The sequence below is a fragment of the Pseudomonas sp. yb_9 genome, assembly GCF_043103635.1.
In the GTDB taxonomy this organism is placed as follows: Bacteria; Pseudomonadota; Gammaproteobacteria; order Pseudomonadales; family Pseudomonadaceae; genus Aquipseudomonas; species Aquipseudomonas monteilii.
In genome coordinates this window covers 1-115343 of sequence record NZ_JBICKA010000075.1, presented here as the reverse complement: position 1 = coordinate 115343, position 115343 = coordinate 1, and the positions used below count along the sequence as shown (strand labels likewise).

The following is a 115343-nucleotide window of genomic DNA, read 5'->3' as shown; positions in this document are numbered from 1 at the left end:
CTGCACCAGGCATTACCGCCAAGGAATTGGGGGAGGGCGCACTGCTGGCCTCGTTGGCCGATGACACCGCCGAAGGCAAGTCGATTGTCGAGTACCTGCGCCAACTGCACGACTTTATCGAACCGGCTGCTGGGCAGTTCGAGGCAGTGGCCTTCAGTGCCGAAACACGTCTGTCGGGTATCGACTTCCAGCAGCACCGCTACCGCAAGGGCGCCGTCGATGCGGTACTGGCGTTCGTCGGCATGCAACGGCTGGAAATGCCCCCGGCGCTGGCCCGCGAAGTGGAGCGCATCGCCCAGAGCGGCGGCACACCGCTGCTGGTATGCATCGACAAGCGCCTGCTTGGCGTAATCCACCTCAAGGACGTGGTCAAGCCGGGTATCCGCGAGCGCTTCGCCGAGTTGCGCAAACTGGGCATTCGCACGGTGATGGTGACCGGCGACAACCCACTTACCGCCGCCGCCATCGCAGCCGAAGCGGGGGTGGATGACGTACTGGCCGAGGCCACCCCTGAGAAGAAACTGGCGCGTATTCGCCAGGAGCAGAACGACGGCCGCCTGGTGGCCATGTGCGGCGACGGTGCCAACGACGCCCCGGCACTGGCGCAGGCCGATGTGGGCATGGCCATGAACGACGGCACCCAGGCCGCGCGCGAGGCGGCCAACATGGTCGATCTGGACAGCGACCCGACCAAGCTGCTGGACGTGGTGCAGGTAGGCAAAGAGCTGCTGGTCACCCGTGGCGCACTGACCACCTTCTCCATCGCCAACGACGTGGCCAAGTACTTCGCCATCCTGCCGGCGCTGTTCGCCGCCATCTACCCACAGCTGGGCGTGCTCAACCTGATGCACCTGGCCAGCCCGCAGAGCGCGATCCTGTCGGCCATCGTGTTCAACGCGCTGATCATCATCGCGCTGATCCCGCTGGCGCTGCGTGGCGTGCGGGTGCAGGCGGCCAGTGCGGCACACCTGTTGCGGCGCAACCTGCTGATCTACGGGCTGGGCGGCATTGTGGTGCCGTTTGCCGGGATCAAGCTGATCGACCTGCTGCTCAATGCCCTGAACCTGGTCTGAGGAGGCCGCTATGAATGCTTATGTACGCCCGGCGTTGAGCCTGGCTTTGTTGATGACGCTGGTGACGGGTGCGCTGTATCCGCTGGCGGTGACGGGCATTGCCCAGGTCGCTTTCCCGGAACAGGCCAATGGCAGCCTGGTGCGCGACGACCAGGGCCAGGTGCGTGGTTCGGCGCTGATCGCCCAGGCATTCGAGGGTGATGGCTGGTTCCATGCGCGGCCTTCGGCGGGTGCTTACGCCACGGTGGCCAGCGGTGCCAGCAACCTGTCGCCGAGTAACCCGGCGCTGGCCGAGCGGGTCAAGGGGGACGCCGCAACGCTCTACCGGGCGCAGCAGGGGCCGGTGCCGCAGGCGTTGCTGACCACCTCGGGCAGCGGCCTCGACCCGCACCTGCCGCCAGAGGCCGTGGCTTATCAGGTTCCGCGCGTGGCAGCAGCGCGGCAAATGCCGGTGGAGCGCTTGCAAGCCTTGGTGGAAGAGGCCACCCTCCACCCATTGATCGGCCCGCCGGTGGTCAATGTGCTGGCGCTGAACCAGGCACTTGAGCATTTGAGCCGCTGATGTTGGGGCCGCTTTGCGGCCCTTCGCGGGCGTGCCCGCGAAGGCCTGCAAAGCAGGCCCTTTGGTCGACCGTCGCAGATTCTGAAGGATGAAACATGAGTGATTCCGCCCGCGCCGATGCGCTGTTGGCCACCCTCCCACGCACAGGCCGGGGCCGGCTGAAGGTGTTCCTCGGCGCCGCCCCCGGCGTCGGCAAAACCTTTGCCATGCTCCAGGCCGCCCACGCCCAGCAACGTCAGGGCGTTCAGGTGCTGGCGGGGGTTGTCGAAACCCACGGCCGCGCCGAAACCGAGGCGTTGCTCGCCGGCCTTCAGCAGCAGCCCCTGCTGCGCAGCCAGTACCGAGGCGTCACGCTTGAAGAAATGGACCTCGACGGCCTGCTCAAGGTCGCGCCAACACTGGCCCTGGTCGACGAACTGGCCCACACCAATGCCCCCGGCAGCCGGCACGCCAAGCGCTGGCAGGACGTGCAGGAATTGCTGGCCGCCGGCATCGACGTGTACACCACGGTCAACGTCCAGCACCTGGAAAGCCTAAACGACAAGGTGCGCGACATTACCGGCGTGCTCGTACGCGAAACCTTGCCGGACTGGGTGTTGCAGGAAGCCTTCGAGCTGGTGCTGATCGACCTGCCGCCGCGTGACCTGCTCGAACGCTTGCGCGAAGGCAAGGTGTACGTACCGGAGCAGGCGCGGGCCGCGATCGACGCGTATTTCTCGCAAACCAACCTGACCGCCCTGCGCGAACTGGCCATGCAGACTGCCGCCGCGCAGGTCGATGCCGACCTGGCCCATGGCTATCGCCAGCGCGGCCAGGAGGCCCCCGCCTTGCGTGGCCGGCTGCTGGTGGGCGTGGATGGCGACGACCAGGCCGAGCGCCTGGTGCGTCATGCCAGCCGCGTGGCCCAGCGCCGCCACCTGCCCTGGAGCATGGTGCATGTGGACAACGGCCGCCTGCGTGACGAAACCGCCCGCCATCGCCTGCAGGCTGCGCAGCAACTGGCCGAGCGCATGGGCGGGGAGGTGGTGGTGCTGCGTGCCGGCGAAGTGGCGCGCACGTTGATCCAGCATGCTGCCGAACGACGGGCCAGCCTGGTGCTGGTCGGGCAGTCCCGCGACCGACTGCGCCGGCGCCTGTTCGGTGCCGGGGTGGCTGCGCGGCTGTTGCGTGAGAGCCATGGCCTGGAAATCAACGTGCTGGACCGCGATGTGCAGCCGCAAGCGCCGCGTTCGGCGGTGCGGCGGGTGTGGGTGTGGCGGCATTACCTGCTGGCGCTACTGGCCACCGTCATGGCAGCAGGCCTGTCCTGGGCGGTGTCGAGTGTGCTGGCGTTGCCAAACATATCGCTGGTGTTCCTGGCGGCGGTGTTGCTGGTGGCGGTACGCAGCAGCCTGGGGCCTGCGCTGGCCTGTGCTGCGTTGTCGTTCCTGACTTACGATTTCCTGTTCATTCCGCCCAATTTCTCGTTCAGCATCCAGCGTGAAGAAGATGTGCTGACGCTGGTGTTTTTCCTACTGATGGCCGCGCTAACCGGCAACCTGGCCGCCCGCCAGCGTCGCCAGCTGCAGGCGCTGCGCGAGACCCAGGCACAAACCAGCCAGTTGCTCGACCTGTCGCGCCGGTTGACGGTGGCCACCGACCGCCAGGCCGTCTTCAATGCCGCCGGCCAGCATCTGGATGGCTGGCAGGATATGCAGGTGTGCCTGCTGGAGCGCAACGCCGAAGGCCAGCTGCAAGTGGCCAGTGGTGAAGCCCACGCCTTTAGCGACAACGAACGCGCCGCCGCGCAATGGGCCTGGCAGCATGGCCAGGCCGCCGGCCATGGCAGTGACACCCTGCCCAATGGCCGCTGGTGGTGGTGGCCGCTGGCGGTAGACGAACAACCCCTGGCCCTGCTCGGTGTACGCCCGCGTTCCGGCCAGCCGCTCAGCGACCCGCGCCGGCGCCTGCTCACCGCCCTTGGCCAGCCGCTGGCACAGGCGTTGGCCCGCGCCCGTCTGGCCGAGCAGCTGGAGGCCGCACGCCTGCATGGCGAAACCGAGCAGTTGCGCAGTGCCTTGCTGGCGTCCGTTTCCCACGACTTGCGCACGCCGTTGACCGCCATGCGTGGCAGCATCGACAGCCTGCTGGCGTTGGGCGAGGCCATCCCGCCTGAAGACCGCCGTGAGCTGTTGGACGGCACCCGCAACGAGGCCGAGCGCCTCGACCGCTACATTCAGAACCTGTTGGACATGACCCGCCTGGGCCACGGCGGACTCAAGCTGGCACGCGACTGGGTGGCTCCGGGTGACATCGCTGGCAGTGCGCTCAACCGCCTGCGCGTAGTGCTCGCCCCGTTGCGTGTGCACACTGATGTGCCGGCCGAGCTGCCGCTGCTGTTCGTGCATGCAGCGCTGATCGAGCAGGCGCTGGTCAACGTGCTGGAAAACGCGGCACGGTTCTCGCCGGCCAATGGTCGGCTTGAACTCCACGTATCGGTGCAGGACATGCAGTTGCGTTTTGCCGTCCTTGACCAAGGCCCCGGCATTCCGGTGGCCGACCGCGAGAAGATCTTCGACATGTTCTACACCGCTGCCCGTGGTGACCGTGGCGGGCAGGGTACCGGCCTGGGCCTGGCCATCTGCCAGGGCATGATCGGCGCCCATGGCGGGCAGATTCTGGTAGGCGAAGGCATCGATGGCCAGGGCACCGGCATCACTCTATGCTTGCCACTGCCCCCTCAACCTGAAGCCGAAAGCGAAACCCCATGAGCCAGTCCGCCACCCTGTTGGTCATCGACGATGAACCGCAGATCCGCAAGTTCCTGCGCATCAGCCTGGCCTCCCAGGGCTACAAGGTGATCGAAGCGGCAACCGGTGAGGAGGGGCTCACTCAGGCAGCATTGGGCAAGCCGGACCTGGTGGTGCTCGACCTGGGCTTGCCGGACATGGACGGCCAGCAGGTGCTGCGTGAGCTGCGCGAGTGGAGTGCGGTGCCGGTGATGGTGTTGTCGGTACGCGCCAGTGAGGTCCAGAAGGTGGATGCGCTGGATGGCGGGGCGAACGACTATGTGACCAAGCCGTTCGGCATCCAGGAGTTCTTGGCGCGGGTGCGTGCCCTGCTGCGCCAGGTGCCGCAGACCGGTGGTTCGGAGGTGGCGGCCAGCTTCGGGCCGTTGACCGTGGATTTTGCCTTCCGCCGGGTGACGCTGGAGGGCGTCGAGGTGGCGCTGACGCGCAAGGAGTACGCCTTGCTGGCGCTGTTGGCCGGGCATCCGGGGCGGGTGATTACCCAGCAGCAGTTGCTCAAGGACATCTGGGGGCCTACCCATGTGGAAGACACCCATTACTTGCGGATCGTGGTCGGGCATCTGCGCCAGAAGCTGGGGGACGACCCCACAGCACCTCGCTTTATCATTACCGAGGCGGGAGTGGGGTACAGGTTGGTGGCGCCGGCCGTTTGATCCGGATTCACGCCGACTCTGTGGGAGTGGGCTTACCGGCGAAAAATCCAACACGGTGCAGGGTGGTGCTCGAAGCGTAGCTGCGTCTGCGTCACGACCTCGGTGATTCTGTTTCAAAGCATTGGCGCATCACATCCAGATAGCGCCTTGCCCCCAGACCCAGCGGTCGCGACTTGATCCAGATGATGTCTACCCACAGGCGCAAGCGACTGGCCATGTTGTCGAAGCGCACCTCGGCCAGCGCACCTGAAGCAATCAGCGGTTCGACCAGCGGCTGCGGCAGGTAGGCCCAGCCCAGGCCGGACTGCACCAGGTCCAGCGTGGCCAGGTAGCTGTCGGTCAGCCAGATGCGCCGCGACAGCACCATGCGCGGGTCTGACCCGGTGGCCTTGCCCGAGGCCACGATGATCTGCCGTTGTTCGGCAACGGCCTCTTCGGGCAACGGTGTGCCGCTGTTCTGCCCGGCGGGGTGGCGGGGGGATGCAACGGCTACCAGTAACTGGCTGCCGGCTTCCAGGAATGACTCACGCTCGTCGATACCGGGCCGCTCGAACACCAGCGCCAGTTGCACGCTGCCTTCATGCAGTAAGCGAACGGCTTCGGTCTGCGTCGCCGAGCGCACCTCGATTTCCAGGCTGGGGAACTCCTGGGCCAAAATTTCCAGTGGCTGGCTCCAGCGGCCGGTTTGCAGTTCGGGGGCCATGGCGATGGTCAGGCGCTTTTCCAGGCCCTTGTGCAGTTGCAGGGCCTGGGCGTCGAGCAGGTTGAGCTGGCAGATCACCTGCCTGGCTTGCGGCTCCAGCGCCAGGGCGGCGCTGGTGGGCAAGGCCTTGCGAGTGGCCCGATCGAAGAGCACCAGGTCCAGTTCTGCTTCCAGCTGGGCGACTGCCATACTCACTGCCGAGGGTACACGGCCCAGCTTGCGGGCGGCGGCCGAGAACGAGCCGGCATCGAGCACGGCGAGGAATATTGCCAGGGAATCGCTGGAAAAGGCCATTGTCAGTAAACCTGATCATGGTGGTGCAAGCATGGGGTGTGTATTTGAACATGCATTGTGGGTTTTGGGGTGTTTGGCGGGGTGTTTGCAGCGCCTGTGAGATCGAGCGCCGCCCGCGCGGCGCTCGATCTGTGCGCCACCGCAAAACCCAAGGCAGGCACCTCTAGGCCTTCATCCCAATCTTACAGCCCCTCGCCCAGCACCCGGTCAATGCTGTCGACAAAGTAGTCCACGCTCGCCCGGGTGGTGCACATTGGCGGCTTGATCTTGAGAATGTTCAGGTAGTCGCCGGTGGGTTGCATGAAGATACCCAGCTCACGCAGGCGGTCGCACAGGGCCATGGTTTCTTCGGTGGCCGGCTCCAGCGTTTCGCGGTTACGCACCAGCTCCAGCCCCAGGTAAAAGCCCGAGCCATGCGCCGCACCCGCCAGCGGATGCTTGTCGACCAGCGCCTGCAGGCGGGCCTTGAAGTAGCGCCCGGTGTCGCGGGCGTTGTCCCACAGGCCTTCTTCCTGCATCACGTCCAGCACCGCCATGCCGATGCGGCAGCTGACCGGGCTGCCACCGGCCGAGGAGAAGAAGTAACCCTCGGCCTCCAGCGCTTCAGCGATTTCGCGGCGGGTGATGACCACGCCCAACGGCTGGCCGTTGCCCATGCCCTTGGCCATGGTGATGATGTCGGGCACCACGCCTTGCTCCTCGAAGCCCCAGAAGTATTCGCCCAAGCGGCCATAACCCACCTGCACTTCGTCGGCGATGCACACGCCGCCGCGGGCGCGGACCTTGGCGTAAGCGTCGCGCAGATAACCGGCCGGCAACGAAATGCCGCCAGCGTTGCCGTACACGGGCTCGCAGATGATGCCCGCCAGCTGGCGGCCACGGGCATTGAGGTCGGCCAGCTTGGCGTCGACGTCGCGCAGGTAGTCAGCCGCGCTGTCGCCACCGCGGAAACGGCCGCGGAAGGTGTTCGGCGCTTCGACCGGGTGTACCCAGTCCGGGCGGGTTTCCAGGGCTTGCGGGTTGTCGGCAATGGACGTGGAGATGGCGTCGGTGGCCACCGACCAGCCGTGGTAGGCCTCCAGCACGCTCAACAGGTCGCGCCCGCCGCTGTAGGCCCAGGCCAGGCGAATGGCCAGGTCATTGGCCTCGGTGCCGCTGTTGACCATGAACACCCGGTCGAAGCCCTCGGGCGCCAGGTCCAGCAGGCGTTCGGAGAACTCGGTGATGGCCGCGTAGTGGAAGCGCGAGTTGGTGTTCAGCAGCGACCACTGCCGCGCCGACTCGGCGACCATGCGCGGGTGGCCGTGGCCCAGTACCGCGACGTTGTTGAGCATGTCCAGGTACGAACGGCCCTGCATGTCGATCAGGTAGTTGCGCCAGCCGCGCTCGATGTGTGGCGGTTGCGCGTAGTAGTGCTTCTGCGAGCGGGCAAAGCTGGCGTCGCGGCGAGCCAGCAGGGCCTGTGGGTCGGGCAGCGGCTCGGCATCGCAGTCCAGGTCCAGCAGCGCGGCCGGCGACGGGCATAGGGCCAGCCAGGCGTCGGCGTGGGACGGGGTGGCGAAGAAGGGTGGCTGTAGGGCAAGGTCCAGGCACAGCTGTACGCTGAGGAAACCACAGCTATGGCCCAGCGACTGGCCTTTTTCCAGCGCCTGCCCATCGGCGGGTGCATCTTCTAGGCCCTGTAGCCACAAGGCCCAGTGCGCGGTTTGCAGGCAACCGCGGCCGTCGCCATGGCGCTGCCAGGTGCCAGCTTCGGGTGCCTTCACCTGGCTGCCGTTGGGCACATGCAGCTCAACGCCAAGGGCGCAGGTGGCGGGCTCTTCGGGCCGGTCGATATGGGTTTGCGACAGGCGATACTCCCCATGCAGGGTGCAGGCTGGGGCCGTTTGCGCGCTCAGCAGGTGCTGGTCGAAACCGGGTTGCTCCCAGTTACCCGCTTCACAATGGCGGCTGAGCACACCCAGGTCGACCCGCGTTACCTCCTGCCCGGCCAGGTCGGGGAGCAGGGGGGCACAACGGTCCAAGTCTGGAACGTCGATCTGCACGCCCGCCGCCTGCAGGATGGCGGCCTCCATTAGCGCGAAAGGCACGGCAGTGGCGGTGTCGAAGATTTCCCATTCATGGGCCACGTTGTCGCGGGTGTACTGGTTGCCGGGGTCCACGGCCAGTTGCTGCGCGCTGCTCAATACCAGTACAGCTGCCCGGTTGATCACCAGTGGCCACAGGGCTCGCAGTTCGGCCTCGGTCAGTGGGTTGAGCACCTGATAGGCGCTGATCGCCGGCAGGATGCGCAGCGGGTCGCCCTCGGCGTGGTGCAGCAATGCTGCGCAGGTCACTGACAAGTCGGCGATACGCCAGGTGCGTATCAGGTCACCGAAGTCGATCACCCCTTGCAGTTGCCACTGGCGCTCGCTGTCGCGGGCCCACACGGTGTTGTCGTCGGTGAGGTCCAGGTGCACGGCCTGGCTCGGCAGTCGATCAACCAGCGGCAGCAGGCGCTCGCTGGCCTGGCGGGTAGCCTGCTCGATGCGGGCGCGCTGGGCACTGTCTTGCAGCACCGGCAGCAGGTGATCGATCAGCGCTTCGGCATGTTGCGGGTCCCATTGCAGGGTGCGTACAAGCCCTGGGTGATCGAAGTCGGCCAGGGCCTTGTTCAGCTTCGCACAAAGCCCGCCCAGTTCAGCCACCAGGCGTGGCGGCATGTGCTTGAGGCGAGTCAACGGTTGGCCTTCGATGTAGTCGAGCAGGCGCAGGCGCAGGGGTTGCCCGTCGATGTCCAGTGCCACCAAGCCTTCGCCATTGCGCGCTGGGCGCACTGCCGGTACCGGCAAGCCCTGTTCGTGCAGGAAGGCCAGTGCGGCGTGCTGTGCTTCCAGTTCAAGCTGGGCATAGCTGCCGTGGCAGGCCTTCAGCACATAGCGGCCTTGTGGTGCCTCCACACGGAAGTTGAGGTCCTGCTGGCTACCCAGCGGCGTCAGGTCACCCTCCAGGCCATAGTGCGTCTGCAATACGGCGCGTGCCTGCGTTTCGCTGAGTGAAGGGCTGGGCAGGCCGGAACGGCTGATCAGCGTGGTCAGGGCAGGGGAGGCGGACGGGGGCTGTGGGCTGGACATGAGGCTCTACCGTTTCTGCTGGGAGTTGGCGGAAAAGAATTTATGCCCGAGCTGGCTGATGATGAAAGACGATTGTTGTCAGTAATTCTGATAATGGCGCCAAATTATGGAAATTTGAACTTTTGCTCGCGGGCATCGCTGCACGGGATGCCAGTGGGTGGGTGCCGTGTTCGCCTTGGCGGAAGGTGGTTTTGCCGACGGCGAAATGAGTGTCTTCTGTGGAAGCGGAGACTGCCTGCGTGAATTAACCGTTACAGCCTGTCAAAGCTGTATCGCTGATCTTCAGCGAGCAGCCGGGACTAGAGCCCAGCCAGAGCACCCGCAACGGAAAACACGCGGCAGGAGCGGCGCATCGCGAGCTGCGCTCGCTCCTACGTTTGTTTCGGGCCAGTAATGCCTGTGGCAGGCGCGCAGGACCGCCTGGTGTGTACGACGCGATATCGCGCCATGCGCCAAGGCGTCCGTGCGCAAATCCCACAGGAATAATTGGCCCGAAACAAACGTAGGAGCGAGCGCAGCTCGCGATGCGCCGCGCGGGCGGCGCTCGATCTTGAGGGCGCTACAAGACTTAAGGCGAACCCACCTCAACCTCCAAAAACGCCGCCTCCAGCAACTGCCGCGTATACGGATGCTGTGGCGCATGAAAAATCGCCTGTGCATCCCCTTGCTCCACCACATGCCCATGCTTGATCACCATCAACTGGTGACTCAACGCCTTCACCACCGCCAGGTCATGGCTGATGAACAGGTAGGTCAGGTTGTACTTCTGCTGCAAATTACGCAGCAATTCCACCACCTGCCGTTGTACTGTGCGGTCCAGCGCGGAGGTGGGCTCATCCAGCAGTATCAGCGCGGGCTTCAACACCAACGCCCGGGCAATGGCTATGCGCTGGCGCTGCCCACCGGAAAACTCATGGGGATAGCGATGCCGTGTACGCGGGTCCAGCCCCACTTCCTCCAGCGCTGCGATTATCGCCGCTTCCTGCTCTTGCGCCGTACCAATGCCGTGAATGCGCAACCCTTCACCCACGATGTCCGCCACGCACATGCGCGGGCTCAGGCTGCCGAACGGGTCCTGAAACACCACCTGCATTTCCCGGCGTAGCGGCCGCACGGCCTTCTGGTTCAGCCCTTGCAAATTCTGCCCATGGAAATGAATGCCACCCTGGCTGGAAATCAACCGCAGGATAGCCAAGCCGAGCGTCGACTTGCCCGACCCGGACTCGCCAACAATCCCTAGCGTCTGCCCTTGCGGCAGGCTGAAGTTGACCCCGTCCACCGCCTTCACATGGTCAACGGTGCGCCGCAGCAGCCCCTTCTTGATCGGGAACCACACCTTTAGGTCATCCACTTCAAGCAACGGCGCGCCCACCGGGTTGTGCGCAGGCAGCCCGCTGGGCTCGGCATTGATCAGCATCTGCGTGTAATGGTGCTGCGGAGCACTGAACAGCGTGGCGCATTCGGCCTGCTCGACAATCTGCCCGCGCTGCATCACGCAGACGCGGTGGGCGATGCGGCGTACCAGGTTCAGGTCATGGCTGATCAGCAACAGCGCCATGCCCAGGCGCGCCTGCAGGTCCTTGAGCAGGTCGAGGATCTTCAACTGCACGGTCACGTCCAGCGCTGTGGTCGGCTCATCCGCAATCAGCAACTCCGGCTCGTTGGCCAGCGCCATGGCAATCATCACCCGCTGGCGTTGCCCGCCCGACAGCTCGTGGGGCAGGGCCTTCAAACGCTTTTGTGGTTCGGGAATACCGACCAGTTCCAGCAACTCCAACGTGCGTGCCGTCGCTTCCTTGCCGGTCAGGCCCTTGTGTAGCAAAAGGATCTCGTTGATCTGTTTTTCGATACAGTGCAGCGGGTTGAGCGAGGTCATCGGCTCCTGGAAGATCATCGCAATGCGGTTGCCGCGAATGCGTTGCAGGGTCTTCTCGTTCTGCTGGAGCAGGTCTTTGCCTTCGTAGCGGATGCTGCCGCTGGGGTGGCGGGCCAAGGGGTAGGGCAGCAGGCGCAGGATCGAGTGCGCGGTGACGGACTTGCCCGAGCCACTTTCGCCCACCAGGGCCAAGGTCTCGCCCTTGCGGATGTCGAAGCTGATGCCGTCGACCACGCGGTTGACCTGGTCCCCGGTCACAAACTCAACGGCCAGGTCGCGCACTTCGATCAGGTTCTGTTCACTCATGTCACTTCCTCGGGTCGAAGGCATCGCGGGCGGATTCGCCGATGAACACCAGCAGGCTCAGCATCAGCGCCAGCACGGCAAAGGCGCTGATGCCCAGCCACGGCGCCTGCAGGTTGGACTTGCCCTGGGCCACCAGTTCGCCCAGCGATGGCGAACCGGCGGGCAGGCCGAAGCCGAGGAAGTCCAGGGCGGTGAGGGTGCCGATGGCCCCGGTGAGGATGAACGGCATGAAGGTCATGGTCGAGATCATGGCGTTGGGCAGGATGTGCCGGTACATGATCGCGCCGTTGCGCATGCCTAAGGCGCGGGCGGCGCGCACGTATTCCAGGTTGCGCCCGCGCAGGAACTCGGCGCGTACCACGTCCACCAGGCTCATCCACGAGAACAGCAGCATGATGCCCAACAACCACCAGAAGTTGGGCTGCACGAAGCTCGCCAGGATGATCAACAGGTACAGCACTGGCAGGCCGGACCAGATCTCCAGAAAACGTTGCCCGGCCAGGTCGACCCAGCCGCCATAAAAGCCCTGCAAAGCGCCGGCAATGACGCCGACGATGGAGCTGGCCACGGTCAGGGTGAGGGCAAACAGCACCGAAATGCGGAAGCCGTAGATCACCCGCGCCAGTACGTCGCGGCCCTGGTCGTCGGTGCCCAGCCAGTTGTCCGCCGAGGGCGGTGCCGGCGCGGGCACGCGCAGGTCGTAGTTGATGCTCTGGTAGCTGAACGGGATGGGCGCCCACAGCACGAAGCTGTCTTTCTTTTCCAGCAGCTCGCGGATGTAGGGGCTCTTGTAGTTGGCTTCCAGCGGGAACTCGCCGCCGAAGGTGGTTTCCGGGTAGCGCTTGAACGCCGGGAAGTACCACTCGCCGTCGTAGCGCACGGCAATTGGCTTGTCGTTGGCGATCAGCTCGGCGCCCAGGCTCAGGCCGAACAGGATCAGGAACAGCCACAGCGACCACCAGCCACGGCGGTTGGCCTTGAAGCGCTCGAAGCGCCGGCGGTTGAGGGGGGACAAGGCCATGTCAGTGCTCCCGGCTGGCGAAGTCGATGCGTGGATCGACCAGGGTGTAGGTCAGGTCGCCGATCAGTTTCACCACCAGCCCCAGCAGGGTGAAGATGAACAGGGTGCCGAAGACCACCGGGTAGTCGCGGTTGATGGCCGCTTCGAAACTCATAAGCCCCAGGCCGTCGAGGCTGAAGATCACCTCGATCAGCAAGGAGCCGGTGAAGAAGATGCCGATGAACGCCGAAGGGAAGCCGGCGATCACCAACAGCATGGCATTGCGGAACACGTGGCCATACAGCACCCGTGGCCGGCTCAGGCCTTTGGCCTTGGCGGTGACCACGTATTGTTTGTTGATCTCGTCGAGGAAGCTGTTCTTGGTCAGCAGGGTCATGGTGGCGAAGTTGCCGATGACCAGTGCGGTGATCGGCAGCACCAGGTGCCAGAAGTAGTCCAGCACCTTGCCGGTGGTGCTCAGCTCGTCGAAATTGTTGGAGGTGAGGCCGCGCAGCGGGAACCAGTCGAAATAGCTGCCGCCGGCGAACAGCACGATCAGCAGGATGGCGAACAGGAACGCCGGGATGGCGTAGCCGACGATGATTGCCGAGCTGGTCCACACGTCGAAGTGGCTGCCGTGGCGCACCGCCTTGGCGATGCCCAGCGGGATCGAGATCAGGTACATGATCAGCGTGCTCCACAGCCCCAGCGAGATCGACACGGGCATTTTCTCGATAATCAGGTCGACGACCTTGGCATCGCGGAAGAAGCTGTCGCCGAAGTCCAGCCGGGCGTAGTTCTTGATCATGATCCACAAGAGTTCGGGCGGCGACTTGTCGAAGCCGTACATGCGCTCGATTTCGGCGATCAGCGCCGGGTCCAGGCCCTGGGCGCCGCGGTAGTTGGAGCCGGCCACGGAGACTTCGGCACCGCCACCGGCAATGCGGCTGGTGGCGCCTTCGAAACCTTCGAGCTTGGCGATCATCTGCTCGACCGGGCCGCCGGGGGCGGCCTGGACGATGATGAAGTTGATGATCAGGATGCCGAACAGGGTCGGGATGATCAGCAGCAGGCGGCGCAGGATGTAGGCCAGCATCTTAGTTGGCCTCGTCCGCAGGGGCTTCGCTGACCGCCGGGGTTACCCCGGGCTTGATCCACCAGGTATCGATCCCGATGTCGTACTTGGGCGAAACATCCGGGTGGCCGATGTGGTTCCAGTAGGCCACGCGCCAGGTCTTGATGTGCCAGTTGGGGATCACGTAGTAGCCCCACAGCAGCACCCGGTCGAGGGCGCGGCAGTGGTCGACCAGGCTCTGGCGCGAATCGGCGTTGATCAGCTCTTCCACCAGTTGGTCGATAGCCGGGTCGCGCAGGCCGATGAAGTTGCGGCTGCCGGGGTTGTCGGCGGCGGCGCTGGACCAGAACTCGCGCTGCTCGTTGCCCGGCGAGTTGGACTGCGGGTAGCCGCCAACGATCATGTCGTAGTCACGCGAACGCAGGCGGGTGATGTACTGGGAAACGTCGACCCGACGGATGTTCAGGTCGATGCCGAGGTCGGCAAGGTTACGCTTGAACGGCAGCAGGATGCGTTCGAACTCGGTTTGTGCCAGCAGGAACTCGATGCTGACCGGTTTACCCTGCGCGTCGACCATTTTGTCGTCGACGATTTTCCAACCGGCTTCCTGAAGCAGCTTGTAGGCCTGGCGCTGTTGCTCGCGGATCATGCCGCTGCCATCGCTGACCGGGTTCTTGAAGGCCTCGGTGAAGACCTGTTCGGGGACTTTGCCACGCAGCGGTTCGAGGATCTTCAGCTCGCTGGCGCTGGGCAGGCCCTGGGCGGCCATTTCCGAGTTGTCGAAGTAGCTGCCGGTGCGGGTGTAGGCGCCGTTGAACAGCTGTTTGTTGGTCCACTCGTAGTCCAGCAGCAGGCTCAGGGCCTGGCGCACGCGTATGTCCTGGAACACCGGGCGGCGGATATTGAAAATGAAACCTTGCATGCCGGTGGGGTTGCCGTTGGGCAGCTCTTCCTTGATCAGGCGGCCGTCGCGCACGGCGGGCACGTTGTAAGCGGTGGCCCAGTTTTTTGCACTGACCTCCAGCGCGTAGTCGAACGCCCCGGCCTTGAGTGCTTCCAGCGCGACAGTGGTGTCGCGGTAGGCGTCGAACGTCATGGCATCGAAGTTATAGAACCCGCGGTTGATCGGCAGGTCCTTGGCCCAGTAATCCTTGACCCGCTCGTAGCGCACCGAGCGCCCGGCTTTTACATCGGCGACCTTGTACGGCCCGCTGCCCAGCGGGATTTCCAGGTTGCCGCGGTTGAAGTCGCGGTTTGCGTACCAGTGCTTGGGCAGCACTGGCAGTTGGCCGAGAATCAGCGGCAGCTCGCGGTTACCCTTGTGCTTGAACGTGAACAGCACCTTGAGCGGGTCTTCGGCGACCACCTCGGCGACGTCGGCATAGTACTGGCGGTACAGCGGCGCACCGTCCTTGATCAACGCGTTGAAGGTGAATACCACGTCTTCGGCACGCATCGGGTGGCCGTCGTGGAAGCGCGCTTCGGGGCGCAGGTAGAAGCGCACCCAGCTGTTGTCGGGGGCCTTTTCGATCTTGCCGGCCACCAGGCCGTATTCGGTGAACGGCTCGTCCTGGCTCTGGCGCATCAGGGTGTCGTAGATGATGCTGATGTTCTCGGCCGACACGCCTTTGTTGATGAACGGGTTGAGGCTGTCGAAGCCGCCGAAGCTGGACTGGCGGAAGGTACCGCCCTTGGGCGCATCCGGGTTGACGTAGTCGAAGTGCTTGAAGTTGGCGGGATACTTGGGGGGCTCGTCATACAGGGTGAGCGCGTGTTGCGGTGCGGCCAGGGCGGGAAGGCTCAGGCAGGCGAGCAACAGGCTGCCTGCCAGCCGGCGCAGTGGGTGCGTTGGCGTCATTGGGCTTTCTCCGAAGTCTTGATCCACCAGCTGTTCAGCCCCAGGGTGTAGGGCGGCGTGGTGACGAAGGCGAACCGGTTGCGGTAGGCCAGGCGATGATTGTCGAGGTACCAGTTGGGGATCATGTAGTACTGCCATGAAAGCACACGGTCCAGGGCGCGGGCGGCGGCGATCTGGTCGTCGCGGGTACGCGCAGCCAGCAGGGTGTCGAGCAGGTGGTCGACCACCGGGTCCCTGACCCCCGCATAGTTCTTGCTGCCCTTGGTGGCGGCCTGGCTGGAATGGAAGTACAGCCACTGTTCGAGGCCGGGGCTAAGGGTCTGGTTCAGGGTCATCAGAATCATGTCGAAATCGAACTGGTCCAGGCGTTGTTTGTACTGGGCGCGGTCCACGGTGCGCAAGCGCGCATCGATGCCGATGCTGGACAGATTTTCGACATAAGGTTGCAGGATGCGTTCAAGGTTGGGGTTTACCAGCAGCAGTTCCATGCGCAGCTGCTGGCCCTTGCTGTCGACCAGGCGCTGGCCATTGAGCTTCCAGCCGGCCTCGGCAAGCAGGCCCAGGGCCTGGCGCAGGGTCTGGCGGCTGATACCGCGGCCATCGGTCTGGCTGACCTTGTAGGGTTCGCTGAACAGCTTGGCCGGCAGCTGGTCGCGGAACGGAGCCAGCAACAACCATTCCTTGCCGGTGGGCAGGCCGCTGGCGGCGAACTCGCTGTTGGGGTAAAAGCTGGTCGAGCGACGGTAGGCGCTGCTGAACAGGGCGCGGTTGGTCCACTCGAAGTCGAGCATCAGCCCCAGCGCCTGGCGCACCCGTGGGTCGCTGAAGGTGGCGCGGCGGCTGTTCATGAAAAGGCCCTGGGTTTGCGTCGGGATCTGGTGCGGGATCTGGGCCTTGATGACCTCGCCACGGCGCACGGCCGGGAAGTTGTAGCCGTTGGCCCAGTTCTTGGCCTGGTGCTCGATATAGATGTCGAATTCGCCGGCCTTGAAGGCTTCGAAGGCAACGGTGGCGTCGCGGTAGAACTCGTACTCCACGCGCTTGAAGTTGTACTTGCCACGGTTGACTGCCAGGTCCTTGCCCCAGTAGTTCTTCACCCGCTCGAACACCAGCCGGCGGCCGGGCTGAACTTCGGTGATGCGGTAGGGGCCGCTGCCCAGCGGTGGCTCGAAGGTGGTCGCCTTGAAATCGCGCTTTTGCCAGTAGTGCTTGGGCAGCACCGGCATCTCGCCCAGGCGCAGGATCAGCAGCGGGTTGCCGGCGCGCTTGAACACGAAGCGGATACGCAGCGGTCCGAGGATGTCCACCCGTTGCACTTCCTGCAGGTTGGTGCGGTAGATCGGGTGGCCGTCCTTGAGCAGGGTGCGGTAGGAAAAGGCCACGTCTGCCGAGGTGATCGGCTGGCCGTCATGCCAGCGGGCTTCCGGGCGCAGGTTGAACACGACCCAGCTGCGATCTTCGCTGTACTCCACCGAGCGGGCGATCAGGCCGTAGCTGGAGGTCGGCTCGTCGCCGGACGGGTCGTACTGGCCGGTGCCGACCATCAGTGGCTCGTTCAGCTCGCTGATGCCGTATTGCTGGAAATTGGGCGTGGTAATCGGGCTCGACCCCTTGAAAGTGTAGGGGTTGAGGGTATCGAACGTACCAAAAGCCATGGCCCGCAAGGTGCCGCCTTTGGGCGCTTGCGGGTTGACCCAGTCGAAATGGGTGAAGGTGGCTGGGTACTTGAGCGTGCCGAACTGCGCGTATCCGTGGCTTTCGCTCACCATCGCGGCTGCGGGAAAGCTCAAGGCCAGGCTGAGTGACAGCAGGAGGGGACGTATCAAGTCGGCATCCGATCCAGAGGCGTTGGGCTTTGATCGGGGTACAGTAACAGCTTGGTGGGGTTGGAAAAAGAGAGCTGCAAGCTTCAAGCTTCAAGCTGCAAGAAAAAGCGGGGCGCATGCGATTTGCTTTGTTCTTGCCGCTTGTAGCTTTTCAGCTTGTCGCTTTCAATGCGAGAGGTAGACGGTCAGGGTCTGGCCTGGCTTGAGGGCGTGGCCGCTGCGCGGGTTCCAGCGCTTGAGGTGCTGCATTTCCACGTTGAAGCGCTTGGCCACCAGGTACAGCGAGTCGCCCTTGCGTACCTTGTATTGCGTGGAACGCTTACCGGATGCCGCCACCCGGTTGCCAGCGGCGCTCGGTGCACTGCCACCGCGCAGGGCCAGTACCTGGCCGGCGCGCACGCTGTTGCCGGACAGGCGGTTCCAGCGTTTGATGTCCTTGACCGACACGCGGTTGGCCTTGGCGATGGCACCCAGGTTGTCGCCACGCTTCACCCGGTAGCTACGCGCTGCAACCGGCGCCTGGGCCTCGGCCACAGCGCGGGCGAACACCGCCTTGTTCGGCTGCAGGCTCACCAGTTGCTCGGGCTTGAGGTTGGACAGGCTGTCACTCAGCAGTTGCGCCTTGGCGGTCGGTACCAGCAACTGTTGCGGGCCGTCCACGGTCATGCGCTTCTTGAAGGCAGGGTTGAGCTGGATCAGCTCGTCTTCGTCGATGTTGGCAAAGGCTGCCACCCGTGACAGGTCGAGGCGGTCGTTGATCGCTACCGCCTCGAAGTAGGGTTCGTTGGCGATCGGGTTCAGGTTCACGCCGTAGGCTTCAGGGGTGAGCACCACCTGCGACAGGGCCAGCAGCTTGGGCACGTAGTCGCGGGTTTCCTGTGGCAGCGGCAGGTTCCAGTAGTCGGTTGGCAGGCCGAGTTTTTCGTTGCGCTCCATGGCGCGGCTGACCGTGCCTTCACCGGCATTGTAGGCGGCCAGAGCCAGCAGCCAGTCGCCGTTGAACATGTCGTGCAGGCGGGACAGGTAGTCCAGTGCCGCGTTGGTCGAGGCGGTGACGTCGCGACGACCGTCGTAGAAGTTGGTCTGGCGCAGGTTGAAGTGGCGGCCGGTGGACGGGATGAACTGCCACATGCCCGCCGCGTGGGCGCGCGAGTAGGCCATCGGGTTGTAGGCGCTTTCGATGGCTGGCAGCAGCGCCAGTTCCAGCGGCATGTCGCGCTCTTCAAGGCGCTCGACAATGTAATGCAGGTAGAGGCTGCCACGCTCGCCGGCGCTTTCGATGAAGCTCGGGTTGCTGGCGAACCACAGGCGTTGCTGCTCGATACGCGGGTTGACGTCGATGCCATCCTGCAGTGCGAAGCCCTGGCGCATGCGCTCCCAGACATCCTGCGGTGCCTGCTCGGCCGGCTTGACCAGCAGCGGTGAAGGTTTGTGCTTGATCCGCGCCTGGTAGTTGTGCGCGCGAACGCTTTCGGATTCGTCGAGCTGACGGGTGCTCTGGCAGCCCACCAAGGTGGCGGCCAGGGCCAGCGCACTGATTTGGGCCAGGCGCGTCAGGGCGACGGAATGAGAGGTTCTGCGGCTACGGGAAGACATCGGCTGACACAGGTATCCGGGCGAAAAATTTCGGCGATTCTAGAAACCGCTCCGGACCTGGTCAACCTTTGACCATCACTTGCGATATATCTTGCGGTTATCAGAAGGTGTCCTTCCAAGACCTCAAGGCAGCAAAAACAGTGACCTGCGAGTCGTTTGGATGTCCCTTCCATTCGTCTGCTTTTTGTTTAACTAATGTTTCAGAGGTGCGCAGGAAGGGGTTGGTCAGCCGTTCCAGGCCAATGGTTGATGGCAAGGTGATGCGATTGTCGGCGCGCAAACGGGTAACGTCCTCGAACCGCTTTATAACGTGCGGGTTGGTGGGTTCCACCGCCTTGGCAAAACGCAGGTTGCTGAGGGTGTATTCGTGGGCGCAGTACACTTCTGTTTGCGCCGGCAGCGCCGCTAGCCGGGCGAGGGCGGGTTGCATCTGTTCGGGTGTACCCTCGAACATGCGACCGCATCCGGCGGCGAACAGGGTGTCGCCGCTGAACAGCACGGGCGTTGCCGGCTGGTCGCTGAAAAACGCGATATGCCCCAGGGTGTGGCCGGGTACTGCCAGCACCTGGAAGGTTACGCCCAGCACGGTAACCTGATCGCCTTCGTCCAGCGCCAGGTCGCGGCAGGGGATACGTTCGTGGGCCGGGCCGCAGACACGCGCATCGGTCAGTTGCTTGAGCCGTTCCACGCCGCCGACATGGTCGTTGTGGTGGTGGGTAATCAGGATATCGCTGAGCACCCACTCGGGATTGGCCGCCAGCCAGCGTTCCACCGGGCCGGCGTCACCTGGGTCGACCACCGCGCAGCGGCGTTTGGCAGTATCCTGTAACAACCAGATGTAGTTGTCGGAGAAAGCGGGGAGAGCATCGATCTGTATCATGGTGCGGATCCGATTCGCCTAGCGTGGGACATGAGGGCATCTTAGCCGCGATGGCGCGGTGCGAGAACCTTCGAGGGAGAGCGCAATGACCGACCAAGCCTTTGCCCAGGCCGACCCGGACTGGGTCAAGCTTATCAGCCTGGCCCGTGAGTGGTTCAACGGCCCACTCGGCCAGCTGATGCTCAAGGAGGAGGAAAAACTGCTGGAAGAAGAGCTGGGCCGCTTCTTCGGCGGGTACCTTGTGCATTACGGGCCTTGTGCCGAGCCGCCACCGAGCGCGCCCCAGGTGCAGCGCAACGTGCGCCTCGGCGCGCCGCTGCCTGGGGTGGAGATTGTGTGCGAGGAACAGGCCTGGCCGCTGAGCGAGCATGCTGCCGACGTGGTTGTGCTGCAACATGGCCTGGATTTCTGCCTCTCGCCCCATGGCCTGCTGCGCGAGGCCGCCAGCGCCGTGCGCCCGGGCGGGCATCTGCTGATTGTCGGGATCAACCCGTGGAGCAGCTGGGGCATGCGCCATTTCTTCAGCCACGGGGCGTTGCGCAAGGCCCGCTGCATCTCGCCGTCGCGGGTGGGGGACTGGCTCAACCTGCTGGGCTTCGCGCTGGAGAAACGCCGCTTCGGGTGCTATCGTCCGCCGCTTGCCTCACCGGCCTGGCAGCAACGCCTGGAGGGCTGGGAACGGCTGGCAGGTGGCTGGCAAAGCTCGGGTGGCGGCGTGTACCTGCTGGTGGCGCGCAAGATGGTGGTCGGCCTGCGGCCGCTGCGCCCGGAGCGCCGCGAACCGATGGGCAAGTTGCTGCCGCTGCCGCTGGCCAAGGTCAACCGCACGGCGGGGAACCCTGATACTGAAAAGCACTGAACATGAGTGGTACATGAGCGAAAGCGTCGAGATGTTTACCGATGGTGCCTGCAAGGGCAACCCCGGCCCGGGTGGTTGGGGCGTCCTGATGATCTACAAGGGCGTCGAGAAGGAACTGTGGGGCGGCGAACGTGACACCACCAACAATCGCATGGAGCTGATGGCCGCGATCCAGGGGTTGATGGCGTTGAAGCGTGAATGCGAAGTGGTGTTGACCACCGACTCGCAGTACGTGATGAAGGGCATCAACGAGTGGATGGTCAACTGGAAGAAGCGCGGCTGGAAGACGGCGGCCAAGGAGCCGGTGAAGAATGCCGACCTGTGGCAGCAACTTGATGAGCAGGTCAACCGCCACAAAGTGACCTGGAAGTGGGTGCGCGGCCATATCGGTCACCCCGGCAACGAACGCGCCGACCAGCTGGCCAACCGTGGCGTGGACGAAGTGCGCGCCCAGCGTTGAGCTGGGGTACAATTGCCGCCTTTGTAACTGATGCAAGTTGGAGCGCCCCGCGTGGAGCAGCAGCAAGATAAGCGGTTCGTCATTCTCGATACCGAAACCACGGGTATGCCGGTCAGCGAAGGCCACCGGATCATCGAGATCGGCTGTGTCGAAGTCATCGGCCGGCGCCTGACCGGGCGGCACTTCCACGTTTACCTGCAGCCGGACCGCGAGAGTGACGAGGGCGCGATCAACGTCCACGGCATCACCGATGCCTTCCTGGTCGGCAAACCGCGCTTTGGCGATGTAGCTGAGGAGTTCTTCGAGTTCATCCAGGGCGCTACCCTGGTCATCCACAACGCGGCGTTCGACGTTGGCTTCATCAACAACGAATTCGCCTTGCTCGGCCAGCACGACCGTGCGGACGCTTCGCAGTATTGCACCATCCTCGATACCCTGCTGTTGGCACGTTCGCGTCACCCGGGGCAGCGCAACAGCCTCGATGCGTTGTGCAAACGCTACGATATCGACAACTCGGGCCGTGAACTGCACGGCGCACTGCTCGACTCGGAACTGCTGGCAGACGTCTACCTGGCGATGACCGGTGGCCAGACCAGCCTGTCGCTGGCTGGTCATGGGGCAGACGCCGAAGGTGACGGGCAGGGGGCTGTAGGTAGCGAGATCCGCCGGATTACCGGGCGTGCGCCGGGGCGGGTGATCATGGCCAGTGCCGAAGAGCTGGAGGCGCATGCCGAGCGCCTGGCGGCCATTGCCAAGTCGTCGGGTGGGCCTTCCATGTGGCAAGCCTTGACCGAGACACCTGCTGGTTGATTCTTAGCCTGTACCGGCCTCTTCGCGGGCACGCCCGCTCGCACAGGGATCTCACAAAGCCTGAGCAAGTGGGGTTCTTGTGGGGGCGGGCGTGCCCGCGAAGAGGCCGGCCCTGAAAACACAGGTTCAACTACCCTGAAATGGACGCCCTGTCCTTCGGAGGTAGCCACCTGATGTACAAGGACCTCAAGTTCCCCATCCTCATCGTCCACCGCGCCATCAAGGCTGACAGCGTCGCCGGCGAGCGCGTGAGGGGCATTGCCGAGGAACTGCGCCAGGACGGCTTTGCCATCCTCGCTGCCGCCGACCACGCCGAAGCGCGGCTGGTCGCCGCCACCCACCACGGCCTGGCCTGCATGCTGATCGCCGCCGAAGGCGCCGGCGAAAATACCCACCTGTTGCAGAACATGGCCGAGCTGATCCGCCTGGCTCGCCTGCGTGCACCCAACCTGCCGATCTTCGCCCTGGGTGAGCAGGTCACCCTGGAAAACGCCCCTGCCGAGGCCATGAGCGAGCTCAACCAGCTGCGCGGCATCCTGTACCTGTTCGAAGACACCGTACCGTTTCTTGCCCGCCAGGTGGCGCGTGCCGCACACACCTACCTCGATGGCCTGTTGCCGCCTTTCTTCAAGGCGCTGGTGCAGCACACCGCGCAATCCAACTATTCCTGGCACACCCCGGGCCATGGTGGTGGCGTGGCCTACCATAAAAGCCCGGTAGGCCAAGCCTTTCACCAGTTTTTCGGGGAAAACACGCTGCGCTCCGATCTGTCGGTTTCGGTGCCGGAGCTGGGGTCGCTGCTTGACCACACCGGCCCCTTGGCTGAAGCCGAGGCCAGGGCTGCCCGCAACTTTGGCGCCGACCATACCTTCTTCGTCATCAATGGCACCTCTACGGCCAACAAGATCGTCTGGCACGCCATGGTCGGCCGTGACGATCTGGTGCTGGTGGACCGCAACTGCCACAAGTCGGTGGTCCACGCGATCATCATGACCGGCGCCATTCCGTTGTACTTGTGCCCAGAGCGTAACGAACTGGGCATCATCGGCCCGATCCCGCTCAGCGAGTTCAGCCCTGAGGCGATCCAGGCGAAGATCCAGGCCAACCCGCTCGCCCGTGGCCGGGCGCCGCGTATCAAGCTGGCGGTGGTGACCAATTCCACCTATGACGGCCTGTGTTACCACGCAGGGCTGATCAAGCAGACCTTGGGCAGCAGTGTCGAGGTGCTGCACTTCGACGAGGCCTGGTTTGCCTATGCGGCGTTTCATGACTTCTTCACCGGGCGTTATGCCATGGGCACTGCCTGCGCGGACGATAGCCCGCTGGTGTTCAGTACCCATTCCACCCACAAGCTGCTGGCGGCGTTCAGCCAGGCTTCCATGATTCATGTGCAAGACGGGGCCAGGCGCCAACTGGACCGCGACCGCTTCAACGAAGCGTTCATGATGCACATATCGACCTCGCCGCAGTACAGCATCCTTGCTTCGCTGGACGTGGCCTCGACCATGATGGAAGGGCCGTCCGGGCGCTCGCTGCTGCAAGAAATGTTCGACGAGGCACTGAGCTTTCGCCGTGCCCTGGCCAATCTGCGCGAACACATTGCCGCAGATGATTGGTGGTTCAGTATCTGGCAGCCGCCGAGCGCTGAAGGTATTCACCATCTGCAAGCGCAGGACTGGTTGTTGCAACCCGGCGCAGAGTGGCATGGCTTTGGCGAGGTGGTGGACGACTACGTGCTGCTCGACCCGCTGAAGGTAACCCTGGTGATGCCGGGCCTTAGTGCGGGTGGTGTGCTGGACGAGCACGGTATCCCGGCAGTGGTGGTCAGCAAGTTTCTCTGGGAGCGGGGGCTGGTGGTGGAAAAAACCGGCCTGTACAGCTTTCTGGTGTTGTTCTCCATGGGCATCACCAAGGGCAAGTGGAGCACGTTGCTGACCGAGTTGCTGGAGTTCAAGCGCCACTACGATGGCAATACTGCCCTGAGTAGCTGCTTGCCGAGTGTGGTGGCCGCCGATGCATCACGCTACCGGGGGATGGGCCTGCGCGACCTGTGCGACCAGTTGCATGGCTGCTACCGCAGCAACGCCACGGCCAAGCAACTCAAGCGCCTGTTCACGCGCTTGCCAGAGGTGGCCGTGAGCCCGGCCCAGGCCTATGACCAGATGGTGCGTGGAGAGGTGGAGGCGGTGCCGATCGAGGTACTGCTGGGGCGTGTGGCGGCAGTCATGCTGGTGCCGTACCCGCCTGGCATTCCGTTGATCATGCCGGGGGAGCGGTTCACCGAGGCGACCCGCTCGATACTCGACTACCTGGCCTTTGCCCGGGCGTTCAACCAAGGGTTTCCCGGTTTTGTCGCCGACGTGCATGGCCTGCAGAACGAGAGTGGTGGCTACACCGTGGACTGCATCAAGGAATGCGAATGATCTCGACACCGGAGCGTGCCAGTTCGAAACGGTTTTCACCCAGGTGGTTGACCTTGTCGCCGATGGCCAGACGGTAAGTGGTGATGGGGGCGCCCAGCGTGCTGCCGTCCAGTTGCAGGGTGGACTCCTGGAACTCGTGCACGGGGTAGATACGGCCTTCGGCATCACGGGCGTGGAATTGGCCGACCATTACTGCTGCCATTTGGGTGGAAACCTCTGAATTGCGTAGGAAATGTATGCAGGAATAGACCGTGGAACAACCGCGGAAGTTTTCGCCTTGCACAAAAAAAAACGAAGCGCCGAGGAACGGTCATCTATAACTACAACGTCCCTTTACCCAGCACAGGATGGAAATTGCCATGAGCCAGGTGTATTCGGTAGCGGTTGTCGTCGGCAGCTTGCGCAAGGAGTCCTACAACCGTAAGGTCGCCCGCGCACTTTCGGAGCTGGCGCCGTCCAGCCTAGCCCTGAAGATTGTCGAGATTGGCGATTTGCCGTTGTACAACGAGGACGTCGAGGCCGAAGCGGTGCCCAAGGCGTGGGAGCGTTTTCGCAAAGAGATCCGCGACAGTGATGCCGTGCTGTTCGTCACGCCGGAATACAACCGCTCGGTGCCGGGTTGCCTGAAAAATGCCATTGATGTGGGCTCGCGACCCTACGGGCAAAGTGCATGGAGCGGCAAGCCGACGGCGGTGGTGAGTGTGTCGCCGGGGGCCATTGGCGGCTTTGGTGCCAACCATGCCGTGCGTCAGTCGTTGGTGTTCCTGGACATGCCTTGCATGCAGATGCCTGAGGCCTATATCGGCGGCGCAGCAAGCCTGTTCGAGGACTCGGGCAAGCTCAACGACAAGACCCGACCGTTCTTGCAGGCGTTTGTCGACAAGTTTGCTTCGTGGGTGAAGTTGAACAGGGCGGTTTGATACCTGCTCATCCGGGGCTGATTTCATTGGGGCCGCGTAGCGGCCCCTGCTGTTTAGCGGAAGCTGTAGGAAACGCCTGCATACACGCCAAACCCTTCGCCTGGTGTCAGGCGGGCTTTATCATTTTCAGTGGTAACGGTGGCGATAGGTGATACCGTCGCCGCATAGCGCTTGTTGGTCAGGTTGCGTAGATCCAGCCAGGTCTGCCAGTCCTGCTTCGGTGAATCCCAGCCAAGGCGCGCGCCGAGCAAGGCATATTCATCGGCGTGGTAGCTGTTGGCGTAGTCCACCTGCACTTTGGACGCCATCTGAGTATTCACCCCTGCATAGAACCCGCTCGGCCAGTCATAGCGCAATTCGGCCTGGTAGTAGTGCATGGGGATGCCCGGCAGGCGGTTGTCACCGAACGTGTCGTCATCGCGGTAGTGGAAGTCACTGAAGGTGTAGGCCTGGCGCAGGCTGAGCCTGCCGGTGCCGCTGCGTTCCCACAGGGTACTGTCCAGGCCCGCTTCCACGCCTTGGTGCACGGTGGCGCTGGCGTTGAACTCCTTGGCAGGGGCGCCTTGCACGATTTCCACCGCCAACAATTCATGGCGAACCTGTGAGTAGTACCACGCCAAATCCCAATGCCCGAATGCCGATTCGCCGCGTGTGCCCAATTCCAGTGTGGTGGCCGTCTGGTTTTGCATTTCGATCGGTTGGTTGGCTGTGGGCGCACTCCAGATCAGGGCCCAGGGATGCGGCGGCTCTACCGAGCGGCTGAGGTTGCCGTACACCTGCAGGTCTGGGCGGACGTCGTAGCGCAACCCCAGGCGAGGGGCATAATCCCAGTCATGCATGCTCACCTTGCCGCCTTCGGCAGGGTAGGTCACGTCACTCTCGCGGCGGGTGTAGATCATCGCCAGGCCGGTGGTCAGCCACAGGTTGGGAGCCAGTTCCAGGTCGTTGCCGGCATGCAGCACGGTGTCCGAGCCCTGATAGGTGAAGTCGCGGGTGCGTGGACCGAACACGTCACCACTGCGCGCGAACTGTGACGCGCCACTGTTGGGCAGGTGCTTGGTAGTACGCCAGCCGACGGTGGTTTTGCTCTCGTGGCCGAACAGGGTGTCGCGGCGCGAGTAGTTCAGCGTACCGCTGACATCGGTGTAGGCCACCTTCAGGCGCATCGGGCCTTCACGCAGGTCCATCGGGTAGTCGTGGTAGACCAGCCCGGCTTCCAGGCGCGCATCGTCGTCGAGGTAGAAGGTGGTCTTGTTGGCGACCCAGGTGCTGCCCGGTTGCGGGCGGCTGTCGTCGCGGGCCAGGTAGGCCGGGTTGGCCACGCGTGGGTGGTGCTTGATCTGGTCCTTGGTCAGGCGCCCGGCCAGTTCGTTTTCGGTTTCTCGGTAGCGCAGGTAAAAGCGGGTTTCCAAGTTGGGGTTGAAGCGGTAGCCGATGTTGGCGGCGATGCCTTTGGCGCTGCCGCTGCTGTGTGCCTGGTAGCCGTCATATTCGGAATCGGTCAGGGCCACGTAGTAGTCGAGGTTGCCCAGTACCTGGCCGGAGCTGATATGCCGGTGCTGGTAGCCACGGCTGCCGACCTCATAGCGCACTTGCAACGGCGCGGCGTCGTAGCCGGTGTGGGTGACGTAGTTGATGGCGCCGCCGAGCGCCAGGGCGCCTTGGTCGAAGCCATTGGCGCCGCGCAGCACTTCGGCGTGGCTTAGCCACAGCGGTTCGAACAGCTCATAGGGCGTGCCGCCCGGGCCGGTCAAGGGCAGGCCGTCGAACATTGTATACACCCCGGAGCCGTGGGCACCTGGCGCGCGGTTGATGCCCGAGCCGCGGATCGACAGCTTGATGCCGTCGTTGCCCGCAGATTGGGCGAACACCCCTGGCTGGTAGGCGAGCACGTCCTGGTTGCTGGCCACCCGGCCTTGCCCCACGCGCTGCATATCCACCAGATTGCTAGCGCCTGGTATTTCACGCAGGCGTTCGCCGGCTGCCGTCAAGTCGTTCTGCTCCTCATCGGTGATCAGCACCTGGCCCAGTTCGACCGAGGATGCCCCCAGGGTGGGCTGGGCGGCAGTCAAGGCAGCCAGCAAACCGAGGCAGGACGAGAGGGGTAAATCGGAACGCATTGTACGACTCCAGGTGAAAGGCGAATGGACAACGGCGTTGAGACGAGCGAAATGCCGCCCGGAGCACGAAGAAAGTCAGCAAATCTTGTGCAGCCTTCGTCAGACGGTTTTGTACGAAAGTTCATTACAAGCCGCAGCAGTGGAGCGATGCGGTATTCGCTTCGTAAGGTGACTGCAGATCGGCAGCGATGCCTCGCTCAATCACCCGTGGAGTACAAGCATGACTGACAACGCACGACACCCGCAGCAACCCCCGGCGGACGCCCCGGTTCGCCTGACGCCTCGTGAACGGCAAGTGCTGTTGTGGTGCGCCTACGGCAAAAGTTCGTGGGAAATAGGCCGGATCCTTGACTGCAAGGAGTCGACGGTGAACTTCCATGTGTCCAACATCCTGCGCAAGTTCGACGTGCCTACCCGGGTGGCTGCGGTAATCAAGGCCATTCGTTACGGCATGCTGGCTGAGCAGTGAGGGGGGTAGGGGCATGAGCAACGAACGTTTACTGCCACGCTATGCCGATAGCCATGACCCGTTCTGGCCCCGGGTAGACCTGGGCAGGCTACGCGAACGCCTGAGCGTGCTGCGGCCCGTCAGTGAGACCGCGCTGGAGGTGGCTGCACGTTGCGCCGCCATTGATGCTGCACGCGAGTTCGCGGGTTGGCGCGCAGTGCTGCGAGAGCGCGGTTACAAGCGCCTTGAGGATGTGGCCGGGCACGACCAGGGGCGCGCTTTGCGGGTGTGTTACATCCGTTTTGTCGAAGCTGCGGTCCTGTACAGCCTTGGCTCGAGCGCGTACTTGCCGACCTCCCGTCGGAGTGCTACCCATGCCTGAGAAGTCCCTTATCGACCGCTTGGTCTTGTCGCTGATCGAACTGTTGGGCGTTGATGGCAGTGTGTTGTTCGCTGCTTTGCTAGGGGCTTTGTTGGTGAGTGCTGCACGTGACCGGTTGATCACCAATGCAGCCAGACGCCTGACGCTGGGCAAGAAATTGCTGCTGGTGTTCGTGACCGTGGGGGTGGGGCACCTGTTCGAGCCGCTGGTTTCATCGCTGGCACCCTTGCTGTCCCGAGGCATGGCGGCATTCGTGGCCGCCGTGGTGGTCATCCCCATCAGCCTCAAGGTCATGGTCTGGCTGGATACGCTCGACCCACGCGAGCTCATACAGCGCTGGCGCCGCCGGGGTTAGCTGCCGGTGGCCTGAGGTAGCTGGCTGCGCAGTTCGCTCAATTGTTGTTCCAGCTGCTGGATACGTTGCTTGTCCTTGATGAGCAACAGGATGGTGTGGCGGTCGTCGGGTGAGAGTGCGCGCAGGCGTTCGAGCACGTCGCCCTCCCAGCCGGCTTCACATTCGTGCCCGGGGCGCTGTGCCGTTTCACCCAGCAGTAGCCAGTCCAGGGAGCATGCATGCTGCCTGGCGATCTCCATGCAAAGTGCGTACGGGATGCTGTCGCGCACCTTCCAGCTACTGAGTGTTTGCGGGCTGATGGAAAGTGCACGGGACAGGTCGGCGTCGGACTGGGAGCGGGTAAGAAGCTTGAGGCGTGCGAGCACCTCGGTAAGTACGTGAGTACTCATAACAAATATCCATGACTGGTTTAATGATATTCCATGGGCTTAAACTACTCGTTATGAATACAGCCCTGCGTTTTAAGGAGCATTTCTGCAATGAGAACCACCAAATTGAAGAATACACCCATAGTTGCAGCCAATACTTACACACAGGCCTGCCTGGTCAATGCTAGTAGGTATTTGCCGTGAGTACTTACAAGCTGGTTTGTCTGCATTGCCACAGCCGTATGCGTATACGCACTAGCGAAGGGCGCCATATTTTCCTGCGGATCGCTTATTTGCAATGCACCACCGAGGCGTGTGGCTGGTCAGTGCGGGCCGAATTCGAAATGACCCACGAACTCTCCCCGAGTGGTATGCCCAACCCGGAAGTCTACCTGCCTTCAGCCAATGGTGATTTGCGCAAGGCCGCCTTGCCGGGTGCAGGCCAGGGTAGCCCGCTTGGGTGAGGGGCCGTTGGGTACAGGCAATAAAACGTGCAGATAAAAAAACACCCCGCCTAGGCGGGGTGTTTTGTCTTGCCAAAACTGCCGGGGTAATCAGCCGATCAGTTGCAGGCCGGCTTGCTGAACCAGTTCCAGCAGTGGCTGCGGGTACACACCCAGCACGAAGGCGAGAATGGCGATGGCCAGCAGCATGACGCCACCGGTGCGCTGTTCCCACTTCAGCGGGGCGTCGTGGCGACGCAGGTTTGGCTCGACCAGGTACAGGGTGACCATGACGCGCAGGTAGTAGTACACGCCGATGGCGCTACCGATCACCAGCGCACCGACCAGCCACCACAGGTGCGACTCGACGCCGGTGGCAATGATGTAGAACTTGCCGATGAAGCCAGCGGTCAGCGGGATACCCGCCAGCGACAGCATCATCACGGTCAGTACTGCGGTCAGGTACGGACGGCGCCAGAACAGGCCGCGGTACTCGTACAGCGCATCGGCGTCACGGCCGCCGTATGGCGAGGACATCAGGGTGATGACACCGAAGGCGCCCAGGCTGGTGATCACGTAGGTGACCAGGTACACGCCCATGGCTTCCAGGGCCAGGCCCTTGCTGGCGACCAGGGCAATGACCAGGTAACCGAAGTGGGCGATGGACGAGTAACCGAGCAGGCGTTTGAGGTTGCTCTGGGTCAGCGCCAGCAGGTTACCGATCAGGATCGAAGCGACGGCGATCACTGCCAGTACGGTGCTAAGCACGCCACTGCTGGCAGCAGGGGAGAGCATGAACAGGCGCACCACCACGGCGAATACCGCCACCTTGCTGGCGGTGGCCAGGAACGCGGCGACCGGCGCCGGGGCGCCTTCGTACACGTCCGGGGTCCACAGGTGGAACGGCACCAGCGACAGCTTGAAGGCCAGGCCAACCAGCATCATGCCCAGGCCCAGTTGGGCCACCAGGCTTGGCATGCTGGTGGTAGCCAGGGCCTTGCCGATCTGGTCGAAGCTCAGGCTACCGGCATCGGCGTACAGCAGGGCCATGCCGAACAGCAGGAAGGCGGAACCGGCAGCCGACAGCACCATGTACTTGATGCCGGCTTCCAGTGACCGCTTGTTGAAGAAGGCATACGCCACCAGGCCGTAGACCGGTACCGACAGCAGCTCCAGGCCGATGAACAGGCCGGCCAGGTGGTTGGCGCTGACCAGCACCAGGCCACCCAAGGCCGACATCAGCAGCAGCAGGTACAGTTCTTCACGGTTCCCCGGGAAGCCCTTGGACCCTTCGCCCAGGTAGGCGTGGGCCAGGGTGACGCAAGCCAGCGTCGCCACCAGAATGATCGCCATGTAGAGACAGGCGAACTTGTCGATGGTGATCAGCGGGGTGACCGCCAGTGGCGCAACCTTCAGCGCCGGCAGGATCGACAGCAGGGCCAGGTTCAGGCCCACGGTGGACAGCAGGAAGGTCTGCGAGTGGTTGCGCTTCCAGGCGATCGCCAGCATCACCACCACCGTGGTGATGGTGGTGATCAGCATCGGCGCCAATGCGATAAAGTGTTGAGTGGTGAATTCCATAGCGCTCTTACCGGGCCGAAGCGAGTTGAGTGAAAGCGGAACCGAGCCACTGCTGCACACCACTCATGGTGGCGGCAGAGGTGTCGAGGAACGGCTGCGGATACACGCCCAGCAGGATCAGCAACACCGCCAGGCCCAGCACCATGACCAGCTCGCGACCGTCCATGCCGGCCAGCACGGTGTCGGACTTAGCCGGGCCGAAGTAGGCGCGGTGGATCATGATCAGCGAGTACACCGAACCGAAGACCAGGCCGGTGGTGGCGATCACGGTGATCCACGGGACATGCACGAAGCTGCCGATCAGGATCAGGAACTCGCCGACGAAGTTGCCGGTACCTGGCAGGCCCAGCGATGCCGCCGCGAAGAACAGGCTGATAGCCGGCAGGTAGGCGATGCGGTGCCACAGGCCGCCCATCTGGCGCATGTCGCGGGTGTGCAGGCGCTCATACAGCTGGCCGGACAGGATGAACAGCGCGGCAGCCGACAGGCCGTGGGCCAGCATCTGGATCACCGCGCCTTGCAGGGCCTGCTGGCTGCCGGAGTAGATGCCGATCAGCACGAAGCCCATGTGCGAGACGCTGGAGAAGGCGATCAGGCGCTTGATGTCGGTTTGTGCGAAGGCCAGGAAGGCACCGTAGAAGATACCGATCAGGCCCAGGGTCATGGCGATGGGCGCGAACTCTGCCGAGGCGTTCGGGAACAGCGGCAGTGCAAAGCGCAGCAGGCCGTAGGCCGCAGTCTTCAGCAAGATACCCGCCAGGTCCACGGAGCCTGCGGTCGGTGCCTGGGCGTGAGCGTCAGGCAGCCAGGAGTGGAACGGCACCACTGGCAGCTTCACCGCGAAGGCGATGAAGAAGCCCAGCATCAGCACGTACTCGACACCGGCTGGCAGCTCGGCCTTGAGCAGGTCGCTGTAGTTGAAGGTGAGCACGCCGGTGGTGTTGTAGTTGACCAGCACCAGGCCCAGGATCGCCACCAGCATGATCAGGCCGCTGGCCTGAGTGAAGATGAAGAACTTGGTCGCCGCGTAGATCCGGGTTTTCTTGCCGTCCGCCGAGCTGTGACCCCAGAGCGCGATGAGGAAGTACATCGGCACCAGCATCATTTCCCAGAAGAAGAAGAACAGGAACAGGTCCAGGGCCAGGAACACACCGACCACGCCGCCGAGAATCCACATCAGGTTGAGGTGGAAGAAGCCGACGTGGCGCTGGATTTCTTTCCAGGAACACAGTACCGACAGCACACCGAGCAGGCCGGTGAGCAGGATCATCAGCAGCGACAGGCCGTCGAGGGCCAGGTGGATGCTGATGCCGAAGCGCTGGATCCACTGGATTTTGTATTCCACGGCCCAGGCAGGTTCGGCGCCCGGAGCGGGGGCGAGGGTGTAGTCGCCGGTGCCCCACAGCCACAGGCCGATGCCGAGCAGCAGGGACATGGTCAGCAGCGCGATCCAGCGCGGCAGGGTGGCGCCGAAGCGCTCACCCAGCCAGCACAGGAAGCCGCCGATGAAGGGGATCAGGATCAGCCAAGGCAAAATCATGACGGGTTGGTTTCCTTTGGCAAAGTCGCAAGATTCATAGTCATACCGCAGCCACTACCACAGCGCCGAGCACCAGCACGGCACCCACGGCGATAGAGGCGGTGTACCAGCGCAGTTGGCCTGTCTCGGTCTTGCTCATGGCGACGTGGCCGCCACGCGCCATGCGAGGGATCAGGCCGATGCTGCGGTCAACCGGGTCTTTGCGCAGGATGTGGCTGATCAGCAGGTACGGTTTGACGAAGAGCTTGTCGTAGATCCAGTCGAAGCCCCAGGCGGCGAACCACCAGGCCGACAGGACGCGGCCGATGCCGCTGTTGGCAACTGCGCTGACGAAGGTGCGCTTGCCCAGGAACAGCAGGGCCGACAGCAGGATACCGGCGATGGCGATGGCACCCGAGGTGATCTCCAGCGCGTGCTTGGCTTCGCCACCGGCATGGCCGGCGCTTTCAGGCAGCACGCCTGCCAGCGGCGGGTGAATCAAGGCACCGACGGCGGTCGACAGCACGATCAGCACGCCCAGTGGCAGCCAGTGGCTGATGCCATGGCCGGCGTGGGCTTCGGTCTTGGCTTCGCCGTGGAAGGCGATGAAGATCAAGCGGAAGGTGTACAGCGAGGTCATGAACGCACCCACCAGGCCGGCGTACAGCAGGCCGGTGTTGCCGCTGGCGAAGGCTTCCCAGAGGATCTCGTCCTTGGAGTAGAAGCCCACGGTCACGATCGGCAGTGCAGCCAGGGCAGCGCCACCTACCACGAAGCTGGCGTAGGCCAGCGGCAGTTTCTTCCACAGGCCGCCCATCTTGAAGATGTTCTGCTCGTGGTGGCAGGCAACGATCACCGCACCGGAGGCAAGGAAAAGCAGGGCCTTGAAGAAGGCGTGGGTCATCAGGTGGAAGATCGCCGCGTCCCAGGCACCGACGCCCAGGGCCAGGAACATGTAGCCGATCTGGCTCATGGTCGAGTAGGCGAGGATACGCTTGATGTCGGTCTGTACCAGCGCGGCGAAGCCGGCCAGCACCAGGGTCACACCACCGACAACGCCTACCAGGTGCAGGATGTCCGGCGCCAGCAGGAACAGGCCGTTGGTGCGGGCGATCAGGTACACGCCTGCGGTCACCATGGTCGCGGCGTGGATCAGCGCCGAAACCGGGGTCGGGCCTGCCATCGCGTCGGCCAGCCAGGTCTGCAGTGGCAGCTGGGCCGATTTACCGACCGCACCGCCCAGCAGCATCAGGGTTGCCAACACCATCCAGGTGTCGCCCGCCTGGAACTTCTGCGGTGCCAGCACCAGCAGTTCCTGCACGTTCAAGGTACCCAGCTGGGCGAACAGGATGAACAGGCCAATGGCCATGAACACGTCGCCGATACGGGTGACGATGAAGGCCTTGAGTGCCGCGTTACCGTTGTTGCGGTTGCTGTAGTAGAAACCGATCAACAGGTACGAGCACAGGCCCACGCCTTCCCAGCCGAAGTAGATGAACAGCAGGTTATCGCCCAGGATCAGGAACAGCATGCTGGCGATGAACAGGTTGGTGTACGAGAAGAAGCGCGAGTAGCCGGCTTCGCCACGCATGTACCAGGAGGCGAACAGGTGGATCAGGAAGCCCACGCCAGTGACCACGCCCAGCATGGTGACCGACAGGCCATCCAGGTACAGGGTGAAGTTCGGCGCAAAGCCGTCCACCGACATCCACTGCCACAGCAGCTGGCTGTACGCGCCGCCTTCAGGCGGGGCGACGTTGAATTGCCAGATGACGTAGGCGGCGGTGGCCGCCGAAAGGCCCACCGAGCCGACGCCGATCAGGGCGGACAGGTTCTCCGAGAACCGCCCGCGCGAGAACGACAGCAGCAGGAAGCCGACGAGGGGGAAGACGAAAGTCAGGAAGAGAAGGTTCATCCGCGCATCTCACTGGCAGCATCGATGTCGAGAGTGTGGAAGCGGCGATACAGTTGCAGCAGGATGGCCAGGCCAATACTGGCCTCGGCGGCTGCCAGGCTGATCACCAGAATGAACATCACCTGGCCGTCGGGCTGGACCCAACGGGCACCGGCGACGACGAACGCCAGGGCAGAGGCGTTCATCATGACTTCCAGGCTCATGAGCACGAAGAGGATGTTGCGGCGGACCATCAGGCCAACCAGACCTAAGCAGAACAGGATGCCGGCGACTGCCAGACCGTGCTCGAGAGGGATAGCACCCATGATTTACTCCTTCGCCTCGTTGCGGCCCAGGTGGAAGGCGGTGACGGCTGCAGCCAGCAGCAGCATCGACGCCAGTTCGACCACCAGCAGGTAAGGGCCGAACAGGCTGATACCCACTGCTTTCGGGCCCACGGTGGTACCGCTGATGCCAGCGCCGCTCGGGGTGGCGAACAGCACGTACAGCAGCTCTGCCAGCAGCAGGGCGCCGAGGATCACTGGCCCGACCCAGATGCCGGGCTTGAGCCAGCCCCGTTCCTGGGCGACCGAAGCCGGCCCCAGGTTGAGCATCATCACCACGAACACGAACAGCACCATGATGGCGCCGGCGTAGGCGATCACTTCCAGGGCGCCGGCGAACGGCGCACCCAGGGAGAAGAAGATCATGGCCACGGAAATCAGCGAAATGATCAGGTAAAGCAAGGCGTGCACGGGGTTGGTACCGGTCACCACCCGAAGGGTGGAGACCACGGCGATCCCGGATGCGAAGTAGAAAGCGAATTCCATCTTTCTGTCCTTATGGGAGCAAGCTCTTCACGTTGATCGGCTCGGCTTCGTTCTGCGCAGCGCCTTTCGGCTTGCCAGCGATGGCCATACCCGCAACACGGTAGAAGTTGTAGTCAGGGTTCTTGCCGGGGCCGGAGATCAGCAGATCTTCTTTCTCGTACACCAGGTCCTGACGCTTGAACTCGGCCATTTCGAAATCCGGCGTCAGCTGGATCGCGGTGGTCGGGCACGCTTCTTCACACAGGCCGCAGAAAATGCAACGCGAGAAGTTGATGCGGAAGAATTCCGGGTACCAACGACCGTCCTCGGTCTCGGCTTTCTGCAGCGAGATGCAGCCAACCGGGCAGGCCACCGCGCAGAGGTTGCACGCTACGCAGCGCTCCTCGCCATCGGGGTCGCGGGTGAGGACGATACGGCCGCGGTAGCGCGGCGGCAGGTACACGGGTTCTTCGGGGTATTGCAGGGTGTCGCGCTTGCGGAACCCGTGGGAGAACACCATGGCCAGGCTGCGCAGCTGTGTGCCGGTGCCCTTAACGATGTCGCCGATATACTTGAACATGGGTCAAATCCTCACTGGGCCGCGACGGCTGGCGTGTTGTAGAGCACGATCGCAGCGGTCACCAGCAAATTGATCAGGGTCAGCGGCAGGCAGAACTTCCAGCTGAAGTCCATCACCTGGTCATAGCGTGGGCGCGGGATCGAGGCGCGCAGCAGGATGAACAGCATGATGAAGAACGCGGTCTTCAGCGCGAACCACAGGAACGACAGTTGCGGCAGGATGCCGAACGGGCCGTGCCAGCCGCCGAAGAACAGGGTTACCAGCAGCGCCGAGATGAGGATGATGCCGATGTACTCACCGACGAAGAACATGCCCCATTTCATGCCGGCATACTCGATGTGGTAGCCGTCGGCCAGTTCCTGTTCTGCTTCTGGCTGGTCGAACGGGTGACGGTGGGTCACGGCGACGCCAGCGATGAAGAAGGTGCAGAAGCCGAAGAACTGCGGAATGATGAACCACAGGTTCTGGGCCTGGTATTCAACGATGTCGCGCATGTTGAACGAGCCCACCTGCACCACCACGCCCATCAGCGCCAGGCCCAGGAACACTTCGTACGACACGGTCTGTGCCGAAGCACGCAAGCTGCCCAGCAGGGCGTACTTGTTGTTCGACGACCAGCCAGCGAACAGCACCGCGTAGACCGACAGGCCGGCCATGGCGAAGAAGAACAGCAGGCCGATGTTCAGGTCGGCAACGCCCCAGGTCGGGGTGATCGGGATGACCACGAAGGCAATGAGCAGGGCGCTCATGGCCACGACCGGTGCCAAGGTGAAAATGACGCGGTCGACGAAAGGTGGGTTCCAGTCTTCCTTGAAGAACATCTTCAGCATGTCGGCTGCAATCTGGAACATACCGAACGGGCCTACGCGGTTCGGGCCGTAACGGTCCTGCCACCAGCCCAGCAGGCGGCGCTCGACGAAGCTGAGCAGCGCGCCGCAGACCACCACCGCCAGCAGGACCACGATGGCCCGCAGCACGGTGAGGATCACGTCGATTACTTCGGGGGTGAACCAGCTCATTGTGCTGCCTCCTGCAGACCTTCGACGGATGCACCGAAGATGGCAGGCGGAATGCCGGCCAGGCCTTTCGGCAACGCGACCAGGCCTGCGCCCAGCTCTTCATTGATGCGCAGCGGCAGGCGCAGGGCCACACCGGCCACGTTCAGGCTCAGCAGGGCACCGTCGTTGACGCCCAGGCGGTCGGCTTCGGACTTGGCCAGGGCCACGTAGGCAGCCGGGATGCGTTCTTGTACCGGGGCGGCGCGCGAGGAGCTTTCTTCGCTGCCGAACAGGTGGAAGAACGGCACGGCGGTCCAAGTGCCACGGGCCGGGTTGAAGGCACCCGGAATGGCGTTGAACCAGTTCAGGCGGTCGCCTTGCGACTCGATCAGGCGCACGCCCGGGTCACCGGCACGCAGGTGGCCACCGACCTCATCCTGAAACTTGTTCCAGGCTTGTGGCGAGTTCCAGCCCGGCGACCAGGCGAACGGCACCTGCTGGCGCGGTTCGGCGGAGCCCGAGTAGCCTTCCATGGAGAAGGCGAACGCGGTGTCCTTGTCTTGCGGGGTGCGCGGTTCGTGCACGCTGATGTTGGCGCGCATGGCGGTGCGGCCGGAGTAGCGCAGCGGCTCACGGGCCAGCTTCATGCCCTTGATGCGGAACGCGGCGCTTGGGGCGGCGTTGACGATGCCGGCCAGTTGCGGGGCGGCTTCGGCGCAGGCGCTGGTGACGTGGTCCAGCTGGGTCCAGTCGACCGGCTTGTTCAGCAGGGTGGCACGCAGGGCGTGCATCCAGCGCCAGCCTTCGTGGATCTGGATGCTGCTGTCCAGGTATTGCGGGTCGAACACCTGGAAGAAGCGCTGGGCACGGCCTTCCTGGCTGACCAGGGTGCCGTCGCCTTCGGCGAACGAGGCAGCCGGCAGCACCAGGTGGGCGCGGTCGACCGTCGGGGTTTTCGAGTGGTCGGCAACGATCACCACCTTGGCCGCAGCCAGGGCTGCGTCGACCTTGGCGGCCGGTACGCGGGCGTACAGGTCGTTTTCCAGCACGACAATGGCGTCGGCCTTGCCGCTGATGACGGCGTCGAGCGCAGCATCGACGGACTCGCCACCGAGCATGGCCAGGCCGATGCTGTTGGCTTCAGGCACCACCAGGCTGAGCGAGCCGTTCTTCTCGCGCAGCTTCAGGGCCTTGGCGATGTTGGCGGCCGCTTCGATCAGCGCCGGGTCGGCCAGGGACGTACCAGCGACCACCAGTGGGCGCTTGGCCGCGACCAGGGCGTCGGCGATGCGTTGGGCCAGGGCCTTGGCTTCGTCGTCCAGGCCAGCAACGGCAGGTGCGCTCGGCTCGATGGCGTGGGCCACGGCGAAACCGATGCGGGCCAGGTCGGCCGGGGCGGCGTGTACGCACTCTTCGGCAACGTCGTCCAGCTTGGTTTCAGCCAGGGAGGCGATGAACAGCGGGTACAGCGCGTGCTGGCCGATGTTCTTCACGGCGGCGTCGAGCCACGGCTGCACTTTCATGGCTTCGGCCATGGCCTCGGCCTTGCCTTTGGTGGCCTGGCGCACGGCCAGGGCAACGCGGGCAGCGGTTTGGGTCAGGTCTTCGCCGAGCACGAACACGGCGTCGTGGTCTTCGATGTCACGCAGGGTCGGCACTGGCAGCGGGCTGTTGTTCAGCACGTTCAGGGCCAGGCGCACACGGGCCAGTTCGCCTGCTTCCATACCGGCGTAGAAGTAGTCGGCGCCGACCAGTTCACGCAGACCGTAGTTGCTTTCCAGGCTGGCGCGTGGCGAGCCGATACCGACGATGGTGCGGCCGCGCAGCAGGTCGGCGGCCTTGTCCAGGGCGGCGTCCAGGCCCAGCTTGGTGCCATCGGCCAGGTGTGGCTGGCGTGGGCGGTCCTTGCGGTTGACGTAGCCATAGCCGAAGCGGCCACGGTCGCACAGGAAGTACTGGTTGACCGAACCGTTGAAGCGGTTCTCGATACGGCGCAGTTCGCCGTAACGCTCACCCGGGCTGATGTTGCAGCCGCTGGAGCAGCCGTGGCAGATGCTCGGGGCGAACTGCATGTCCCACTTGCGGTTGTAGCGCTCGGAGTGGGTCTTGTCGGTGAACACGCCGGTCGGGCAGACCTCGGTCAGGTTGCCGGAGAACTCGCTTTCCAGCACGCCGTCTTCGACGCGGCCGAAGTACACGTTGTCGTGGGCGCCGTAGACGCCCAGGTCGGTACCACCGGCGTAGTCCTTGTAGTAGCGCACGCAGCGGTAGCAGGCGATGCAGCGGTTCATCTCATGGGCGATGAACGGGCCGAGGTCCTGGTTCTGGTGGGTACGCTTGGTGAAACGGTAGCGGCGCTCGTTGTGGCCGGTCATTACCGTCATGTCCTGCAGGTGGCAGTGACCGCCTTCCTCGCACACCGGGCAGTCGTGCGGGTGGTTGGTCATCAGCCATTCGACGACGCTGGCGCGAAACGCCTTGGACTCGTCATCGTCGATGGAGATCCAGGTGCCGTCGGAGGCAGGGGTCATGCAGGACATGACGATACGACCACGGGTGTCGTTCTCGTCGGTGTACTGCTTGACCGCGCACTGCCGGCAGGCGCCAACGCTACCAAGCGCCGGGTGCCAGCAGAAATAAGGGATGTCGAGGCCGAGTGACAGACACGCCTGTAACAGGTTGTCTGCACCGTTGACTTCGAGCGCTTTGCCGTCTACGTGGATAGTGGCCATTGTTCAAAGTTCTTCGTTGGCCCGCGTGAGCGGGCGTGGCTAATGGAAATCGGTGAGCTTGCGGCACGCCTCGATGGACTCGGGCCTGTCGGCAAGCTGGCGAGTGGCACGGACCACCCGCCTTAATCGTCTTGTTATGCGCCGACCACGATCGGCTTGGCCAGGTTAGGGCGCAGGGTGTCACCAGCGGACGCTGGGGCGACACCGGCCTCGAACTCGGACCTGAAGTATTTGATGGCACTGCCCAGCGGCTCGACGGCACCGGGTGCGTGAGCACAGAAGGTGCGGCCTGGGCCGAGGAAGTTGACCAGCCCCAGCAGCGTCTCGATGTCTTCGGCACGGCCCTGGCCTTTCTCCAGCGCGCGCAGCATCTTCACGCTCCACGGCAGGCCGTCACGGCAGGGGGTGCACCAGCCGCACGACTCGCGGGCGAAGAACTCTTCCATGTTGCGCAGCAGCGACACCATGTTGATGCTGTCGTCCACCGCCATGGCCAGACCGGTACCCATACGGGTGCCGACCTTGGCGATGCCACCGGCGTACATCTGGGCGTCGAGGTGCTCGGGCAGCAGGAAGCCGGTACCGGCGCCGCCTGGCTGCCAGCACTTGAGCTTGAAGCCGTCGCGCATGCCACCGGCGTAGTCTTCGAACAGCTCGCGGGCGGTGACGCCGAACGGCAGTTCCCACAGGCCCGGGTTTTTCACCTTGCCGGAGAAGCCCATCAGCTTGGTGCCGTGGTCTTCGCTGCCTTCACGGGCCAGCGACTTGTACCAGTCGTTGCCGTTGGCGACGATGGCCGGCACGTTGCACAGGGTTTCGACGTTGTTCACGCACGTCGGCTTGCCCCACACGCCCACGGCGGCAGGGAAGGGCGGCTTGGAGCGCGGGTTGGCGCGGCGGCCTTCCAGCGAGTTGATCAGTGCTGTTTCTTCACCGCAGATGTAGCGGCCGGCACCGGTGTGCACGAACAGCTCGAAGTCAAAACCGGAACCCAGGATGTTCTTGCCCAGCAGGCCTGCGGCCTTGGCTTCATCAATGGCGCGGTTGAGGTTTTTCGCTGCGGTGGTGTATTCGCCACGCAGGAAGATGTAGCCACGGTAGGCCTTCAGGGCGCGGGCGCTGATCAGCATGCCCTCGACCAGCAGATGGGGCTGTTGCTCCATCAGCATGCGGTCCTTCCAGGTGTTCGGCTCCATTTCGTCCGCGTTGCACAGCAGGTAGCGGATGTTCATGGATTCGTCTTTGGGCATCAGGCCCCACTTCACGCCAGTGGGGAAGCCTGCACCACCACGGCCCTTGAGGCCGGAGTCCTTGACGCTTTGCACGATGTCGTCGGCCGACATTTGCGCCAGCGCCTTGCGCGCGGCGGCATAGCCGTTCTTGGACTCGTACTCGGCCAGCCAGACCGGCTCGCCGTCGTCACGCAGGCGCCAGGTCAGCGGGTGGGTTTCGGCGGTACGCGCAATGCGGTTGGCCGGGCCGAAGGAAGTAATGGTCATACGTAACCCTCCAGCAGTTTGGTAACGCCAGCCGGCTGTACGTCGCCGAAGGTGTCGTCGTCGATCATCAGCGCCGGGGCCTTGTCGCAGTTGCCCAGGCAGCACACCGGTAGCAGGGTGAAGCGGCCGTCGGCGGTGGTCTGGCCAAGGCCGATGCCCAGCTCGCTCTGGATCTGGCTGACCACGGACTCATGGCCGCCGATGTAGCAGACCATGCTGTCGCACACGCGGATGATGTGGCGGCCGACCGGCTGACGGAAGATCTGGCTGTAGAAGGTGGCGACACCCTCGACATCGCTGGCCGGGATGCCCAGGACTTCGCCGATGGCGTGAATGGCGCCGTCCGGCACCCAGCCACGTTCCTTCTGGACGATTTTCAGGGCTTCGATGGACGCCGCGCGCGGGTCCTCGTAGTGATGCATTTCGTGCTCGATGGCCGAGCGCTCGGTTTCGCTCAGGGCGAAACGGTCTGTCTGGATAAGCGTGCTGTTCATGCTTAGCGGTCCACGTCAGCCATAACGAAGTCGATACTGCCCAGGTACGCAATGAGGTCGGCGACCATGCTGCCTTTGATCACCGAAGGGATCTGCTGCAGGTGCGGGTAGCTCGGGGTACGGATCCGGGTGCGGTAGCTCATGGTGCCGCCATCGCTCGTCAGGTAGTAACTGTTGATGCCCTTGGTCGCCTCGATCATCTGGAACGACTCGTTGGCCGGCATGACCGGGCCCCACGAGACTTGCAGGAAGTGCGTGATGAGGGTTTCGATGTGCTGCAGGGTGCGCTCTTTCGGCGGCGGCGTGGTCAGCGGGTGATCCGCCTTGTACGGGCCTTCCGGCATGTTGCGCAGGCACTGGTCGATGATGCGGATACTCTGGCGCATCTCCTCGACACGGACCATGCAGCGATCGTAGGCATCGCCGTTGTGGGCCAGCGGTACTTCGAACTCGAAGTTCTCGTAGCCGGAGTAAGGGCGGGCTTTACGCAGGTCGAAGTCGCAACCGGTGGCACGCAGGCCGGCACCAGTAGTACCCCAGGCCAGGGCTTCCTTGGTGTTGTACGCGGCAACGCCAATGGTACGGCCCTTGAGGATGCTGTTCTGCAGGGCAGCCTTTTCGTACTCGTCGAGGCGCTTGGGCAGCCATTCGACGAAGTCCTTGACCAGCTTGTCCCAGCCGCGCGGCAGGTCGTGGGCGACGCCACCGATGCGGTACCAGGCCGGGTGCAGGCGGAAACCGGTGATCGCTTCGATCACGGTGTAGGCGCGCTGGCGGTCGGTGAAGGTGAAGAACACCGGGGTCATGGCGCCCACGTCCTGGATGTAGGTGCCCAGGAACAGCAGGTGGCTGGTGATGCGGAAGAACTCGGCGAGCATGATGCGAATCACGTCGACTTTCTGCGGCACCTTGATACCGGCCAGCTTCTCTACGGCGAGCACGTACGGCAGGTTGTTCATCACCCCGCCGAGGTAGTCGATACGGTCGGTGTAGGGGATGAAGCTGTGCCAGGACTGGCGCTCGGCCATTTTTTCGGCACCACGGTGGTGGTAGCCGATGTCCGGAACGCAGTCGACGATCTCTTCACCGTCCAGCTGCAGGACGATACGGAAGGCACCGTGCGCCGAAGGGTGGTTGGGGCCGAGGTTGAGGAACATGTAGTCCTCGTTGGCGCCCTGACGCTTCATGCCCCAGGCTTCCGGGTTGAAGCGCGCCGATTCCTCTTCAAGCTGCTGCTTGGCGAGGGTCAGGCTGTAGGGGTCGAACTCGGTGGCACGGGCCGGGTAGTCCTTGCGCAGCGGGTGGCCTTCCCAGGTGGGCGGCATCATGATGCGGCTCAGGTGCGGGTGGCCGGCAAAGTCGATGCCGAACATGTCCCAGACTTCACGCTCGTACCAGTTGGCGTTTGGCCAGATACCGGTCACGGTCGGCAGGTTCAGGTCGCCTTCGCTCAGCGACACCTTGATCATCACGTCGCTGTTACGCTCGACCGATAGCAGGTGGTAGAACACGCTGAAGTCGGCGGCTGGCAGGCCACGGCGCTGGGTGCGCAGGCGTTCGTCGACGCCGTGCAGGTCGTACAGCATGCTGTACGGCTTGGCCACGCCACGCAGGAAGCTGAGCACCTCTTTGAGCTGGGCGCGCTTGACCCACAGCACGGGCATGCCGGTGCGGGTTTCCTGGGCGACAAATGCTTCGGCGCCAAAACGGTTGTTCAGTTCGACGACCACATCCTGGTCGTCAGCCTTGTAAGGCGGAATGAAAATAGCGTTGTCCGCTGTCATGGTCTCGGTCGCTTTGGGTCAACGTTAAGAATGAAGCCAGGCCGCCGGCTCCTTCGGGAGCGGGCGGCAGGTCGCTGGATCAGACTTCGTCGGGGCTGCGCAGGTTGGTTACTGCAATGCGCTGCTCACGACGAAGGTCTTTCTGGGCTGGCATCTCGGCACGGTAAATACCTTGATCACCAACAACCCAGGAAAGCGGGCGTCGTTCTTGGCCGATCGACTCCTGCAACAGCATCAAGCCTTGCAGGAAAGCCTCAGGGCGTGGCGGGCAGCCAGGCACATAGACGTCCACGGGGAGGAACTTGTCGACCCCCTGAACGACCGAGTAAATGTCGTACATGCCACCGGAGTTGGCGCACGACCCCATGGAGATGACCCACTTGGGCTCGAGCATCTGCTCGTACAGGCGCTGGATGATCGGCGCCATTTTGACGAAGCAGGTACCGGCGATGACCATGAAGTCGGCCTGACGCGGCGAGGCCCGGATGACTTCGGCGCCGAAGCGGGCGATGTCGTGGGGTGCCGTGAAGGCCGTGGTCATTTCCACGTAGCAGCAGGACAGGCCGAAGTTGTACGGCCAGAGGGAGTTCTTGCGACCCCAGTTGACCGCGCCACGCAGCACATCTTCAAGCTTGCCCATGAAGATGTTCTTGTGGACCTGGTCCTCTAGCAGCTGGTCGGTGACGGTTTCCCGTTCACCTACCGGGTACTGCTCGTTAGGCGCATCCGGATCGATTCTGGTGAGATTGTATTGCATTGCCAAAGCCTCATTGTTTCAGCTTCGCTTGCCGCTTGCGGCGACCTTCGGGAGCCCAATCAAGAGCACCGACGCGCCATAGGTAGACAAGACCTGCCAACAGAATTGCTATGAAAACGAGAGCTTCGACGAACCCGGTCCAGCCGCTTTCGCGGACGGACACAGACCATGCAAAGAGAAAAAGGGCTTCGATATCGAAGATCACGAACAGCATCGCGACCAGATAGAATTTGGCGGACAGGCGCAGGCGGGCGCTGCCGACGGGCAGCATGCCGGATTCGAAGGGTTCGTTCTTGGCGCGGCCCCAGGCCTTGCTACCGAGCAGGCTGGACAGGCCGAGCATGAAGGCACACAGGCCGACGACACCCAGGAGGAAGATGGCAAAGCCCCAGTTGTGGGCGATGAGTCCTGCCGAATCGGACATGCTAGAGATCCTTATACAGAGACCCAGCTCTGCAGTCTGAAATAAGTAAAGCGGCGACGTGGTGTCGCAGGTGCAGTGACCAAATGTCGCAGCTGAATCAATCGCGCTGATTTTATGGGTAAACCCGGTGCAAGTAAAATTTCTGTCGCAAATTTATTCGTAGGATTAAGAACAAAACACGCTCGTAACTGGCTGAAAGCCTTGAGATTCGGGCATTGCGTGCTGTTTTGTTAATTATGTTTCTTGCGACTGGTAACGAATTGCAATTTTCGGAATGATAATTAATATCATTTATCTTGATACCTTCTAATTTGGCTGTTCTGCGCCTTGTAAAGTTCATCTGGCGATTCCCTCTACTTGCAAATGCGAAAGGCTCTTGTTCTAGCAGCTTCCGGCGCTGCGCGCACCGCTCTGGGTCAATACTTTATCGATTGAGCGATGACCGACAGATGACGCGCCCGCCCACTGGCCGAGCCAGTAGGTAAGGATGATCAGGTAGGGCGCGGCAGCGATCGAGATCCACGTGCGATAGGCTGAAGCGGGGGCGCTGCACAACCAGGCGATCAGGGTCAGCACCGGGATGGGCTTGGCCAGCAGGGCAAGTACGGTGTTGCCGCTGGCCAATGCATATATACAGAGAGCAGCGGCGGCCAGGGCGAGAATCATCAGGTGGCTTGGATGAGGCATGGGCGGTCCTTGCTGCTGTGCTGCCACAAGCATAGCCCTGATTCTGGGTTCTGCTTCAGCCTGTTCCGGCCCCTTCGCGGGCAAGCCCGCTCCCACAGGTCCTGTGCACAGTTTGAGGGCTGCAGTAATCCTGCGGGAGCGGGCTTGCCCGCGAAAGGGGCGGGACAGGAAAAAGAAAGGCCCGGGGCTTTCGCAAGCCCCGGGCCTCTGTCAGCCACCCACTATCAGTGGAACTGCTCTTCCTCGGTCGAACCGGTCAGTGCAGTCACCGACGATGCGCCACCCTGAATCACGGTGGTCATGTCGTCGAAGTAGCCAGTGCCCACTTCCTGCTGGTGCGCCACGAAGGTGTAGCCTTTGCTGGCGTCCGCGAATTCCTGCTCCTGCAGCTTCACGTACGCGGTCATGTCGTTGCGGGCGTAGTCGTGCGCCAGGTTGAACATGCCGTGCCACATGTTGTGAATGCCGGCCAGGGTGATGAACTGGTGCTTGTAGCCCATGGCCGACAGCTCGCGCTGGAACTTGGCAATGGTGGCGTCGTCGAGGTTTTTCTTCCAGTTGAAGGACGGCGAGCAGTTGTACGACAGGATCTGGTCCGGGTACTCCTTCTTGATCGCTTCGGCGAAGCGGCGGGCTTCGTCCAGGTCTGGCTTGGCGGTTTCGCACCAGATCAGGTCGGCGTACGGCGCATAGGCCAGGCCGCGGGCGATGGCCTGGTCGAGGCCGGCGCGTACCTTGTAGAAGCCTTCACGGGTACGCTCGCCGATCACGAACGGCTGGTCGTACGGGTCGCAGTCACTGGTCAGCAGGTCGGCGGCGTTGGCGTCGGTGCGGGCCAGGATGATGGTCGGAACGCCCGACACGTCGGCTGCCAGGCGCGCGGCCACCAGCTTCTGTACGGCTTCCTGGGTCGGTACCAGTACCTTGCCACCCATGTGGCCACATTTTTTGACCGAGGCCAGCTGGTCTTCGAAGTGCACGCCAGCGGCGCCTGCTTCGATCATGTTCTTCATCAGTTCGTAGGCGTTCAGTACGCCACCGAAACCGGCTTCGGCGTCAGCCACGATGGGCGCGAAGTAGTCGATGTAGCCATCGTCGCCCGGGTTCTTGCCGGCTTTCCACTGGATCTGATCGGCGCGGCGGAAGGCGTTGTTGATGCGCTTGACCACGGTCGGTACCGAATCGACCGGGTACAGCGACTGGTCAGGATACATGGACTCGGCCGAGTTGTTGTCGGCGGCTACTTGCCAGCCGGACAGGTAGATGGCCTGGATGCCGGCTTTTACCTGTTGCACTGCCTGGCCGCCGGTGAGGGCGCCCATGCAGTTCACGAAATCTTTTTCTGGGCGGAAGGACGGGTGGGCACCTTCGGTGACCAGCTTCCAAAGTTTTTCCGCGCCTTGGCGGGCAAAGGTGTGCTCCGGCTGGATGGAGCCACGCAGGCGAACGACATCGGCGGCGGAGTAGGTACGGGTCACGCCTTTCCAGCGCGGGTTTTCGGCCCAGTCTTTCTCGAGGGCTGCAATTTGCTGTTCGCGTGTCAGTGCCATGGAAATAAACCTCGTCGCATCGATCTTGGGTTAATTGTGCTGATGCCCGGGTGCAGATCAGGGTGCCTGGCGGCTGTCCTGTTCTAGAGAGTGCGGCGGCGAACGCGAAGGCTCGAAGGGGGAAGGGTGGGCAGGCCAGGCGAAGGTGTGCTCCGGCAGGTCGGCTCGTGGTTGCCTTGCTGCGGTGCTACGCGATTGCCAGTACTGCGGTGATGCGCTTCCGTCCCTCGGGACAACTTCTTCGTTGCAGTCGCAATCCCGTCGAACCGCCTTGTGGGCCGTATAGACACGAGGCGCCTCCAGGGGTGGGAGGAGTACGCCTCGAAGGCCCTTGCCAGGGCCCCTGATTAGCGGGAGCGAGGCCATCATGCCCTTGGGAAAAAGGGCATGTCAAATGTTTTGTAGTGGAATATTTCACTTACTACATCTTTGGTCTAATGCGACTTGGCAGTCAGTTTCAAGGCCTTTGGTCGAGGCCTTGAATTGCCTGGGATCAGTCGAGAAGGTCGACTTTGACACGCAAAGTCATGTTTTCACCCCGCTGGGTGCTGTAACTGCGGCTTGACGTGCTGCGGTCGGCTTGGCTCTGCTGGTTGTAGCCTGCCAGGGTGATCCATTCGCCGAGCTTGCCAGTGACGGTCGTGTCGGTACTTTGCACTTTCACTACATCTGCACGTTCATGGCTGATGCGGTCATTATTGGTGCTTATTTGCAGACGAACCGTATCGCCGCTCAGGCTTGGCGTAACGTAGAAACCCTGGGTCACGTTGCGGTATTCGGTGTTGCTCTGCAGGCGCCCGTAGCCGTCGGTGCTGGTGCTGGTGATCGGGATGCTCTGGCCAACCTGGATCAGCGCCGGCTGGCCTTCGCTGGCCTGGATCTGTTGCATGCCGCCGTCACGGTTGCTGGTGCCGTAGTGGATAACACGGGCATTGCCACGGTTGTCCTGGAAGTTGCTGTCGTTGTTGTCGACGCTAATCAGCAGGCGTTTGGGGGCGGTGTCGAGTTGTTGCAGCAGGGCACGCAGGTCGTCGATGCGCTTGGGGCTGGCGTTGACGATCAGCTTGTTCTCGAAGGCGCTGACTGTGCCGTCCTTGCCGATGAATGCCTGCGCCGCAGGCAGCAGTTCGGCGCTGGCGCGGTGCTGCAGCGGCACCACCTCGGTGGCGGCCTGGGCGACGAGGCTGGTAACCAGCAGCAGGGTGGTGAAAAGGGGGCGTAGCGGCATGTCCATGATCTCCGCAGGGGGAATCGCCAGAATGGCCAAGGCATCCTGCTTGTGCCGGGTGCCCATTAAAACCTGCCTTTTATACTGGCTTTATCCAGGCAACTATAAATTATAGTCAGCCAGATAATTGCAGATAATTCCACGATGCAGGCTTGGTTGGTCAGCCCGCGCACATCACGCTGTGGCTGCTGTCGGACAAATTACGTAACATTCCCGCTACAATTTTTTGCCCGTTCTAAAGGCCGTCCAGCTGCCTCGGGCGCTCCTGTGGCTCTGTGGGAGTGCTCCAGACAAGTGCTCGCCATCCACAGGAATCTCATGAAACCCGCCCGACTACGCGCCGACCTGCTCGCCGGCCTCACCACCTCGTTCGCCCTGGTGCCCGAGTGCATCGCCTTTGCCCTGGTGGCTCACCTCAACCCCTTGATGGGCCTGTATGGCGCATTCATCATCTGTACCCTGACTGCGCTGTTCGGCGGTCGGCCCGGGATGATCTCCGGCGCCGCTGGCTCAATGGCCGTGGTGATCGTCGCGCTGGTGGTGCAGCACGGCGTGCAGTACCTGCTGGCAACGGTGTTGCTGGGCGGTGTGGTGATGATCCTGTTTGGTCTGCTGCGCTTGGGCAAACTGGTGCGCCTGGTGCCGTACCCGGTGATGCTTGGCTTTGTGAACGGTTTGGCCATCGTCATCGCCATGGCTCAGCTTGAGCATTTCAAGGACGGTGAGCACTGGCTCAGTGGTGCGCCGCTGTACCTGATGATCGGCCTGGTAGCGCTGACCATGGCGGTGGTTTATGTGCTGCCGAAGCTGACCCGCGCAGTTCCGCCAGCGCTGGTGGCGATCCTGGGTGTTGGCCTGCTGGTGTACCTGCTAGGGCTGCCCACCCGCACCCTGGGTGACATGGCGCACATCGCGGGTGGCCTGCCAGGGCTGGCGCTGCCGGATGTGCTCTGGAACCTGGAAACCCTGAAGATCATCGCCCCCTACGCGGTGCTGATGGCCATGGTCGGCCTGCTGGAAACCCTGCTAACCCTCAACCTGACCGATGAAATCACCGAGAGCCGAGGTTTCCCGGACCGCGAGTGCGTGGCGTTGGGCGCGGCTAACATGATCTCGGGCCTGTGCGGTGGCATGGGTGGCTGCGCGATGATCGGGCAGACGGTGATCAACCTCAGCTCCAATGGCCGCGGCCGGCTGTCGGGGGTGGTGGCCGGGGTAATGATCTTGCTGTTCGTGTTGTTCCTGTCACCGCTGATCGAGCGCATTCCGCTGGCGGCACTGGTGGGGGTGATGTTCGTGGTGGCCCAGCAGACCTTTGCCTGGGCGTCGCTGCGGGTGCTTAACAAAGTACCGGTGAACGATGTGCTGGCGATCATTGCGGTCACTGTCGTGACAGTGTTTACCGACCTGGCCATGGCGGTGCTGTTCGGCATCATCATTGCGGCCCTTAATTTTGCCTGGCAGCATGCGCGGGAGTTGTATGCGGACTGCCATGAGGATGCGCAGGGCGGCAAGCATTATCAGGTACATGGCACGCTGTTCTTTGCCTCTACCACCTCGTTCCTCAATCAGTTCGATACGGCCAGCGATCCTGCTCAGGTTACGCTGGATTGCCAGCATCTGAGCTTTGTCGATTACTCGGCGATTGCGGCATTGAAGACCCTGCGTGAGCGGTATGCCAAGGCGGGCAAGCAGTTGCGCGTGGTGCACTTGTCGGAGCGCTGCAAGAAGCTGTTGAGGCGGGCGGGGGAGCAGCACTGAAGGTGAGTGGGTGCCTGTGCTGGCCTCTTCGCGGGCACAGGCAAACCAATCACTCCCCGCGGTTCTTCTTCACAATGGCATCGGCAATGCTTGCCGGTGCCTCGGCATACCGGGTGAACTCCATCGAAAAGCTCGCCCGGCCCTGGGTCATCGAGCGCATCGAGGTGGCATAGCCGAACATTTCGCCCAGCGGCACCTCGGCACGGATCACCTTGCCTGCCGGCGTTTCGTCACCGTCCTGAATCATCCCGCGGCGCCGGCTCAGGTCACCCAGAATGTCGCCCTGGTACTCCTCCGGCGTCACCACCTCCACCTTCATCACCGGCTCCAGCAGCACCGCGCCACCTTTCTGCGAGAGCTGTTTGGTGGCCATCGACGCAGCGATCTTGTAGGCCATTTCGTTGGAGTCGACGTCGTGGTAAGAGCCGTCGAACACCGCGGCTTTGAGGTTGATCAGCGGGTAACCGGCAAGCACGCCGTTCTTCATTTGTTCCTCGATGCCTTTCTGGATCGCCGGAATGTACTCGCGTGGTACCACGCCACCGACGATCTCGTTGATGAACTCCAGGCCTTCCTTGCCTTCGTCGCCGGGGGCGAAGCGGATCCAGCAGTGACCATACTGGCCACGGCCGCCGGACTGGCGGACGAAACGCCCCTCGATCTCGCAGGTATTGCGGATTTTTTCGCGGTAGGCCACCTGCGGCTTGCCGATGTTGGCCTCGACATTGAACTCGCGGCGCATGCGGTCGACGATGATGTCCAGGTGCAACTCGCCCATGCCAGAGATGATGGTCTGGCCGGTTTCTTCGTCGGTGCGTACGCGGAATGACGGGTCTTCCTGGGCCAACTTGCCCAGGGCGATGCCCATTTTTTCCTGGTCGGCCTTGGTCTTCGGCTCGACGGCCACGGAAATCACCGGGTCGGGGAAGTCCATGCGCTCAAGGATGATTGGCTTGTCCATGTCGCACAGGGTGTCGCCGGTGGTCACGTCCTTCATGCCGATCAGCGCGGCGATGTCGCCGGCGCACACGTCTTTGATCTCTGCGCGCTGGTTGGCGTGCATCTGCACCATGCGGCCGATGCGTTCCTTCTTGCCCTTGACCGAGTTGAGTACCGCGTTGCCCGAGCTGAGCACGCCGGAATACACCCGGGCAAAGGTGAGGGTGCCGACGAAGGGGTCGGTGGCGATCTTGAAGGCCAGGGCCGAGAACGGTTCTTTGTCGTCGGCGTGGCGCTCCAGGTGCTTCTCTTCGTCGTCGGGGTCGGTGCCCCTGATCGCCGGGATTTCCGACGGGGCCGGCAGGTAGTCGATCACCGCGTCGAGCATCAGCGGCACGCCTTTGTTCTTGAACGAGGAGCCGAGGATGGTCGGTACAATTTCGTTGGCGATGGTACGTTGGCGCAGCGCAGCCTTGATCTCGTCGACACTCAATTCCTCGCCTTCGAGAAACTTCATGGTCAGCTCATCGCTGGCCTCGGCTGCAGCCTCGATCATATGCGCACGCCATTCGTCGGCCAGCGCCTGCAGTTCTGCGGGAATGGGTTCTTCGCGGTAGCTGGTGCCCTGGTCGGCATCGTTCCAGTAGATGGCCTTCATTTTCACGAGGTCGATTTGGCCGACGAAGTTTTCTTCGCTGCCGATGGCCAGCTGGATGGGTACCGGATGGTGCCCCAGGCGCTGGTCGATCTGTTTGACCACGCGCAGGAAGTCGGCGCCCTGGCGGTCCATCTTGTTGATGTAGGCCAGGCGTGGCACATGGTATTTGTTGGCCTGGCGCCAGACCGTCTCGGACTGTGGCTCCACCCCGTCAGCGCCGCTGAACACCACCACCGCGCCATCGAGCACGCGCAACGAGCGCTCCACCTCGATGGTGAAGTCGACGTGGCCGGGGGTGTCGATGATGTTGAAGCGGTACTTGTGCGCGAACTGTTTGGTCGAGCCTTGCCAGAACGCCGTGGTCGCCGCCGAGGTGATGGTGATGCCGCGCTCCTGCTCCTGGGCCATCCAGTCCATGGTTGCGGCGCCATCGTGCACCTCGCCCATCTTGTGGTTGACCCCGGTGTAGAACAGGATCCGCTCGGTAGTGGTGGTTTTGCCGGCGTCGACGTGTGCGACGATGCCAATATTGCGGTACAGCTCGATGGGCGTTGTGCGGGCCATGGCGGACTACCTGCGGATGGGCGGATTCCACCACGTTAGCAGACCGGTGGAATCCTGCCCTGCCGCCGGGCCGTCAGTCGGCTTGGGCTTGCAGCATCCACTGGCCATCCACTTCACGGGCCAGGCCGCTGGCTGGCAGCAGGGCCAGCAGGCGCGGGTGCAGGGCGGCCTCGGTGAAGGTTTTGAGGGTGGTCAGGTCCAGCGCGCCGACCAGGTTGAGGTCGGCTTTTGTGTACGACAGCCAGGCCTTTTTCAGCGCTTGGGCAACATCGCTACCCGAGGTGCTGGCGAAGCGGCGGTGCCATTGGCGGCCGTCGAAGGTGAAGCTGTGGGTGTGACTGTAGGTGCTCTCGTCGCCACCTTCGGCGCAACGGTGGCAGCGGCACGGGCCTTCGCCGAAGGCGTTGCGCAGGTAGCTGTTGAAGTCCACGACGGGCTTGAGGGACAGGCGTTTGTCGACATCGAACAGGTCGGCGATCAGGGGTTCTTCGGCGCTCACTCGGGATCCTCGTGTGGTGTGGCGTGCATCGGCGGGCACCCTAACAGATCGGGGCATTCAGATCACCTGTAGAGACAACCGGGACCGCCTGCCGTACTCTACGCGCCCATACGTCTAAACACCCACTGAGGTAACCCCGCTTGAGCACCAAGTACCCGTACATCGCCACCGTGACCATCAGCGCCGAAGACCGTGGCGGCGATGCCGAGGCCTCGGAAAACCCCAACATGCGCGTTGGCCTGGAAGCGGTGACCGAAACCCTGAAGAAAGTGCATTTCGTCGGTACGCTCGCAGCCCCCGAGAAATCGGCCACGCACATTTGCGTGACCCTGGAGAACGGCCTGACCTACTACGGCCCGATCGTCAACGGCCATGCCGAACTCGAAGGCGGCTGGATTGCCTTCGAGTCCGACATGCTCACCCCGCAAGAACTGGGGCTGTAAGCCTCAGTTCAGCTCGGCCAGGCACTGCTCGAGGATATCCAGGCCTTCTTCGAGCACCTCGGCCTCGATGGTCAGTGGTGCCAACAGGCGGATGATGTGCCGTGCCTTGCCGCTGGGCATCAGTAACAAGCCCTTGGCCCGCGCGGCGTCCATCACCTTGGCCAGTTGTGCCGGCGCCGGGCTGCCATCGGCATTGACGAACTCGATGCCACGCATGGCGCCCACGCCGGTCAGGCGGCCGATGAACGGGCACAGGCCCGAGGCCTGCCAGCGCTGGTGGCGGCTGACGATGGCCTGCTCCTGGCGCTCACCCCAGGTGGCGATGTTCTCGTCGGTCATCTGCGCCAGGCTGGCCAGCGCCGCCGCACAGGCAACCGGGTTGCCCGAATAGGTGCCGCCCAGGCCGCCCTTGGGCAGGGCTGCCATCAATTCCTTGCGCCCGACCACCGCACCCAGTGGCATGCCGCCGGCAATGCTCTTGGCCAGCAGCAACAGGTCGGGCTCGATGCCAAGGCGTGGGAAGGCGAAGCGTTGGCCGGTGCGGCCGAAGCCCGACTGGATTTCGTCGATGATGATCAGGATGCCGCGCTCGTCGCAGAAGCGGCGCAGGGCCTGGGCGAAGGCGGGGTCAAGGGCGAGGAAGCCGCCTTCACCCTGCACCGGCTCGAAAATGAACGCTGCCACGTCTTCCACAGCCAGTTCGACGCTGAACAGGCGGTCCATGGCCTTGAGCGCCTGCTCGCAGGTTACGCCGGTGTCGGCGCTGGGGTAGGGCAGGTGGTACACCGGCCCAGGCAGTTCACCGACCCGCTGTTTGTACGGGGCGACCTTGCCGTTGAGGTTCAGGGTGGCCAGGGTGCGGCCGTGGAAGCCGCCGTCGAAGGCGATGATGGCCCGCTTGCCGGTGGCGCCGCGGGCAACTTTCAGGGCGTTTTCGGCCGCTTCCGCACCGCTGTTGGTGAGCATGCCGGCCAATGGGTAGCTGACGGGCACGAACTCGCTCAGTTGGTCCATCAGTGCCAGGTATGGGCCGTGTGGGGCGGCGTTGAAGGCGTAGTGGGTCAGGCGGGTGGCCTGGGTCTGGATCGCCTCGACCACGGCGGGGTTGCAGTGGCCCAGGTTGAGCACACCGATACCACCGACGAAGTCGATGTAACGTTTGCCGTCGGTGTCCCAGACTTCGGCATTACGGCCATGGGAAAGTGTGATCGGGTGAACGATGGCAATGGATTGGCTGATACTTTCCTGGTTCATGGGCACGCGGGACCTTGTTCGAGTTTCTTATTATCCAAGCGTGTTGGCGGGTTATACCGCAAACGAATTATTCGATTGCGGTCATTCCGTGGATTCGTGATCTGGCTGGTTTTTGCATCTGCCATTCCGGCCCTATCGCCGGCAAGAGTCATCAATCCCCCTCAGCCACCCGCTCCCGAATCCACTGCACAAAGGCCCGGATCTTGGGCACTTCGGCCGCGTGCTCGGCATGGGCGATGAAGTGCCGGCCATTGCTCGCCACCGGGTGGTCCCAGGCCACAACCAGCTTGCCCTCGCTCAGTTCCTCTGCCACCAGGTAGCGCGGAATCAGGGCGATACCGCAGCCTGAAATTGCTGCGCGAATGCACAGGTAGAACGTGTCGAAACGCGGCCCGTGGTAGCTGTTCTGGCTATGCAGCCCCAGCCCCAGAAACCATTCGTGCCAGGCCTCCGGTCGCGACACGCATTGCAGCAGCCGGTGCTCGGTCAACGTCTGGGCACTGTCGAAGCGGTGATTGGCCAGCAGCTGCGGGCTGCACACCGGCACCACTTCTTCGCTGAACAGCTCGATGCAGGTTGCCCCGGGCCAGGTGCCCTGGCCGAAGAAAAACGCGATGTCTGCCTTGGCCTGTACCAGGTCGAAGGGCTCCAGTTCGTTGCGCACGTCCAGGTGGATGCGTGGGTAGCGGTCGCCAAAACCCTTGAGTCTGGGCACCAGCCAGCGGGCGCCGAAGGTGGGTTGGGTGGCGATGCGCAGCACTTCGGTTTCATCGCCGTAGCTGAGGATGTAGCGGCTGGAAATGTCGATCTGGGTGAGGATCTTGTTCACTTCGGTGAGGTACAGCGCGCCGGCCGGGGTCAGGTGCAGGCGGCGGCGAATGCGCTGGAACAGCGAGTGCGAGAGCATGTCCTCAAGCTGCGCCACCTGCTTGCTGACGGCGCTCTGGGTCAGGTGCAGTTCCTGCGCCGCGCGGGTGAAGCTGAGGTGGCGGGCGGCCGCTTCGAAGCACTGAAGGGCGGTGGTCGAAGGCATCAGGCGTTTGGACATGACGGGCAAATACCGAGCAAAAAAGGAAGAAGTTCATTCCAAAGCGGAATCATGTGGTTCGAAAAGGTCGTTTGTTGACCCCGGCCTATAGATTAATACTGACCTGGATCAACGATTACAACCGGTCATGCGAAGAGGAGGTCAGTACCCGCTTCCGGCATCTGCAAAAACAACAACAACGACTATCAGAAATTTAAAAGAATTCTGCTCCGACCTTCAGCCGCCTCGCTGCGGCCGACCCATTAGAGGGTTCTTCATGGCTTCGCAAGACAACAAGAAACAGCGTTCCCTGCAACACGGCCTGACCTCCCGTCAGGTTTCCATGATTTCCATTGCGGGCATCATCGGCGCCGGGCTGTTCATCGGCTCCTCCAACGCCATCGCCACCGCCGGCCCGGCCATCCTGATCTCCTACGCCATGACCGGCCTGCTGGTCTTGCTGGTGATGCGCATGCTGGGCGAAATGGCCATCGCCAACCCCAACAGTGGCTCGTTTTCCACCTATGCCTCAGAAGCCATTGGCCCATGGGCGGGCTTTACCATCGGTTGGCTGTACTGGTGGTTCTGGGTGCTGATCATTCCGGTCGAGGCCATTGCCGGTGCGGACATCCTGCATGCCTACTTCCCTGGGGTGCCATCGTGGCTGTTCGCCTTCCTCATCATGCTGGTGCTGTCGTGCACCAACCTGATCAGCGTGAAGAACTTCGGTGCCTTCGAGTACTGGTTCGCCCTGGTCAAGGTGGTGGCGATCATTGCCTTCATCGTGGTCTGCACCTTGGCCGTGTTCGGCTTCTGGCCGCTGGCCGAAGTGTCCGGGGTCAGCCGACTGTGGGACAACGGCGGCTTCATGCCCAACGGCTTCGGGACCGTGCTGGGTGGTGTACTGATCACCATCTTCTCGTTCTTCGGTGCCGAAATCGTCACCATTGCCGCTGACGAAACCGCCAACCCGAAAGACAAGATCCGCCGTGCCACCAACCTGGTGGTGTACCGCATCGCCATCTTCTATCTGGCGTCGATTTTCCTGGTGGTGTCGCTGGTGGCCTGGAATGATCCTGAACTGAAGGCGGTCGGTTCGTTCCAGCGCGTACTGGAGGTGCTGAACGTGCCGGGTGCCAAACTGCTGGTTGACCTGGTGGTGCTGGTAGCGGTGACCAGTTGCATGAACTCGGGGCTGTATACCGCGTCGCGCATGCTCTATTCGCTGGGTGCCCGTGGTCAGGCTCTGAGCGTTACCAAGCGCATCTCCGGCTCCGGCGTACCGACCGTGGCGGTGATCTTCTCTACCCTGGCAGGCTTTGCCGGTTGTTTCGTCAACTATGTGTTCCCAGGCAAGGTGTTCGGCTTCCTGCTGTCCACCACCGGCGCCATTGCCTTGCTGGTGTACCTGGTGATTGCCGTGTCGCAACTGCGCATGCGTGCCCGTGCCGAGCGTGAAGGGCGTCCGCTGGAACTGAAGATGTGGCTGTTCCCGTGGCTGACCTGGCTGGTGATCGGCACCATCGTCATGGTGCTGGGCTACATGCTGTTCAGCGATGCCTACCGCTACGAAACCCTGATGACTGCTGGCGTAACCCTGTTCATCCTGCTGGTTTCGCTGACCCAGCGGCGTGCCAAGGTGGTTGCCCAGACGGCCTGATGTTTCTGCTTTAATGGGGGGGCGTAGCGCGCCCCCATTTCAATAAGCACAGGAAGCGTATGAACGATCAAGCCCTTTCCCTCCAGGCCCTCGCGGCACCCGATGGCACGTGTTATGGCTGCGGGTGCTCCCACCCCAGCGGGCTGCACCTGCAAAGCCACTGGGACGCCGACGACGTTCATCTGATATGCCGCCATGCGCCCGACAGCACCTTCATCGGCTGGCCCGGCCTGGTTTACGGCGGCCTGCTGGCGATGCTGGTCGACTGTCATTCCAACTGGACGGCCATGGCTTACCACTACCGCAATGAAGGCCGCGAGCCGGGCAGCCTGCCGCGCATCGACTGCGTCACGGGTACGCTCAACCTGACCTACCTGAAACCCACGCCCATGGGCGTCGAGCTGTTGCTCAAGGCGCGTGTGGAAGGGGACGTGGGGCGCAAGAGCCGGGTGATCTGCGAAGTCTGGGCCGACGATGTGCTGACCGTGACCGCCGACTCGGTGTTCGTGCGTGTCGACACCGAAAAGCTCAAGTTCAAGGCACATGCAAAGTTCTGATGCATGAGACTGGAGGCGGCCTCCGCGCCGCTCGCGGGTAAGTTCGACTAACCGGTTAGCTGAATCTGCCTACAGCCGTTTCGAGCAGAGGTAATTATTTCCCACGCTGGAGAGTCAGTCGTACCACGCTATTGATGCCTAGACCAGGCGCGGCTGAACGCCGCGCCATTCTTGATCAACAACGTTTCAGCAATAGCCAGCGTTCATGGTTAAACATAGAGTGTTCTTTCCTATGAACCCAGGGACCGACCATGACTAATTTGAGCTTGTTTCCCATTACTCGCAAATGGCCTGCGAAATACCCTGAGCGGTTGCAGCTCTATTCCCTGCCGACACCCAACGGCGTCAAGGTGTCGATCATGCTCGAAGAAGTCGGCCTGGCCTACGAGGCGCACAAGGTCAGTTTTGACAACGATGACCAGTTGAGCCCCGAGTTCATTTCGCTCAGCGCGAATAACAAGATCCCGGCCATTCTCGACCCCAACGGGCCGGGTGGTCAGCCGCTGCCGTTGTTCGAGTCAGGGGCGATCCTGCAGTACCTGGCGGAGAAAAGCGGCCAACTGCTCAGCCAGGACCCTGCCCAGCGTTACCAGACCCTGCAGTGGCTGATGTTCCAGATGGGCGGCATCGGGCCGATGTTCGGCCAGGTCGGCTTTTTCCACTTCTTTGCTGGCAAGGAATATGAAGACAAGCGTCCGCGTGATCGCTATGTCAACGAGTCCAAACGGCTGCTGGGTGTGCTGGATCGGCACCTGAAAGGGCGGAAGTGGATGGTTGACGAATACAGCATCGCCGACATCGCCATCTTCCCGTGGGTACGCAACCTGGTGGAGCGTTACAACGCGCGGGAGTTGGTAGGCTTTGATCAGTTCAAGGAAGTGCAACGGGTACTGGCGGCCTTCCTTGAACGGCCAGCCGTGCAGCGCGGCCTGAAGATTCCCGCCTGACAGACCTAGAAGACCTGGTTCAACAACCAGTACAACGACCCTGCCAGCACCATGGCTGCCGGCAGGGTCAGCACCCAGGCCATCAGCAGGTTGATCAGTGTGCGTTTCTGAATGCCTGAGCCGTTGGCGACCATGGTGCCGGCTACACCAGAGCTCAGCACATGGGTGGTCGAAACCGGCAACCCGAACATGTCCGCCGCGCCGATGGTGCACATCGCAACCACTTCAGCCGAGGCGCCCTGGGCATAGCTCAGGTGGGCCTTACCGATCTTCTCGCCCACCGTCACCACGATACGCCGCCAGCCAACCATGGTGCCCAGCCCCAGCGCGATGGCCACGACCACCTTCACCCACAGTGGAATGTAGCGGGTGGCATCGTCCAGCTGTGCCTTGAACAGTTCTACATGGCTTCGGGTGTCAGCATCGAATGCCACCAGGTGTTTTTTTTCGATCAGGCGAATGGCTTCGCTGGTCAGGTACATGTCGTTGCGCACATTGGCCATGGCTTCGGCCGGCACGCGCTTGAGCGAGCCATAGCCTTTGACCTGGTCGCCGATCATCCCGGTCAGCGCCGCGAGTGCCGGTACCAGTTGCGGGCTGGCCGTGGGCTCGGCAATGAACAAGGTCAGTACCTGGCGTGGGTCGGCCGGGGCCGCTTGCGGGTGGCTGCGCACCAGCGCCTGGCGGGTTACTTCGGCGATGGCCGAAAACTGCAAAGCCTGTTCGTTGGGCATGGTCTTGTTCAGGGCATAGGCCATGGGCAGGGTGCCGACCAGGATCAGCATGATCAGGCCCATGCCTTTTTGGCCGTCGTTGGAGCCATGGGCAAAGGATACGCCGGTGCAGGTGAGGATCAGGACGCTGCGGATCCACCACGGAGGGAGGGTGCGGCCTTCCGGCGCCTGATACAGGTCCTTGCGCTTGACCAGTGCACGCAACGCCACCAGCAACAAGGCCGCGCAGGCAAAGCCGATCAGGGGTGAGAACAGCAAGGCATAGCCGACTTTGCTGGCTTGGGCCCAGTCCACGCCACTGGTGCCGTCACGCCCATGCATCAGCGCGTTGGCCACACCCACGCCGATGATCGAGCCGATCAGCGTGTGGGAGGACGATGCCGGCAGGCCCAGCCACCAGGTGCCGAGGTTCCAGATGATGGCTGCCAGCAGCAGGGCGAAGACCATGGCAAAGCCGGCCGAGGAGCCGACCTGCAAAATCAGCTCCACCGGCAGCAGGGCAATGATGCCGAACGCCACCGCGCCGCTGGAAAGCAACACGCCAAGGAAGTTGCAAAACCCGGACCAGACGACCGCCACCGGTGCCGGCAGCGAGTGGGTGTAGATGACCGTGGCGACGGCATTGGCGGTGTCATGAAAGCCATTGACGAATTCAAAGCCCAGGGCAATCAGCAGCGCCAGGCCCAGTAGAAGGAACGGTGTGACCGTGGTGATCACCGTGCCGCTGGCCGTCACATCCTGTTTCAGGCTCCAGACGGTATAGGCAATGCCGGCCAGTAGCAGGCCGAAGAACAACACGAGGGTGGCGCGCCCTGGCGTGTGGGCAAGCTGCAGGCGGGAGTCGCGCTGGGCCAGTTGCGGCTGGCTGGCCAGTGGCGGGGTTGCCATGGGTGCTCCGGTTGGCGTTGGGCGTGGGTGCCGAAGGCCTTGAGCATAGAAACAATTCGTAACCCGGCCGTGACCTCGATCAATGAATTGTCTAGTCTCAAGACAAACGGTAATGGCAGGGTCGTGCGACGATTCGCTACGAAAAAACGCGATGCGTATCCGCAGGGGCGGTGTTTGTGCGACCGTGTGTCATCCCCGATGAGCGAAATGCGATGCCTTTACAGTTAACCCCCGCCAGCGACCGCCACTGCACCTTCGCCCGCGACCTCACGCGCCGCGCGATGTTGCGGTACTACCGCGAATACGACCTGTTGTGGATCGAAGAAGCCTTCGACGAGGCCTGGGGCTGGCGCGAGCAGTGGCTGGTGACCGAAGGCGACACCCTATTGGGTTTCTGCAGCCTCAGCCATGACCGCCAGGCGTTGTTCATCCGCGAGTTGCACCTGTTGCCCGAGCACCGTGGGCGCGGGGTCGGCAGCTGGGTATTGGAGCAGTTGGCGCTCTGGGCCAGGCAGCGGCGCCTGCCGCTGCTGCGGCTAATGGTGTTTCGCAGCAACCCGGCCCGTCAGCTGTATCAGCGCCACGGTTTCGTTGAAATGGGAAAAGACGATTGCTTTGTGCGTATGCAGCGCGCCATCAACTAATGGCCCAATGATGGCTTGTCGCGGTCCAAGAGCATGTGCATAGTGGATCCACGTGCCTAGGGCTGTCTGCAGAGGGTGGGCCGGGCACCAGGGATATCAAGGAAGAGGAGAAACTCCAATGAATGGAATCGGTCCGCGGCTGCGGGAAGAGCGCGAACGACTGGGCATGACCCAGCGAGTTTTTGGCGATATCGGCGGTGTCGAGCCCAATGCTCAGGGCAAGTATGAAAGCGGTGAGCGTACCCCTCGGATCGATTACCTGGCCGCCTTGGCTGTCAGGGGGGTGGATGCGCTGTATGTGCTTTGCGGTACACGCACCCCTGTACCGCTCGAAGGTTTGAGTACGGATGAGCCCGGTTTGCTGGAGGCATTCCGCCAACTGCCGTTCGAGGATCAGGCGGCGATTTGGCACCTGTTGGGGCGTTTGTCCAGCAACGGTAAACCCCGGAAAACAGCGAGGCCTCTGCCCGTTAAGCATCAGGTGTTTCTGACGGAATCAATGCGTTAGGCCCACTGTGAAAAATTTTGTTAAGGTGGCGGGATCCAATCGCCCTGCTGACGAGGTGTGTGCTTGATTAGGGTCTTAGTGGTCGATGATCACGATCTGGTACGAACCGGTATTACGCGCATGCTCGCCGACATCGACGGCCTGCAGGTAGTGGGTGAGGGGGACTCGGGCGAGTCGGCGCTCAAACTGGCCCGTGAGCTCAAGCCGGATGTGGTGCTGATGGACGTGAAAATGCCCGGCATCGGTGGCCTGGAGGCTACCCGCAAATTGCTGCGCAGCCATCCGGACATCAAGGTAGTCGCCGTGACGGTGTGCGAGGAAGACCCGTTCCCCACGCGCTTGCTGCAGGCCGGCGCTGCCGGCTATCTGACCAAGGGGGCAGGCCTTGATGAAATGGTCCAGGCTATTCGGCTGGCCTTTGCCGGCCAACGCTATATCAGCCCGCAGATCGCCCAGCAGTTGGCACTGAAACCGTTTCAGCCGCAGGGTTCGCCGTTTGACGCGTTGTCCGAACGGGAAATCCAGATTGCCCTGATGATCGTCGGCTGCCAGAAAGTGCAGATCATCTCTGACAAGTTGTGCCTCTCGCCCAAGACCGTCAATACTTACCGTTATCGGATCTTTGAAAAACTCTCGGTCACCAGCGACGTCGAACTGACCTTGCTGGCCGTTCGCCACGGTATGGTCGACGCAAGCCTGTAAACCTCATGTCTCAAGTGTTTGATGCCAGCGCATTCCTGGCGACCTGCAGTGGGCGGCCGGGCGTTTACCGGATGTTCGATGCCGAAGCCCGGCTGCTTTACGTGGGCAAGGCCAAGAACCTCAAGAAGCGCCTGGCCAGCTATTTCCGCAAGACTGGCCTGGCGCCCAAGACTGCCGCGCTGGTAGCGCGCATTGCGCAGGTCGAAACCACCATCACCGCCAACGAAACCGAGGCGTTGCTGCTGGAACAGAACCTGATCAAGGAGTGGCGCCCGCCCTACAACATCCTCCTGCGCGACGACAAATCCTACCCCTATGTGTTCCTGTCCGATGGCGAGTTCCCACGACTGGGCATTCACCGTGGGGCGAAAAAGGCCAAGGGCCGCTACTTCGGCCCGTACCCCAGCGCCGGTGCCATTCGCGAAAGCCTCAGCTTGCTGCAAAAGGCCTTTTCCGTGCGCCAGTGCGAGGACAGCTATTACGCAAACCGCACCCGGCCTTGCCTGCAGTACCAGATCAAACGCTGCAAAGGGCCCTGCACCGGGTTGGTGACTGCCGAGGAATATGCGGAGGATGTGCGCCACTCGGTCATGTTCCTGGAAGGGCGTAGCCAGCAGTTGGGCAACGAATTGAATGCCGAGATGGAAACGGCCGCCATGGCCCTCAATTTCGAGAAAGCTGCCGAACTGCGTGACCAGATCGCCCTGTTGCGGCGCGTGCAGGACCAGCAGTACATAGAAGGTGGCAGTGGCGACGTCGACGTCATCGCCGCTTTCGTCAACCCGGGTGGCGCCTGTGTGCACCTGATCAGCGTGCGCGGTGGGCGAGTACTGGGCAGCAAGAACTTTTTCCCGCAGGTGGGTATCGAGGAAGAGGTGGCCGAGGTCATGGCCGCATTCCTTTCCCAGTACTACCTGGGCAACGCAGAGCGCGAACTGCCGGGCGAGTTGATCGTCAACGTGGTTCACGAAGACTTCGAAGCCATCACCGAAGCGCTGCACACGCTGCGAGGCCGCGAGCTGACCATCAGCCACCGGGTGCGCGGCACACGCGCCCGCTGGCAGCAGCTGGCCGTGACCAACGCCGAGCAGGCGCTCAACGCCCGCCTGGCCAACCGCCAGCACATGGCTGCCCGCTTCGAGGCCCTGGCCGAAGTGCTGGGCCTGGATGAAGTGCCGCAGCGTCTGGAGTGCTACGACATCAGCCATTCCAGCGGCGAAGCCACCGTGGCCAGTTGCGTGGTGTTCGGCCCCGAAGGCCCGCTGAAGTCCGATTACCGTCGGTTCAACATCGAAGGCATTACCGGCGGTGATGACTATGCCGCCATGCATCAGGCGCTGACTCGCCGCTACGGGCGTATCAGGGACGGCGAGGGCAAGCTGCCCGATGTGTTGCTGGTGGACGGCGGCAAGGGCCAGCTGAACATGGCACGCGATGTGATGCAGGAATTGGGCTTCAACGACCTGACCCTGCTAGGCGTGGCCAAAGGCGTCACCCGCAAGGCAGGCTTCGAGACCCTTTATCTGAACGACGTGCACCACGAATTTACCCTCAAGGGCGATTCTGCCGCACTGCACCTGATCCAGCAGATCCGCGATGAAGCCCACCGTTTTGCCATCACCGGTCACCGCGCCCGTCGTGGCAAGGCCCGTCGGGTCTCCAGCCTTGAAGATGTGGCCGGGGTAGGGCCGAAGCGCCGCCGTGACCTGCTGAAACATTTCGGTGGCCTGCAAGAGCTCAACCGCGCCAGTATCGATGAAATCGCTAAAGCCCCCGGCATCAGTAAAAAGCTTGCCGAATCAATTTATGCCAGCCTGCATAGCGAGTAGAATGCCGGGCTCAACTTGCAGCCAGTCGTACCGATGAATATTCCAAACCTGCTCACCGTTCTACGCGTCCTGCTCATCCCGATCTTCATCCTGCTGTTCTATGTGCCCTATCACTGGAGCTACATGGCCGCCAGCAGCGTGTTCGCCGTTGCCGCTGCCACCGACTGGCTGGACGGTTACCTGGCGCGTCGCCTGCAGCAGAGCACGCCGTTCGGTGCCTTCCTGGACCCGGTGGCCGACAAACTGATGGTGGCCGTGGCCCTGGTGCTGCTGGTGCAGACTCACGCCAACTTCTGGCTGACCCTGTCGGCTGCAGTCATCATCGGCCGCGAAATCGTGGTGTCGGCACTGCGCGAGTGGATGGCCGAGCTGGGCGCACGCGCGCATGTGGCGGTGTCCAACCTTGGCAAGTGGAAGACGGCAGCGCAGATGCTGGCACTGGTGATTCTGCTGGCCAACCCACCGGCGGTGACTTTCTGGGTCATCCTGGGTTACGGGCTGCTGCTGGTGGCGGCGGGGCTGACGCTGTGGTCGATGGTGCACTACCTGCTGGCCGCCTGGCCGCACCTGCGCGAAGGTTCGGAGCAGAAATAAAAGTTTTTTTGAATCAAGGGGTTGACGCTGTTTTAGAAATCGCTAGAATGGCACCCATCACGACGCGGGAATAGCTCAGTTGGTAGAGCACGACCTTGCCAAGGTCGGGGTCGCGAGTTCGAGTCTCGTTTCCCGCTCCAAATTCGATCCTCAGTGCGTCGCTGGGATCAAAAAGAAGAGGCCGAAAGGCCTCTTTTTTTATGCCTGCGTTTTTTCAATCCCTCCTCCCTCGCTGTTGCAGGCGTGTAACCCGCAGGGCCGGCATTCAATTTTTCCGGTGTCAACCTTGCCATCACCACGCCGTTCGACGCCCAAGGCAAAATCGACTATGCGCGATTCGAAGCGCTGATTGAGCGTTACATTGCGGCCGGTGTTCATGGTTTTGTGCTGAGCTCCGGAACCGGAATGCATGTGTACCTGAGCAAGGATGAGTCCAAAGAGCTGGTCGCTTTCGGCTCGAAAATCATCAACGGTCGCCCTCGCGTGATCGCTCAAACCTCTGCCTTGCTGGCAGATGAGGTCGTTGAGCGTACCCGCTCTCCACGCAGCAGGTTAGCCGTACGATCCGAAATCTGTGGGTTTTGCTCAACAACCATTTTGATGTGGTCCTGATCGCATCCCGCAGGGGTATTCGCAACGACTTTCCCCATGAAATCGACAGTTGCAGCGGGACCCACCCCGCCTAAGGTTCCGAGTTTAAACGGCAGAGCACGCGGATTACCCGGCCCCCGGGTGGCGAAGGTGGCGTAGATTTCATTGATATCCAAGGTAGGTATCCCGCGCCGCTGGAGATCAGCACAGACCAGAGACAACTCGGCCATACCTGGCACGATCAACGTAGCGCCATTGTCCTGCGCCGATAAACAGGCTTGATGGATGGTTGTAGCGGCGGTTGGCTGGGGCATTCATCAGGCCCAGAAACCAAACAGCACCAACGCCGCCACACCAAGCACGACCGCAATCGAACAACCACCCAGCGACAGCGCTGCTCGGCCTTGACGATACCAGCCGTCATGGCCAAGCTGCCGAGCCGGTTCCAGCAGGCTGCGCCAGCGCAGTTCTGTTTCGTGAAACGCTTGAAGGTTCGCGGTGTCCGCGTCCAGCCAGCGACGAAAGTCGATCCGCTCGCACGCCGTCACCTGTGGGCTTTGCAAGCGCACATACCATTGCCCGGCAACACTTGCCAGCACGTCCCGGCGCGAGCGGCCGGCCTGCAACGCCTGGTCCATGTGCCGCTCGATACTGGCCAATGGCAGGTCGAGGCGGGCGGCGATGCTGGCGAAGTCCAGTTGATCGAGGCGGTTGAGCAGGAACACTTGCTGTACGCGCCGGGGCAGCCGCTTCAGGGCATGCAGCAGGGCGTGGTCGGCATCCTGTTCGGCAACTGGGCCTGGGTGCTCAAGGGGCAGTAGCAGACGGGTCATGGACAGCTCCTTGCTTTACAAAGGGGAGGGGATGGGGGCATCTTCCTTGATGCGTGATCAGCGTAGATGAAACGAGATTGATTCTCAACTGCTGATTCCGCAAAGTTTTGTAATGAGCGTTCACGCCCTGAAACACCTTTGCTATCATGCGCGCCATCACGATCTTCGTTAGCCTGAAGAACCAAAAAAAAGACCCGGCAAAAAGCCGGGTCAAAAACCGTGATTAGCCTGATGAGGAGATAATCTGAGAGCGACCTAAGCTCCAGGTTATCCAGCGGATCTCGCGATCAGCTGAGTGCAATAATAATCGTTATCATTTGCCAGTCAAATGAATTTTCGTCCTTTCGGTAAAAAAGTTTTACCGATGCGCTTCCTTGTCCCGGCAGTCGGGGCCTTTGCCGTTACGCGGCTATCACGTTCTCTCCCTTCTTTTTTACTCAATAGTCCGGATCGGCGGCGCGTTTGTGCTCCAGCAGCGCGCGGGCCATGTCCATCATGTGCATCAAGGCGAAGGTCAGCTCGCGCTGGCTGCCGTGCTGGTGGGTGGCTGTTTCCTGCGCGGTGGCGGCAGCGCAGCGCAGCAGGGCGATGGCGTGCTCCTGGGCCTGGTCGCCGGTTACGCCCTCGTGCAAGGTCCAGATCTTGTTGTCCAGCGTGGGGCGTGGCGGGTTGGGGTTGAGGTAGTAGTCGAGGGCGCGGCGGGCGGCTTCGCTGTCGAGATCTGTTTCGTCGTTTTTCGGTGGTTTCATCCTGATACCTGCTAGAGCCAGTAAAGGTAGGGGTGAAACCAATACTAATACCTGAAGTATTTTTGCGCCCTTTGATAAATAATACTGAATGTTTATTGAGCGGTTCAGGGCAGCCCGTATCGTGCCAGCGATGAATATGGATAAATGGATTGCCCTCGTCCGTGACCGGATGGAGGAGCTAGGGCTTACCCAGGAGCAGCTTGCCGAGCGCGTTGGTGTGTCTCAAGGCAGTGTGGGGCATTGGGTGAACAAGCGGCGTCAGCCGAAAATCGAGTCGATGAACCGCACGTTTGTCGAGATTGGCATGCCCCATTACAACGTCAGCCTGCAGCTGCGCATTCAGGGCCAGGTTGGCGAGGACCGTGGCGCCTACGGGGTGGATGATGCCGAGGACGACCTGGACCTCATGCAGTACATCGTGTGTTTCCGCTACCCGGTCAAGGACTGGAGTGAGTTGGGTGCTACAGATGTTGAGGAGCCCAGCGTGTTCGAACAGACGGATTACCTGGCCCAAGGCAAAGCATTCTGGCTGACAGTTGAGAACGACGCGATGAGCGCCGTCAGTGGTCGCAGTGTGCCACAGGGCATGCGGATGCTGGTTGATCCTGGGGTGGAAGTTGAGGGGGGGCGTTTGGTTATCGCTCGTCAGCCGGGCAAACCGGCGATTTTTCGCGAGTTGGCTGAGGACGGCGGGCAGCGGTACCTGAAGGCCCTCAATAACAACTACCCGACGCTGCTCTGTGAAGAAGGTTGCGAGTTTCTTGGAGTGGTCGTGCGAGTGCACGGTGCCTTCTAGAATGAAGGGGCTGCAAAGCAGCCCCCGCTGACCTCACTCTGTCAGCTCGACCAGCACTGTCCCTTCGCTGACCATATCCCCTTCCTGGCAGAACAGCGCCTTCACCGTCCCGCCATGTGGCGCACGAATGCTGTGCTCCATCTTCATGGCCTCCAGCACCACCAGCGCGGCACCTGCTTCTACCACTTGCCCTGGCTCGACCAATACCCGCACGATGCTGCCGTTCATGGGCGCGCCCAAGCCGCCCTGATGGCTGTGGCTGGCCTCGGCTTCGGCAATCGGGTCGAAGGCCTCGATGGCGTGCATCTCGCCATCCCAGTGCAGGTAAAGCGTGCCACCCCGGCGGATCGCCAGGTGCTGGCGGCGCACACCGGCCTGATCATGCACCAGCTGTTCGCCCTCCAGCTGGTAGGTGGACGTAGCGCTGCGCTCCAGGGCAACCGCCTGGTCCTGGCCACTGCTTACCAGGTGCAGGCTGGTGCGTGCGGGCAGGCCCAGGCGCAAACCGTTGCGCTCACCCCACGGCGAACGGCGGTCGTCATCACGCTGATGCCCGGCCTGGCCTTGCAGCCAGGCTTCGGCTGCGGCTTCCCAGAAGCTGGCCGGCAGTGCGTTTGGCGCTGGTAGCAACACCTCCTGGTGGCGCGGAATGAAGCCGGTATCCAACTCAGCTTCAGCAAATGCCGGGTGGGCCAGAATGCGGCGCAGGAAGGCGATGTTGGTCTTCAGCCCGCCAATGGCGAACTCGTCGAGCATGGCCAGCAAGCGCAGGCGTGCCTGTTCGCGGTCTTCGCCCCAGGCGATCAGCTTGCCCAGCATCGGGTCGTAGAACGGCGATACCACGTCACCTTCACCGACCCCGCTGTCCACCCGCCGGCCTTCACCCGGCGCCGACTCACGGTACAGCGCCAGCTTGCCGGTCGCCGGCAGGAATTCGTTGGCCGGGTCTTCGGCATACAAGCGCACTTCGATGGCATGGCCGATCAGCGGCACCTGTTCCTGGGTAATCGGCAACGCCTCACCGCAGGCCACGCGAATCTGCCAGGCCACCAGGTCCAGACCGGTGATGGCCTCGGTGACCGGGTGTTCCACCTGCAGGCGGGTGTTCATTTCCATGAAGAAGAACTCGCCACGGGCGTCGAGCAGGAACTCGACCGTGCCGGCACCCACGTAGCCGATGGCCTGGGCGGCACGCACCGCAGCCTCACCCATGGCCCGGCGCAGTTCAGGCGACAAGCCAGGGGCTGGGGCTTCTTCGACCACTTTCTGGTGGCGGCGCTGAATGGAGCAGTCGCGTTCGTTGAGGTACAGGCAGTTGCCGTGCTGGTCGGCGAACACCTGGATCTCTACGTGGCGCGGCTTGAGCACGTACTTTTCAACCAGCATGCGCGCATCGCCGAACGACGACTGGGCTTCACGCTGGGCCGAAGCCAGGGCGTCGGCCAGCTGGCTTTCTTCCTCGACCACTTTCATGCCCTTGCCGCCGCCGCCGGCACTGGCCTTGAGCAGCACCGGGTAGCCAATGCGTTCGGCAGCGGCGCGGAAGGTGTCCAGGTCCTGCCCTTCACCGTGGTAGCCCGGCACCAGCGGCACCCCGGCAGCCTCCATCAGCGCCTTGGCTGCCGACTTGCTGCCCATGGCATCGATGGCGTTGGCCGGTGGGCCGAGGAAGATCAGCCCGGCCTGTTCTATGGCGCGTGCGAAGCCTGCGTTCTCGGACAGGAAGCCATAGCCCGGGTGGATGGCCTGGGCGCCACTGGCCTTGGCGGCGGCCAGCAGTTTGTCGACCAGCAGGTAACTTTCGGCGGCCTTGGTGCCGCCCAGGTCAACGCGGATATCCGCTTCGCGGCTGTGCCGGGCGTCACGGTCGGTGGCGCTGTGCACGGCGACGGTGGTCAGGCCCATGGCCTTGGCGGTGCGCATTACCCGGCAGGCGATTTCGCCGCGGTTGGCGACCAGCAGGGTGGTCAAAACGGGGCGGCTCATGGGCGCGGCTCCTTCTTGTCATCGGTTTGCCAGGCGGGGCGGCGTTTTTCCAGGAAGGCGCGCAGGCCTTCCTGGCCTTCGGCGCTGACGCGGATGCGGGCGATGGTGTTCTCGCAGTAGCGCCGCAGGGCCGGGCTGAATTCGCCGTCGTCCACTTCGCGCAGCAGGTCCTTGGTGGCGCGCAACGCCTGCGGGCTGTTCTGCAGCAGGTTGGTTACCCAGGCTTCGACCTGAGCGTCCAGTTCGCTGGCCGGATACACCTCGGCCAACAAACCCAGCTCGCGGGCCCGCACGCCACTGAAACGCTCGGCAGTGAGGGCATAGCGGCGCGCGGCGCGTTCACCGATCGCCTTGACCACGAACGGGCTGATCACTGCCGGGGCCAGGCCGATGCGTACTTCCGACAGGCACAGCTGGGCGTCTTCGGCGCCAATGGCCATGTCGCAGCAACTGATCAGGCCCAGCGCGCCGCCAAAGGCTGCACCTTGCACCACGGCCAGGGTTGGGGCCTTGAGGCGGTGCAGGGCGTACATCAGTTCGCCCAGTTCGTGGGCATCATCCAGGTTGGTGTTGAAATCCAGCTGCGCCGATTGCTGCATCCAGGCCAGGTCGGCGCCGGCGCTGAAGTGCCGGCCACGGCCGCGCAGCAGCACGAAGCGCAGGCTGGCGTCTTCGGCCAACTGGTCGATGGCCACGATCAGCTCGCGGATCATCTGCGCATTGAAGGCGTTGTTCTTGTCCTCGCGGCTCAGCCACAGGGTGGCGAAACCGCGTGGGTCGCGGATCACTTCGAGGGTGCTGAAATCGCTCATGGGTCACATCCGGAAAATGCCGAAGCGGCTCTGTTCGATCGGCGCGTTCAGCGCGGCAGACAACGCCAGGCCAAGCACGTCGCGGGTTTGTGCCGGGTCGATGACACCGTCGTCCCACAGGCGGGCGCTGGAGTAGTAAGGGTGGCCCTGGTGCTCGTACTGGTCGAGGATCGGCTGCTTGAGCCTGGCCTCGTCCTCGGCACTGAACGGCTGGCCGCTACGCTCACTTTGCTCGCGCTTGACCTGGGCCAGCACGCCTGCGGCCTGTTCGGCGCCCATCACGCCAATGCGTGCATTGGGCCACATCCACAGGAAGCGCGGGTCGTAGGCGCGGCCGCACATGCCATAGTTGCCGGCGCCGAAGCTGCCGCCGATGATGACCGTGAACTTGGGCACCTGGGCGCAGGCCACGGCGGTCACCAGCTTGGCACCGTGCTTGGCGATGCCGCCTTCTTCGTACTTCTTGCCGACCATGAAGCCGGTGATGTTCTGCAGGAACAGCAGCGGAATGCCGCGCTGGCAGGCCAGCTCGATGAAGTGCGCGCCTTTTTGCGCGGCTTCGGCGAACAGGATGCCGTTGTTGGCCAAAATCGCCACCGGGTAGCCATGCAGGTGGGCAAAGCCGCACACCAGGGTGGTGCCGAACAGCGCCTTGAACTCATCGAACACCGAGCCATCGACCAGCCGGGCGATCACCTCACGTACATCGAACGGTTGCTTGGCATCGGCCGGCACCACGCCATACAGCTCGTCGGCCGCATACAGCGGCGCCACCGGCGCCAGGCGCTGCAGCTTGCCCAGTTTGTGCCAGTTAAGGTTGGCCACGCTGCGCCGGGCGATCGCCAGGGCGTGTTCGTCGTTGTCGGCATAGTGGTCGGCCACGCCGCTGGTGCGGCAATGCACATCGGCGCCGCCGAGGTCTTCGGCGCTGACCACCTCACCGGTGGCGGCTTTTACCAGCGGCGGGCCGGCGAGGAAGATCGTTGCCTGTTGGCGCACCATGATCGCTTCGTCGGCCATGGCCGGCACATACGCACCGCCAGCGGTGCACGACCCCATCACCACGGCGATCTGCGGGATGCCCTGCGCGCTCATGTTGGCCTGGTTGAAGAAGATCCGGCCGAAGTGTTCGCGGTCCGGGAATACTTCGTCCTGGCGTGGCAGGTTGGCGCCGCCCGAGTCCACCAGGTAAATGCATGGCAAGCGGTTTTGCAGGGCGATGGTCTGCGCGCGCAGGTGCTTTTTCACTGTCAGCGGGTAGTACGAACCGCCTTTGACCGTGGCGTCGTTGGCCACGATCATGCATTCCACGCCTTCGACGCGGCCGATACCCGCTATCACGCCCGCAGCCGGCACGTCTTCGCCGTACACCTCATGAGCGGCCAACTGGCCGATTTCGAGGAACGGCGAGCCTGGGTCCAGCAGGCGGTCGATACGCTCGCGTGGCAGCAACTTGCCGCGTGAGGTGTGCCGCTCCTGGGCTTTGGGCCCGCCGCCCTGGGCCACCTGGGCAAGCAGGCCGCGCAGGGCCTGGACCTGTTCAAGCATGGCCGCGCTGTTGCCGGCGAACTCCGCCGAACGCGGGTTGATCTGGGTGTGCAAGGTAGCCATGTGCGCCCGTCCTTTATGTTCAGCGGGTTTCGTTGAACAGTTCGCGGCCGATCAGCATCCGGCGGATTTCGCTGGTGCCGGCACCGATTTCGTACAGCTTGGCGTCGCGCAGCAGGCGACCGGCCGGGAATTCGTTGATGTAGCCGTTGCCACCGAGAATCTGGATCGCCTCCAGGGCCATTTGCGTGGCGCGTTCGGCGGTGTACAGGATGACCCCGGCGGCGTCCTTGCGGGTGGTCTCGCCACGGTCGCAGGCCTGGGCCACGGCGTACAGGTAGGCACGGCTGGCATTGAGCTGGGTGTACATGTCGGCGATCTTGCCCTGGATCAGCTGGAACTCGCCGATGCTCTGGCCGAACTGCTTGCGGTCATGAATGTAGGGGACCACCAGGTCCATGCAGCTTTGCATGATGCCGGTCGGGCCGCCGGACAGCACCACGCGCTCGTAGTCCAGGCCACTCATCAGCACGCGCACGCCACCGTTGAGCTGGCCGAGAATGTTCTCTTGCGGCACTTCAACACTGTCGAAGAACAGCTCGCAGGTGTTGGAACCGCGCATGCCCAGTTTGTCGAACTTGTTGCTGCGGCTGAAACCTTTCCAGTCACGTTCGACGATGAAGGCGGTGATGCCGTGCGGGCCTTTGTCCAGGTCGGTCTTGGCATAGATCACGTAGGTGTTGGCGTCGGGGCCGTTGGTGATCCAGGTCTTGCTGCCGTTGAGCACATAATGATCGCCGCGCTTCTCGGCACGCAGCTTCATCGACACGACGTCGGAGCCGGCATTGGGCTCGCTCATGGCCAGCGCGCCGATGTGCTCGCCGCTGATCAGCTTGGGCAGGTACTTGAGCTTCTGCTCATGGGTGCCGTTGCGGTTGATCTGATTGACGCACAGGTTGGAGTGGGCGCCGTACGACAGGGCCACCGAGGCCGAGCCACGGCTGATTTCTTCCATCGACACCACGTGGGCCAGGTAGCCCAGGCCGGCGCCGCCGTACTCTTCCGGCACGGTGATGCCCAGCAGGCCCATGTCGCCGAACTTGCGCCACATGTCGGCGGGGAACAGGTTATCGTGGTCGATTTGTGCGGCGCGCGGGGCCAGTTCGGTCGCGACGAAGGCGCGGACCTGGTCGCGGAGCATGTCGATGGTTTCGCCCAGGGCGAAGTTCAGGGAGGGGTAATGCATGCTGGGGCACCTTCTTGTTCTTGAAATTGGGTTACACCGTCGCTCAAGGCCTTTACACCGGCCCTGTGGGAGCGGGTTCACCCGCGAATGCTTCAGCAGGGTCACCGTCATTGCCTGACTGATCGCATTCGCGGGTGAACCCGCTCCCACAGGGTCGGTGCCATGCCAGCAAGGCCGGTGCTGTTGATCACCTTTACGTTAACGTAAACCTGCATGCGATCGCTGTCAATCTACTCATCACCTTTACGTAAACGTAAATCTGCGCCAGAGTATTCCCGCTGCTTCAGCCGTGCCCAGAACAACCACAAGAAGGGACACCCATGAGTCAACCGAGCTATACCCGCGGTCGCCAGGACCAAGCCTTGCTGACCCAGACCATCGGCCAGGCCTTCGATGCCACCGTGGCCCGCTGTACTGACAGCGAGGCGCTGGTGTCGCGTCATCAGGGGTTGCGCTACAGCTGGCGACAGCTGGGCGAGCAGGTCGATACCCATGCCCGCGCCCTGATGGCCCTGGGCGTCAACACTGGGGACCGGGTCGGCATCTGGTCACCCAACTGCGCGCAGTGGTGCATCCTGCAGCTGGCCAGCGCCAAGGTCGGCGCCATTCTCGTCAACATTAACCCCGCCTACCGCGTGGGCGAACTGGAATACGTGTTGCGCCAGTCCGGCTGCCGCTGGCTGGTGTGCGCCGATGCCTTCAAGACCTCCGATTATCACGCCATGGTCCAGGAATTGGCGCCGGAACTGGCCAGTGCCACGCCAGGTGAACTGGCCTGCGAGCGCCTGCCCGAGTTGCGCGGGGTCATCAGCCTGGCGGCCAACCCGCCTGGCGGCTTCCTGCCTTGGCAAGCGCTGGTTGAGAGGGCAGGACAGACCTCGACAGAAGCCTATACCGCTCGTCAGCAAAGCCTGCAGTTCGACCAGCCGGTGAACATCCAGTACACCTCCGGCACCACCGGCGCGCCCAAAGGCGCCACGCTCAGCCACTACAACATCCTCAACAACGGCTTCATGGTCGGCGAAAGCCTGGGCCTGACCGAGCACGACCGCATGGTGATCCCGGTGCCGCTGTATCACTGCTTCGGCATGGTCATGGCCAACCTCGGTTGCATCACCCACGGCAGCACCATGATCTACCCCAACGATGCCTTCGACGCCGAGCTCACTCTGCGCGCCGTGGCCGAGGAGCGTGCCAGCATCCTGTACGGCGTGCCGACCATGTTCATCGCCATGCTCGACCACCCTTTGCGTGCGCAAATGGACCTGTCGACCCTGCGCAGCGGCATCATGGCCGGTGCCACTTGCCCGATCGAAGTCATGCGCCGGGTCATCGACCAGATGCACATGGCCGAAGTGCAAATTGCCTACGGCATGACCGAAACCAGCCCGGTATCGCTGCAAACCGGCCCCGATGATGAGTTGGAGCTGCGCGTGACCACCGTCGGCCGCACCCAGCCGCAGCTGGAGAACAAACTGGTGGACGCCGACGGCTGCATCGTCCCGCGCGGTGAGATCGGCGAGCTGTGCACCCGTGGTTACAGCGTGATGCTGGGTTACTGGAACAACCCTCAAGCCACGGCGGACGCCATCGACCCGGCGGGGTGGATGCACTCGGGCGACCTGGCGGTGATGGACGCGCACGGGTACGTGCGCATCGTTGGGCGCAACAAGGACATGATCATTCGTGGCGGTGAGAACATTTACCCGCGTGAGCTGGAAGAGTTCTTCTACACCCACCCGGCGGTGGCCGATGCGCAGGTGATCGGCATTCCGTGCAGCCGCTATGGTGAAGAAATTGTCGCCTGGATCAAGTTGCACCCTGGGCACAGCGCCACCGTGGAAGAGCTGCTGGGCTGGTGCAAGGCACGCATCGCACACTTCAAGGTGCCACGGCATATCCGTTTCGTTGACGAATACCCGATGACGGTGACGGGCAAGGTGCAGAAGTTCCGCATGCGGGAGATCAGTGTGGCGGAGATTTCGGCGGTATCAGCGGGTTGATGTACTGGCTGTGCCGGCCCTTTCGCGGGTAAACCCCCACAGGGTGCCGCGCGGTCCCTGTGGGAGCATACCTGCCAGTGCAAAAACCTGGTCTACCCTTAGGCTTTCACCGGCGGCTCCTGACTCGGCGGGTCGCCCACTGTCGGTGGCACAGTCGGCTTGATCGGCAATTCGTCCGGCTCTTCTTCCGGCACGGGCGGCGGCAAGCTGGGGTCGTCGATGTTGGGATCGGGGGTTTCCGGTGGAATGGGAATGTTCATGGCCTGACCTCGCGTGGGTGAATGAAGAGGGGCTGCAGGCTTCGACTTCGCGCAGCTGCCGTTCGCTCAATTTTTTTGAACCCCGCGTGTATGCCCGGCTCTGAACCCTTACCGCCACCAGCCTGAGGGAGCAAGGTCGATGTCACGTAACGAGCCCTTTGAAAGCGTGCCCACGGCGAATGATCACGCAAACCAGGCCATCAGTCTGTCCCAGGCGCTGCTGGCGCCGCGTATCGTGATCGAAGACACCCAACCCGTGCTCGAAGCCGGCACCTTCGCCGCCAAGGCCATCAGCGGCCAGCCGGTGGCGGTCAGCAGCAAGGTCTATTGCGATGGTCACGATCGCCTGGCGGTGATGCTCAGCTGGCGGCAGGCCAACAGCCGGCGCTGGCATTGCGTGCCCATGCACTCACCGGGCAACGACCTTTGGCTGGCCGAATTCACCCCCACCGAGCTGGGCCCACACCTGTTCAGCATCGAAGCCTGGGTCGACCCCTTCGCCACCTATTGCCACGACCTGGAGAAAAAGTACCACGCCGGTGTCGAGGTCACGCTGGAGCTGGAAGAGGGCCGGTTGATGCTGGGCAAAGGCATCGACCTGTGCAAAGGCGCCCTGCGTGATGAACTACAGGCCACGCAGCAGCGCCTGGCCACACTCGGCACCGACGACCAGGTAGCGCTGTTTCTCGACCCGGCCACCGCACGCCTGATGAGTGAGGCCGAACACCGCAGCTACCTGGCCCGCAGCCGTGAATTCCCCGTTGATGTCGACCGCCCGGCAGCCCAGTTTGCCAGCTGGTACGAGCTGTTCCCACGCTCGATCACTGACGACCCCAAGCGCCACGGCACGTTCAACGATGTGCATGAACGCCTGCCGATGATCCGCGACATGGGCTTCGACGTGCTGTACTTCCCGCCCATCCACCCCATTGGCATGCAACACCGCAAAGGCCGCAACAACGCACTCACGGCCCAGCCGGGCGACCCGGGCAGCCCTTACGCCATCGGCAGCGCAGAAGGTGGCCACGATGCGATTCACCCGCAACTGGGCAGCCGCGACGACTTCCGCCGCTTGGTGGCTGCGGCTGCCGAGCACGGCCTGGAGATCGCCCTCGACTTCGCCATCCAGTGCTCCCAGGACCACCCCTGGCTCAAGGAGCACCCAGGCTGGTTCAGCTGGCGCCCGGACGGCACCATCCGCTATGCCGAGAACCCGCCGAAAAAGTACCAGGACATCGTCAACGTCGACTTCTACGCCCCCGACGCGGTGCCGAGCCTGTGGCTGGCCCTGCGCGATGTGATCATCGGCTGGGTGGAGGAGGGCGTGAAAACCTTCCGTGTCGACAACCCGCACACCAAACCGCTGCCGTTCTGGCAATGGCTGATTGCCGACGTGCGCGCCCGGCATCCGGACGTGATCTTCCTCGCCGAGGCCTTCACCCGGCCGGCCATGATGGCGCGGCTAGGCAAGGTCGGCTATGCGCAGAGCTATACCTATTTCACCTGGCGTAACACCAAACAGGAGCTGCGCGAGTTCTACGAGCAGCTCAACCAGCCGCCGTGGAGCCAGTGCTACCGGCCCAATTTTTTCGTCAACACGCCGGATATCAACCCGTACTTCCTGCATACCTCCGGCCGTGCCGGCTTCCTCATCCGCGCCGCACTGGCCACCATGGGCTCGGGCCTGTGGGGCATGTATTCGGGCTTTGAACTGTGCGAAGGCACGCCGCTGCCGGGCAAGGAGGAGTACCTGGATTCGGAGAAATACGAAATCCGCCCACGGGACTTCACCCAACCCGGCAACATCATTGCCGAGATCGCCCAGCTCAACCGCATCCGCCGCCAGAACCGCGCCTTGCAGACCCACCTGGGCGTGGCGTTCTTCAACTGCTGGAACGACAACATCCTGTACTTTGCCAAACGCACTCCCGAGCGCGACAACTACATCCTGGTGGCCATCAGCCTCGACCCGCACAACGCCCAGGAGGCCCATTTCGAGCTGCCGCTGTGGGAGCTGGGCCTGGACGACAACGCCGAAACCCATGGCGAAGACCTGATGAACGGTCATCGCTGGTCGTGGTACGGCAAGACCCAGTTCATGCGCATCGAACCCTGGCACCAGCCATTCGGTATCTGGCGTATCGAAAAGGCCCATTAGTACGGCACACCACATCCCCTGTGGGAGCGGGCTTGCCCGCGAAGCAGGCGCCGCGGTCTATGGCACCGGCTTCGCCGGTGTTCGCGGGCAAGCCCGCTCCCACAGAGAGAGTGCGAAACCGAGGACAGAGAGGAGTCCCCCATGGCCAAGCGTTCCCGCCCGGCAGCCTTCATCGACGACCCGCTGTGGTACAAGGACGCCGTCATCTACCAGCTGCACATCAAGTCGTTCTTCGATTCGAACAACGACGGCATCGGCGACTTCGCCGGCCTGATCAGCAAGCTCGACTACATCGCCGAGCTGGGCGTCAACACCTTGTGGCTGCTGCCGTTCTACCCCTCGCCACGGCGCGACGACGGCTACGACATCGCCGAATACAAGGCCGTGCACCCTGATTACGGCAGCCTGGCTGACGCCCGTCGTTTCATCGCCGAGGCCCACAAGCGCGGCCTGCGGGTGATCACCGAGCTGGTCATCAACCACACCAGCGACCAGCACCCGTGGTTCCAGCGTGCCCGCCATGCCAAGCGCGGCAGCAAGGCGCGCGATTTCTATGTGTGGTCCGACGATGACCAGAAGTACGACGGCACGCGCATCATCTTTCTCGACACCGAAAAGTCCAACTGGACCTGGGACCCGGTCGCCGGCCAGTACTTCTGGCACCGCTTCTATTCGCACCAGCCCGACCTCAATTTCGACAATCCGCAGGTGCTCAAGGCGGTGATCGGCGTCATGCGTTTCTGGCTCGACCTGGGCGTCGATGGCTTGCGCCTGGATGCCATCCCCTACCTGATCGAACGCGACGGCACAAACAACGAAAACCTCGCAGAAACCCACGATGTCCTGAAGGCCATCCGCGCCGAGATCGACGCCAATTACCCCGATCGCATGCTGCTGGCCGAGGCCAACCAGTGGCCCGAAGACACCCGGCCGTACTTCGGCGAAGGCGAAGGCGACGAGTGCCACATGGCCTTCCACTTCCCGCTGATGCCGCGCATGTACATGGCCCTGGCCATGGAGGACCGTTTTCCGATCACCGACATCCTGCGCCAGACGCCGGAAATCCCCGCCAACTGCCAATGGGCGATCTTCCTGCGCAACCACGATGAGCTGACCCTGGAAATGGTCACCGACCGTGAGCGCGACTACCTGTGGAACTACTACGCCGAAGACCGCCGCGCCCGCATCAACCTGGGGATCCGCCGACGCCTGGCGCCACTGCTGCAGCGTGACCGCCGGCGTATCGAGCTGCTCACCAGCCTGCTGCTGTCGATGCCCGGCACACCGACCTTGTACTACGGCGACGAACTGGGCATGGGCGACAACATCTACCTGGGTGATCGCGATGGGGTGCGCACGCCCATGCAATGGTCGCCAGACCGCAACGGCGGCTTTTCGCGTGCCGACCCGCAGCGCCTGGTGTTGCCGCCGATCATGGACCCGCTGTACGGCTACCAGACCGTCAACGTCGAAGCCCAAAGCCACGACCCGCATTCATTGCTGAACTGGACGCGGCGCATGCTGGCGGTGCGCAAGCAGCAGAAGGCCTTTGGCCGCGGCAGCTTGCGCACGCTCACGCCCAGCAACCGGCGCATCCTCGCCTATATCCGCGAGCACACCGATGCTGAAGGCAATACCGAGGTGATCCTGTGCGTGGCCAACGTTTCCCGTGCCGCCCAGGCCGCCGAACTGGAATTGTCACACTACGCCGACAAAGTACCGGTGGAGATGCTCGGCGGCAGCGCCTTCCCGCCGATAGGCCAGTTGCCGTTCCTGCTCACCTTGCCACCCTATGCCTTCTACTGGTTCCTGCTGACTCCCCACGACCGCATGCCCAGTTGGCACGTCCAGGCCACCGAGGGGTTACCCGAATTGACTACGCTAGTGCTGCGCAAACGCTTGGAAGAATTGCTGGAGGCTCCGTCAAGCGACACCCTTCAACACAGCATCCTGCCGCAATACCTGCCAAAACGGCGCTGGTTCGCGGGCAAGGAAGGGCCAATCGACGCCGTCAGGCTGTGCTACGGCGTACGCTTCGGCACCGCCACCACGCCGGTTCTGCTCAGCGAAATCGAAGTGCTCAGCGACGGCACGGCCAATCGGTATCAGCTGCCGTTCGGCCTGCTGCGTGAAGAGGACATCAACACCGCGCTGCCGCAGCAACTGGCCCTGTCGCGGGTGCGCCGCGCCCATCAGGTCGGCCTGATCACCGATGCCTTCGTCCTCGAACCTTTCATCCGCGCCGTGCTGCGCGCCTGCCAGGAGGGCATTAGCCTGCCGTGTGGCAACGGCGAGGGTGAGCTGCGTTTCGAAAGCACGGCGCCGTTGGCAGGCCTGGCGTTGAACGACGAAAGTGCAGTGCGTTACCTCAGCGCCGAACAGTCCAACAGTTCGGTGGTGATCGGCGACCGGGTGGTGCTCAAGCTGATCCGCCGGGTCAACCCGGGTATCCACCCCGAACTGGAAATGAGTGCCTACCTCACCGCTGCCGGCTTTGCCAATATCTCGCCGTTGCTGGCCTGGGTCAGCCGGGTAGACGAACAACATACGCCCCATTTGCTGATGATTGCCCAGGGCTACCTGAACAACCAGGGCGATGCCTGGGCCTGGACCCAGAACACCTTGGAGCGGGCGATCCGCGACCAGATGGAGCCCACCGCCAATGATGTCGAGCCGCACACCGACGCGTTGGCCGAACTCAGCGGCTTCGCCGCCTTGCTTGGGCAGCGCCTGGGTGAAATGCACCTGCTGCTGGCCGCACCCACCGACGATGAGGCGTTCCGCCCGCGCCCCAGTGATGCCAGCGACAGCCAGCACTGGGCCACGCAGATCAGCGCCGAACTGACGCGCGCCCTCGACGTGCTGGCCCAGCACCGCGACAACCTCGACAGTGACAGCCAGGCCTTGGTCGACGACCTGCAGCAACAACGCGACGGCCTGGCCCAACACATCAGCCAGCTGGCCGGGCAGGCCCAGGGTGGCCTGCTGATGCGCGTGCACGGCGACCTCCATCTGGGCCAGGTGCTGGTGGTGCAGGGCGACGCTTACCTGATCGATTTTGAAGGCGAACCGTCCCGCCCACTGCAAGAGCGCCGGGCTAAACACAGCCCGTACAAGGATGTGAGCGGCGTGCTGCGATCCTTCGACTATGCTGCTGCCATGATCTTGCGCAGCGCGTCTGCGGTCGACCTTTCCGGCCCGGCGCGCCAGGCGCGTCAGCGGGTTGCCCGGCAGTACCTGCATCAGTCGCGCCACGCCTTCGTCGAAGCCTATGGCCTGGCCACCGCGGCCATGCCCCATGCCTGGCAACAGGCCCAGGGCGAGCGCGCCGCACTGGAACTGTTCTGCCTGGAAAAAGCCGCCTACGAAATTACATACGAAGCCGAGAACCGTCCAAGCTGGCTGGCCGTGCCTTTGCATGGCCTGCATGGACTGATCAGTACCTGGGGAGAGTCAGAATGAACGTTACAACGCGTGAAAACGGTGGCCTTCGGCAACGGGACCTCGACGCCCTGGCCCGCGCCGAACACGCCGATCCATTTGCGGTACTCGGCCCCCATGGCGACGGCGCGGGCGGGCAGGTGGTTCGCGCCTTTCTGCCCAACGCCCTGAATGTGCGCATCCTGGCGCGGCATGACGGGCGCATTCTTGCCGAAATGGAGCAGGGTAGCCTGCCTGGGTTGTTCAGCGCGCACCTTGATGAGGCACAGCCCTACCTGTTGCACATCGGCTGGGCCGGCGGCGAGCAGGTGACTGAAGACCCCTACAGCTTCGGCCCACAGCTGGGCGACATGGACCTTTATTTGTTCGCCGAAGGTAACCACCGCGATTTGTCCGGGCGTTTCGGCGCCCAGCCGATCCAGGTCGAGGGCATCGACGGCGTGTGCTTCTCGGTGTGGGCGCCCAATGCCCGCAGGGTGTCGGTAGTCGGTGATTTCAACAATTGGGACGGCCGCCGCCACCCCATGCGCCTGCGCCACAGCGCCGGGGTGTGGGAGCTGTTCGTGCCGCGCCTGGGCGTGGGCGAAACCTACAAATTTGAGGTGCTGGGCAAGGAGGGTATTCTGCCGCTGAAGGCCGACCCGCTGGCCCGCGCCACCGAATTGCCGCCGAGCACCGCGTCCAAGGTTGCCCATGCGCTGAGCTACGATTGGCAGGACCACGACTGGATGGCACAGCGCGCGCAGCGCCATGCCTATAACGCGCCGCTTTCGATCTACGAGCTGCACCCCGGGTCGTGGCGCTGCGAGCTGGATGAAGCGGGCGAAGTCGGGCGCTATTACAACTGGCGCGAACTGGCCGAGCGCCTGGTGCCTTACGTGCAGCAACTGGGCTTCACCCACATCGAACTGCTGCCGATCATGGAGCATCCGTTCGGCGGCTCCTGGGGCTACCAGCCGCTGTCGATGTTCGCGCCTACATCTCGCTACGGCAGTGCCGAGGACTTCGCCGCCTTCGTCGATGCCTGCCACCAGGGCGGCATTGGCGTGCTGCTGGACTGGGTGCCTGCGCATTTCCCCACCGATGAACACGGCCTGGCGCGCTTCGACGGCACCGCCCTGTACGAATACGACAACCCTCTGGAGGGCTACCACCAGGACTGGAACACCCTGATCTACAACCTGGGCCGCAACGAAGTGCGCGGCTTCATGATGGCCTCGGCCCTGCACTGGTTGAAGCACTTCCACATCGATGGCCTGCGGGTCGATGCGGTGGCTTCCATGCTGTACCGCGACTACTCGCGCAAGGCCGGCGAGTGGGTGCCCAACCGCTACGGCGGGCGTGAAAACCTGGAAGCCATCGACTTCATCCGCCACCTCAACGGCGTGGCGGCCCACGAGGCCCCGGGCGCGCTCATCATCGCCGAGGAGTCCACCGCCTGGCCCGGTGTCAGCCAGCCCACCCAGCAAGGCGGGCTGGGCTTTGCCTACAAGTGGAACATGGGCTGGATGCACGACACCCTGCATTACATCCAGAACGACCCGGTGCACCGCACCTATCACCACAACGAGATGAGCTTCGGGCTGATCTATGCCTACTCCGAGCACTTCATCCTGCCCATCTCCCACGACGAAGTGGTGCATGGCAAGCATTCGCTGATCGACAAGATGCCCGGCGACCGCTGGCAGAAGTTCGCCAACCTGCGTGCCTACCTCACTTTCATGTGGGCGCACCCGGGCAAGAAGCTGCTGTTCATGGGCTGCGAGTTCGGCCAGTGGCGTGAGTGGAACCATGACAGCGAACTGGACTGGTACCTGTTGCAGTACCCCGAGCACCAAGGCGTGCAGCGGCTGGTAAGCGATCTTAACCGGCTGTACCGCGAGGTGCCCGCACTGCATGAGCAGGACTGCCAGCCGCAGGGCTTCCAGTGGCTAATCGGTGATGATGCGCAGAACAGCGTGTACGCCTGGTTGCGCTGGAGCAGCAGTGGCGAGCCGGTGCTGGTGGTGGCCAACTTCACCCCGGTGCCGCGTGAGGGGTATCGGATTGGCGTGCCCTTTGGTGAGCGTTGGCAGGAGTTGTTGAACAGCGATGCTGAGCTGTATGCCGGGTCTAATGTGGGCAATCTGGGGGTGGTGGCCAGTGAGGCAGTGGCCAGTCATGGGCAGCCATTGTCGCTAGCCCTCAACTTGCCGCCGCTTGGGGTACTGATAATGAAACCGGCTTGAGATTGTTGGGGCTGCTGCGCAGCCCCAACAATGGCACAGGCCTACCACCGCATCCGCACCCCAAGGCTACCAATCAGCCCATTCAAATCATTGTCATCTACATCACTGCTGTAATCGGCGCTCACAAACAAGGCCACCAAAGGTGTCACCCGCGCCACCAGCCCCAAGCCCAATTCCACCGTGGTCGAGTAGCGCGAGCTGGAGATCTTGTCGACCTGGTCCAGCTTCACCTCGTCGGCATTGCTGAAGTCATACCACATGTTGGTCCGCACATAGGGTTCAATCGGCATGCCGCGCACTTCGTAGCGCCCGGACAATTTCGCACCCACCCGGCCACTCCAGCTCGGCTGGCTGTCGAAGGCCTGCAGGGTTTCTTCCTGCACCTGGTTACCGGGGAAGAACTGTTGGTTGATCAACTGTGCCTGAGGCTCGATCACCCAGTTGCCACCCAGGCGAATCGGGTACCCACCTTCCACCGAAAAGGTCATCGCGTGGCCGCTGTCGTCCACGCGCTGGCCGTTCTCGCCACGCCCCAGCACATCGATGCGCGAGCCCATGGCCACGGCGTCCAGGTGCCAGCCCTGTTCATGGGTCATGCTCCAGTACACGCCCAGGCTTTCCCCGCTCAGGTTCACCGCATTGCGCTGCTTGTCGCCCAACAGTGGGCGCATGCCGTTGAAGCTGCTTTGCAGGTTGTTGTGCCCCACGAAAATCCCGGCGCGGTGCACATTGCCCGCAGCCGTTTCACGCACGAACAGGTCCGGGCCGATCATCAGTTGCTGGCTGGGCGCCTCAAGCTGCTCCGGGGGTTGCGCGCCGTTGCGCGAGGTGGTCGGGAAAAACTGCGCCCACTGTCTGGCAACCAGGTCCGGTGCCGCCTGCCCGTGGCGTTCGCTCATCTTCTGTGAAAAGGCATTCAGCGTGCCGATGCTCAGGCCACTGGCGCTGACCGGGTCTAGCGAGAGCTGCGGCAGCGCAGACTGCTGCAAGAAGCCGGGCGAGGTGGGGTCACCTTGCAGCTCGTACGCGAACGTTTCCACCGGGGTTGCCAGAAGCATCGACGTGGAAACCGCGTAGAAAATGCTGTCGAAGCGCAAGGGGGTCGCGGTGCATTTCATGGCGGATCTCCTTTGTTTTTTGTGGGTTACAGCCCGAGGACCTGGCCTGTTGTCACGAGCTGTACGGCAAAACAGAGGGCGACCCAAACCAGCACGCCAGCCTGTGCAAGCGCGCACAAAGGCGCGAGCTAGAGGCCCGGCGCGAGAAATTTACGACTAGGTAAGGTTTCAGCTAAGGAGAGGACGCCGCTTGCGTCAAGAAAATGTGAAGAATCTGTTCACGCTTCGTGGTTTGGTTCAACCCCTTGATTAATCGAATAAACAGGTAAGGCATAGCCGGGTTCGCTATTTGCCGCGCCCCGGCTATGAAGAATGATTGCTAGAGGCTCACCGCATTGCCACTGGCAAGGGATTCAGTCTTCCTCGTGCTGCAACACCATCAGCAGCATCGACCGCCCTTTGACCTCGAACGTGCTGTCGAACTGCAGATGTTGCCCCTTGCGCAGCTCCGGCCGGTCGGTATCGACCAGACAGCTCCAGTACTCGCCCTCGGGCACGGCCGGCAACTTGAACGGCACGATGTCGTGGTGAGCATTGACGATCAGCAATACCGTGGCCTCGGCACCCGGCCGGGCAATACCGCTGACCTGCGCACGGCCGTCGATCAGCATGCCCAGGCAACGCCCGTGCGGGTCTTCCCACTGCTCGACGCTCATTTCGCTGCCATCGGGCGCCAGCCAGGTCACGTCCTTGACCCCGATGGCCTCATTGTAGTCCCCCACCAGAAAGCGCGAACGGCGCAGCACCGGGTAGGCCAGGCGCAGGCGGGTGAGGCGTTTGACGAAGGCCAGCAGCTCCTCGCCGTCCTGGTCCAGGTCCCAGTTCACCCAACCGATCTCGCTGTCCTGGCAGTAGGCGTTGTTATTGCCGTGCTGGGTACGGCTGAACTCGTCGCCGGCAACGATCATCGGCGTGCCTTGGGCCAGCAGCAAGGTGGCGAAGTAGTTGCGCATCTGGCGCATGCGCAAGGCATTGATGCCCGGGTCGTCGGTCGGCCCTTCCACGCCGCAGTTCCACGACAAGTTGTTGTCGGTGCCGTCCTGGTTGTTCTCGTCGTTGTCTTCGTTGTGCTTGTGGTTGTACGACACCAGGTCGCGCAGGGTGAAGCCATCGTGGGCGGTGACGAAGTTGACCGAGGCATACGGGCGCCGGCCACGGTTGTTGAACATATCGCCCGAGGCGGTCATGCGCGAGGCAAAGTCGGCCAGCTGGCCTTCGTCGCCTTTCCAGAACGCCCGCACGGTGTCGCGGAAGCGGTCGTTCCATTCGGCCCAGCCCGGGGCGAAATTGCCCACCTGATAGCCGCCGGGGCCGCAGTCCCAGGGTTCGGCAATCAGCTTGACCTGGCTCAGCATCGGGTCCTGTCGGCAGGCAACGAGAAAACCATGGCGCTCGCTGTAGCCTTCGCGGTAACGGCCCAGGATGGTTGCCAGGTCGAAGCGGAAGCCATCCACATGCATTTCGCCGGCCCAGTAGCGCAGCGAGTCGGTGACCAGTTGCAGCACGCAGGGGTGGCTCAGGTCCAGGGTGTTGCCGGTGCCGGAATCGTTGATGTAGTAGCGCTTGTCGTCCGGCATCAGGCGGTAGTACGAAGCGTTGTCGATGCCGCGCATCGACAGGGTGGGGCCACGCTCGTTGCCTTCGGCGGTGTGGTTGTAGACCACGTCCAGAATCACCTCCAGCCCGGCGTCGTGCAGGTGCGCGACCATTTCCTTGAATTCCGCGATCTTGCCGCTGGCCAGGTAGCGCGGGTGGGGGGCGAAGAAGGCGATGCTGTTATAGCCCCAGTAGTTGTTCAGCCCCTTGTCCAGCAAGTGCTGGTCGTTGACGAAGGCGTGGATGGGCAGCAACTCGATGCTGGAAACGCCCAGCTCCTTGATGTGCTTGAGCAACTCGTCATTGGCCAGGCCAGCAAAGGTGCCACGTAGTTCCTCCGGTACGGCCGGGTGGCGCATGCTGATGCCGCGGGTGTGCGCTTCGTAGATGATGGTGCGTTCCCAGGGGATGAGCACGCGCTGGTCGCGGCCCCAGGTGAACGCCGGATCGATCACCTTGCACTTGGGCACGAAAGGCGCGCTGTCGCGTTCGTCGAACGACAAGTCGCCGTCGGGGTGGCCGATGGTGTAGCCGAACAGCGCCTCGGACCATTTCAGGCTGCCGACCAGCTGTTTGGCGTAGGGGTCGATCAGCAGTTTGTTGGGGTTGAAGCGGTGGCCGTTCTCTGGCTCGTAAGGGCCGTACACCCGGTAGCCATAGACCAGGCCGGGGTGCGCGTCGGGCAGGTAGCCGTGGTAGATCTCGTCGGTGTATTCGGGCAGCTCGATGCGTTCGATTTCCTGCTCGCCGGTGGAGTCGAACAGGCACAGCTCGACCTTGGTGGCGTTGGCCGAGAACAGGGCGAAGTTGACCCCAAGGCCATCCCAGGTGGCGCCAAGGGGAAAGGGCAGGCCTTCGCGGATGCGCGATGGGGCAACTGAGCGGGTTTTCTTTGGGGTGCGGGGGCTCATGGCAATCCTCAGGGGGCCTTGGTTGAAGGGGAACTGTTTAGTCCTGCACCGGCCCCTTCGCGGGCTTGCCCGCTCCCACAAGGTCTCCACAGGGCTGGAGGTTGATGCTGTACCTGTGGGAGCGGGCGAGCCCGCGAAGAGGCCGGTGCAGGCTTAACCGGCAGCCGGTTTTTTCGCCGTCCGGGGCTTTTTCGCCGCAGCAGGTTTCACACCCGGCAGTGCAGCAACCTTGGGTTCTGCTGGTGCTTTGGGCTCAGCCGCTACCTTGGCCTTGGCCGGCGCCTTCTTGCGCGGTGCCGCCTTGGGTGCCAGGGCTTCAGCTTCGGCCAGCTTGCGGGCCATGTCCCAGTGGCGATCTTCCTCGCCTACAGGCTTACCCTCGGACTCCCAGATCTGGTAAGCGAATTCGCGAATACGTTTTTCATCGACACTCATCATGACGCTCCTGATGCTCAAGATTGTTGTATCAACAGGTTGACCGGAAACTCCGCCAGCACGGCGCTCAACATCAGCTCCCTTGAAGGGCTGACCGCCGCGTAAGGGAAAAGTCCCGTCGAGTTGGCAGGCGACAAGGCAAACGGTAGTACCAGCCGGGTGTCGTCCCAGTTCTGTGCCGGGATCAACGGGGTTGCGGCGCCGCCCAGCAGGCCACTGGCCAGGCGTGGGGCGACGACGATGGCGCGTTCGCCTTCACCCAGGCGGGCAAAGGCGATCACATGGTCTGCATGTCGGCCTTGTACCGTCAGCGGCAGGTAGGCGCCGCGGCGGAACAGGTCGGTATGGGCCTGGCGGCAGTCCAGCAGCCGGGCGATCAAGGCCTGCTTGATGCGGCCGTCGCGCCAGTGGGCCAGCAGCTCGGTGGCGGGCGTGGCATCGCCCAGGGTGGCCCGCCTGCAAGCGTAGTCCACGGCGCGACGGTTGTCCGGGTCGACCAGGCTGAAGTCCCAATACTCGTTGCCCTGGTACAGGTCGGGTACACCGGGCGTGGTCATGCGTAGCAAGGCCTGCACCAGGCCATTGAGGGCGCCGGGGCAGGCCAGCAGTTGCGCGGCATCGGCCACCGATTTGCGCAGCTGCTGGTTCTCGTTGTCCAGCAGCAGGCGGTCGATGTAACGAGCACAGGCGTTTTCGTAGGCGTCGTTCGGGGCGCTCCAGCTGCTGCGCAGCTTGGCTTCGCGCAAGGCCTTCTGCTGCCACTGGCGGATGCGGTCGGCGTACTGGCGCAGGGCGTTGCCGTCGTGCAGGTCGAGGTCCAGCGGCCAGCTGCCGAGCAGGGTTTGCAACAGCATCAGCTCGTCGCCGGGGCTGGGTGCAAGGCCATCGTCCAGCTGCATACGCAGGGGCTCGGCCAGTTCGCGCCAATGTTCTACCCGGCTGGCCAGCCAAGGGCCGCGCTCGCTGAGCACAGCCAGGCGTGCGCGGGTGTCTTCGCCGCGCTTGTGGTCGTGCGTGGCGGTGGCCAGCAGGTTGTCGGGGAAGTCGCGCAGGCGCCGCTGGGCTTCGTTGTGGAAGTGCATGGGCGAGGCGCTGAAACGTTCGGCCTCGAAGCCTACGTCGTTGCGCGACAGCAGCCGGGCACTGCGGTAGAAGGCGGTGTCTTCCACGGCCTTGGCGGCACTGGGCGCGGTCAGCTGCTGGAAACGCACGCAAGCATGGCGCAACTGCTTGCGGGCGCGGCCCGGTGGCAGGTGCCGCCAGCCTTGCCCGCCGAGCCATTGCTCAAGGTGCTCCAGCAGCGGCCAGTCGGCTTCGCCGAGGTCTTGCCGGGCATTGGCCAACGCTTGCTGGAAAAAACCTTCGTCTTCAGCCGGCCGCCCGCAGGCGTTGAAGTAGGTGCGGTACACCGGGTAATGCGCCACCAGGGCCTGCAAGGCCCGGCGAATGGCGCCCAGGGTCAGGTCGCGGGTCATCAGGTCGTTGCGCGCCACCTGCAACAGGGCCTGGGCTACCGATTCGCAGTCTCCAGCCAGGCTGGCGTTGAGCACCAGGTGGCGCGCCTGACGCACTTCTTCAGGGAAGTCCGGGCGCTCGGTGACGTTGGCCCACAGTTCCGTCAGCGGCGCTTCGCCAGCCGGGTCGTGCTGCAACAGCGAGATTTGGTTCATGAACTCGTAGCCGGTGGTGCCGTCGGTTAGCCAGTCTCGGTGCAGGTGCTCGTTGGCGCCGAGGATCTTCTCCACGTAGATCGGGAAGTGTTCCAGGGCAGCCTGCAAAGGCCGGCGTGCCAACAGGCCATCGACGCGCCGGCGCAGCTTGCGACAGTAGCCACGCGGGTCGGCAAGGCCGTCGATATGGTCGATGCGCAGGCCGTCCACCAGGCCGCGTTCGATCAGTTCGAACAGCTTGGCGTGGGTGGCCTCGAACACCGCCGTGCGTTCCACCCGCAGCCCGCCGAGTTCGTTGATGTCGAAAAAGCGGCGCCAGTTGATGTCGTCGGCGGCGGTGCGCCAGCTGGCCAGGCGGTAGGTCTGGCGCTCCAGCAGCAGGTGCAGGCGCTTGAAGCCGGCCTCGCTGCGGCTGTCGAACGCCAGCAGGGCCGAGTCGAGGTCGGCGCCCTCGCGGGTCAGGCGGGCCAGCTCGGCCTGCAGCGGGAGCGCATCGGCCAGCGGCGTGGCCGAGTCGTTCAAGGCGGTGAAGTGCTCGGCCAGGGCCTTCAGGGCCGGCTCCGGGCTGAGCGCCAGGATCCAGCCATAGTCGATCGGGCAGATCGGGAAGCGGTGCTCGTAATGCGCCACCTGCAGCAAGCCGTGATGCGGGTCGAATTCCAGCGGTATCTCGCCATCCTTCAATGCCACGCCATAGTCGCTGCCCAGGAATGGCAGCAGCAGTTGCCCGGCCAGCAGCGGGTCGCTGGAATGCCACTGGATGTCGAAGAATTCTGCATACGGGCTGCGCCGGCCCCAGGCCAGCACGCTTTGCCACCAGGGGTTGTCGGCGCCGCCCACGGCCATGTGGTTCGACACCGTGTCGAGGATCAGCCCCATGCCATGCTGGCGCAACGCGGCGACCAACCGCTCCAGCGCGGCCTCGCCGCCCAGCTCGGGGTTGACGCAGGTCGGGTCGACCACGTCGTAGCCATGGCGCGAGCCAGCACGGGCTTTGAGGATGGGCGATGCATACAGGTGGCTGATGCCCAGCTGGGCGAAGTACGGCACCAGCGGCACGGCATTGTCGAGGGTGAAGTCGCTGTGAAATTGCAGGCGCAGGGTCGCGGTGAGGGGCTTCATCGGTCACGCTCCCAGGCCTGTTCGCGGGCCTGGGCCAGCAGTTCCAGGCGCCGTGCGGCATCTTCGTCATCCAGCAGATCGCGCACTGGCAAGGCGAACCGCCGGCGCCAGTTGGGGTGCCCGGCGGTGGTGCCCGGCAGGTTGGGCTGCTCGTCACAACCGAGGAGGTCTTCCAAAGGCACCAGCACCAACGGCGCGCGGGTATGGCCGACGTAGCGGATGGCGGCATCGATCAGCGCGTCGTTGTCCTTCAACGCACCGTAGTTGGCTTCCAGGGTGCGGCGCAGGCCGTCGTGCTCTTTCTGGCGGTCATGGCGCCAGTGCAATTCGGTGGCGGCATCGATCAGCTGCAAGCGATGGCTCCAGTCGATGTCGCGGTTTTCCAGCCAGCCGGCCAAGGGCGCCAGGTCGTGGGTGCCGGTGGTGGCCAGCGCGTTGTCCGGCCAGTCGAGAATCGGCTTGAACTGGCCGGGCTGGGCTTGCTCGAAGGGCAGCACGCGCATGCCCAGCACGGCTTTTTCTGCCAGGGTTTCGCGCAGGCCATCGGGCACGGTGCCCAGGTCTTCGCCCAGGATGATCGCCTGATGGCGCACCGACTCCAGCGCCAGCAGGCGCAGCAGGTCGTCCAGTGGGTAATTGAGGTAGGCACCTTCACTGGGCTTGGCGCCCTGTGGGATCAGCCACAGCCGGCGCAGGCCCATTACGTGGTCGATGCGCAGCCCGCCCGCGTGGGCGAGGTTGGCCCGCAGCATTTCGATGAAGGCGCGGTAGCCATTGCGCTTGAGGCCTTCGGGCGAGAACGCGCAGATGCCCCAGTCCTGCCCGGCGCGGTTGAGGATGTCGGGCGGCGCACCCACCTTGAGGCCCGCCAGCAGTTCGTCCTGGCGGCTCCAGGCCTGGCTGCCGGCACCGTCGGCACCCACGGCCAGGTCGGCGATCAGGCCAATGCTCATGCCGTTGCTGCGGGCGGCGTCCTGCGCACGCTGCAGGCCCCGCTCGGTCAGCCATTGGCAAAAGGCATGGAACTCGATCTTGGCCGGGTAGGCGTTGGCAAAAGCTTCAACTTCCGGGTGGTAAGGGTCGTGCCAGGCCTTGGGCCAGTTGCGCCAGTCGGCGCCCAGGCCATGCTCTACCGCCTGTGCTTGCAGTACCTCGAAGCGGCAGTGGTGCTCAAGCGCCTGGCCGCCGGCTTCGCGGAAGCTGTCGAAATCCGTGCGCAGTGGATGGTTGCCCTGGCTAAAGCCCTGGTACAGCGCTTCGAGCAGGCGCAGTCGGGCGCTGGCGGCGCGTGGCCAATCGACCAGTGAACGTTGTTCCAGGTCTTCCAGTTGCTGCTCCAGGCCGCAGGCTTCGATGGCCTTGCGCACCTCCCGTTCACCCAGCAGCGCAGCGGGGCTGGCGTACAGGGTGTTGAGCAACAGGCGGCTGGAGGGTGAATAGGGGCTGTAGTGTTCCTGGTCGATGGCCGACAGGGCGTGGATCGGGCTGATGGCCAAGGCATCGGCGCCGCGTTCGGCAGCGGAGCGGGCCAGTTGCTCCAGCGCCAGGCAATCACCGTAGCCGCCGTCGCCAGGGCGGCGCAGGCTGTACAGCTGCACGGCCAAGCCCCAGCAGCGCGGCGGGGGGTGCGGCACCTTGTCTTCCAGGCTGTGACAGCGCGGCGGTGCCACGGCCACGGTGAAGCGGCGGCTGTCGATTTCAACGTGGTGGTAGCCTATGGGTAGCTCGCCGGGCAGGCGCGCCTGATCGTCGAGGCTGAGGGTAAGCGAGGTGTGGTCTTCCAGGGTGCAGTGCGCGACGCTGGCCGCGCTGAAGTAGCGTGCCAGCGCCAGCGGCTGGCCAAGGTCGGCGGTCAGCAGAGGTGGCAGGTGCTCGCTGTCTTCTGTGGCCTCCACAGCGCGCAGGCTGGTGGCAATGGCGGTGTCATCGGCGGCCGGGTGGCCCAGGCCTTCCAGGATACTGCGCAGCACCTCATCACTGACGCGCTGGGGCCGGGCGTTGGCGTCGACCCAGTCGCGGCTCAGCCCGACGCGGTTTGCCAAGCGGTGCAGGGCGGTTTCGCTCATGGACGCTCCAGATCAGGGGGAAGCAGGCTGACCACGCAGCTGTAGGCAGCCAGTTGGCTATCGGGGTGTCGGGTGTCGCTGCTGTCGAACAGCCAAGTGGAGGCTGCGGGTAATTCGATGGACTGCGGTGTGTCGCCCAGGTTCAGGTCGATACGCAGGGTGTTGCCATCGCCCAGGCGCCAGCGTGCGGTCAGCGCCTTTTCGCCGTGCACCTCGGTGCCCAGTGAACGGCTACCGGGCAGGTGCGGGATGACATGACGGCGACGCAGGCCGAGCAGTTGCTGGTACAGGCCGTGCCAGCCGGCGATCACTTCCTTGTTTTGCGGGCGTGACGCTTCGAAGGTCTGTTCGGCGTTGGGGTCGGGAATACGCGCGCGTTGCTCGGGGTCGGCGAACGCGTTGAAGTGGGCGAATTCGCCGCGCCGGCCTTCGCGCACGGCATCGGCCAGCTGGTCATGAAAGTCGGTGAAAAACAGGAACGGCTGGCAGCTGCCATCGTCGTCGCCCATGAACAGCAGCGGGATCATCGGTGCCAACAGCAGCAGGCCAGTGGCCGCCCGCAAGGCCGGCGGCGGGCACAGGCGGGTCAGGCGTTCGCCCAGGGCGCGGTTGCCGACCTGGTCGTGGTTTTGCAGGAACAATACAAAAGAACTGGGCGCCAAATGACCACTGGGTTCACCGCGTGGTGTGCCATGGCGGTTGGCCTGGCCCTGGAACACGAAGCCTTCGGCCAGGCAGCGCGCCAGTTGCTCGATGGGGCGTTGCTGGTAATCGGCATAGTAGCCTTCGGTTTCACCGGTCAGCAGCACGTGCAGGGCATTGTGGCCGTCGTCGTTCCACTGGGCGTCGAAGCCTTGCTCCAGCAGGCCGGCCTGGTTGTGCTCGTTTTCCAGCACCAGCCACACCTGGCGGCCGGGTTCCACGGCGGCGCGCACGCGTTGCGCCAGTTCGATCAGGAAGTCGGGCTGGTCGATGGCATGCACGGCATCCAGGCGCAGGCCGTCGCAGCGGTAGTCGCACAGCCACATCAGGGCGTTCTGGATGAAGTACTCGCGCACCTGCGGGCGGCGGAAGTCGATGGCGGCGCCCCAGGGCGTCTGCCGGTCTTCGCGGAAGAACGGGCTGGCGTATTGGTGCAGGTAATTGCCGTCGGGGCCGAAGTGGTTGTACACCACGTCCACCAGCACCATCAGCCCCAGGCCGTGGGCCTGGTCGACCAGTGCACACAGCTGCTCGGGGGGGCCGTAGGTGTTTTGTGGCGCGAACGGCAGCACGCCGTCGTAGCCCCAGTTGCGCTCGCCGGGGAACTGCCCCAGCGGCATCAGCTCAATGGCACTGATGCCCAGCTCGGCGAGGCGCGGCAAATGCCGGGCGACGCCGTCGTAGCCATCGAGCAAGCCGACATGCAGCTCTTGGATCACCGCTTCGTGCCAGGGCCGACCTTGCCACGTGTGTTGCCAAGGGTAACCGGCCACATCCACCACTTGGCTCGGCCCCTGTACCCCTTCAGGCTGGTAGCGCGAGGCCGGGTCGGCAACCCGCAGTTCGCCGTCAACGCGGTAGTGGTAACGGTCACCGGCCTGGCACGGGGCCACGCCGGTGTACCAGCCCTCTTCATCCGGCAGCAGCGCGATGGCCGGCTGCTGCTCCAGTTCCACGCTCACGCTGCGCGCATCGGGTGCCCAGAGGGCGAAGCGCGCCGACGTGGCGTCCAGCAAGTGTGCGCCATGCCTGTGCATCTTCTGACCCTCGCTCAGTAATGGCCCAGCTGTGCCTGCTTGACCAGGTTCTCGTAGAGACGGGCATAGGGTTCCACCGCCTGGCACCAGTTGAACGGCTGAGTCATCGACAGGCAGCGCATGGCGTTCAGCAGGTCCTTCTTGCCGTACACATAGAAGGCGCGGCTGAGTGCCTGGCGGTAGCTCTCGACGGTGGATTCGTTGAACAGGAAGCCTGTAACGCCGCACTCGATGGTGTCGGCCAGGCCGCCAGTATTGCGCGCCACCGGCAGCGAGCCGAAGCGCTGTGCGTACATCTGGCTGAGGCCGCACGGCTCGTAGCGTGACGGCATCAGCAAGAAGTCGCTGCCGGCGAACATGCGCCGTGCGTCGGTTTCGTTGAAGCCGATGCGCACACCGATGCGGCCTGGGTGGCGCAGCGCCAGTTCACGCATGGCCTGTTCTTCTTCCGGCTCGCCACGGCCGATGATCGCAATCTGCCCGCCTTGCTCGACGATGTAGTCGGCCACGCCCAGGGTCAGGTCCAGCCCCTTTTGATAGACCAGCCGCGAAACGACGGCGAACAGCGGGCCTTCCGAGGCTTCCAGGCCGAACAGATCACGCACTTCCTGGGTGTTGCGTGCCTTGCCTTCCCAGTCATTGATGCTGAAGTTGTGCTGCAGGTGCTTGTCGGTGGCCGAATCCCAGCTTTCGTCGATGCCGTTGGGGATACCACCGAGCAGGCCTTGCTGGGCCTTGCTGGCCAGGAAACCGTCCAGGCCGCAGCCAAATTCGGGGGTGGTGATTTCCCGGGCATAGGTGGCGCTGACCGTGGTGATGTGGCTGGAGTAGGCCAGGCCCGCCTTGAGGAACGACAGCTTGCCGTAGAACTCCATGCCTTCCTGCTGCATGGCGTGGTCGGGAATGGCCAGCTCCGGGCTGCAACCCCGGCTGTACACACCTTGGTAAGCCAGGTTGTGAATGGTGAACAGGGTAGGCGTGCTTAGCCCGCGCCAGTGCATGTAGGCCGGGGCCAGGCCGGCGGGCCAGTCATGGGCGTGCACCACTTCGGGTGTCCAGTGGATCTTGCCTTCGCCAGCCGCAATTTCGGCGGCGGCCAGGCCCAGGCGGGCGAAGCGGATGTGGTTGTCGGGCCAGTCGCGGCCATTGTTGGCACCATAGGGCGTGCCGTCGCGCTGGTACAGTTCGGGGCAGATCAGCACATAGATCACCAGGCCGTCGGCCATGTCCATGCGCCCGATCTTGCACGGCGGCAGTGCCGCGTGGCCGCCCAGTTCACCGACGATGTGGATGGGGTTGTCGCTTTCCATCACCTGGCGGTAGCCGGGGATCAGCACCCGCACATCGTGCAGATGCGCCAAGGCGCGGGGCAGGGCGGCAGATACGTCGCCCAGGCCACCGGTTTTCACCAGATCGGCGATTTCCGAGGTTACGAACAGGATCTTGCGCTTGTTGGGGTTGTGCTGGCGCTGGGCGCCGGGTGCCGTGCCTGTCTTGGCGAAGTCCGGTGTGAGCGGCTCGCGGTTGTCCGGGTTGAATGAATCTACGTGAGGCTCGACAGCGGCACTGATCATACTTCTCTCCGTCCCTATGCTTGGCCGGGTGCTGGCACCCGTGGCGATATATCGTGTTGGTTCTCTCTGGTTCGAATCTGCGTAGTGCGTTCCATGCCCCTGAGTCGTGCGCGCAGGCACAGCGCTGTCGGCATTCCGGCCGCAGGCGAGTGGACTGGTTGGGGTGGGTGGGCCGTGGCTGGGAGTGCCCCATGCGTTTGGCCTACTTAATTCATGACCTACCGGCTTTCCTTAAAGTTCGACTTTTTTACGTCACTCTTCCCTTGAGCAAATGGCGGGCCGAAAACCGAGTGTAGGAGAGAACGCGATAAAAAGGTGACCCACTGGTCATTAATGTGAGGTGCGAAATAGACGCAAACGTTGGCGTATGTGACTGGATGTGAAAAGGTTTGCCGGAGCCGTTTTGCGGGTGCGCCAAATTGTGGCCGGAGTGGGCGGTTGCACCATAGTGGGGCATTGGATGGGCGTTTGCTTCTTCGCGGGTGAACCCGCGAAGGGGACTGACCTGGAAAAGTAGAGTCAACAGGTGGGAGCCCTACAGCCCCCACTGAGAGGAAGGAAAGATCAGAGGCTGACGGCCTTGCCGTCGGTACGCGCTTGCGCCAGCAGCAGGTTCAGTTGGGCGACCTGCTGGCGCAGCTGGTCACGCTCGTCTTTCAGTTTACGCAGCTCATCACGGCGCACGGAGACATAAAGTGTCTGGGTTGGGGTTGCTGGCATTAAGGTACCCATGAGCACACCTCGCGGTTCTGGCTGGTGACAATTAAAGCGTAGACGCTTCACGTGGGGCGCATTCTGAATTCTTTCGCAGGGCTTGGGAACTTTTTTGTTTATCGTGGTCTCGCCGTTCGTCGCTGAACCCTCCTGCGGTACGCTGGACTAATCTGAAAAGCTGGACTGTGTCGTCAACCATTTCGAAAGGGGAGCATCGGCTCATGCAACTGGGAATCGTCGGGCTGGGCCGCATGGGCGGCAATATCGCAAGGCGCCTGATGCGCGCCGGCCACCGCACCGTGGTACACGACCGCAACCGTGAGGCCATCACCGGGCTGGAAGGCGAGGGTGCTCAAGGCGCACACGACCTCGGTGCACTGGTACAAAAACTGAAAGCGCCGCGCGCAGTGTGGGTCATGCTGCCGGCCGGTGAACCGACCGAGCAGACCATCGCCCAACTGGCCGAACTGCTGGAGCCGGGCGATGCGATCATCGACGGTGGCAATACCTTCTACAAGGACGACATGCGCCGCGCCGCTGAACTGGCCAAACGCGGCCTGCATTACCTGGACGTGGGCACCTCCGGCGGTGTGTGGGGCCTGGACCGTGGCTACTGCATGATGATCGGTGGCGAAAAGGACGTGTTCGAGCGCCTGGAACCGCTGTTCAAGGCGCTGGCGCCGGGCGTGGGCGACATCCCGCGTACTCATGGCCGTAGCGGCGAGCACCAGCGTGCCGAACATGGCTACATTCACGCCGGCCCACCCGGTGCAGGGCACTACGTGAAAATGGTGCATAACGGCATCGAATACGGCCTGATGCAGGCCTATGCCGAAGGCTTCGACCTGCTGCGCAGCAAGGGCGGCAACGAGCTGCCCGAAGACCAGCGCTTCGACCTGAACGTGGCCGAGATCGCTGAAGTGTGGCGGCGCGGCAGCGTGGTCACTTCGTGGTTGCTCGACCTCACCGCCGATGCCTTGGTGGCCGACCCGCAGCTGTCGCAGTTCAGCGGCTCGGTGTCCGACAGTGGCGAGGGCCGTTGGACCATCGACGCCGCCGTGGAACAGGCAGTGCCGGTGCCGGTGCTGTCCAGCGCGCTGTTCGCCCGCTTCCGCTCGCGTCAGCAGCAGGGCACTTACGGTGACAAGATCCTCTCGGCCATGCGCCTGGGCTTTGGTGGCCATGTCGAGAAGAAAGCCGAATGACCAAACAGACCATTCCTGCTGCACCGCCTTGCACCCTGTTCCTGTTCGGCGCCAATGGCGACCTGGTCAAGCGCCTGCTGATGCCGGCGCTGTACAACCTCAGCCGCGATGGATTGCTGGACCGCAACCTGCGCATTGTCGGCGTCGACCACAACCCGGCCAGCGCCGAGGATTTTGCCGGGCGCCTGCATGCGTTCATGGTCGAGCGGGACAAGGGCACGGCCAAATGCCTGGACGAAAAGCGGTGGGCACGCCTGGCCAAACGCCTGGATTACCAGACCGGTGATTTTCTTGACCCGGCGACCTATCAGGCTATCGCCAAGCGCATCGACAAGACCAGCCATGGTAATGCGATCTTCTACCTGGCAACCTCGCCACGCTTCTTCCCCGAAGTGGCCCAGCGCCTGGGGCAGGCCGGCTTGCTCGACGAGTCCGCCGGGGGCTTTCGCCGGGTGGTGGTCGAGAAGCCGTTCGGCACCGATCTGGCCAGCGCCGAGGCGCTTAACGCCTGCCTGCTGAAGGTGATGGGCGAGCGGCAGATCTACCGCATCGACCATTACCTGGGCAAAGAAACGGTGCAGAACATTCTGGTCAGCCGTTTTTCCAACGGCCTGTTCGAATCGTTCTGGAACAACCACTACATCGACCATGTGCAGATCACCGCTGCGGAAACGGTTGGCGTCGAAACCCGTGGCGCGTTCTACGACAGCACCGGCGCCCTGCGCGACATGGTGCCCAACCACCTGTTCCAGCTGCTGGCGATGGTGGCGATGGAGCCCCCCGCAGCGTTCGGCGCTGACGCCGTGCGCAGTGAAAAGGCCAAGGTGGTCGGCGCCATCCGCCCGTGGTCGGCGAAAATGGCCCTGAAAAACTCCGTGCGTGGCCAGTACGTTGCCGGCAAGCAGGGGCGCAAGCCGTTGCCCGGCTACCGGCAGGAGGCCAATGTCGCTGCCGACAGCCAGACCGAAACCTTCGTGGCACTGAAGGTCATGATCGACAACTGGCGCTGGGCTGGCGTGCCGTTCTACCTGCGCACCGGCAAGCGCATGAGCGTACGCGATACCGAAATCGCCATCTGCTTCAAGCCCGCGCCCTATGCGCAGTTTCGCGAGTCGGAGCTGGAGCGGCCCAAGCCCAATTACCTGAAAATCCAGATTCAGCCCAACGAAGGCATGTGGTTCGACCTGCAGGCCAAGCGGCCTGGGCCGGAACTGGTGATGGAGAATGTCGAGCTGGGCTTTGCCTACAAAGACTTCTTCAAGATGACCCCGGCGACCGGCTACGAGACCTTGATCTACGACTGCCTGACCGGTGATCAGACCCTGTTTCAGCGTGCCGACAACATCGAGAACGGTTGGCGTGCAGTGCAGCCGTTTCTCGATGCCTGGGCGCAGGATGGCGAAGTGCATGAGTACCCGGCGGGTGACGATGGGCCTGAGGCAGGCAACGAACTGCTGGCGCGGGACAAGCGCGAGTGGCACCGGTTGGGGTGAGAGGTTTGTGACCCTGTACCGGCCCTCTCGCGGGCACTGGCGATCACATCAAGGAGACCAAATGCCCACCCACATCGAAGACTACGCCCTGCTGGGCAACTGCCGAAGCGCCGCCCTGGTCAGCCGCGACGGCTCACTCGACTGGCTGTGCCTGCCACGCTTCGACGCCCCAGCCGTATTCGCCGCACTGCTGGGCAACGAAGAAAACGGCCGCTGGCGCCTGGTCCCCTGCGACCCGGTCGAGCACAGCAGTCGCCAATACCTGGACGACTCCCTGGTGCTGGAAACCACCTGGGTTACCGCCACTGGCCGTGCCCGCGTGCTCGACTTCATGCCCTTGGGCGAGGTCAATTCGGTGGTGCGAATCGTCGAGGGCATCTCTGGTGAAACCAACTTCGAAATGGACTTGGTCATGCGCTTCGACTACGGGCGCAGCGTGCCCTGGGTGGAACGGCTCGACCCACTCACCCTCAGCGCCGTCGCGGGCCCTGACCGACTGATCCTGTGCAGCACCGTGCCGCCCCATGCCCGCGACCACCATACCGTCGCCCGTTTTCGCGTTGGCACAGGTGAGCGGCACATCTTCAGCCTGCGCCATCAGCCTTCGCACCTGCCCGTGCAACCCGACTGCGACACTGACCTGGCCCTGGCCCACACCATCGATCAATGGCAGGCCTTTGCCGCCCGCTGCCCGCACGTAGGTCCCTACACGGCTTTGGTGCGCCGCTCGTTGCTCACCCTCAAGGCGATGACCTACGCCCCCACGGGAGGCATCGTCGCCGCCGTCACCACCTCGCTGCCCGAGCGCGTGGGTGGGGAACGTAACTGGGACTACCGCTTCTGCTGGTTGCGCGACGCCACCATGACCCTGCTGGCGTTCATGAACCTTGGCTATTTCGACGAAGCCCAGGCCTGGCGTGAATGGCTGCTGCGTTCGGTGGCCGGCAACCCCGAACAGATGCAGATCATGTACGGCCTGGCTGGTGAACGGGATTTGCAGGAATACACCTTGCCGTGGCTGGCCGGTTACGAGCATTCGCAACCCGTGCGGGTGGGCAACGCCGCCTCGCAGCAGATGCAGCTGGACATCTACGGCGAACTGGCCGATGCCATGACCCAGGCGATCAAGGGCGGTTTGCCGCGCCACCCGCGCAGCGCTGCTATATCCCGCTTGATCTTGCCCTACGTCGAGGGCATCTGGCGCGAGCCGGACGAAGGCATCTGGGAAGTGCGTGGCGGCCGGCAGCAGTTCGTGCACTCCAAGGTGATGGCCTGGGTGACCTTCGACCGCGCTGCGGGGCTGGCTGACACCACGGAGGAAGGCCGTGAGCGTGGGCGGCATTACCGACAGGTAGCCGATGAGATCCACCGTGAAGTCTGCGAGCGTGGCCTTGATGCCAGCGGTCGGTATTTCGTCCAGGCCTACGGTTCTACAGAAATGGACGCCAGCCTGTTGCAGGTTGCCCTGACCGGATTTCTGCCGGCAGATGATCCACGCTTTTTACGCACGCTTGAACAGATCGAACAGCGCTTGCTGAAGAACGGCCTGCTGTTGCGTTACGACAGCGACAGTTGCAGTGATGGCCTGACGCCCGGGGAGGGTACTTTCCTGGTGTGCTCGTTCTGGCTGGCTGACGTGTATGTCTTGCTCGGGCGCCAGGCAGAGGCGCAGGCGCTGTATGAACGCCTGACCGGCCTGTGCAACGACCTTGGCCTGCTGGCCGAGCAATATGACCCGGCCGGCCAGCGCATGCTTGGCAACTACCCTCAAGCGTTCAGTCATATCGGCATCATCAACACTGCGCTCAATTTGTATCGGGCACAGTGCCCCGTGCGTGACCGGGCGAGTTGCAGATAGGTGCGACGTGCACCAAGGAATTGCACCACGTTGGAGCAAGCGGAGTAGACTAGGCCAAACCCCTTAGGCACGGAGCACCCATGGGCATTCGCGGTACTGATCGGCAGATCGACAACATCGAGTTCAATGTCAGCGACATCGCACGGAGCAAGGCCTTCTATGGCAGCGTGTTCGGCTGGGTGTTCACCGACTACGGGCCTACGTACACCGAGTTCAGCGATGGCCGGTTGACTGGCGGCTTTACCACTGGCGAGCCGGTGACTCCGGGTGGGCCGCTGATCATCCTGTATGCCGACGACCTGGAGGCCACGCAGCAGCGGGTCGAGGCGGCGGGTGCGAAAATCAGCCGGGCAACGTTTGCCTTCCCCGGCGGGCGACGTTTCCACTTCATCGACCCGGACGGTTATGAACTGGCGGTGTGGACGGCCCAGGGCTGATGGCCAACCACAAGATCGAAATCCGCCGGCGCAATATCGAGAAGATTCTGCAGGCGGCGGAAAAGGTGTTCGCCGAAAAAGGCTATGGCGCCACCTCCATGGGCGACATTGCCGAACAGGCCGAGTTGCCGCGCTCCAACCTGCACTATTACTTCAGCACCAAGGACGACCTGTTCCGCGCGGTACTGCAAGACTTGCTGGACGTGTGGAAGCAGGACGCGCTGTGCTTCGAGAACTTCGACGACCCACGTGTGGTGTTGACCAGTTACATCCGCGCCAAGATGGGCCATTCGCGTTCGCGGCCGCTGGGTTCGAAGATCTGGGCCGAAGAAATGCTGCACGGGGCGCCGGTGCTGGGGGTGAACCTGGAGGAAAGCCTGGTGCCCTGGGCCAAGTTGAAAGAGGCCAAGATCCGCCGTTGGGTAGAGGAGGGGCGCATTCTGCCAGTGGAGCCGTCGGCGTTGCTGTACATGATCTGGGCTTCGACCCAGCACTATGCTGACTTTGGCTACCAGGTTGAACTGCTCAATGGCGGGGAGATGTTGTCGGACATGGCGTTCGAGAGTGCGGTGCAGACGGTGACCAGCGTGATCTTGCGAGGGATTGGGTTAGAGCCTTGATACAGCAAGTGGGGCCGCTGTGCGGCCCTTCGCGGGCAAGCCCGCTCCCACAGGAATTGCGCGGTCTTCACAAGCGGCGCGGTCCTTGTGGGAGTGGGCTTGCCCGCGAAGGGCTGCGCAGCAGCCCCTATCTGCCTCAGCTCGCCTCGCGATAGGGATTACGCGGATCCTGCGTCCAGTTCAGGTACGGTTTGCCGGTATCCTGCGCCTCCATCTCGATGCAGCTTTCCACAGGGCAGGTGATCTGGCACAGGTTGCAGCCCACGCATTCCTCCTCGATCACACTGTAGGCATGCGTGCCGTCAGCCTTCAGCGTGCTGGCAATGGCCTGGTGAGACGTATCCTCACAGGCTATATGGCAACGCCCACAGCCAATGCAGGCCTCCTGGTCGATATGGGCCACCGATTTGTAGTTGATGTCCAGGTACTTCCAGTCGGTGGTATGCCCCACCGCCTGCCCGCGAAATGCTTCGATGGTGGCATGCCCATGCTGGTCCATCCAGCGCGCCAGGCCATCCTTCATGTCCTCGACAATGCGGAACCCGTGCAGCATCGCCGCCGTGCACACCTGCACGGCGCCGCTGCCCAAGGCCATGAACTCTGCCGCATCACGCCAGTTGCCGATGCCGCCAATGCCGCAGATCGGCAAGCCACGCGTTTCCGGGTCGCGGGCGATTTCCGCCACCATGTTCAGTGCAATCGGCTTGACCGCCGAGCCGCAGTAACCGCCGTGGGTGCTCTGGTCCCCCACGATGGGGTGGGCGACCATGCGGTCGAGGTCGACACTGGTGATGGAGTTGATGGTGTTGATCAACGACACCGCATCGGCCCCGCCCCGGTGCGCGGCACGGGCCGATTGGCGGATGTCGGTGATGTTCGGCGTAAGCTTCACGATCACCGGCAGCGAGCAGTGCGTCTTGCACCAGCGGGTGACCATTTCCACGTACTCCGGCACCTGGCCGACCGCCGCGCCCATACCCCGTTCAGGCATGCCGTGCGGGCAGCCGAAGTTAAGCTCGATGCCGTCGGCCCCGGTGGCCTCCACCAGTGGCAGGATGAACTTCCACGATTCTTCCACGCACGGCACCATCAGTGACACGATCAATGCGCGATCGGGCCAGTCTTTCTTCACTTGGGTGATTTCGCGCAGGTTGATGTCCAGCGAACGGTCGGTGATCAACTCGATGTTGTTGATGCCCTGCACTTGGCGGTTGGCGCCGTAGTGTGCTGAGTAACGCGACGACACATTGACCGCCGCCGGGTCCTCGCCCAGGGTTTTCCACACCACGCCGCCCCAGCCGGCCTCGAAGGCGCGGACCACGTTGTAGGCTTTGTCGGTGGGCGGCGCGGAAGCCAGCCAGAACGGGTTGGGTGCCTTGATGCCGGCAAACACGATAGACAAGTCGGCCATTTACGCTGCCTCCACGTTGAGCATGAGTCGGGCATGGATGGCTTCGGCGGCCAGCTTGCCGTGCTGTACGGCCTGGACGGTAAGGTCCTGGCCGAGGGCAGTGCAGTCACCGCCGGCATACACGCCCGGCAGGCTGGTTTGCAGGGTTTCGTCGACACGGATGCGCTCACCCTCGCGGGCCAGCTGTGCAGCCACCGGGTCGCCGAGACTGGCATCGTCGAAGCGTTGGCCGATGGCCTTGAAGATGGCATCGGCGGCCAGCTCGAAGGTTTCGCCAGTGTCGCGCAGGCGGCCGTCGGCCAGCTCGGTGCGGGCGAAGCGCATGCCGCGCACCTTGCCAGCGTCATCCAGCAGTACGGCATCGGGGCGGGCCCAGGTGTGCAGGCGCACCTGGTTGGCCTTGGCAATGTCTTGCTCGTGGCCGGTGGCGCCCATGTCGGCATTGCCACGGCGGTACACGAGGTTGACGTCGCGGGCGCCCAGGCGGCTCATCTGCACGGCCATGTCGATGGCGGTGTTGCCGGCACCGATCACCAGGCAGCGGTCGGCCAAGGGCAATTGGCTCAGGTCATCGGCCTGGCGCAGTTCGCGGATGTATGCGGTGGCGGCGAGCAGGCCGGGGGCTTCTTCATCCGGCAGGCCCAACTGGCGCACGGCATTCAGGCCGAGGCCAAGGAATACCGCGTCGTACTGGTCGCGCAACTCGCCCAGGCTGAGGTTGTCGCCCAGGCGCTGGCCATGGCGAATTTCGATGCCACCGATGCCCAGCAGGAATTCCACTTCACGTTGCGCATAGTCGTCGACCAGTTTGTAGCGGGCGATGCCGTACTCGTTGAGGCCGCCAGCCTTGTCACAGGCCTCGAACACCACCACGTCATGCCCGTGCATGGCCAGGCGATGGGCACAGGACAGCCCTGCAGGCCCGGCACCGACCACGGCGATACGCTTGCCGGTAGCCGGTGAACGCTTGAACGGGTGTTCGGTGAAGTGGGCGTTGTCCAGGGCATAGCGCTGAAGCTGGCCGATCAGTACCGGCGCACACTCCTGCGCGTTGTTGCGCACGCAGGCTTGCTGGCAGAGGATTTCGGTGGGGCATACACGGGCGCAGCTGCCGCCGAGGATGTTGGCGGAGAGGATGCGTTCGGCGGCGCCTTGCAGGTTTTCGTCACTGATGCGGTGGATGAACGAGGGGATGTCGATGTCACTGGGGCACGCGTTGACGCAGGGCGCGTCGTAGCAGTACAGGCAGCGTGCGCTTTCGACGGCGGCCTGGCGAGCGGTGAGGGGTAGGGCCAGGTCGCCGAAGCGCTCGGCCAACTGGTCGGCACCGGCCCGGGGGCGCGGCAAGTGGTTCAGGGCGTCGATCACGGTTGTAGCCTCTCTATTTTTGTGGGGGCAGGCGACAAGCAAGCTTGGCGGTGTTATCTGGCGGCGCTGCGCGCCCCAATCGCCTTAACGCTGCACGGGCGTCGGGCGCTGATGCTCGGCCCTGCGCTCCAGCACCTCATACACCGACGGATACGCCGGCCGTTCCACATACCGCCCCGCGCCTGCTTCGGCACGCAGGTCGCCATCGGCCCACAGCACCTTGCCCTGGCTGATGGTGTGGCTGGGGATGCCACGCACGGTGCGGCCTTCGAAGATGTTGAAGTCCACCCGCTGGTGGTGGGTCTGGGCCGAGATGGTGCGGGTGCCCTGCGGGTCCCACAGCACCAGGTCGGCATCGGCGCCAACACGGATGGCACCTTTGCGCGGGAACAGGTTGAAGATCTTCGCCGTGTTGGTGGAGGTGAGCGCAACGAACTCATGCATCGACAAACGCCCGCTGTTCACCCCGGCATCCCACAGCACTGCCATGCGGTCCTCGATGCCGGCGGTGCCGTTGGGAATACGGCTGAAGTCGTCGCGGCCCATGGCTTTCTGCTCGGCGCAGAAGCAGCAGTGGTCGGTGGCGGTGGTGTGCAGGTTGCCCGACTGCAAGCCGCGCCACAGGGCTTGCTGGTGTTCACGCGGGCGGAACGGCGGGCTCATCACGTAGCCGGCCGCAGTGGCCCAGTCCGGGTCACGGTAGACGCTGTCGTCCAGCAGCAGGTGGCCGGGCAGCACCTCGCCATACACCGGCTGGCCCTTGCCCCGGGCGTAGGCAATTTCATCCAGTGCCTCGCGGCTGGACACGTGCACCAGGTACAGCGGCGTGCCGAGGGTTTCGGCAATGCGGATGGCGCGGCTGGCCGCCTCGCCCTCGACCTGGGACGGGCGCGACAGTGGGTGGGCTTCCGGCCCGGTCAGGCCTTGGGCCAGCAGTTTTTTCTGCAGGTGGTACACCAGTTCGCCGTTTTCGGCATGCACGGTCGGCACGGCACCCAGCTGCAGGCAGCGCTCGAAGCTGGCCACCAGGGTGTCGTCGGCGGCCATGATGGCGTTCTTGTAGGCCATGAAGTGCTTGAAACTGTTCACCCCGTGCTTGGCCACCAGCTCGCCCATCTCTTCAGCCACCTGCTCGCTCCACCAGGTGATGGCGACATGGAAGCCATAGTCGCTGGCGCTTTTCTGTGCCCAGCCGCGCCAGGTGTGGAAGGCCTCCAGCAACGACTGCTGCGGGTTGGGGATGACGAAGTCGATGATCGAGGTCGTGCCGCCGGCCAGGCCCGCAGCGGTGCCGCTGAAGAAGTCCTCGCTGGCCACGGTGCCCATGAACGGCAACTGCATGTGGGTATGCGGGTCGATGCCACCGGGCATCAGGTACTGGCCACTGCCGTCGAGGATCTCGCAGTCGGTCGGGGGTTCGAGGTTTTGCCCGATGGCGCGGATCAGGCCATCGGCACACAGGACATCGGCGGGGTAACTTTCTTCGTGGGTAACCACGGTGGCGCCACGGATCAACAGGGACATGCCGTTTTCCTCGCAGGCTGACCGGTCTGGGGCGGTTCTTGGAATTGTCACGGGTGCAGGGCGGGCAGGTCGGTTAATCCTGTCAGGCCTGACAAGATTCGAGGCTAGATGCTGATTGGGGATTCATCAAGAAAATTTTCCTATTATTTTTGTGGTTTTTAACTACCTGATATTTAACGATTAATAATTCAGTTAGCGCTGGTTGCGGGGGTTTCGAAGGTTTTTGACTCACTTGACAAGATGAAATTCTGGTCAAGATTTTTAAGCACGATTACGCGTGCGTACTCCGGCCATCGAATTAGCCCGATGAGCAAACAATTAAAAGAAAATCTGGAGAAGGGCCCATGCAACAGAGCAGATCGGAAGTGGTCGAGCAAGATGGCCTGTTCGAGCTGTCCGAGGGCAGTGATGTCCTCGACAGCCCGCGCTACAACCACGACATCGCGCCCACCAAAGTGCACCAGCGCACCTGGAACAAATGGCACATCACTGCCCTGTGGGTAGGCATGTCCATCTGCGTACCCACCTACACCTTGGGCGGCGTGCTCACCGCTTACTTCGGCCTCAGCGTGGGCGAGGCGTTGCTGGCTATCCTGCTGGCCAACGTGATCGTGCTGATTCCGCTTACCCTCAACGCGTTTCCCGGCACCAAGTACGGCATCCCGTTTCCGGTGCTGTTGCGCTCGTCCTTCGGCATCCTCGGTTCCAACGTACCGTGCCTGATCCGCGCGGTGGTCGCGTGCGGCTGGTTCGGTATCCAGACGATGTTTGGCGGGCTGGCCATTCACCTGTTTCTCGGGTCGGTGTTCGATGACTGGAAAGCACTGGGCGGCACCGGCGAGGTGATCGGCTTCATGATCTTCTGGTGCCTGAACCTGTGGGTGGTGCTGCGCGGCGCCGAGTCGATCAAGTTGCTGGAAACACTGTCGGCACCGCTGCTGGTGGCGGTGGGCGTCGGGCTGCTGTTCTGGGCGTTGCCGCACATGTCAATGACCGAACTGCTGGCCCAGCCACCTAAGCGCCCGGAAGGGGCGAGCGTGGTCAGTTACTTCTGCGCCGGGCTTACCGCCATGGTCGGTTTCTGGGCCACGTTGTCGCTGAACATTCCCGATTTCAGCCGTTACGCCCGCAGCCAGAAAGACCAGATTCTGGGGCAGATCTTCGGCCTGCCGCTGACCATGTTCCTGTTCGCTTCGCTGGGCGTGGTGCTGACCGCTGCCTCGGCGTCGCTGGTGGGCGAAACCGTGTCCGACCCGGTCAGCCTGATCGGCAAGATCCACAGCCCGTTCTGGGTGGCCCTGGCCATGGCGCTGATCGTGATCGCCACGCTGTCGACCAACACCGCCGCCAACATCGTGTCACCGACCAACGACTTCCAGAACATTGCCCCTCGCCTGATCGGGCGCAGCCGTGCGGTATGGCTGACCGGCTTCATCGGTTTGGCGCTGATGGGGCATGAGCTGCTGAAGAAGCTGGGCTGGATCGTGTCCGACCTGAGCCTGGAGAGCGTGTATTCCAACTGGTTGCTTGGCTATTCCAGCCTGCTCGGGCCGATTGCCGGGATCATGGTGGTGGACTACTTCCTGATCCGTCGGCAGCAGCTGGACCTGGCCGGGCTGTACCGGGATGACGTGTATCCGGCGTGGAACTGGGCCGGGTTTGCCGCCTTTGCCTTGCCGGTGGCGCTGACCGTGATGGCCATTGGCAACAGCAGTTTCAGCTGGTTTTACGACTACGGCTGGTTCACCGGCTCGTTGCTGGGTGGGGGTCTGTATTACGTCTTCGCCAGCGTGGCGGCTCGCAATCCTGCGCGGCTGGCCAAGCCATTGCCTTGAGACCGCGCTGGCCTCTTCGCGGGCAAGCCCGCTCCCACAGGTTCACCACAGCTTTCGAATAGTGTGCAGTACCTGTGGGAGCTGGCTTGCCGGCGATAGGGCCCTGACAGACAACAAAAAAGCCTGAAGGAGAAACCTGTGAGTCCAGTCCAAGACATCCTCAAAACCAATGCTCACCATGTCGACAGCAATCGTCTGTGGCAATCGTTGATGGACCTGGCCCGCCTCGGTGCCACCGTGAAAGGGGGCGTTTGCCGCCTGGCCCTGACCGACCTCGACCGCCAGGCCCGCGACCTGTTCGTGCAGTGGTGCGAGGCCGCCGGTTGCACGGTCAGCATCGACGCCATCGGCAACATCTTTGCCCGCCGTCCCGGGCGTAACCCCAAGCTCCCCCCGGTGATGACCGGCAGCCATATCGACACCCAGCCTACGGGCGGCAAGTTCGATGGCTGCTTCGGGGTGATGGCCGGGCTGGAGGTGATCCGCACCCTCAACGACCTGGGGTTGGAAACCGAAGCACCGTTGGAAGTCGTGGTGTGGACCAACGAAGAAGGTTCGCGTTTTGCGCCTTGCATGATGGGCTCGGGGGTGTTTGCCGGCAAGTTCACCCTGGAAGAAACCCTGGCCAAGCGCGATGCCCAGGGTGTGAGCGTTGGCGAGGCCTTGAATGCCATCGGTTATGCGGGCCCTCGTGCAGTGCTGGGCCACCCGGTGGGGGCGTACTTCGAAGCGCATATCGAGCAGGGGCCCATCCTCGAAGATCAGGCCAAGACCATCGGCGTGGTGCTGGGTGCCCTGGGCCAGAAGTGGTTCGACCTGACACTGCGTGGTGTCGAGGCCCATGCCGGGCCGACGCCCATGCACCTGCGCAAGGATGCATTGGTCGGTGCCGCTGCGGTAGTGGAAGCAGTCAACCGCACCGCCCTCGGCCATCAGCCCCATGCCTGCGGCACCGTGGGATGCCTGCAGGCGTACCCCGGGTCGCGTAACGTGATCCCGGGTGAGGTGCGCATGACCTTGGATTTCCGGCACCTGGAGGGCGAGCAGCTGAATGCGATGATTGCCGAGGTGCGCGGGGTGATCGAGGCCACCTGTGCCAAGCATGGCCTGAGCCATGAACTGGTACCTACGGCGGACTTCCCGGCGCTGTACTTCGACAAGGGCTGTGTCGATGCGGTGCGCGAGTCGGCCAAGGCATTGGGCCTGCCGCACATGGACATCGTCAGCGGCGCGGGGCATGACGCGATCTTCCTGGCCGAACTGGGGCCGGCGGGGATGATATTCGTGCCATGCGAGAACGGCATCAGCCACAACGAGATCGAGAACGCCACGCCGGATGACCTGGCGGCAGGGTGTGCGGTGTTGCTGCGGGCGATGCTGGCGGCGTCGGAGGCCATTGCCAGCGGGAGGTTGGCGGCCTAGCATGGCGTGGGTTATGTGGCGACTTTGAGATCGAGCGCCGCCCGCGCGGCGCATCGCGAGCTGTGCTCGCTCCTACGTTTGTTTCCGGCCAAATATGCCTGTGAGATTTGCGCGCGGACGCTGTTGGCGCATGGCGCGATATCGCGTCGTACACACCAGGTTGTCGCGCGCGCCTGCCACAGGCGTTACTGGCCCGAAACAAACGTAGGAGCGAGCACAGCTCGCGATGCGCCGCGCGGGCGGCGCTCGGTTTACGCGCCACCTCAAAATTCAAGACAGGCACCTGTCAGTACCACGCCTATCTCCTGGCATATATCAGCCAACAGCCTCAAGACAGCCATTGCGGTTAATGTGATAACGCTGCAGGTCCTGCGCCAGGGTCAGTTGCCCGTGGTAGTGGGCGAGGGCTTCGTCACGCACGTTATCGATATTCGGGCTGCGCTTGGGATCGCTTTGGTAGCGGGCGCTAAAGTGCGTCAGCACCAGGTTGCGCACGCCTGCCGCTTCGGCAAAGCGCGCTACCGCTGCTGCGGTGCTGTGGCCGAAGGTGATCCCGGTGCGCTCGACCACGGCCTGGGTGAACGTGGCTTCGTGCACCAGCACATCAGCGCCTTTGGCGACATCGGCCAGCAATTCGGGGTTGTCGTTGTCCCCGCACACGATCACCCGGCGCGGCGGGCGCGAAGGGCGCAAGTAGTCGCTACCGTCCAGCCACTGCCCGCCATGCCGCGTCTTCAAGCCTTTGGCCAGCTCGCCCCACAGTGGCCCGCGTGGAATGCCTTCGGCTTCCAGGCGCTGGATGTCCAGGCGCGGTTCCGGGTTGAGTTCGGTGAAAACGAAAGCGACGCTCGGTACCCGGTGTGACAACTGCACGGTGGTCACTTGCAGGGTCTCGCTGCGCCATTCGGCGACGTCCTCCACGGGCAGCAGGCGCAGTTCGAAGGGCAGGAAGGTGTCGCTGGCCAGCATGCCCTGACGTACCCAGTCATGCAGTGCGGCGGGTAAAATCAGCTCCAGCGGCTGGGTGCGCCCGCTCATCCCGGCACTGGCCAGCAGGCCTGGCAGGCCAAAGCAATGGTCGCCGTGCACATGGGTGATGAAAATGGCACGCAAGTCACGGATCGACAGCGGCGTGTGCAGCAACTGATGCTGGGTGCCTTCGCCGCAGTCGACCAGGTACCAGTGGCTGCCACTGGCTTCGATCACCGCAGTGGCGCTGACGTTGCGCGCCTTGGTCGGCACCCCGGCAGAGGTGCCCAGGAACAGCAGGTCCATGCTCAGGGCTCCTGATTCAGTCCAGCAGCGACAGGTTGCGCAGCATCACCTGCAGCCCCTGTGGCACCAGTGGGCCGATGCGAGCGAAGTCGGCGCTGTTGCACCAGCGGGCGCGGAACGGGCTGTTGTCGGACTCGTGGCCGTCCAGCCAGTCTTGCTCGTACAGGCTGGCGTCATCGAAGCGCGCATCGTACACCTGCACAATCTCATGCCCCGGCTTGCCGGCATAGGTGAACAAGCTTTCGAGGGTGCCGAGCAGTCTTGCATCGCTGATCGGCTGGCCCAGCTCTTCATGGATTTCCCGGGCAATGGCATCCTGAGCCAACTCACCGAACTCGACGCCGCCTCCCAAGGGGCGGCACAGCGTCTGGCCGGTGGCCGGGTCGTCAAACACGTTGACCAGGATCTTGCCCTGGTGATGGAACACGCACAGGGCAAGAAAACGGATACGGGGTGCTTGCAGCGGTTGAGTGCTCAACGGGCTCGTTCCTTCGAGTCGATAAAGGGCGCACACCTTAGCCGGATTACCGCATGCCGTCGATGGTGAGCTATTCTGCCTGACGCCAGATGAGCTTGCTGGTGTCATAGCCTTGCTCCCGCGCGATGCTCAGCAGTTGCTCGCGTTGCTGGTCGGGGACCGCCGGCGTGCGCGACAGCAGCCACAGGTACTCACGGTTGGGGTGGCCGACCAACGCCACGCGGTAGTCCTTGTCGTGGTACAGCACCCAGTATTCGCCCTTGGTCAGGCCGGGGGCCAGGCGGCTGAACCAGTTGTCGAAGCGTACCCACAGCTTGTCGGTGCTGCCCGGTTGCTGGGCTTCGGCGACACCTTTGGCTTCATTCCACTGGCCGTCCTTCTCCTGGCAACGGTTGGTCACGTCGATGCGGCCATCGGTACGCAGGCCATAGTGCGCCTCGGACTGCACGCAGTTGCGCTGGAAGAACATCGGCAGCCGCGCCAGTTCGTACCAGGTGCCTTGATAGCGTTGCAGATCGACCTGCTGGGTATGCGGCGGCGCCGGGTGATCGTTGCCGGCGCAACCGAGCAGGGCCAGGGTGATGCAGGACAGCAGCAACGGGGTGCGTAGTGCCATGGCGAACCTCCTTGGAACGGATGGGGAGTTACCTGTGTTTCGATGCGGGCGCGGGGCAAAAGTTGTATTGGATATGGGAGGCATGCACGCGCGCGCTACGATAACCTCGACCTCACAACCAGTATGTCACCGCCCACCACCCCAGCCCACCCATCACCACGGTATAAGGCAAGGCCATCCACACCATCCGCCCATACGACAGCCGGATCAACGGCGCAATTGCCGAGGTCAGCAGGAACAGAAACGCGGCCTGGCCATTCGGTGTCGCCACGCTGGGCAGGTTGGTACCGGTATTGATCGCCACCGCCAGTGTCTCGAAATGCTCGCGGCTCATGCCGCCATTGAGAAACGCCTGCTTCACTTCGGTGATGTAGATGGTGGCAACGAACACGTTGTCGCTGATCGCCGACAGCAGGCCGTTGGCCAGGTACAGCATGCCCGGCTGTTGCTCGGCAGGCAGCGTCAGCACCCAGCTGATCAAGGGGCTGAACAGTTGCTGCTGATGAATCACTGCCACCACGGCGAAGAACACCACCAGCAAGGACGTGAACGGCATGGCGTCCTGGAAGGCACGGCCCAGGCGGTGCTCATCGGTGATGCCGGTAAAGGCCGTGATCAGCACAATCACCATCAGGCCGATCAGGCCAACCTCGGCCACGTGCAGCCCCAGGCATACGATCAGGATCAGCGCAGCCAAACCTTGCACCCACAGCGCCAGGCGCTGGGCCTGGGTGCGGGCCGCGTCGTCTTCGGCCGCATAGGTGGCCAGTACCTGACGCACGGGTTCAGGCATCAGCGTGCCGTAGCCGAACAGGCGAAGCTTCTCCAGCAGCACGCAAGTGAGCAGGCCGGCACCCAGCACCGGCAGCGACACGGGCGCCACCTTGAAGAAGAAGTCGGAAAAGTGCCAGCCCATTTCATGGCCGATCAGCAGGTTTTGCGGCTCGCCCACCAGCGTGCAAACACCGCCCAGGGCAGTACCCACCGCGCCGTGCATCAGCAGGCTGCGCAGGAAGGCGCGGAACTTGTCGAGGTCTTCGCGGTGCAATTGTGCCACTTGTTGATCGCTATCGAGCGCGCTGTCTTCGCGCGGGTTGGCCCCGGAGGCGACACGGTGGTAAACGGCGTAAAAGCCAACCGCAGCGCTGATGATCACCGCCGTTACGGTCAGCGCATCGAGAAACGCCGAGAGGAATGCCGACAGCACGCAGAACAGCAACGACAGGAGCGCCTTCGAGCGAACGCCCAGCAGGATGCGTGAGAACAGGAACAGCAGCAGCTCCTTCATGAAGTGGATACCGGCAACCATGAACATCAGCAGCAGAATCACCGGGAAGTTGTGCTGCAGTTCCTCGTACAGCGCCTGTGGCGTGGTCATCTGCAACAGCAGGGCTTCGATCAGCAGCAGGCCGCCCGGCATCAGCGGGTAGCATTTCAGCGCCATGCCCAGGGTGAAAATGAACTCGAGTACCAGCGCCCAGCCAGCTGCAACCGGACCAAGGGTTACCAGCAGCAGCGGGTTGAGCACCAGGAACAGGCAGATGACCGCCTTGTACCAAAGCGGCGACTGGCCCAGAAAACTGTGGGCGAGGGCGCCGGTCGGGGAGCGTGACATGTATTTGTATCCTTATAATTCGGCGATGGCGCACGGTGCCGGATCGGCGCGTCTTAGGCAAGGCGTGCAGTCCCGTTTTTGGCACAAGTGCGGTCATCGGGCTGGGTTACCATCCGAGCCATGAACCCTTCACCCGCAGGAGTGCCGCCCGTGACCGAGTACAGCGCATTCAAGGTCGAACTGACCGACAACATCGCCCACGTTCAGATCAACCGCCCGGAAAAGGTCAACGCGATGAACGCCGCCTTCTGGGAGGAGATCATCGACATCTTCCAGTGGATCGACGACACCGATGCGGTGCGCGCGGTGGTGATCAGCGGCGCCGGCAAGCATTTCTCCGCCGGTATCGACCTGATGATGCTGGCGTCGCTGGCCGGGCAGATGGGCAAGGATGTGGGCCGCAATGCGCGCTTCCTGCGCAAGACCATCCAGCGCCTGCAGGCTTCGTTCACTGCCGTGGACAATTGCCGCAAGCCGGTGCTGGCTGCCGTGCAAGGCTACTGCATCGGTGGTGCCATCGACCTCATCTCGGCCTGCGACATGCGCTACTGCAGCAACGATGCCCAGTTCTCGATCAAGGAAATCGACATGGGCATGGCCGCCGATGTCGGCACACTGCAACGTTTGCCACGTATCATCGGTGACGGCATGATGCGTGAGCTGGCCTTCACCGGGCGCAACGTTGCGGCGGACGAAGCCCTGCGCATCGGCTTGGTCAACCGGGTCTATGATGATCAGGCCGCGCTACTCGACGGTGTCTTTGCCATCGCCCGCGAGATTGCCGCAAAATCGCCGATCGCCGTGGCCGGCACCAAGGAAATGCTCAGCTACATGCGCGACCATCGCATCGACGATGGCCTGGACTACATCGCCACCTGGAACGCCGCGATGCTGCAGTCCGAAGACTTGCGCGTGGCTGTGGCGGCGCACATGAGCAAACAGAAACCGACGTTCGCCGACTGATCGGGCCGGGGGACGCGCAGTAAAGGAACCCCCGACATGTCAGCACGCTGGACTACCGCAGTACTCGACCCGCAGATCACCGGGGGGCTGGCCGTGGCCCGCAGCCCGGAAGGGTTTTTGGTGGACGACAACGGCGCGCTGTTCCCCCGCCACTGGCTCAAGCGCCAGGACCTCGACGTGCTGTGCGAGCACGGCATCGGTCATTTCGACGGCCAGCCCGTGTTCCTGCTGGAACTGCGCAGTGCGACGGACGTGCCAGGCTGCAACTGGCGCGGTCTGCGCGCGTTCATGCTTGAAGGCGACTTCGACACCTACAAGGTGCTGGGTTATGCCGCGCAGATTGGTACCTGGGCCAGAGAGCACCGTTTCTGCGGCAGCTGCGGCCAGGCCATGACGCAAATTCGCTGGGAGCGGGCGATGTATTGCCAGCCGTGCGACCTGCGCAGCTACCCGCGTATTTCACCCAGCATGATCGTGCTGGTAACCCGTGGCGATGAAATCCTGCTGGCGCGCTCGCCACGCTTCGTCACCGGGGTGTACAGCACCTTGGCCGGTTTTGCAGAGCCGGGTGAGTCGGCCGAAGACTGCCTGGTGCGCGAAGTGCGTGAAGAAGTGGCGGTGGAGGTACAGAACATTCAGTACGTCGGCAGCCAGTGCTGGCCGTTCCCGCATTCTATGATGCTCGGCTTCCATGCCGAATTTGCCGGGGGCGAGATTGTGATGCAGCCGGACGAGATCGAGGATGCCAAGTGGTTCAGCGTCCACGACCTGCCGCCGCTGCCGGCCGGGCGCTCCATTGCCCGGTATCTGATCGATTTGTACGTTGCGCGTCGCTTAGGATTGGCCGAACCAGTGCTGCCACGCTAGGCGCACGGTCAACGCCAGCACCACGGTGATGAACACCGGGCGGATGAACTTGCTGCCGCCGCTGATTGCCGTGCGTGCGCCGAAGAAGGCACCGACCATCACCGACAGGCCCATGCACAGGCCGACGATGTAGTCCACTTGCCCGGAAATGATGAACACCGTCAGCGCCGCGATGTTGCTGACGAAGTTCATGCTGCGCGCCACGCCGCTGGCGCGGACCAGGTCGATGGGGTAGAGCAGCAGGGTACTGACGGTCCAGAAGGCCCCGGTACCCGGCCCGGCCACACCATCGTAGAAGCCCAAGGTGAAGCCTTGTGGCATCTGCCATTTCTTCTTGATCGGTGCATCGGCATCCAGCGGCGCTTTTGGCGTGCCGCCAAACAACAAGTAGATGCCGCAGGCGAAGACGATGACCGGCAGCATCTTGTTAAGCCATTCGGCCGGCATGTAGTGGGCAACCACTGCGCCAATCGATGCCCCGACCAGGGTGGCGAACAGCGCCGGGCGCCATTGTGCCGGGTGGAACAGCTTGCGTTTGTAGTAGGTGAAGCCGGCAGTGGCCGAGCCGAAGGTGGAGCTGAGCTTGTTGGTGCCCAGTACCAGGTGTGGCGGCATGCCAGCGGTGAGCAGGGCCGGGGTGGTCAGCAGGCCGCCGCCACCGGCGATGGCATCGATGAAGCCAGCGACGAAGGCGACCAGGGCCAGGATCAGCAGGGTTAGGGGTTCTACGGTAAGTTCGAAGGGCATGGGGTTTTGGCAGGCAGGGAGGCAGCAAAGGGCTGCACTAGAAGCGGGGTATGGTAATCCTGGGATGGATGTGTTGC

Annotated in this window: 94 protein-coding genes, 1 tRNA gene and 1 pseudogene (1 of these 96 running past the window's edge); 39 read left to right on the top strand and 57 right to left on the bottom strand. The window is 63.2% G+C overall.

The features are described from left to right. The 4 genes from kdpB to ACF8MI_RS20475 all read left to right on the top strand — a co-directional run. On the top strand, positions 1–1073 hold the 3' portion of the coding sequence (gene kdpB, locus ACF8MI_RS20490) for a potassium-transporting ATPase subunit KdpB (RefSeq protein WP_016711623.1). Its footprint begins 982 nt before the window's first position; the window shows 1073 of its 2055 coding nt (coding positions 983–2055); the start codon falls outside the window, past its left edge; the stop codon is at positions 1071–1073. Between the two features lie 10 nt (positions 1074–1083). Further along, positions 1084–1635 carry a potassium-transporting ATPase subunit KdpC gene (gene kdpC / locus ACF8MI_RS20485; RefSeq protein ID WP_060500882.1) on the top strand — a complete coding sequence of 184 codons (552 nt, stop codon included), beginning with the start codon at positions 1084–1086 and terminating at the stop codon, positions 1633–1635. Positions 1636–1730: 95 nt separating this feature from the next. Then, complete coding sequence (locus tag ACF8MI_RS20480; protein WP_104834291.1) at positions 1731–4385, top strand: sensor histidine kinase KdpD; 2655 nt, start codon at positions 1731–1733, stop codon at positions 4383–4385. Then, complete coding sequence (locus ACF8MI_RS20475; RefSeq protein ID WP_104834292.1) at positions 4382–5077, top strand: response regulator; 696 nt, start codon at positions 4382–4384, stop codon at positions 5075–5077. The genes ACF8MI_RS20480 and ACF8MI_RS20475 overlap by 4 nt, the downstream gene beginning before the upstream one ends. 91 nt (positions 5078–5168) lie before the next feature. Here ACF8MI_RS20475 and ACF8MI_RS20470 read toward each other — a convergent pair whose 3' ends face one another. The 9 genes from ACF8MI_RS20470 to gloB form a co-directional block, all read right to left on the bottom strand. After that, positions 5169–6074, bottom strand: coding sequence for a LysR family transcriptional regulator (locus ACF8MI_RS20470; protein ID WP_104834293.1), 906 nt, complete (start codon positions 6072–6074; stop codon positions 5169–5171). Between the two features lie 182 nt (positions 6075–6256). Then, on the bottom strand, positions 6257–9187 hold the full coding sequence (locus tag ACF8MI_RS20465; RefSeq protein WP_200928652.1) for an aminotransferase: 2931 nt from the start codon (positions 9185–9187) through the stop codon (positions 6257–6259). Between the two features lie 568 nt (positions 9188–9755). Continuing rightward, the gene (locus ACF8MI_RS20460; RefSeq protein WP_060497829.1) at positions 9756–11369 is read right to left on the bottom strand and encodes an ABC transporter ATP-binding protein; all 1614 of its coding nucleotides are present in this window, start codon (positions 11367–11369) and stop codon (positions 9756–9758) included. Between the two features lies 1 nt (position 11370). Then, a complete protein-coding gene (locus ACF8MI_RS20455; protein ID WP_016711616.1) occupies positions 11371–12390 on the bottom strand; it encodes an ABC transporter permease in 1020 nt (339 codons plus the stop codon). 1 nt (position 12391) lies between these two features. Continuing rightward, complete coding sequence (locus tag ACF8MI_RS20450; protein ID WP_392517756.1) at positions 12392–13465, bottom strand: microcin C ABC transporter permease YejB; 1074 nt, start codon at positions 13463–13465, stop codon at positions 12392–12394. Position 13466: 1 nt separating this feature from the next. Continuing rightward, on the bottom strand, positions 13467–15302 hold the full coding sequence (locus ACF8MI_RS20445) for an extracellular solute-binding protein (protein WP_060497828.1): 1836 nt from the start codon (positions 15300–15302) through the stop codon (positions 13467–13469). After that, a complete protein-coding gene (locus ACF8MI_RS20440) occupies positions 15299–17128 on the bottom strand; it encodes an extracellular solute-binding protein (RefSeq protein WP_200928651.1) in 1830 nt (609 codons plus the stop codon). Before ACF8MI_RS20440 ends, ACF8MI_RS20445 begins: the two co-directional genes overlap by 4 nt. A gap of 165 nt (positions 17129–17293) precedes the next feature. Beyond that, positions 17294–18724, bottom strand: a complete 1431-nt coding sequence (locus ACF8MI_RS20435) for a lytic transglycosylase domain-containing protein (RefSeq protein ID WP_060497826.1) — start codon at positions 18722–18724, stop codon at positions 17294–17296. A 100-nt stretch (positions 18725–18824) separates the two neighbouring features. Continuing rightward, on the bottom strand, positions 18825–19604 hold the full coding sequence (gene gloB / locus ACF8MI_RS20430) for a hydroxyacylglutathione hydrolase (protein ID WP_060497825.1): 780 nt from the start codon (positions 19602–19604) through the stop codon (positions 18825–18827). Positions 19605–19689: 85 nt separating this feature from the next. Here gloB and ACF8MI_RS20425 point away from each other — a divergent pair, with 85 nt between their 5' ends. The 4 genes from ACF8MI_RS20425 (at position 19690) to ACF8MI_RS20410 (ending at position 24156) form a co-directional block, all read left to right on the top strand. After that, positions 19690–20463, top strand: coding sequence for a class I SAM-dependent methyltransferase (locus ACF8MI_RS20425; protein ID WP_200928650.1), 774 nt, complete (start codon positions 19690–19692; stop codon positions 20461–20463). Between the two features lie 13 nt (positions 20464–20476). Then, complete coding sequence (gene rnhA / locus ACF8MI_RS20420) at positions 20477–20923, top strand: ribonuclease HI (RefSeq protein WP_060497824.1); 447 nt, start codon at positions 20477–20479, stop codon at positions 20921–20923. 51 nt (positions 20924–20974) lie between these two features. Beyond that, positions 20975–21733, top strand: a complete 759-nt coding sequence (gene dnaQ / locus ACF8MI_RS20415) for a DNA polymerase III subunit epsilon (protein ID WP_060497823.1) — start codon at positions 20975–20977, stop codon at positions 21731–21733. A 173-nt stretch (positions 21734–21906) separates the two neighbouring features. Then, positions 21907–24156 (top strand): Orn/Lys/Arg decarboxylase N-terminal domain-containing protein, encoded by a 2250-nt coding sequence (locus tag ACF8MI_RS20410; protein ID WP_104835430.1) that lies wholly within the window; start codon positions 21907–21909, stop codon positions 24154–24156. Here the strand turns inward: ACF8MI_RS20410 and ACF8MI_RS20405 are convergent. Then, complete coding sequence (locus ACF8MI_RS20405) at positions 24140–24358, bottom strand: hypothetical protein (protein WP_016488235.1); 219 nt, start codon at positions 24356–24358, stop codon at positions 24140–24142. The two genes, ACF8MI_RS20410 and ACF8MI_RS20405, sit on opposite strands and share 17 nt — an antisense overlap. A gap of 157 nt (positions 24359–24515) precedes the next feature. On the opposite strand from ACF8MI_RS20405, the gene chrR reads away from it, so the two are divergent. Beyond that, a complete protein-coding gene (gene chrR, locus ACF8MI_RS20400; protein ID WP_104834297.1) occupies positions 24516–25076 on the top strand; it encodes a class I chromate reductase ChrR in 561 nt (186 codons plus the stop codon). A 53-nt stretch (positions 25077–25129) separates the two neighbouring features. Here the strand turns inward: chrR and ACF8MI_RS20395 are convergent, their stop codons facing one another. Then, positions 25130–27196, bottom strand: coding sequence for a TonB-dependent receptor domain-containing protein (locus ACF8MI_RS20395; protein WP_060497821.1), 2067 nt, complete (start codon positions 27194–27196; stop codon positions 25130–25132). A 220-nt stretch (positions 27197–27416) separates the two neighbouring features. Here ACF8MI_RS20395 and ACF8MI_RS20390 point away from each other — a divergent pair, with 220 nt between their 5' ends. Genes ACF8MI_RS20390 through ACF8MI_RS20380 form a run of 3 tightly spaced genes read left to right on the top strand, consistent with a single transcriptional unit; the run spans position 27417 to position 28381 of the window. Further along, the gene (locus ACF8MI_RS20390; RefSeq protein ID WP_060497820.1) at positions 27417–27665 is read left to right on the top strand and encodes a helix-turn-helix domain-containing protein; all 249 of its coding nucleotides are present in this window, start codon (positions 27417–27419) and stop codon (positions 27663–27665) included. A gap of 13 nt (positions 27666–27678) precedes the next feature. After that, positions 27679–28026 (top strand): head completion/stabilization protein, encoded by a 348-nt coding sequence (locus tag ACF8MI_RS20385; RefSeq protein ID WP_156867573.1) that lies wholly within the window; start codon positions 27679–27681, stop codon positions 28024–28026. Beyond that, positions 28019–28381, top strand: a complete 363-nt coding sequence (locus ACF8MI_RS20380; RefSeq protein WP_156867574.1) for a hypothetical protein — start codon at positions 28019–28021, stop codon at positions 28379–28381. Before ACF8MI_RS20385 ends, ACF8MI_RS20380 begins: the two co-directional genes overlap by 8 nt. Here ACF8MI_RS20380 and ACF8MI_RS20375 read toward each other — a convergent pair. Beyond that, a complete protein-coding gene (locus ACF8MI_RS20375; RefSeq protein ID WP_060497817.1) occupies positions 28378–28770 on the bottom strand; it encodes a helix-turn-helix domain-containing protein in 393 nt (130 codons plus the stop codon). The genes ACF8MI_RS20380 and ACF8MI_RS20375 overlap by 4 nt on opposite strands. A gap of 179 nt (positions 28771–28949) precedes the next feature. On the opposite strand from ACF8MI_RS20375, the gene ACF8MI_RS20370 reads away from it, so the two are divergent. Continuing rightward, positions 28950–29213 carry an ogr/Delta-like zinc finger family protein gene (locus ACF8MI_RS20370; protein ID WP_200928649.1) on the top strand — a complete coding sequence of 88 codons (264 nt, stop codon included), beginning with the start codon at positions 28950–28952 and terminating at the stop codon, positions 29211–29213. A gap of 90 nt (positions 29214–29303) precedes the next feature. On the opposite strand, the gene nuoN is transcribed toward ACF8MI_RS20370, so the two are convergent. The 16 genes from nuoN to ACF8MI_RS20290 all read right to left on the bottom strand — a co-directional run bounded on the left by nuoN (position 29304) and on the right by ACF8MI_RS20290 (position 47728). Next, positions 29304–30773, bottom strand: coding sequence for an NADH-quinone oxidoreductase subunit NuoN (gene nuoN, locus ACF8MI_RS20365; RefSeq protein ID WP_012273301.1), 1470 nt, complete (start codon positions 30771–30773; stop codon positions 29304–29306). 7 nt (positions 30774–30780) lie between these two features. Next, positions 30781–32313 carry an NADH-quinone oxidoreductase subunit M gene (nuoM, locus tag ACF8MI_RS20360; protein WP_060497816.1) on the bottom strand — a complete coding sequence of 511 codons (1533 nt, stop codon included), beginning with the start codon at positions 32311–32313 and terminating at the stop codon, positions 30781–30783. 40 nt (positions 32314–32353) lie between these two features. Continuing rightward, positions 32354–34207, bottom strand: a complete 1854-nt coding sequence (gene nuoL / locus ACF8MI_RS20355; protein ID WP_060497815.1) for an NADH-quinone oxidoreductase subunit L — start codon at positions 34205–34207, stop codon at positions 32354–32356. Continuing rightward, positions 34204–34512: an NADH-quinone oxidoreductase subunit NuoK gene (gene nuoK / locus ACF8MI_RS20350; RefSeq protein WP_003251446.1), complete on the bottom strand. Its 309-nt coding sequence runs from the start codon at positions 34510–34512 to the stop codon at positions 34204–34206. The genes nuoL and nuoK overlap by 4 nt, the downstream gene beginning before the upstream one ends. Before the next feature lie 3 nt (positions 34513–34515). Then, a complete protein-coding gene (gene nuoJ, locus ACF8MI_RS20345; RefSeq protein WP_060497814.1) occupies positions 34516–35016 on the bottom strand; it encodes an NADH-quinone oxidoreductase subunit J in 501 nt (166 codons plus the stop codon). A 10-nt stretch (positions 35017–35026) separates the two neighbouring features. Then, the gene (gene nuoI / locus ACF8MI_RS20340; protein WP_016488223.1) at positions 35027–35575 is read right to left on the bottom strand and encodes an NADH-quinone oxidoreductase subunit NuoI; all 549 of its coding nucleotides are present in this window, start codon (positions 35573–35575) and stop codon (positions 35027–35029) included. 11 nt (positions 35576–35586) lie between these two features. After that, on the bottom strand, positions 35587–36594 hold the full coding sequence (gene nuoH / locus ACF8MI_RS20335) for an NADH-quinone oxidoreductase subunit NuoH (RefSeq protein ID WP_003251440.1): 1008 nt from the start codon (positions 36592–36594) through the stop codon (positions 35587–35589). Then, positions 36591–39305, bottom strand: a complete 2715-nt coding sequence (nuoG, locus tag ACF8MI_RS20330) for an NADH-quinone oxidoreductase subunit NuoG (protein WP_060497813.1) — start codon at positions 39303–39305, stop codon at positions 36591–36593. Before nuoG ends, nuoH begins: the two co-directional genes overlap by 4 nt. Before the next feature lie 134 nt (positions 39306–39439). Then, positions 39440–40804 carry an NADH-quinone oxidoreductase subunit NuoF gene (nuoF, locus tag ACF8MI_RS20325; protein ID WP_060497812.1) on the bottom strand — a complete coding sequence of 455 codons (1365 nt, stop codon included), beginning with the start codon at positions 40802–40804 and terminating at the stop codon, positions 39440–39442. Then, positions 40801–41298 (bottom strand): NADH-quinone oxidoreductase subunit NuoE, encoded by a 498-nt coding sequence (gene nuoE, locus ACF8MI_RS20320; protein WP_012273294.1) that lies wholly within the window; start codon positions 41296–41298, stop codon positions 40801–40803. The genes nuoF and nuoE overlap by 4 nt, the downstream gene beginning before the upstream one ends. A 2-nt stretch (positions 41299–41300) precedes the next feature. After that, complete coding sequence (nuoC, locus tag ACF8MI_RS20315; protein WP_019098402.1) at positions 41301–43082, bottom strand: NADH-quinone oxidoreductase subunit C/D; 1782 nt, start codon at positions 43080–43082, stop codon at positions 41301–41303. A 79-nt stretch (positions 43083–43161) separates the two neighbouring features. Continuing rightward, complete coding sequence (locus ACF8MI_RS20310; RefSeq protein WP_003251429.1) at positions 43162–43839, bottom strand: NADH-quinone oxidoreductase subunit B family protein; 678 nt, start codon at positions 43837–43839, stop codon at positions 43162–43164. Positions 43840–43849: 10 nt separating this feature from the next. Beyond that, on the bottom strand, positions 43850–44263 hold the full coding sequence (locus ACF8MI_RS20305; RefSeq protein ID WP_003251427.1) for an NADH-quinone oxidoreductase subunit A: 414 nt from the start codon (positions 44261–44263) through the stop codon (positions 43850–43852). 381 nt (positions 44264–44644) lie between these two features. Further along, complete coding sequence (locus tag ACF8MI_RS20300) at positions 44645–44950, bottom strand: hypothetical protein (protein ID WP_200928648.1); 306 nt, start codon at positions 44948–44950, stop codon at positions 44645–44647. 224 nt (positions 44951–45174) lie between these two features. After that, positions 45175–46500 (bottom strand): isocitrate lyase, encoded by a 1326-nt coding sequence (gene aceA, locus ACF8MI_RS20295; protein ID WP_016711593.1) that lies wholly within the window; start codon positions 46498–46500, stop codon positions 45175–45177. A gap of 493 nt (positions 46501–46993) precedes the next feature. Beyond that, the gene (locus tag ACF8MI_RS20290; protein WP_060497832.1) at positions 46994–47728 is read right to left on the bottom strand and encodes a secretin N-terminal domain-containing protein; all 735 of its coding nucleotides are present in this window, start codon (positions 47726–47728) and stop codon (positions 46994–46996) included. Between the two features lie 318 nt (positions 47729–48046). On the opposite strand from ACF8MI_RS20290, the gene ACF8MI_RS20285 reads away from it, so the two are divergent. Further along, positions 48047–49489 carry a SulP family inorganic anion transporter gene (locus ACF8MI_RS20285; protein ID WP_060497810.1) on the top strand — a complete coding sequence of 481 codons (1443 nt, stop codon included), beginning with the start codon at positions 48047–48049 and terminating at the stop codon, positions 49487–49489. A gap of 49 nt (positions 49490–49538) precedes the next feature. On the opposite strand, the gene fusA is transcribed toward ACF8MI_RS20285, so the two are convergent. Further along, positions 49539–51650 carry an elongation factor G gene (gene fusA / locus ACF8MI_RS20280; protein ID WP_060497809.1) on the bottom strand — a complete coding sequence of 704 codons (2112 nt, stop codon included), beginning with the start codon at positions 51648–51650 and terminating at the stop codon, positions 49539–49541. 73 nt (positions 51651–51723) lie between these two features. Continuing rightward, positions 51724–52149 carry a hypothetical protein gene (locus ACF8MI_RS20275; RefSeq protein ID WP_060497808.1) on the bottom strand — a complete coding sequence of 142 codons (426 nt, stop codon included), beginning with the start codon at positions 52147–52149 and terminating at the stop codon, positions 51724–51726. Between the two features lie 140 nt (positions 52150–52289). Between ACF8MI_RS20275 and ACF8MI_RS20270 the strand changes: the two genes are divergently transcribed. Beyond that, positions 52290–52592, top strand: coding sequence for a hypothetical protein (locus tag ACF8MI_RS20270; RefSeq protein ID WP_060497807.1), 303 nt, complete (start codon positions 52290–52292; stop codon positions 52590–52592). 3 nt (positions 52593–52595) lie between these two features. On the opposite strand, the gene ACF8MI_RS20265 is transcribed toward ACF8MI_RS20270, so the two are convergent. Both ACF8MI_RS20265 and gcvA read right to left on the bottom strand, forming a co-directional pair. Next, positions 52596–53846, bottom strand: a complete 1251-nt coding sequence (locus tag ACF8MI_RS20265) for an aspartate aminotransferase family protein (protein ID WP_060497806.1) — start codon at positions 53844–53846, stop codon at positions 52596–52598. Positions 53847–53997: 151 nt separating this feature from the next. Then, entirely contained in the window at positions 53998–54894 is an 897-nt protein-coding gene (gene gcvA, locus ACF8MI_RS20260; protein ID WP_060497805.1) for a transcriptional regulator GcvA, read from the bottom strand. 256 nt (positions 54895–55150) lie between these two features. Between gcvA and ACF8MI_RS20255 the strand changes: the two genes are divergently transcribed. The 3 genes from ACF8MI_RS20255 to ACF8MI_RS20245 all read left to right on the top strand — a co-directional run bounded on the left by ACF8MI_RS20255 (position 55151) and on the right by ACF8MI_RS20245 (position 58037). Next, on the top strand, positions 55151–56533 hold the full coding sequence (locus ACF8MI_RS20255) for an amino acid permease (RefSeq protein ID WP_104834300.1): 1383 nt from the start codon (positions 55151–55153) through the stop codon (positions 56531–56533). 59 nt (positions 56534–56592) lie between these two features. Continuing rightward, on the top strand, positions 56593–57090 hold the full coding sequence (locus ACF8MI_RS20250; protein WP_060497803.1) for a PaaI family thioesterase: 498 nt from the start codon (positions 56593–56595) through the stop codon (positions 57088–57090). Between the two features lie 251 nt (positions 57091–57341). Continuing rightward, positions 57342–58037: a glutathione S-transferase N-terminal domain-containing protein gene (locus ACF8MI_RS20245; protein ID WP_104834301.1), complete on the top strand. Its 696-nt coding sequence runs from the start codon at positions 57342–57344 to the stop codon at positions 58035–58037. A gap of 5 nt (positions 58038–58042) precedes the next feature. Here the strand turns inward: ACF8MI_RS20245 and ACF8MI_RS20240 are convergent, their stop codons facing one another. Further along, positions 58043–59659, bottom strand: coding sequence for an inorganic phosphate transporter (locus ACF8MI_RS20240; RefSeq protein ID WP_060497801.1), 1617 nt, complete (start codon positions 59657–59659; stop codon positions 58043–58045). 212 nt (positions 59660–59871) lie between these two features. Between ACF8MI_RS20240 and ACF8MI_RS20235 the strand changes: the two genes are divergently transcribed. From ACF8MI_RS20235 to ACF8MI_RS20205, 7 genes are all read left to right on the top strand, one after another. Further along, a complete protein-coding gene (locus ACF8MI_RS20235; protein ID WP_200928647.1) occupies positions 59872–60303 on the top strand; it encodes a GNAT family N-acetyltransferase in 432 nt (143 codons plus the stop codon). Positions 60304–60421: 118 nt separating this feature from the next. Beyond that, positions 60422–60811, top strand: coding sequence for a helix-turn-helix domain-containing protein (locus ACF8MI_RS20230; RefSeq protein ID WP_060497799.1), 390 nt, complete (start codon positions 60422–60424; stop codon positions 60809–60811). Between the two features lie 63 nt (positions 60812–60874). Next, positions 60875–61513, top strand: a complete 639-nt coding sequence (gene uvrY, locus ACF8MI_RS20225; RefSeq protein WP_003251380.1) for a UvrY/SirA/GacA family response regulator transcription factor — start codon at positions 60875–60877, stop codon at positions 61511–61513. 5 nt (positions 61514–61518) lie between these two features. Beyond that, a complete protein-coding gene (gene uvrC / locus ACF8MI_RS20220; protein WP_060497798.1) occupies positions 61519–63342 on the top strand; it encodes an excinuclease ABC subunit UvrC in 1824 nt (607 codons plus the stop codon). A gap of 33 nt (positions 63343–63375) precedes the next feature. After that, positions 63376–63936 carry a CDP-diacylglycerol--glycerol-3-phosphate 3-phosphatidyltransferase gene (gene pgsA, locus ACF8MI_RS20215; RefSeq protein WP_200928646.1) on the top strand — a complete coding sequence of 187 codons (561 nt, stop codon included), beginning with the start codon at positions 63376–63378 and terminating at the stop codon, positions 63934–63936. A gap of 64 nt (positions 63937–64000) precedes the next feature. After that, positions 64001–64076 (top strand) — tRNA-Gly (locus ACF8MI_RS20210). 151 nt (positions 64077–64227) lie between these two features. Beyond that, positions 64228–64548 (top strand): dihydrodipicolinate synthase family protein, encoded by a 321-nt coding sequence (locus tag ACF8MI_RS20205; protein ID WP_223624435.1) that lies wholly within the window; start codon positions 64228–64230, stop codon positions 64546–64548. Here ACF8MI_RS20205 and ACF8MI_RS20200 read toward each other — a convergent pair. From ACF8MI_RS20200 to ACF8MI_RS20190, 3 genes and pseudogenes are all read right to left on the bottom strand, one after another. Further along, positions 64473–64814: pseudogene (locus ACF8MI_RS20200) on the bottom strand (aspartate racemase); the annotation flags it as partial. The gene ACF8MI_RS20205 and the pseudogene ACF8MI_RS20200 overlap by 76 nt on opposite strands. 30 nt (positions 64815–64844) lie before the next feature. Next, positions 64845–65360, bottom strand: a complete 516-nt coding sequence (locus ACF8MI_RS20195; RefSeq protein WP_186722871.1) for a DUF4880 domain-containing protein — start codon at positions 65358–65360, stop codon at positions 64845–64847. A gap of 437 nt (positions 65361–65797) precedes the next feature. Beyond that, positions 65798–66109 (bottom strand): DUF6124 family protein, encoded by a 312-nt coding sequence (locus ACF8MI_RS20190; protein WP_060497793.1) that lies wholly within the window; start codon positions 66107–66109, stop codon positions 65798–65800. Between the two features lie 88 nt (positions 66110–66197). Between ACF8MI_RS20190 and ACF8MI_RS20185 the strand changes: the two genes are divergently transcribed. Continuing rightward, positions 66198–66905: a S24 family peptidase gene (locus ACF8MI_RS20185; protein ID WP_060497792.1), complete on the top strand. Its 708-nt coding sequence runs from the start codon at positions 66198–66200 to the stop codon at positions 66903–66905. Between the two features lie 33 nt (positions 66906–66938). On the opposite strand, the gene ACF8MI_RS20180 is transcribed toward ACF8MI_RS20185, so the two are convergent. The 4 genes from ACF8MI_RS20180 to ACF8MI_RS20165 are packed head-to-tail and all read right to left on the bottom strand — an operon-like array spanning position 66939 to position 72497. Next, a complete protein-coding gene (locus ACF8MI_RS20180; protein ID WP_060497791.1) occupies positions 66939–68891 on the bottom strand; it encodes an acetyl/propionyl/methylcrotonyl-CoA carboxylase subunit alpha in 1953 nt (650 codons plus the stop codon). After that, positions 68888–69703, bottom strand: a complete 816-nt coding sequence (locus tag ACF8MI_RS20175) for a gamma-carboxygeranoyl-CoA hydratase (RefSeq protein WP_060497790.1) — start codon at positions 69701–69703, stop codon at positions 68888–68890. The genes ACF8MI_RS20180 and ACF8MI_RS20175 overlap by 4 nt, the downstream gene beginning before the upstream one ends. A gap of 3 nt (positions 69704–69706) precedes the next feature. Beyond that, the gene (locus tag ACF8MI_RS20170) at positions 69707–71314 is read right to left on the bottom strand and encodes a carboxyl transferase domain-containing protein (protein WP_012273265.1); all 1608 of its coding nucleotides are present in this window, start codon (positions 71312–71314) and stop codon (positions 69707–69709) included. Between the two features lie 19 nt (positions 71315–71333). Continuing rightward, positions 71334–72497, bottom strand: a complete 1164-nt coding sequence (locus tag ACF8MI_RS20165; protein WP_104834305.1) for an isovaleryl-CoA dehydrogenase — start codon at positions 72495–72497, stop codon at positions 71334–71336. A gap of 320 nt (positions 72498–72817) precedes the next feature. Here ACF8MI_RS20165 and ACF8MI_RS20160 point away from each other — a divergent pair, with 320 nt between their 5' ends. Further along, positions 72818–74500 (top strand): AMP-binding protein, encoded by a 1683-nt coding sequence (locus tag ACF8MI_RS20160; RefSeq protein ID WP_060497787.1) that lies wholly within the window; start codon positions 72818–72820, stop codon positions 74498–74500. 98 nt (positions 74501–74598) lie between these two features. On the opposite strand, the gene ACF8MI_RS20155 is transcribed toward ACF8MI_RS20160, so the two are convergent. Beyond that, complete coding sequence (locus tag ACF8MI_RS20155) at positions 74599–74760, bottom strand: hypothetical protein (protein WP_015271006.1); 162 nt, start codon at positions 74758–74760, stop codon at positions 74599–74601. Positions 74761–74899: 139 nt separating this feature from the next. Here ACF8MI_RS20155 and ACF8MI_RS20150 point away from each other — a divergent pair, with 139 nt between their 5' ends. The 3 genes from ACF8MI_RS20150 (at position 74900) to glgB (ending at position 82587) form a co-directional block, all read left to right on the top strand. Beyond that, the gene (locus ACF8MI_RS20150) at positions 74900–76918 is read left to right on the top strand and encodes an alpha-1,4-glucan--maltose-1-phosphate maltosyltransferase (RefSeq protein ID WP_104834307.1); all 2019 of its coding nucleotides are present in this window, start codon (positions 74900–74902) and stop codon (positions 76916–76918) included. Between the two features lie 141 nt (positions 76919–77059). Beyond that, positions 77060–80380, top strand: a complete 3321-nt coding sequence (gene treS, locus ACF8MI_RS20145; RefSeq protein WP_060497785.1) for a maltose alpha-D-glucosyltransferase — start codon at positions 77060–77062, stop codon at positions 80378–80380. Continuing rightward, positions 80377–82587, top strand: coding sequence for a 1,4-alpha-glucan branching protein GlgB (gene glgB, locus ACF8MI_RS20140; protein ID WP_200928642.1), 2211 nt, complete (start codon positions 80377–80379; stop codon positions 82585–82587). Before treS ends, glgB begins: the two co-directional genes overlap by 4 nt. A gap of 41 nt (positions 82588–82628) precedes the next feature. On the opposite strand, the gene ACF8MI_RS20135 is transcribed toward glgB, so the two are convergent. The 8 genes from ACF8MI_RS20135 to ACF8MI_RS20100 all read right to left on the bottom strand — a co-directional run bounded on the left by ACF8MI_RS20135 (position 82629) and on the right by ACF8MI_RS20100 (position 95550). Beyond that, entirely contained in the window at positions 82629–83705 is a 1077-nt protein-coding gene (locus tag ACF8MI_RS20135) for an autotransporter outer membrane beta-barrel domain-containing protein (protein WP_200928641.1), read from the bottom strand. Positions 83706–84058: 353 nt separating this feature from the next. Further along, complete coding sequence (glgX, locus tag ACF8MI_RS20130; RefSeq protein ID WP_019096701.1) at positions 84059–86212, bottom strand: glycogen debranching protein GlgX; 2154 nt, start codon at positions 86210–86212, stop codon at positions 84059–84061. Between the two features lie 153 nt (positions 86213–86365). Continuing rightward, on the bottom strand, positions 86366–86650 hold the full coding sequence (locus ACF8MI_RS20125; protein ID WP_200928640.1) for a DUF2934 domain-containing protein: 285 nt from the start codon (positions 86648–86650) through the stop codon (positions 86366–86368). A gap of 14 nt (positions 86651–86664) precedes the next feature. Then, positions 86665–89439 (bottom strand): malto-oligosyltrehalose synthase, encoded by a 2775-nt coding sequence (locus ACF8MI_RS20120; RefSeq protein WP_200928639.1) that lies wholly within the window; start codon positions 89437–89439, stop codon positions 86665–86667. After that, positions 89436–91505 (bottom strand): 4-alpha-glucanotransferase, encoded by a 2070-nt coding sequence (gene malQ / locus ACF8MI_RS20115; protein ID WP_392517743.1) that lies wholly within the window; start codon positions 91503–91505, stop codon positions 89436–89438. Before malQ ends, ACF8MI_RS20120 begins: the two co-directional genes overlap by 4 nt. Further along, positions 91502–93244, bottom strand: coding sequence for a malto-oligosyltrehalose trehalohydrolase (gene treZ, locus ACF8MI_RS20110; protein WP_060497779.1), 1743 nt, complete (start codon positions 93242–93244; stop codon positions 91502–91504). The genes malQ and treZ overlap by 4 nt, the downstream gene beginning before the upstream one ends. Before the next feature lie 14 nt (positions 93245–93258). Then, positions 93259–94818, bottom strand: coding sequence for a glycogen synthase GlgA (gene glgA / locus ACF8MI_RS20105; protein WP_060497778.1), 1560 nt, complete (start codon positions 94816–94818; stop codon positions 93259–93261). A gap of 564 nt (positions 94819–95382) precedes the next feature. Continuing rightward, positions 95383–95550 (bottom strand): DUF6026 family protein, encoded by a 168-nt coding sequence (locus ACF8MI_RS20100; RefSeq protein WP_013973320.1) that lies wholly within the window; start codon positions 95548–95550, stop codon positions 95383–95385. A gap of 152 nt (positions 95551–95702) precedes the next feature. On the opposite strand from ACF8MI_RS20100, the gene gnd reads away from it, so the two are divergent. The 5 genes from gnd to ACF8MI_RS20075 all read left to right on the top strand — a co-directional run bounded on the left by gnd (position 95703) and on the right by ACF8MI_RS20075 (position 101145). Next, on the top strand, positions 95703–96737 hold the full coding sequence (gene gnd, locus ACF8MI_RS20095; protein WP_110225572.1) for a phosphogluconate dehydrogenase (NAD(+)-dependent, decarboxylating): 1035 nt from the start codon (positions 95703–95705) through the stop codon (positions 96735–96737). After that, complete coding sequence (zwf, locus tag ACF8MI_RS20090; protein ID WP_060497776.1) at positions 96734–98230, top strand: glucose-6-phosphate dehydrogenase; 1497 nt, start codon at positions 96734–96736, stop codon at positions 98228–98230. The genes gnd and zwf overlap by 4 nt, the downstream gene beginning before the upstream one ends. Before the next feature lie 61 nt (positions 98231–98291). After that, entirely contained in the window at positions 98292–100088 is a 1797-nt protein-coding gene (locus tag ACF8MI_RS20085) for a glycoside hydrolase family 15 protein (protein WP_060497775.1), read from the top strand. A gap of 80 nt (positions 100089–100168) precedes the next feature. Then, entirely contained in the window at positions 100169–100525 is a 357-nt protein-coding gene (locus ACF8MI_RS20080) for a VOC family protein (RefSeq protein ID WP_060497774.1), read from the top strand. Beyond that, positions 100525–101145, top strand: a complete 621-nt coding sequence (locus ACF8MI_RS20075) for a TetR/AcrR family transcriptional regulator (RefSeq protein ID WP_060497831.1) — start codon at positions 100525–100527, stop codon at positions 101143–101145. The genes ACF8MI_RS20080 and ACF8MI_RS20075 overlap by 1 nt, the downstream gene beginning before the upstream one ends. Positions 101146–101281: 136 nt before the next feature. On the opposite strand, the gene preA is transcribed toward ACF8MI_RS20075, so the two are convergent. The 3 genes from preA to hydA all read right to left on the bottom strand — a co-directional run bounded on the left by preA (position 101282) and on the right by hydA (position 105448). Beyond that, positions 101282–102556, bottom strand: a complete 1275-nt coding sequence (gene preA, locus ACF8MI_RS20070; RefSeq protein WP_105946594.1) for an NAD-dependent dihydropyrimidine dehydrogenase subunit PreA — start codon at positions 102554–102556, stop codon at positions 101282–101284. Then, entirely contained in the window at positions 102557–103924 is a 1368-nt protein-coding gene (locus ACF8MI_RS20065) for an NAD(P)-dependent oxidoreductase (RefSeq protein WP_200928637.1), read from the bottom strand. Positions 103925–104008: 84 nt separating this feature from the next. Further along, positions 104009–105448 carry a dihydropyrimidinase gene (hydA, locus tag ACF8MI_RS20060; protein ID WP_060497772.1) on the bottom strand — a complete coding sequence of 480 codons (1440 nt, stop codon included), beginning with the start codon at positions 105446–105448 and terminating at the stop codon, positions 104009–104011. A gap of 344 nt (positions 105449–105792) precedes the next feature. Here hydA and ACF8MI_RS20055 point away from each other — a divergent pair, with 344 nt between their 5' ends. Together ACF8MI_RS20055 and ACF8MI_RS20050 are read left to right on the top strand one after the other, a co-directional pair. Next, complete coding sequence (locus ACF8MI_RS20055) at positions 105793–107283, top strand: NCS1 family nucleobase:cation symporter-1 (protein ID WP_200928636.1); 1491 nt, start codon at positions 105793–105795, stop codon at positions 107281–107283. 138 nt (positions 107284–107421) lie between these two features. Next, entirely contained in the window at positions 107422–108705 is a 1284-nt protein-coding gene (locus ACF8MI_RS20050) for a Zn-dependent hydrolase (RefSeq protein WP_200928635.1), read from the top strand. Between the two features lie 315 nt (positions 108706–109020). Here the strand turns inward: ACF8MI_RS20050 and ACF8MI_RS20045 are convergent, their stop codons facing one another. The 4 genes from ACF8MI_RS20045 to nhaB form a co-directional block, all read right to left on the bottom strand. Continuing rightward, positions 109021–109980 carry a ribonuclease Z gene (locus tag ACF8MI_RS20045; RefSeq protein WP_200928634.1) on the bottom strand — a complete coding sequence of 320 codons (960 nt, stop codon included), beginning with the start codon at positions 109978–109980 and terminating at the stop codon, positions 109021–109023. A 16-nt stretch (positions 109981–109996) separates the two neighbouring features. Then, positions 109997–110443: an NUDIX hydrolase gene (locus tag ACF8MI_RS20040; RefSeq protein ID WP_200929478.1), complete on the bottom strand. Its 447-nt coding sequence runs from the start codon at positions 110441–110443 to the stop codon at positions 109997–109999. 85 nt (positions 110444–110528) lie between these two features. After that, positions 110529–111074: a lipocalin family protein gene (locus ACF8MI_RS20035; RefSeq protein WP_060497767.1), complete on the bottom strand. Its 546-nt coding sequence runs from the start codon at positions 111072–111074 to the stop codon at positions 110529–110531. Between the two features lie 112 nt (positions 111075–111186). After that, positions 111187–112689, bottom strand: a complete 1503-nt coding sequence (gene nhaB / locus ACF8MI_RS20030; protein WP_060497766.1) for a sodium/proton antiporter NhaB — start codon at positions 112687–112689, stop codon at positions 111187–111189. A 150-nt stretch (positions 112690–112839) separates the two neighbouring features. Between nhaB and ACF8MI_RS20025 the strand changes: the two genes are divergently transcribed. Beyond that, a complete protein-coding gene (locus ACF8MI_RS20025; RefSeq protein ID WP_060497765.1) occupies positions 112840–113652 on the top strand; it encodes a crotonase/enoyl-CoA hydratase family protein in 813 nt (270 codons plus the stop codon). 36 nt (positions 113653–113688) lie between these two features. Then, positions 113689–114519, top strand: coding sequence for an NAD(+) diphosphatase (gene nudC, locus ACF8MI_RS20020; protein ID WP_060497764.1), 831 nt, complete (start codon positions 113689–113691; stop codon positions 114517–114519). On the opposite strand, the gene ACF8MI_RS20015 is transcribed toward nudC, so the two are convergent. Next, positions 114487–115266, bottom strand: coding sequence for a TSUP family transporter (locus tag ACF8MI_RS20015; protein WP_060497763.1), 780 nt, complete (start codon positions 115264–115266; stop codon positions 114487–114489). The genes nudC and ACF8MI_RS20015 overlap by 33 nt on opposite strands. Positions 115267–115343: the final 77 nt, after the last annotated feature.

Bases quoted from the DNA above. Each gene is read 5' to 3' on its own strand.
- ACF8MI_RS20390 (WP_060497820.1), top strand. From the start codon at position 27,417: ATGACTGACAACGCACGACACCCGCAGCAACCCCCGGCGGACGCCCCG.
- ACF8MI_RS20230 (WP_060497799.1), top strand. From the start codon at position 60,422: ATGAATGGAATCGGTCCGCGGCTGCGGGAAGAGCGCGAACGACTGGGC.
- ACF8MI_RS20150 (WP_104834307.1), top strand. From the start codon at position 74,900: ATGTCACGTAACGAGCCCTTTGAAAGCGTGCCCACGGCGAATGATCAC.
- glgB (WP_200928642.1), top strand. From the start codon at position 80,377: ATGAACGTTACAACGCGTGAAAACGGTGGCCTTCGGCAACGGGACCTC.
- ACF8MI_RS20250 (WP_060497803.1), top strand. From the start codon at position 56,593: ATGAACGATCAAGCCCTTTCCCTCCAGGCCCTCGCGGCACCCGATGGC.
- uvrC (WP_060497798.1), top strand. From the start codon at position 61,519: ATGTCTCAAGTGTTTGATGCCAGCGCATTCCTGGCGACCTGCAGTGGG.
- ACF8MI_RS20245 (WP_104834301.1), top strand. From the start codon at position 57,342: ATGACTAATTTGAGCTTGTTTCCCATTACTCGCAAATGGCCTGCGAAA.
- nuoF (WP_060497812.1), bottom strand. From the start codon at position 40,804: ATGACCATTACTTCCTTCGGCCCGGCCAACCGCATTGCGCGTACCGCC.
- ACF8MI_RS20395 (WP_060497821.1), bottom strand. From the start codon at position 27,196: ATGCGTTCCGATTTACCCCTCTCGTCCTGCCTCGGTTTGCTGGCTGCC.
- ACF8MI_RS20375 (WP_060497817.1), bottom strand. From the start codon at position 28,770: ATGAGTACTCACGTACTTACCGAGGTGCTCGCACGCCTCAAGCTTCTT.
- nudC (WP_060497764.1), top strand. From the start codon at position 113,689: ATGTCAGCACGCTGGACTACCGCAGTACTCGACCCGCAGATCACCGGG.
- ACF8MI_RS20290 (WP_060497832.1), bottom strand. From the start codon at position 47,728: ATGCCGCTACGCCCCCTTTTCACCACCCTGCTGCTGGTTACCAGCCTC.
- ACF8MI_RS20405 (WP_016488235.1), bottom strand. From the start codon at position 24,358: ATGGCAGCAGTAATGGTCGGCCAATTCCACGCCCGTGATGCCGAAGGC.
- ACF8MI_RS20475 (WP_104834292.1), top strand. From the start codon at position 4,382: ATGAGCCAGTCCGCCACCCTGTTGGTCATCGACGATGAACCGCAGATC.
- glgX (WP_019096701.1), bottom strand. From the start codon at position 86,212: ATGAGCCCCCGCACCCCAAAGAAAACCCGCTCAGTTGCCCCATCGCGC.
- chrR (WP_104834297.1), top strand. From the start codon at position 24,516: ATGAGCCAGGTGTATTCGGTAGCGGTTGTCGTCGGCAGCTTGCGCAAG.
- ACF8MI_RS20300 (WP_200928648.1), bottom strand. From the start codon at position 44,950: ATGCCTCATCCAAGCCACCTGATGATTCTCGCCCTGGCCGCCGCTGCT.
- glgA (WP_060497778.1), bottom strand. From the start codon at position 94,818: ATGATCAGTGCCGCTGTCGAGCCTCACGTAGATTCATTCAACCCGGAC.
- zwf (WP_060497776.1), top strand. From the start codon at position 96,734: ATGACCAAACAGACCATTCCTGCTGCACCGCCTTGCACCCTGTTCCTG.
- nuoH (WP_003251440.1), bottom strand. From the start codon at position 36,594: ATGAGCTGGTTCACCCCCGAAGTAATCGACGTGATCCTCACCGTGCTG.
- hydA (WP_060497772.1), bottom strand. From the start codon at position 105,448: ATGTCCCTGTTGATCCGTGGCGCCACCGTGGTTACCCACGAAGAAAGT.
- ACF8MI_RS20310 (WP_003251429.1), bottom strand. From the start codon at position 43,839: ATGCAATACAATCTCACCAGAATCGATCCGGATGCGCCTAACGAGCAG.
- ACF8MI_RS20410 (WP_104835430.1), top strand. From the start codon at position 21,907: ATGTACAAGGACCTCAAGTTCCCCATCCTCATCGTCCACCGCGCCATC.
- ACF8MI_RS20460 (WP_060497829.1), bottom strand. From the start codon at position 11,369: ATGAGTGAACAGAACCTGATCGAAGTGCGCGACCTGGCCGTTGAGTTT.
- nuoE (WP_012273294.1), bottom strand. From the start codon at position 41,298: ATGAACAGCACGCTTATCCAGACAGACCGTTTCGCCCTGAGCGAAACC.
- treS (WP_060497785.1), top strand. From the start codon at position 77,060: ATGGCCAAGCGTTCCCGCCCGGCAGCCTTCATCGACGACCCGCTGTGG.
- kdpC (WP_060500882.1), top strand. From the start codon at position 1,084: ATGAATGCTTATGTACGCCCGGCGTTGAGCCTGGCTTTGTTGATGACG.
- ACF8MI_RS20135 (WP_200928641.1), bottom strand. From the start codon at position 83,705: ATGAAATGCACCGCGACCCCCTTGCGCTTCGACAGCATTTTCTACGCG.
- nuoJ (WP_060497814.1), bottom strand. From the start codon at position 35,016: ATGGAATTCGCTTTCTACTTCGCATCCGGGATCGCCGTGGTCTCCACC.
- ACF8MI_RS20165 (WP_104834305.1), bottom strand. From the start codon at position 72,497: ATGCATTACCCCTCCCTGAACTTCGCCCTGGGCGAAACCATCGACATG.
- nuoN (WP_012273301.1), bottom strand. From the start codon at position 30,773: ATGGAATTCACCACTCAACACTTTATCGCATTGGCGCCGATGCTGATC.
- ACF8MI_RS20170 (WP_012273265.1), bottom strand. From the start codon at position 71,314: ATGGCTACCTTGCACACCCAGATCAACCCGCGTTCGGCGGAGTTCGCC.
- gcvA (WP_060497805.1), bottom strand. From the start codon at position 54,894: ATGTCCAAACGCCTGATGCCTTCGACCACCGCCCTTCAGTGCTTCGAA.
- ACF8MI_RS20190 (WP_060497793.1), bottom strand. From the start codon at position 66,109: ATGAAACCACCGAAAAACGACGAAACAGATCTCGACAGCGAAGCCGCC.
- nhaB (WP_060497766.1), bottom strand. From the start codon at position 112,689: ATGTCACGCTCCCCGACCGGCGCCCTCGCCCACAGTTTTCTGGGCCAG.
- ACF8MI_RS20285 (WP_060497810.1), top strand. From the start codon at position 48,047: ATGAAACCCGCCCGACTACGCGCCGACCTGCTCGCCGGCCTCACCACC.
- preA (WP_105946594.1), bottom strand. From the start codon at position 102,556: ATGGCCGACTTGTCTATCGTGTTTGCCGGCATCAAGGCACCCAACCCG.
- ACF8MI_RS20435 (WP_060497826.1), bottom strand. From the start codon at position 18,724: ATGTCTTCCCGTAGCCGCAGAACCTCTCATTCCGTCGCCCTGACGCGC.
- ACF8MI_RS20255 (WP_104834300.1), top strand. From the start codon at position 55,151: ATGGCTTCGCAAGACAACAAGAAACAGCGTTCCCTGCAACACGGCCTG.
- ACF8MI_RS20380 (WP_156867574.1), top strand. From the start codon at position 28,019: ATGCCTGAGAAGTCCCTTATCGACCGCTTGGTCTTGTCGCTGATCGAA.
- treZ (WP_060497779.1), bottom strand. From the start codon at position 93,244: ATGCACAGGCATGGCGCACACTTGCTGGACGCCACGTCGGCGCGCTTC.
- ACF8MI_RS20015 (WP_060497763.1), bottom strand. From the start codon at position 115,266: ATGCCCTTCGAACTTACCGTAGAACCCCTAACCCTGCTGATCCTGGCC.
- ACF8MI_RS20445 (WP_060497828.1), bottom strand. From the start codon at position 15,302: ATGACGCCAACGCACCCACTGCGCCGGCTGGCAGGCAGCCTGTTGCTC.
- ACF8MI_RS20180 (WP_060497791.1), bottom strand. From the start codon at position 68,891: ATGAGCCGCCCCGTTTTGACCACCCTGCTGGTCGCCAACCGCGGCGAA.
- ACF8MI_RS20240 (WP_060497801.1), bottom strand. From the start codon at position 59,659: ATGGCAACCCCGCCACTGGCCAGCCAGCCGCAACTGGCCCAGCGCGAC.
- ACF8MI_RS20470 (WP_104834293.1), bottom strand. From the start codon at position 6,074: ATGGCCTTTTCCAGCGATTCCCTGGCAATATTCCTCGCCGTGCTCGAT.
- fusA (WP_060497809.1), bottom strand. From the start codon at position 51,650: ATGGCCCGCACAACGCCCATCGAGCTGTACCGCAATATTGGCATCGTC.
- ACF8MI_RS20305 (WP_003251427.1), bottom strand. From the start codon at position 44,263: ATGTCCGATTCGGCAGGACTCATCGCCCACAACTGGGGCTTTGCCATC.
- ACF8MI_RS20035 (WP_060497767.1), bottom strand. From the start codon at position 111,074: ATGGCACTACGCACCCCGTTGCTGCTGTCCTGCATCACCCTGGCCCTG.
- ACF8MI_RS20120 (WP_200928639.1), bottom strand. From the start codon at position 89,439: ATGAAGCCCCTCACCGCGACCCTGCGCCTGCAATTTCACAGCGACTTC.
- ACF8MI_RS20385 (WP_156867573.1), top strand. From the start codon at position 27,679: ATGAGCAACGAACGTTTACTGCCACGCTATGCCGATAGCCATGACCCG.
- ACF8MI_RS20100 (WP_013973320.1), bottom strand. From the start codon at position 95,550: ATGGGTACCTTAATGCCAGCAACCCCAACCCAGACACTTTATGTCTCC.
- ACF8MI_RS20265 (WP_060497806.1), bottom strand. From the start codon at position 53,846: ATGAACCAGGAAAGTATCAGCCAATCCATTGCCATCGTTCACCCGATC.
- ACF8MI_RS20465 (WP_200928652.1), bottom strand. From the start codon at position 9,187: ATGTCCAGCCCACAGCCCCCGTCCGCCTCCCCTGCCCTGACCACGCTG.
- nuoM (WP_060497816.1), bottom strand. From the start codon at position 32,313: ATGATTTTGCCTTGGCTGATCCTGATCCCCTTCATCGGCGGCTTCCTG.
- ACF8MI_RS20455 (WP_016711616.1), bottom strand. From the start codon at position 12,390: ATGGCCTTGTCCCCCCTCAACCGCCGGCGCTTCGAGCGCTTCAAGGCC.
- ACF8MI_RS20480 (WP_104834291.1), top strand. From the start codon at position 1,731: ATGAGTGATTCCGCCCGCGCCGATGCGCTGTTGGCCACCCTCCCACGC.
- ACF8MI_RS20125 (WP_200928640.1), bottom strand. From the start codon at position 86,650: ATGATGAGTGTCGATGAAAAACGTATTCGCGAATTCGCTTACCAGATC.
- ACF8MI_RS20425 (WP_200928650.1), top strand. From the start codon at position 19,690: ATGACCGACCAAGCCTTTGCCCAGGCCGACCCGGACTGGGTCAAGCTT.
- rnhA (WP_060497824.1), top strand. From the start codon at position 20,477: ATGAGCGAAAGCGTCGAGATGTTTACCGATGGTGCCTGCAAGGGCAAC.
- nuoI (WP_016488223.1), bottom strand. From the start codon at position 35,575: ATGTTCAAGTATATCGGCGACATCGTTAAGGGCACCGGCACACAGCTG.
- nuoC (WP_019098402.1), bottom strand. From the start codon at position 43,082: ATGACAGCGGACAACGCTATTTTCATTCCGCCTTACAAGGCTGACGAC.
- ACF8MI_RS20085 (WP_060497775.1), top strand. From the start codon at position 98,292: ATGCCCACCCACATCGAAGACTACGCCCTGCTGGGCAACTGCCGAAGC.
- pgsA (WP_200928646.1), top strand. From the start codon at position 63,376: ATGAATATTCCAAACCTGCTCACCGTTCTACGCGTCCTGCTCATCCCG.
- ACF8MI_RS20235 (WP_200928647.1), top strand. From the start codon at position 59,872: ATGCCTTTACAGTTAACCCCCGCCAGCGACCGCCACTGCACCTTCGCC.
- gloB (WP_060497825.1), bottom strand. From the start codon at position 19,604: ATGATACAGATCGATGCTCTCCCCGCTTTCTCCGACAACTACATCTGG.
- aceA (WP_016711593.1), bottom strand. From the start codon at position 46,500: ATGGCACTGACACGCGAACAGCAAATTGCAGCCCTCGAGAAAGACTGG.
- ACF8MI_RS20185 (WP_060497792.1), top strand. From the start codon at position 66,198: ATGTTTATTGAGCGGTTCAGGGCAGCCCGTATCGTGCCAGCGATGAAT.
- malQ (WP_392517743.1), bottom strand. From the start codon at position 91,505: ATGAGCGAAACCGCCCTGCACCGCTTGGCAAACCGCGTCGGGCTGAGC.
- ACF8MI_RS20055 (WP_200928636.1), top strand. From the start codon at position 105,793: ATGCAACAGAGCAGATCGGAAGTGGTCGAGCAAGATGGCCTGTTCGAG.
- nuoL (WP_060497815.1), bottom strand. From the start codon at position 34,207: ATGAACCTTCTCTTCCTGACTTTCGTCTTCCCCCTCGTCGGCTTCCTG.
- ACF8MI_RS20450 (WP_392517756.1), bottom strand. From the start codon at position 13,465: ATGCTGGCCTACATCCTGCGCCGCCTGCTGCTGATCATCCCGACCCTG.
- ACF8MI_RS20045 (WP_200928634.1), bottom strand. From the start codon at position 109,980: ATGGACCTGCTGTTCCTGGGCACCTCTGCCGGGGTGCCGACCAAGGCG.
- ACF8MI_RS20160 (WP_060497787.1), top strand. From the start codon at position 72,818: ATGAGTCAACCGAGCTATACCCGCGGTCGCCAGGACCAAGCCTTGCTG.
- nuoK (WP_003251446.1), bottom strand. From the start codon at position 34,512: ATGGGTGCTATCCCTCTCGAGCACGGTCTGGCAGTCGCCGGCATCCTG.
- ACF8MI_RS20075 (WP_060497831.1), top strand. From the start codon at position 100,525: ATGGCCAACCACAAGATCGAAATCCGCCGGCGCAATATCGAGAAGATT.
- ACF8MI_RS20155 (WP_015271006.1), bottom strand. From the start codon at position 74,760: ATGAACATTCCCATTCCACCGGAAACCCCCGATCCCAACATCGACGAC.
- nuoG (WP_060497813.1), bottom strand. From the start codon at position 39,305: ATGGCCACTATCCACGTAGACGGCAAAGCGCTCGAAGTCAACGGTGCA.
- ACF8MI_RS20195 (WP_186722871.1), bottom strand. From the start codon at position 65,360: ATGACCCGTCTGCTACTGCCCCTTGAGCACCCAGGCCCAGTTGCCGAA.
- ACF8MI_RS20175 (WP_060497790.1), bottom strand. From the start codon at position 69,703: ATGAGCGATTTCAGCACCCTCGAAGTGATCCGCGACCCACGCGGTTTC.
- ACF8MI_RS20080 (WP_060497774.1), top strand. From the start codon at position 100,169: ATGGGCATTCGCGGTACTGATCGGCAGATCGACAACATCGAGTTCAAT.